At 73.9% G+C, this 113,855-nt stretch carries 94 protein-coding genes and 4 pseudogenes (1 of these 98 cut by a window edge); 51 read left to right on the top strand and 47 right to left on the bottom strand.

Annotated elements, in window-relative coordinates:
* Positions 1 to 333 carry the 5' portion of an MBL fold metallo-hydrolase gene (locus ACFYWQ_RS20120; protein ID WP_389518166.1) on the bottom strand. The gene continues 297 nt to the left of window position 1, outside the view, so 333 of the gene's 630 nt are visible here — the first part of the coding sequence; the start codon lies at positions 331 to 333; its stop codon lies beyond the left edge, outside the window.
* A complete protein-coding gene (locus ACFYWQ_RS20115) occupies positions 333 to 1,418 on the bottom strand; it encodes an S-(hydroxymethyl)mycothiol dehydrogenase (protein ID WP_389518165.1) in 1,086 nt (361 codons plus the stop codon). The genes ACFYWQ_RS20120 and ACFYWQ_RS20115 overlap by 1 nt, the downstream gene beginning before the upstream one ends.
* A 175-nt stretch (positions 1,419 to 1,593) precedes the next feature.
* Between ACFYWQ_RS20115 and ACFYWQ_RS20110 the strand changes: the two genes are divergently transcribed.
* Positions 1,594 to 3,369: an ABC transporter ATP-binding protein gene (locus ACFYWQ_RS20110; RefSeq protein WP_389518164.1), complete on the top strand. Its 1,776-nt coding sequence runs from the start codon at positions 1,594 to 1,596 to the stop codon at positions 3,367 to 3,369.
* A 380-nt stretch (positions 3,370 to 3,749) separates the two neighbouring features.
* Here ACFYWQ_RS20110 and ACFYWQ_RS20105 read toward each other — a convergent pair whose 3' ends face one another.
* Positions 3,750 to 4,049: a hypothetical protein gene (locus ACFYWQ_RS20105; protein WP_389518163.1), complete on the bottom strand. Its 300-nt coding sequence runs from the start codon at positions 4,047 to 4,049 to the stop codon at positions 3,750 to 3,752.
* 169 nt (positions 4,050 to 4,218) lie between these two features.
* On the opposite strand from ACFYWQ_RS20105, the gene ACFYWQ_RS20100 reads away from it, so the two are divergent.
* Positions 4,219 to 4,584, top strand: coding sequence for a nuclear transport factor 2 family protein (locus ACFYWQ_RS20100; protein WP_389518162.1), 366 nt, complete (start codon positions 4,219 to 4,221; stop codon positions 4,582 to 4,584).
* A 105-nt stretch (positions 4,585 to 4,689) separates the two neighbouring features.
* On the opposite strand, the gene ACFYWQ_RS20095 is transcribed toward ACFYWQ_RS20100, so the two are convergent.
* The 4 genes from ACFYWQ_RS20095 to ACFYWQ_RS20080 all read right to left on the bottom strand — a co-directional run bounded on the left by ACFYWQ_RS20095 (position 4,690) and on the right by ACFYWQ_RS20080 (position 10,169).
* Entirely contained in the window at positions 4,690 to 6,564 is a 1,875-nt protein-coding gene (locus ACFYWQ_RS20095) for an endoglycosylceramidase (RefSeq protein WP_389518161.1), read from the bottom strand.
* Between the two features lie 174 nt (positions 6,565 to 6,738).
* On the bottom strand, positions 6,739 to 7,239 hold the full coding sequence (locus ACFYWQ_RS20090; protein WP_389518160.1) for a metallophosphoesterase family protein: 501 nt from the start codon (positions 7,237 to 7,239) through the stop codon (positions 6,739 to 6,741).
* Between the two features lie 63 nt (positions 7,240 to 7,302).
* Complete coding sequence (locus ACFYWQ_RS20085) at positions 7,303 to 7,674, bottom strand: DUF6479 family protein (RefSeq protein ID WP_389518159.1); 372 nt, start codon at positions 7,672 to 7,674, stop codon at positions 7,303 to 7,305.
* A 50-nt stretch (positions 7,675 to 7,724) separates the two neighbouring features.
* Complete coding sequence (locus ACFYWQ_RS20080; protein WP_389518158.1) at positions 7,725 to 10,169, bottom strand: SpoIIE family protein phosphatase; 2,445 nt, start codon at positions 10,167 to 10,169, stop codon at positions 7,725 to 7,727.
* Between the two features lie 572 nt (positions 10,170 to 10,741).
* On the opposite strand from ACFYWQ_RS20080, the gene lanKC reads away from it, so the two are divergent.
* From lanKC to ACFYWQ_RS20060, 4 genes are all read left to right on the top strand, one after another.
* A complete protein-coding gene (lanKC, locus tag ACFYWQ_RS20075) occupies positions 10,742 to 13,507 on the top strand; it encodes a class III lanthionine synthetase LanKC (protein WP_389518157.1) in 2,766 nt (921 codons plus the stop codon).
* A gap of 56 nt (positions 13,508 to 13,563) precedes the next feature.
* Complete coding sequence (locus ACFYWQ_RS20070) at positions 13,564 to 13,680, top strand: SapB/AmfS family lanthipeptide (RefSeq protein WP_389518156.1); 117 nt, start codon at positions 13,564 to 13,566, stop codon at positions 13,678 to 13,680.
* A gap of 86 nt (positions 13,681 to 13,766) precedes the next feature.
* Entirely contained in the window at positions 13,767 to 15,527 is a 1,761-nt protein-coding gene (locus tag ACFYWQ_RS20065; RefSeq protein WP_389518155.1) for an ATP-binding cassette domain-containing protein, read from the top strand.
* Between the two features lie 506 nt (positions 15,528 to 16,033).
* On the top strand, positions 16,034 to 17,962 hold the full coding sequence (locus ACFYWQ_RS20060) for an ATP-binding cassette domain-containing protein (protein ID WP_389518335.1): 1,929 nt from the start codon (positions 16,034 to 16,036) through the stop codon (positions 17,960 to 17,962).
* On the opposite strand, the pseudogene ACFYWQ_RS20055 reads toward ACFYWQ_RS20060, so the two are convergent.
* Positions 17,885 to 18,466 (bottom strand): annotated as a pseudogene (locus tag ACFYWQ_RS20055) (LuxR C-terminal-related transcriptional regulator); the annotation flags it as partial. The gene ACFYWQ_RS20060 and the pseudogene ACFYWQ_RS20055 overlap by 78 nt on opposite strands.
* A 220-nt stretch (positions 18,467 to 18,686) precedes the next feature.
* Between ACFYWQ_RS20055 and ACFYWQ_RS20050 the strand changes: the two are divergent.
* Positions 18,687 to 20,892, top strand: a pseudogene (locus ACFYWQ_RS20050) (PP2C family protein-serine/threonine phosphatase).
* Positions 20,893 to 21,484: 592 nt separating this feature from the next.
* Here ACFYWQ_RS20050 and ACFYWQ_RS20045 read toward each other — a convergent pair.
* The gene (locus tag ACFYWQ_RS20045) at positions 21,485 to 22,870 is read right to left on the bottom strand and encodes a S1 family peptidase (RefSeq protein WP_389518154.1); all 1,386 of its coding nucleotides are present in this window, start codon (positions 22,868 to 22,870) and stop codon (positions 21,485 to 21,487) included.
* Positions 22,871 to 23,953: 1,083 nt separating this feature from the next.
* Here ACFYWQ_RS20045 and ACFYWQ_RS20040 point away from each other — a divergent pair.
* From ACFYWQ_RS20040 to ACFYWQ_RS20000, 9 genes are all read left to right on the top strand, one after another.
* Positions 23,954 to 24,169 (top strand): type A2 lantipeptide, encoded by a 216-nt coding sequence (locus ACFYWQ_RS20040; RefSeq protein ID WP_385063904.1) that lies wholly within the window; start codon positions 23,954 to 23,956, stop codon positions 24,167 to 24,169.
* Positions 24,170 to 24,244: 75 nt separating this feature from the next.
* Positions 24,245 to 25,051: an HlyD family efflux transporter periplasmic adaptor subunit gene (locus ACFYWQ_RS20035; RefSeq protein ID WP_389518153.1), complete on the top strand. Its 807-nt coding sequence runs from the start codon at positions 24,245 to 24,247 to the stop codon at positions 25,049 to 25,051.
* Entirely contained in the window at positions 25,048 to 27,276 is a 2,229-nt protein-coding gene (locus ACFYWQ_RS20030) for an NHLP family bacteriocin export ABC transporter peptidase/permease/ATPase subunit (RefSeq protein WP_389518152.1), read from the top strand. Before ACFYWQ_RS20035 ends, ACFYWQ_RS20030 begins: the two co-directional genes overlap by 4 nt.
* 1 nt (position 27,277) lies before the next feature.
* The gene (locus ACFYWQ_RS20025; protein WP_389518151.1) at positions 27,278 to 30,094 is read left to right on the top strand and encodes an NHLP bacteriocin export ABC transporter permease/ATPase subunit; all 2,817 of its coding nucleotides are present in this window, start codon (positions 27,278 to 27,280) and stop codon (positions 30,092 to 30,094) included.
* A gap of 160 nt (positions 30,095 to 30,254) precedes the next feature.
* Positions 30,255 to 31,256 (top strand): Ppx/GppA family phosphatase, encoded by a 1,002-nt coding sequence (locus ACFYWQ_RS20020; RefSeq protein WP_389518150.1) that lies wholly within the window; start codon positions 30,255 to 30,257, stop codon positions 31,254 to 31,256.
* 47 nt (positions 31,257 to 31,303) lie between these two features.
* Positions 31,304 to 31,486 (top strand): hypothetical protein, encoded by a 183-nt coding sequence (locus ACFYWQ_RS20015; RefSeq protein WP_389518149.1) that lies wholly within the window; start codon positions 31,304 to 31,306, stop codon positions 31,484 to 31,486.
* 350 nt (positions 31,487 to 31,836) lie between these two features.
* On the top strand, positions 31,837 to 32,844 hold the full coding sequence (locus ACFYWQ_RS20010; RefSeq protein WP_389518148.1) for an iron-containing redox enzyme family protein: 1,008 nt from the start codon (positions 31,837 to 31,839) through the stop codon (positions 32,842 to 32,844).
* Positions 32,845 to 32,889: 45 nt separating this feature from the next.
* Positions 32,890 to 33,519 carry a HemK2/MTQ2 family protein methyltransferase gene (locus ACFYWQ_RS20005; protein ID WP_389518147.1) on the top strand — a complete coding sequence of 210 codons (630 nt, stop codon included), beginning with the start codon at positions 32,890 to 32,892 and terminating at the stop codon, positions 33,517 to 33,519.
* A 472-nt stretch (positions 33,520 to 33,991) separates the two neighbouring features.
* Positions 33,992 to 34,156, top strand: a complete 165-nt coding sequence (locus ACFYWQ_RS20000; RefSeq protein WP_389518334.1) for a CDGSH iron-sulfur domain-containing protein — start codon at positions 33,992 to 33,994, stop codon at positions 34,154 to 34,156.
* A 397-nt stretch (positions 34,157 to 34,553) separates the two neighbouring features.
* Here the strand turns inward: ACFYWQ_RS20000 and ACFYWQ_RS19995 are convergent, their stop codons facing one another.
* Positions 34,554 to 34,985 (bottom strand): subtilase-type protease inhibitor, encoded by a 432-nt coding sequence (locus ACFYWQ_RS19995; RefSeq protein ID WP_389518146.1) that lies wholly within the window; start codon positions 34,983 to 34,985, stop codon positions 34,554 to 34,556.
* Positions 34,986 to 35,376: 391 nt separating this feature from the next.
* On the opposite strand from ACFYWQ_RS19995, the gene ACFYWQ_RS19990 reads away from it, so the two are divergent.
* Complete coding sequence (locus tag ACFYWQ_RS19990; RefSeq protein WP_389518145.1) at positions 35,377 to 36,072, top strand: alpha/beta fold hydrolase; 696 nt, start codon at positions 35,377 to 35,379, stop codon at positions 36,070 to 36,072.
* Positions 36,073 to 36,153: 81 nt separating this feature from the next.
* A complete protein-coding gene (locus tag ACFYWQ_RS19985; RefSeq protein WP_389518144.1) occupies positions 36,154 to 37,323 on the top strand; it encodes a lactate 2-monooxygenase in 1,170 nt (389 codons plus the stop codon).
* A gap of 173 nt (positions 37,324 to 37,496) precedes the next feature.
* On the opposite strand, the gene ACFYWQ_RS19980 is transcribed toward ACFYWQ_RS19985, so the two are convergent.
* The 4 genes from ACFYWQ_RS19980 to ACFYWQ_RS19965 form a co-directional block, all read right to left on the bottom strand.
* Complete coding sequence (locus ACFYWQ_RS19980) at positions 37,497 to 39,140, bottom strand: RICIN domain-containing protein (RefSeq protein ID WP_389518143.1); 1,644 nt, start codon at positions 39,138 to 39,140, stop codon at positions 37,497 to 37,499.
* A gap of 319 nt (positions 39,141 to 39,459) precedes the next feature.
* The gene (locus ACFYWQ_RS19975; RefSeq protein ID WP_055631619.1) at positions 39,460 to 39,837 is read right to left on the bottom strand and encodes a hypothetical protein; all 378 of its coding nucleotides are present in this window, start codon (positions 39,835 to 39,837) and stop codon (positions 39,460 to 39,462) included.
* Positions 39,838 to 39,840: 3 nt separating this feature from the next.
* A complete protein-coding gene (locus tag ACFYWQ_RS19970) occupies positions 39,841 to 40,086 on the bottom strand; it encodes a hypothetical protein (protein WP_389518142.1) in 246 nt (81 codons plus the stop codon).
* Positions 40,087 to 40,171: 85 nt separating this feature from the next.
* On the bottom strand, positions 40,172 to 42,412 hold the full coding sequence (locus tag ACFYWQ_RS19965; protein WP_389518141.1) for a glycoside hydrolase family 9 protein: 2,241 nt from the start codon (positions 42,410 to 42,412) through the stop codon (positions 40,172 to 40,174).
* Positions 42,413 to 42,835: 423 nt separating this feature from the next.
* Between ACFYWQ_RS19965 and ACFYWQ_RS19960 the strand changes: the two genes are divergently transcribed.
* Positions 42,836 to 45,217: a SpoIIE family protein phosphatase gene (locus ACFYWQ_RS19960; protein ID WP_389518140.1), complete on the top strand. Its 2,382-nt coding sequence runs from the start codon at positions 42,836 to 42,838 to the stop codon at positions 45,215 to 45,217.
* Positions 45,218 to 45,390: 173 nt separating this feature from the next.
* Here ACFYWQ_RS19960 and ACFYWQ_RS19955 read toward each other — a convergent pair whose 3' ends face one another.
* The 3 genes from ACFYWQ_RS19955 to ACFYWQ_RS19945 form a co-directional block, all read right to left on the bottom strand.
* A complete protein-coding gene (locus tag ACFYWQ_RS19955; protein WP_389518139.1) occupies positions 45,391 to 47,544 on the bottom strand; it encodes a ricin-type beta-trefoil lectin domain protein in 2,154 nt (717 codons plus the stop codon).
* Between the two features lie 500 nt (positions 47,545 to 48,044).
* A complete protein-coding gene (locus ACFYWQ_RS19950; RefSeq protein WP_389518138.1) occupies positions 48,045 to 49,013 on the bottom strand; it encodes an aldo/keto reductase in 969 nt (322 codons plus the stop codon).
* 147 nt (positions 49,014 to 49,160) lie between these two features.
* Positions 49,161 to 49,676: a flavoprotein gene (locus ACFYWQ_RS19945; RefSeq protein WP_389518137.1), complete on the bottom strand. Its 516-nt coding sequence runs from the start codon at positions 49,674 to 49,676 to the stop codon at positions 49,161 to 49,163.
* 281 nt (positions 49,677 to 49,957) lie between these two features.
* Here ACFYWQ_RS19945 and ACFYWQ_RS19940 point away from each other — a divergent pair, with 281 nt between their 5' ends.
* A complete protein-coding gene (locus ACFYWQ_RS19940) occupies positions 49,958 to 50,407 on the top strand; it encodes a nitroreductase family deazaflavin-dependent oxidoreductase (RefSeq protein WP_389518136.1) in 450 nt (149 codons plus the stop codon).
* 199 nt (positions 50,408 to 50,606) lie between these two features.
* Here the strand turns inward: ACFYWQ_RS19940 and ACFYWQ_RS19935 are convergent, their stop codons facing one another.
* Entirely contained in the window at positions 50,607 to 51,668 is a 1,062-nt protein-coding gene (locus tag ACFYWQ_RS19935; RefSeq protein WP_389518135.1) for a cation diffusion facilitator family transporter, read from the bottom strand.
* 97 nt (positions 51,669 to 51,765) lie between these two features.
* Here ACFYWQ_RS19935 and ACFYWQ_RS19930 point away from each other — a divergent pair, with 97 nt between their 5' ends.
* On the top strand, positions 51,766 to 52,785 hold the full coding sequence (locus ACFYWQ_RS19930) for a glutathione S-transferase family protein (RefSeq protein WP_389518134.1): 1,020 nt from the start codon (positions 51,766 to 51,768) through the stop codon (positions 52,783 to 52,785).
* Between the two features lie 87 nt (positions 52,786 to 52,872).
* The gene (locus ACFYWQ_RS19925) at positions 52,873 to 53,169 is read left to right on the top strand and encodes a DUF4235 domain-containing protein (protein ID WP_389518133.1); all 297 of its coding nucleotides are present in this window, start codon (positions 52,873 to 52,875) and stop codon (positions 53,167 to 53,169) included.
* 124 nt (positions 53,170 to 53,293) lie between these two features.
* On the opposite strand, the gene ACFYWQ_RS19920 is transcribed toward ACFYWQ_RS19925, so the two are convergent.
* From ACFYWQ_RS19920 to ACFYWQ_RS19905, 4 genes are all read right to left on the bottom strand, one after another.
* Complete coding sequence (locus ACFYWQ_RS19920; RefSeq protein ID WP_389518132.1) at positions 53,294 to 53,686, bottom strand: VOC family protein; 393 nt, start codon at positions 53,684 to 53,686, stop codon at positions 53,294 to 53,296.
* A 69-nt stretch (positions 53,687 to 53,755) separates the two neighbouring features.
* Complete coding sequence (locus ACFYWQ_RS19915; protein WP_389518131.1) at positions 53,756 to 54,220, bottom strand: pyridoxamine 5'-phosphate oxidase family protein; 465 nt, start codon at positions 54,218 to 54,220, stop codon at positions 53,756 to 53,758.
* Between the two features lie 247 nt (positions 54,221 to 54,467).
* A complete protein-coding gene (locus tag ACFYWQ_RS19910) occupies positions 54,468 to 55,361 on the bottom strand; it encodes a hypothetical protein (RefSeq protein WP_389518130.1) in 894 nt (297 codons plus the stop codon).
* Positions 55,362 to 55,502: 141 nt separating this feature from the next.
* Positions 55,503 to 56,462, bottom strand: coding sequence for a GlxA family transcriptional regulator (locus tag ACFYWQ_RS19905; protein ID WP_389518129.1), 960 nt, complete (start codon positions 56,460 to 56,462; stop codon positions 55,503 to 55,505).
* Between the two features lie 72 nt (positions 56,463 to 56,534).
* On the opposite strand from ACFYWQ_RS19905, the gene ACFYWQ_RS19900 reads away from it, so the two are divergent.
* The 4 genes from ACFYWQ_RS19900 (at position 56,535) to ACFYWQ_RS19885 (ending at position 59,674) form a co-directional block, all read left to right on the top strand.
* Positions 56,535 to 57,485 carry an NADP-dependent oxidoreductase gene (locus tag ACFYWQ_RS19900; protein WP_389518128.1) on the top strand — a complete coding sequence of 317 codons (951 nt, stop codon included), beginning with the start codon at positions 56,535 to 56,537 and terminating at the stop codon, positions 57,483 to 57,485.
* Between the two features lie 332 nt (positions 57,486 to 57,817).
* Positions 57,818 to 58,225: an anti-sigma factor antagonist gene (locus tag ACFYWQ_RS19895; RefSeq protein ID WP_389518127.1), complete on the top strand. Its 408-nt coding sequence runs from the start codon at positions 57,818 to 57,820 to the stop codon at positions 58,223 to 58,225.
* Positions 58,226 to 58,320: 95 nt separating this feature from the next.
* Complete coding sequence (locus tag ACFYWQ_RS19890; RefSeq protein WP_389518126.1) at positions 58,321 to 58,983, top strand: DUF4230 domain-containing protein; 663 nt, start codon at positions 58,321 to 58,323, stop codon at positions 58,981 to 58,983.
* Between the two features lie 88 nt (positions 58,984 to 59,071).
* Entirely contained in the window at positions 59,072 to 59,674 is a 603-nt protein-coding gene (locus ACFYWQ_RS19885) for a VanZ family protein (protein ID WP_389518125.1), read from the top strand.
* A 102-nt stretch (positions 59,675 to 59,776) separates the two neighbouring features.
* On the opposite strand, the gene ACFYWQ_RS19880 is transcribed toward ACFYWQ_RS19885, so the two are convergent.
* From ACFYWQ_RS19880 to ACFYWQ_RS19870, 3 genes are all read right to left on the bottom strand, one after another.
* A complete protein-coding gene (locus ACFYWQ_RS19880) occupies positions 59,777 to 60,016 on the bottom strand; it encodes a hypothetical protein (protein WP_389518124.1) in 240 nt (79 codons plus the stop codon).
* A gap of 100 nt (positions 60,017 to 60,116) precedes the next feature.
* Positions 60,117 to 61,157 carry a DNA topoisomerase IB gene (locus ACFYWQ_RS19875; protein ID WP_389518123.1) on the bottom strand — a complete coding sequence of 347 codons (1,041 nt, stop codon included), beginning with the start codon at positions 61,155 to 61,157 and terminating at the stop codon, positions 60,117 to 60,119.
* Positions 61,158 to 61,162: 5 nt separating this feature from the next.
* Positions 61,163 to 61,972 carry an SDR family oxidoreductase gene (locus tag ACFYWQ_RS19870; protein ID WP_389518333.1) on the bottom strand — a complete coding sequence of 270 codons (810 nt, stop codon included), beginning with the start codon at positions 61,970 to 61,972 and terminating at the stop codon, positions 61,163 to 61,165.
* A gap of 370 nt (positions 61,973 to 62,342) precedes the next feature.
* On the opposite strand from ACFYWQ_RS19870, the gene ACFYWQ_RS19865 reads away from it, so the two are divergent.
* From ACFYWQ_RS19865 to ACFYWQ_RS19845, 5 genes are all read left to right on the top strand, one after another.
* Entirely contained in the window at positions 62,343 to 63,380 is a 1,038-nt protein-coding gene (locus tag ACFYWQ_RS19865) for a PHP domain-containing protein (RefSeq protein ID WP_389518122.1), read from the top strand.
* A gap of 235 nt (positions 63,381 to 63,615) precedes the next feature.
* Positions 63,616 to 64,272: an HAD family hydrolase gene (locus ACFYWQ_RS19860; protein ID WP_389518121.1), complete on the top strand. Its 657-nt coding sequence runs from the start codon at positions 63,616 to 63,618 to the stop codon at positions 64,270 to 64,272.
* Positions 64,269 to 65,522 carry an aromatic acid exporter family protein gene (locus ACFYWQ_RS19855; RefSeq protein WP_389518120.1) on the top strand — a complete coding sequence of 418 codons (1,254 nt, stop codon included), beginning with the start codon at positions 64,269 to 64,271 and terminating at the stop codon, positions 65,520 to 65,522. The genes ACFYWQ_RS19860 and ACFYWQ_RS19855 overlap by 4 nt, the downstream gene beginning before the upstream one ends.
* Before the next feature lie 294 nt (positions 65,523 to 65,816).
* Positions 65,817 to 66,785 (top strand): SDR family NAD(P)-dependent oxidoreductase, encoded by a 969-nt coding sequence (locus tag ACFYWQ_RS19850; RefSeq protein ID WP_389518119.1) that lies wholly within the window; start codon positions 65,817 to 65,819, stop codon positions 66,783 to 66,785.
* Between the two features lie 170 nt (positions 66,786 to 66,955).
* Positions 66,956 to 67,984, top strand: coding sequence for an SDR family oxidoreductase (locus tag ACFYWQ_RS19845; protein ID WP_389518118.1), 1,029 nt, complete (start codon positions 66,956 to 66,958; stop codon positions 67,982 to 67,984).
* Between the two features lie 144 nt (positions 67,985 to 68,128).
* On the opposite strand, the gene ACFYWQ_RS19840 is transcribed toward ACFYWQ_RS19845, so the two are convergent.
* Both ACFYWQ_RS19840 and ACFYWQ_RS19835 read right to left on the bottom strand, forming a co-directional pair.
* On the bottom strand, positions 68,129 to 68,374 hold the full coding sequence (locus tag ACFYWQ_RS19840; protein ID WP_389518117.1) for a hypothetical protein: 246 nt from the start codon (positions 68,372 to 68,374) through the stop codon (positions 68,129 to 68,131).
* A gap of 65 nt (positions 68,375 to 68,439) precedes the next feature.
* The gene (locus ACFYWQ_RS19835; protein WP_389518116.1) at positions 68,440 to 69,729 is read right to left on the bottom strand and encodes an ROK family protein; all 1,290 of its coding nucleotides are present in this window, start codon (positions 69,727 to 69,729) and stop codon (positions 68,440 to 68,442) included.
* A 228-nt stretch (positions 69,730 to 69,957) separates the two neighbouring features.
* On the opposite strand from ACFYWQ_RS19835, the gene ACFYWQ_RS19830 reads away from it, so the two are divergent.
* The 3 genes from ACFYWQ_RS19830 to ACFYWQ_RS19820 all read left to right on the top strand — a co-directional run bounded on the left by ACFYWQ_RS19830 (position 69,958) and on the right by ACFYWQ_RS19820 (position 73,827).
* A complete protein-coding gene (locus ACFYWQ_RS19830) occupies positions 69,958 to 70,452 on the top strand; it encodes an FBP domain-containing protein (protein ID WP_389518115.1) in 495 nt (164 codons plus the stop codon).
* Between the two features lie 207 nt (positions 70,453 to 70,659).
* Positions 70,660 to 71,925, top strand: coding sequence for an aromatic acid exporter family protein (locus ACFYWQ_RS19825; RefSeq protein ID WP_389518114.1), 1,266 nt, complete (start codon positions 70,660 to 70,662; stop codon positions 71,923 to 71,925).
* A gap of 579 nt (positions 71,926 to 72,504) precedes the next feature.
* A complete protein-coding gene (locus ACFYWQ_RS19820; RefSeq protein WP_389518113.1) occupies positions 72,505 to 73,827 on the top strand; it encodes a lactonase family protein in 1,323 nt (440 codons plus the stop codon).
* On the opposite strand, the gene ACFYWQ_RS19815 is transcribed toward ACFYWQ_RS19820, so the two are convergent.
* Positions 73,795 to 74,520, bottom strand: coding sequence for a DUF2470 domain-containing protein (locus ACFYWQ_RS19815; RefSeq protein ID WP_389518112.1), 726 nt, complete (start codon positions 74,518 to 74,520; stop codon positions 73,795 to 73,797). The genes ACFYWQ_RS19820 and ACFYWQ_RS19815 overlap by 33 nt on opposite strands.
* A gap of 113 nt (positions 74,521 to 74,633) precedes the next feature.
* Entirely contained in the window at positions 74,634 to 75,254 is a 621-nt protein-coding gene (locus ACFYWQ_RS19810; RefSeq protein WP_389518111.1) for a TetR/AcrR family transcriptional regulator, read from the bottom strand.
* A 108-nt stretch (positions 75,255 to 75,362) separates the two neighbouring features.
* On the opposite strand from ACFYWQ_RS19810, the gene ACFYWQ_RS19805 reads away from it, so the two are divergent.
* Positions 75,363 to 76,913: a cytochrome P450 gene (locus ACFYWQ_RS19805; protein ID WP_389518110.1), complete on the top strand. Its 1,551-nt coding sequence runs from the start codon at positions 75,363 to 75,365 to the stop codon at positions 76,911 to 76,913.
* Here ACFYWQ_RS19805 and ACFYWQ_RS19800 read toward each other — a convergent pair.
* From ACFYWQ_RS19800 to ACFYWQ_RS19755, 10 genes are all read right to left on the bottom strand, one after another.
* Positions 76,875 to 77,705, bottom strand: a complete 831-nt coding sequence (locus ACFYWQ_RS19800) for a pentapeptide repeat-containing protein (RefSeq protein ID WP_389518109.1) — start codon at positions 77,703 to 77,705, stop codon at positions 76,875 to 76,877. The genes ACFYWQ_RS19805 and ACFYWQ_RS19800 overlap by 39 nt on opposite strands.
* Before the next feature lie 74 nt (positions 77,706 to 77,779).
* Positions 77,780 to 78,523: a PIG-L deacetylase family protein gene (locus tag ACFYWQ_RS19795; RefSeq protein ID WP_389518108.1), complete on the bottom strand. Its 744-nt coding sequence runs from the start codon at positions 78,521 to 78,523 to the stop codon at positions 77,780 to 77,782.
* A gap of 111 nt (positions 78,524 to 78,634) precedes the next feature.
* On the bottom strand, positions 78,635 to 79,936 hold the full coding sequence (locus ACFYWQ_RS19790; RefSeq protein ID WP_389518107.1) for an alpha/beta fold hydrolase: 1,302 nt from the start codon (positions 79,934 to 79,936) through the stop codon (positions 78,635 to 78,637).
* 102 nt (positions 79,937 to 80,038) lie between these two features.
* Positions 80,039 to 81,058, bottom strand: coding sequence for a LacI family DNA-binding transcriptional regulator (locus ACFYWQ_RS19785; RefSeq protein WP_385063819.1), 1,020 nt, complete (start codon positions 81,056 to 81,058; stop codon positions 80,039 to 80,041).
* Positions 81,059 to 81,140: 82 nt separating this feature from the next.
* Entirely contained in the window at positions 81,141 to 82,565 is a 1,425-nt protein-coding gene (locus ACFYWQ_RS19780; protein ID WP_389518106.1) for a BNR repeat-containing protein, read from the bottom strand.
* A gap of 127 nt (positions 82,566 to 82,692) precedes the next feature.
* Positions 82,693 to 83,013, bottom strand: coding sequence for an L-rhamnose mutarotase (locus ACFYWQ_RS19775; protein ID WP_389518105.1), 321 nt, complete (start codon positions 83,011 to 83,013; stop codon positions 82,693 to 82,695).
* Between the two features lie 32 nt (positions 83,014 to 83,045).
* Positions 83,046 to 84,128: a rhamnose ABC transporter substrate-binding protein gene (rhaS, locus tag ACFYWQ_RS19770; protein WP_389518104.1), complete on the bottom strand. Its 1,083-nt coding sequence runs from the start codon at positions 84,126 to 84,128 to the stop codon at positions 83,046 to 83,048.
* A 32-nt stretch (positions 84,129 to 84,160) separates the two neighbouring features.
* Positions 84,161 to 85,162: an ABC transporter permease gene (locus ACFYWQ_RS19765; RefSeq protein WP_389518103.1), complete on the bottom strand. Its 1,002-nt coding sequence runs from the start codon at positions 85,160 to 85,162 to the stop codon at positions 84,161 to 84,163.
* Positions 85,155 to 86,195: an ABC transporter permease gene (locus ACFYWQ_RS19760; RefSeq protein ID WP_389518102.1), complete on the bottom strand. Its 1,041-nt coding sequence runs from the start codon at positions 86,193 to 86,195 to the stop codon at positions 85,155 to 85,157. Before ACFYWQ_RS19760 ends, ACFYWQ_RS19765 begins: the two co-directional genes overlap by 8 nt.
* Positions 86,192 to 87,709 carry a sugar ABC transporter ATP-binding protein gene (locus tag ACFYWQ_RS19755; protein WP_389518101.1) on the bottom strand — a complete coding sequence of 506 codons (1,518 nt, stop codon included), beginning with the start codon at positions 87,707 to 87,709 and terminating at the stop codon, positions 86,192 to 86,194. Before ACFYWQ_RS19755 ends, ACFYWQ_RS19760 begins: the two co-directional genes overlap by 4 nt.
* Positions 87,710 to 87,993: 284 nt before the next feature.
* Here ACFYWQ_RS19755 and rhaI point away from each other — a divergent pair, with 284 nt between their 5' ends.
* The 6 genes from rhaI to ACFYWQ_RS19725 all read left to right on the top strand — a co-directional run bounded on the left by rhaI (position 87,994) and on the right by ACFYWQ_RS19725 (position 95,788).
* Entirely contained in the window at positions 87,994 to 89,154 is a 1,161-nt protein-coding gene (gene rhaI / locus ACFYWQ_RS19750) for an L-rhamnose isomerase (protein ID WP_389518100.1), read from the top strand.
* Between the two features lie 136 nt (positions 89,155 to 89,290).
* Complete coding sequence (locus tag ACFYWQ_RS19745) at positions 89,291 to 91,330, top strand: bifunctional aldolase/short-chain dehydrogenase (protein WP_389518099.1); 2,040 nt, start codon at positions 89,291 to 89,293, stop codon at positions 91,328 to 91,330.
* Positions 91,331 to 91,335: 5 nt separating this feature from the next.
* Positions 91,336 to 92,787: a rhamnulokinase family protein gene (locus ACFYWQ_RS19740; protein ID WP_389518098.1), complete on the top strand. Its 1,452-nt coding sequence runs from the start codon at positions 91,336 to 91,338 to the stop codon at positions 92,785 to 92,787.
* A gap of 132 nt (positions 92,788 to 92,919) precedes the next feature.
* The gene (locus ACFYWQ_RS19735) at positions 92,920 to 93,675 is read left to right on the top strand and encodes a (Fe-S)-binding protein (RefSeq protein WP_389518097.1); all 756 of its coding nucleotides are present in this window, start codon (positions 92,920 to 92,922) and stop codon (positions 93,673 to 93,675) included.
* Positions 93,672 to 95,150: a LutB/LldF family L-lactate oxidation iron-sulfur protein gene (locus ACFYWQ_RS19730; RefSeq protein WP_389518096.1), complete on the top strand. Its 1,479-nt coding sequence runs from the start codon at positions 93,672 to 93,674 to the stop codon at positions 95,148 to 95,150. The genes ACFYWQ_RS19735 and ACFYWQ_RS19730 overlap by 4 nt, the downstream gene beginning before the upstream one ends.
* The gene (locus ACFYWQ_RS19725; RefSeq protein ID WP_389518095.1) at positions 95,147 to 95,788 is read left to right on the top strand and encodes a lactate utilization protein C; all 642 of its coding nucleotides are present in this window, start codon (positions 95,147 to 95,149) and stop codon (positions 95,786 to 95,788) included. Before ACFYWQ_RS19730 ends, ACFYWQ_RS19725 begins: the two co-directional genes overlap by 4 nt.
* A 29-nt stretch (positions 95,789 to 95,817) precedes the next feature.
* Here the strand turns inward: ACFYWQ_RS19725 and ACFYWQ_RS19720 are convergent, their stop codons facing one another.
* The 4 genes from ACFYWQ_RS19720 to ACFYWQ_RS19705 form a co-directional block, all read right to left on the bottom strand.
* The gene (locus tag ACFYWQ_RS19720; RefSeq protein WP_389518094.1) at positions 95,818 to 97,356 is read right to left on the bottom strand and encodes an FAD-dependent oxidoreductase; all 1,539 of its coding nucleotides are present in this window, start codon (positions 97,354 to 97,356) and stop codon (positions 95,818 to 95,820) included.
* 99 nt (positions 97,357 to 97,455) lie between these two features.
* Complete coding sequence (locus tag ACFYWQ_RS19715; RefSeq protein WP_389518093.1) at positions 97,456 to 97,875, bottom strand: CBS domain-containing protein; 420 nt, start codon at positions 97,873 to 97,875, stop codon at positions 97,456 to 97,458.
* A gap of 206 nt (positions 97,876 to 98,081) precedes the next feature.
* Entirely contained in the window at positions 98,082 to 98,447 is a 366-nt protein-coding gene (locus ACFYWQ_RS19710) for a cupin domain-containing protein (RefSeq protein ID WP_389518092.1), read from the bottom strand.
* A 451-nt stretch (positions 98,448 to 98,898) separates the two neighbouring features.
* Positions 98,899 to 99,873: a pyridoxal-phosphate dependent enzyme gene (locus ACFYWQ_RS19705; protein WP_389518091.1), complete on the bottom strand. Its 975-nt coding sequence runs from the start codon at positions 99,871 to 99,873 to the stop codon at positions 98,899 to 98,901.
* A gap of 259 nt (positions 99,874 to 100,132) precedes the next feature.
* Between ACFYWQ_RS19705 and ACFYWQ_RS19700 the strand changes: the two genes are divergently transcribed.
* Positions 100,133 to 100,951 carry an SAM-dependent methyltransferase gene (locus tag ACFYWQ_RS19700; RefSeq protein ID WP_389518090.1) on the top strand — a complete coding sequence of 273 codons (819 nt, stop codon included), beginning with the start codon at positions 100,133 to 100,135 and terminating at the stop codon, positions 100,949 to 100,951.
* Between the two features lie 17 nt (positions 100,952 to 100,968).
* On the opposite strand, the gene ACFYWQ_RS19695 is transcribed toward ACFYWQ_RS19700, so the two are convergent.
* Both ACFYWQ_RS19695 and ACFYWQ_RS19690 read right to left on the bottom strand, forming a co-directional pair.
* Positions 100,969 to 101,889 carry a helix-turn-helix domain-containing protein gene (locus tag ACFYWQ_RS19695; protein WP_389518089.1) on the bottom strand — a complete coding sequence of 307 codons (921 nt, stop codon included), beginning with the start codon at positions 101,887 to 101,889 and terminating at the stop codon, positions 100,969 to 100,971.
* Positions 101,890 to 102,040: 151 nt separating this feature from the next.
* Entirely contained in the window at positions 102,041 to 102,271 is a 231-nt protein-coding gene (locus ACFYWQ_RS19690; RefSeq protein ID WP_389518088.1) for a DUF397 domain-containing protein, read from the bottom strand.
* A gap of 127 nt (positions 102,272 to 102,398) precedes the next feature.
* On the opposite strand from ACFYWQ_RS19690, the gene ACFYWQ_RS19685 reads away from it, so the two are divergent.
* The 3 genes from ACFYWQ_RS19685 to ACFYWQ_RS19675 all read left to right on the top strand — a co-directional run bounded on the left by ACFYWQ_RS19685 (position 102,399) and on the right by ACFYWQ_RS19675 (position 104,521).
* A complete protein-coding gene (locus ACFYWQ_RS19685) occupies positions 102,399 to 102,854 on the top strand; it encodes an ATP-binding protein (protein ID WP_389518087.1) in 456 nt (151 codons plus the stop codon).
* A gap of 2 nt (positions 102,855 to 102,856) precedes the next feature.
* A complete protein-coding gene (locus ACFYWQ_RS19680) occupies positions 102,857 to 103,345 on the top strand; it encodes a hypothetical protein (protein ID WP_389518086.1) in 489 nt (162 codons plus the stop codon).
* 210 nt (positions 103,346 to 103,555) lie between these two features.
* The gene (locus ACFYWQ_RS19675; RefSeq protein ID WP_389518085.1) at positions 103,556 to 104,521 is read left to right on the top strand and encodes a pirin family protein; all 966 of its coding nucleotides are present in this window, start codon (positions 103,556 to 103,558) and stop codon (positions 104,519 to 104,521) included.
* 450 nt (positions 104,522 to 104,971) lie between these two features.
* On the opposite strand, the gene ACFYWQ_RS19670 is transcribed toward ACFYWQ_RS19675, so the two are convergent.
* Together ACFYWQ_RS19670 and ACFYWQ_RS19665 are read right to left on the bottom strand one after the other, a co-directional pair.
* Positions 104,972 to 105,520 (bottom strand): hypothetical protein, encoded by a 549-nt coding sequence (locus ACFYWQ_RS19670; RefSeq protein WP_389518084.1) that lies wholly within the window; start codon positions 105,518 to 105,520, stop codon positions 104,972 to 104,974.
* Positions 105,517 to 106,791 carry a flavin monoamine oxidase family protein gene (locus tag ACFYWQ_RS19665; protein ID WP_389518083.1) on the bottom strand — a complete coding sequence of 425 codons (1,275 nt, stop codon included), beginning with the start codon at positions 106,789 to 106,791 and terminating at the stop codon, positions 105,517 to 105,519. The genes ACFYWQ_RS19670 and ACFYWQ_RS19665 overlap by 4 nt, the downstream gene beginning before the upstream one ends.
* Before the next feature lie 222 nt (positions 106,792 to 107,013).
* Here ACFYWQ_RS19665 and ACFYWQ_RS19660 point away from each other — a divergent pair, with 222 nt between their 5' ends.
* The 6 genes and pseudogenes from ACFYWQ_RS19660 to ACFYWQ_RS19635 all read left to right on the top strand — a co-directional run bounded on the left by ACFYWQ_RS19660 (position 107,014) and on the right by ACFYWQ_RS19635 (position 113,683).
* Complete coding sequence (locus ACFYWQ_RS19660) at positions 107,014 to 108,528, top strand: FAD-dependent oxidoreductase (protein ID WP_389518082.1); 1,515 nt, start codon at positions 107,014 to 107,016, stop codon at positions 108,526 to 108,528.
* Between the two features lie 296 nt (positions 108,529 to 108,824).
* On the top strand, positions 108,825 to 109,364 hold the full coding sequence (locus ACFYWQ_RS19655) for an AMP-binding protein (RefSeq protein WP_389518081.1): 540 nt from the start codon (positions 108,825 to 108,827) through the stop codon (positions 109,362 to 109,364).
* Positions 109,365 to 109,744: 380 nt separating this feature from the next.
* Positions 109,745 to 110,329 (top strand): annotated as a pseudogene (locus tag ACFYWQ_RS19650) (acyl-CoA dehydrogenase family protein); the annotation flags it as partial.
* Positions 110,248 to 111,081, top strand: a pseudogene (locus ACFYWQ_RS19645) (acetyl-CoA C-acyltransferase); the annotation flags it as partial. The pseudogenes ACFYWQ_RS19650 and ACFYWQ_RS19645, both read left to right, overlap by 82 nt.
* 589 nt (positions 111,082 to 111,670) lie before the next feature.
* Positions 111,671 to 112,150: a hypothetical protein gene (locus tag ACFYWQ_RS19640; RefSeq protein WP_389518080.1), complete on the top strand. Its 480-nt coding sequence runs from the start codon at positions 111,671 to 111,673 to the stop codon at positions 112,148 to 112,150.
* Between the two features lie 165 nt (positions 112,151 to 112,315).
* Positions 112,316 to 113,683, top strand: a complete 1,368-nt coding sequence (locus tag ACFYWQ_RS19635; protein WP_389518332.1) for an NAD(P)/FAD-dependent oxidoreductase — start codon at positions 112,316 to 112,318, stop codon at positions 113,681 to 113,683.
* Positions 113,684 to 113,855: the final 172 nt, after the last annotated feature.

The following is a 113,855-nucleotide window of genomic DNA, read 5'->3' as shown; positions in this document are numbered from 1 at the left end:
CTGGCCGTCGCGGAGGTGGCCGTCGGGATCGCGGTCGGGGTGGGTCTGCTTCCACAGCGGCAGGTCGTCGGGGTGCAGCCAGATGGTGGCGCCGGTCAGGTCGGCGAGGGCGGGCGCGGCCCCGATGTGGTCGTCGTGGGCGTGGGTGCACACGATCGCGGTGAGCCGTCGGTCGCCGACGGCGGCGGCGATGGCCTCGGCGTCGTGCGCGGCGTCGATGACGATCACCTCGTGGTCGTCGCCGACGATCCAGACGTTGTTGTCGACGTCCCAGGTGCCGCCGTCGAGGCTGAACGTGCCGGAGGTGACGAGGCGTTCGATGCGCGCGGTCATCACAGCACCACCACCGAGCGCAGGACGTCCCCCTGGTGCATCCGCTCGAACGCCTTCTCCACCTCGTCGAGCGCGATGGTCTCGGTCACGAACGCCCCCAGGTCCAGGCGGCCCTGGAGGTGCAGGTCGATCAGCATGGGGAAGTCGCGCGAGGGCAGGCAGTCGCCGTACCAGGACGACTTCAGCGCCCCGCCCCGGCCGAACACGTCCAGCAGGGGCAGCTCCAGCTTCATCTCCGGCGTCGGCACGCCGACCAGGACGACCGTCCCGGCCAGGTCGCGGGCGTAGAACGCCTGCCGGTACGTCTCCGGGCGGCCGACGGCCTCGATCACGACGTCCGCGCCGAACCCGCCGGTCAGCTCCTGGATCGCCGCCACCGGGTCGGTCCGGCGCGAGTTGACGGTGTGCGTGGCGCCCATCGCGCGCGCCGTCTCCAGCTTGCGGTCGTCGATGTCCACGGCGATGATCCTCGCCGCGCCCGCCAGCCGCGACCCGGCGACGGCCGCGTCGCCCACCCCGCCGCAGCCGATCACGGCGACGGTGTCGCCCCGGCCGACGTTGCCGGTGTTGATCGCCGCGCCGATGCCCGCCATCACCCCGCAGCCCAGCAGACCGGCCACCTCGGCCGACACCGCCGGGTCGACCTTGGTGCACTGCCCGGACGCCACCAGCGTCTTCTCCGCGAACGCCCCGATCCCCAGTGCCGGGGAGAGCTCGGTGCCGTCCGTGAGGGTCATCTTCTGCCGCGCGTTGTGCGTGTCGAAGCAGTACCACGGACGGCCGCGCAGACAGGCCCGGCACTGCCCGCACACCGCCCGCCAGTTCAGGATCACGAAGTCGCCCGGGGCGACGTCGGTGACGCCGTCGCCGACCGACTCCACCACTCCGGCGGCCTCGTGTCCCAGCAGGAAGGGGAACTCGTCGTTGATCCCGCCCTGCTTGTAGTGCAGGTCCGTGTGGCACACCCCGCAGGCCTGGATCTTCACCACGGCCTCGCCGGGTCCCGGGTCCGGCACCACGATCGTCTCCACCCGCACCGGCTCGTCCTTGCCCGGTGCGATCACGCCACGCACTTCCTGCGCCATGGTGCTGCCCTTTCCTCGGCGACCCTCTGTCCGTGTCCGACCCTACGCGCGATCCATCGGTGACGACACGCACAACAAGGCAGGTCACCGCATGGAGAAGCCGTCCGGAGGCTCCGCGCGGGGGCGGTCCGCGTAGCCTGAGCGGCGCCGGCCGGACCCACCCGTGAGGAGCCTCGTGAGCACCGCAGAGAACGCCGCCGTCCTTCCCCCGTGGCGTCTGCTGCTCGGCTACGTACGGCCGCACCGCCGGGCCCTGCTGGCGGGGGCGCTGCTGTCCCTGGTCACCGGGGCGACCGGGCTGCTGCTGCCGCTGGTGGCGCGGGGGTTGATCGACGACCTGTCCCGGGGCCGGGCGATCACGGGCGCGTTGCTCGCGCTGTCGGGGCTGGTGGTCGCCAACGCGGCGGTCGGCGCGCTGGGTTCCTACGTGCTGCGGCGCACGGCCGAGTCGGTGGTGCTCGGGGCGCGGCGCGCGCTGTCGTCGTACCTGCTGCGGCTGCGGATCACGGCGGTGGACCGCAGTGAGCCCGGTGATCTGATGGCGCGGGTCACCTCGGACACCACCCTGCTGCGCGAGGTCACCACCAGCTCGCTGGTCGGCCTCGGCACCGGCGGTCTGACGCTGGTGGCGACGGTGGTGCTGATGGGCGTGGTGGACCCGGTGCTGCTCGGGGTGACGCTGGCGGTGATCCTCGGCGCGGGCACCGTCCTCGGGGTGATCGTGCCGCGTGTCAACCGGGCGAGCCGGCAGGCGCAGGACGCGGTCGGCGTGATGGGCGCGTCGCTGGAGCGGGTGCTCGGGGCGCTGCGCACGGTGAAGGCGTCGGGCGCCGAGGAACGCGAGGAGCGGGCGCTGCACGCGGCGGCCGAGGAGTCGTGGCGGCAGAGCGTGCGGGCCGCCAAGTGGTCGGCGGCCGCGGGCAACACCGCCGGACTGGCCATGCAGACCGCCTTCATCACGGTGCTGGGGGTCGGCGGGGCGCGGGTCGCGACGGGCGCGATCGACGTCGGGACCCTGGTGGCGTTCCTGCTGTACGTCTTCTACCTGATGGCGCCGATCCAGCAGGTCGTCGGCGCGATCACCCAGTACCAGACGGGCTCCGCGGCCCTCGCCCGCATCCAGGAGGCGCTGCGGCTGCCCGCCGAACCGCCGGCCCCGCCCGCCGCGCTGCCCGCGCCGGCCGCCGCACCGGCCCGCGTCGCCTTCACCGACGTGCGCTTCCGGTACGCCGAGGACCTGCCGTACGTCCACCACGGGGTGACCTTCGAGGTGCCGTCCCGGGGCATGACCGCGTTCGTCGGCCCGTCCGGCGCCGGCAAGACGACGGTGTTCTCGCTCATCGAGCGGTTCTACGAGCCCGAGTCCGGCACGATCACCCTGGACGGCCGCCCCCTCACCGACTGGGAGCTGCCCCGCCTGCGGTCGGCCATCGGTTACGTCGAGCAGGACGCGCCCGTACTGTCGGGGACCCTGCGCGACAACCTGCTGCTGGGGAATCCGCAGGCCGGCGACGACACCGTGCGGCGGGTGCTGAAGACGACCCGGCTCGACGACCTGGTCGCCCGGCTGCCGAAGGGCCTGGACACGCCGGTCGGGCACCGCGGGACCAAGCTGTCCGGCGGGGAGCGCCAGCGGGTGGCCATCGCCCGCGCCCTGCTGCGCGGTCCGCGCCTGCTGCTGCTCGACGAGGCGACCTCCCAGCTCGACGCGGTCAACGAGGCGGCCCTGCGGGACACGGTCGCCGACGTGGCCCGCACGACCACCGTCCTGGTCGTCGCCCACCGGCTGTCGACGGTGACGTCCGCCGACCGGATCGTCGTCATGGAGGCGGGCCGGGTCCGCGCGGTGGGCTCGCACCGCGAGCTCGTGACGGCCGACCCGCTCTACGCGGAGCTGGCGGCGACGCAGTTCCTCGCGGACCACGACCTGCCGGACGCGTCCGGCGGCTGAACGCGCGGGGGCCGCCCGGCGATCCGGGCGGCCCCACGGGAGGAGACGACGTCCCGGGCGTCGGCGGATCGGACTCCGCCGGCCCGGGCATCGCGGGCCCGGGCATCGCAGGCCGGGCGTCGCGGGCCCGGGCGTCGCAGGCCCGGGCATCGCAGGCCCGGGCATCGCGGGCCCGGGCGTCGCAGGCCCGGGCATCGCAGGCCCGGGCATCGCAGGCCCGGGCATCGCAGGCCCGGGCATCGCGGGCCTGTACGTCGCAGGCCCGGGCATCGTAGGCCGGGCGTCGCAGGCCCGGGCATCGTAGGCCGGGCGTCGCAGGCCCGGGCATCGCAGGCCCGGGCGTCGCGGGCCTGTACGTCGCGGGCCCGTACGTCGGCGGCTCAGGCCGCGACGGCGGGCGCCAGCTGGGTGACCGGGGCGGCGAGGTCGGTGACCTGGTGCAGCTCGTTCAGTTTGTCGAGCTCCTGCACCTTGTTCAGCTCGCCGAGCTGCCGGGAGAGCGGCGGGAGTTCCGCCCGGTGCTCGGCGGGGACGTCGCTCGCGGCGAGCGAGTCCAGCAGGGTCATCGGGTTCAGCCGGCCGGTGTCCGGGGCTTCGGCCGCGTTCGCCAGCGGTGCGGCGAGGCCGGTGATCGCGGCGGCGAGAGCGGCGGCGGCGACGATGCGTCGAGTGGAGATCATGCCCTCAGCAACGCGGCGGGCGCCCGGCGGACACGGGTGCGCGGGCCCGCTCACCCGACAGGCGCACCCGGTGCGCCGCGCTTGCCGAGCCCGGTGAGGCGGAGGAGCCTCGAAGGTGAGGGCCCGGCGGCCCGTCTCCCCGGGGCCGCGGTCCCGCGAGGAGGTCACCATGGGCACTGCGGCAGGCTCCGCCTTCGACACCGAGACGCTGCGCCGGGGCATAGAGGGAGACACGGCGGCGACGCTGCTGTCGCTCTACGCCGACGACGCGCAGCTGCGGATCGTCGACCACCAGACCCAGCCGAGCCGTCCCAAGGTTCTGCGCGGACGGGACGAGATCGCCGAGATGCTCGACGACGTCTACAGCCGTGACATGACGCACCGGCTGGAGGACTGCGTCGTGCAGGGCGATCGCGCCGCCTTCAGCGAGTCGTGCCGGTACTCGGACGGGGTGCGCGTCCTGGCCGAGTCGATGGTCTCGCTGCGCGACGGCAAGATCGTCGAGCAGACGATGATCCAGGCCTGGGACGAGTAGGACGGACAGGGAGGAACATCTCGGGGCGATCAGGGTGATCAGGGCGATCAGGGCGGCCAGGGCGGTCCGGCGGAGGTGGTCCGAGGTCCGGTCCGGCCGGGCCCGCTACCCCAGCTTCTGCGCCGCCCACGCCGACAGTTCCGTGCGGGCGGCGGCCAGCAGGGACGCGGACGGCGCGGTCGCCCCGTTGGTCACCAGGGCGTAGTGCACGGTGCCCGAGTCGGGTGCGGTGAGCAGCAGGCGGCGGCTGCCCGTGCCGCCCGGTTCGGGGGCCGCGGCGATCCCGGTGGCGCCCGTGTACGCGGGCGGGGCGTGGACGGTGCCGAGGTCGGAGACGACGGTGGTGGACGCGGTCGGGAAGGACGCGGGCAGGTGCAGCTCGGTGGGGGCCGCGGTGCCGTTCGAACGCCACGCGAGCAGGCCGTACTGGCCGGAGCCGACGAGCTGGGCCACGTTCGGCAGCGAGGCGGGGACCGGGTTCCAGGTGAGGGTGGTGGAGCCGTCGCGGGAGCGGTCCTCGTAGGTGAAGGCGAGGGTGGTGCCGGCCGTGGCGCTCGGGTAGAGGCGGTCGAGCAGCCGGGCGTCCTGACGCAGCGTCACCTGGCCGCTGTCGTCCAGGCGTACGGCGGAGAGGTCCTCGTCGTTCCAGGCGTCGGCGGCGGTGAGCACCTTGTCGGGGTTGCCGTTCATCAGCTCGTGGTGACGGCCGTGGTAGATGTCCCACTGCCACTGCTGGCCGGACAGGACGGGCCCGGAGGCGGCCGGTGTCGTCCACCAGTCCGCGCCCTTCACCCGGGAGTCGAGGGACTGGTACATGGCCTTGAGGACGGTCGGCGCCTTGTCCGCGACCGTGCCCGTGAGGGGGTGGCCGAACTCGCTGACCACGGCCGTCGTCCCGGCCGCCGCCGCCCGGTCGCGGACGGTGCCGAAGTCGGTGACGTACTGGCCGTCGGCCGCCTTGCCCCACATCAGGATCGCGGAGATGGCCTTCTGGTCGTAGAAGTGGGTGTTGAGGACGTAGCGGGAGCCGAGGGTGCCCGCGTCGAGGAGGCCGCCCTCCTGCCGCTGGGAGTCGATGTTGGCGTTCCAGAAGAGGTTCGGTTCGACGAGGGCGGGCTTGTCCTGCCAGCCCGCCGCGTCCATCCGGGCCCGGAACCTCACGTAGAACGGCCACAGCAGGTCGCGCTCCCAGGTGCGGCTGGTCTGGCCCGAGTCGTAGGTGCCGGCGTACGGCTCGTTGTAGGGGTCGAAGCCGAGGACGCCCGCGAACTGTTCGGCGGTCAGGTGCTGCCGGACGTACGTCATGGTCTGCTCGGCCATGGCGAGGAAGGAGTCCTGGAGGCCGTGGGCGTTGTGCCAGAAGTCGTACTGGGCGGCCTTCACCGCGCCGTTCTGGGTGATGTTCTGGCCCCAGAACAAGCAGATGCCGCAGGATTCGTCGGGGTAGTCGCCGAGGTCCACCGCCCACTGGGGGGCGCCGTCGCCGGAGTACCAGCTGTCCGGGTCGAAGAGGTACCGGGAGTAGAGGTCCTGGTGGAAGTCGGGGTAGACGCGGATGCCCGCGTCGAGGAAGGCGCCCATCTGGGCCGTGGCGGCCGCCAGGTAGGCGGTGTCGACCTGGCCGCGGACGGGTTCGGCGTAGGCCCAGGAGAGCAGGAAGCGGACGGAGTTGCCGCCGCCGAGGGCGCGCAGGGCGGTCGCCGACTTCCGGGCGTCGGCGACCGAGGCGAAGGGCAGGCCGCCGTTCTCGGCGAGTTTGGCCTCGCCGGAGACGTCGTAGCCGCGCAGCACGACCTCACGGCCGGTGGCGTCGACGAAGCGTCCGCCCGACACGGTCAGGGGGGTGCCGTCGAACGCGAGGGCGTCGGGGACCGCGGTGGCGAGGGCGGTTCCGGCGGTGGCGGAAGGGGGTCCCGTCACCGTGAGCACTCCGCAGAGGACGAGGAGAACAGCCAGCAGACGCGCCCGCACATTCGACATGTCCACTACAGTCCGGCCTTTGCCGGGCACCGTCAATACCATGTGACCCATGAGTAAGTTCCCGGTGGGCCGGGCCGGGTCGGGTCGGCGGGAGGCAGCCGCGCCGGCGAGCAATAACCGGGCCGGCGGGCGGTGGCCGGGGTCGGCGGGCGGTGGCTGGGGGCCGGCGGGGTCTCAGCGTGGTGGCAGCCGGTGCAGGACGACGTCCGTCAGGCGGCCGTCGTCCACCGCCGCCGTCAGGTAGGTGCAGTGCGGCTGGCGGCGGCGGTCGGTCGGGGACCCCGGGTTGAGCAGCCGCAGTCCGCCGGGGGCGGTGGTGTCCCAGGGGATGTGGCTGTGCCCGAAGACGAGCACGTCCAGGCCGGGGAAGCGGGCGGCGCAACGGGCCTCGCGGCCCTGGGCGGGACCGGTCTCGTGGACGACGCCGAAGCGCAGCCCGCCCAGGTCGGCGTAGGCCACCTCCGGGAGCCGGGCCCGCAGGTCCGCGCCGTCGTTGTTGCCGTGGACGGCGAGGAGCCGGCGGCTGCGGCCCTCCAGGAGGTCGAGGGTGGCCGTGTCCACCCAGTCCCCGGCGTGGATCACCACGTCGGCGCGCGGGACCTCGTCGAGCAGCGGCGCGGGCAGGGCCTTGGCGCGCTTCGGGAGGTGGGTGTCGGACATCAGCAGCAGGCGCACGCCCTCAGCGTACGGCCGCGACGGCGGGCGGCCGGGAACCACGTCAGGGGGTCAGGGTCAGGGTCAGCGGGTACCGGGTCCGCCGCTGCCGAACGAGCCGCTGGAGCCGGCGTCCCAGCGCGGGCGGCTCTGGTCGTCGCTGTCGCGGCCGCCGGTGGGACGCAGCTCGTGCGGGGTGAGGCGCTCGCCGTCCGCCGAGCGCGGCATCTCGTTGGGTTCGCGGACCTGACGGGTCTCGCGGACCGGGCCGGAGGCCGGCAGATGCGGCTGTTCGTGGGGCCGGGGCGGTGCGGGTTCGCTCCTGCGGACCCGGAAGCCGAGCCGGAAGGCCCAGATCAGGCCGCCCACAAGAGCGACGCCGACCACGACGAAGGCGACGGTGGCCAGCACGGACGGGCCGGTGGCCGCCAGGTGGGCAGTGGCAATGGTGTCCATGGACCGCGGGTACCCTGCCCGCCCCCGTGGACACGTGCGCGCGTCCTGGCTCACTCCCCCGCCGGAAGCTCGCACCACACCTGCTTGCCGCCGCTGACCGGCACCGTTCCCCAGGTGTCGGACACGGCCTCCACGAGGAGGATGCCGCGTCCGCCGGTGGCCTCCCAGCCGGGGTCGGTCGGCTGGACGGGGGTGCGCGGCGAGGTGTCGGTGACGGCGACGCGCAGCCGGTGGTGGATCAGGGTGAGGTCGAGGCGGACCTGGCCGTCGGTGTGCACGAGCGCGTTGGTGACGAGCTCGGAGACGACGAGCAGGGCGGCGTCCATGGCGTCGTCGGAGACGCCCCAGGCGCGCAGGGTGCGCCGGGTGAAGCGGCGGGCGTGCCGGGCGGCCTCGGGCACCCGCCACACCGTCCAGCCCTCGCGCAGCGGCCGTACGGCCATGCCGTCGTAGCGCAGCAGGAGCAGGGCCACGTCGTCGCCGCGGTGGGCGTCGCCGAGGAGGGCGTCGGCGACCAGGCCCAGGTGTGCGGGGTCGGAGACGGACAGTCCGTGGGCCAGTCGCTCCATACCCCTGTCCATGTCGGACGCGGCGGACTCCACCAGCCCGTCGGTGGTCAGGGCGAGGACGGTACCGGGCAGCAGCCGCAGCGGGGTCATCGGGAAGTCTGCTTGCACGACCACGCCGAGCGGGGGGCCGCCGTCGGTCTCGGCGATGTCGGTGGAGCCGTCCGGGTGACGCAGCACGGGCGGCGGGTGCCCGGCGCGCACGCACCAGGCGGTGCCGGTCTCCAGGTCGAGATCGACGTAGCAGCAGGTGGCGAAGAGGTCGGTCTCCAGCTCCAGCAGGAGCCGGTTGGCGTGCGCGACCACCACGTCCGGGGGGTGGCCCTCGGCGGCGTAGGCGCGCAGGGCGGTTCGCATCTGGCCCATGAGGGTGGCGGCGGCGGTGCTGTGGCCCTGGACGTCGCCGATGACGAGGGCGACGTGGTGGTCGGGCAGCGGGATGACGTCGTACCAGTCGCCGCCGACCTCCAGGCCGGCGGTGGCGGGCAGGTAGCGGGCGACGGCGACCGCGCCGGGGAGCTTCGGCAGGCGGCGCGGGAGCAGCTGGCGCTGGAGCATGCCGACGAGTTCGTGCTCGGCGTCGAAGGCGCGGGCGCGCATCAGGGCCTGTCCGGCGAGGCCCGCGGAGGCGGTGAGCAGGGCGCGTTCGTCGGGGCCGAAGTCGTGCGGGGTGTCCCAGCCGATGAGGCAGGCGCCGGCCGTGCGGCCCGCGGCGGGCAGCGGCAGGACGGCGAGGCCGCCGGGGCCGACCTCGGCGAGGGCGGGTTCCAGCGCGGTGCCGGCGGGCCAGATCCGGGCGCGGCCCTCGCGGAGGGCGGCGGCGAGGGTCGGCATGGCGCGCACCGGCGCGTCGGGCCACTCGGTGCGCCACTCCCGGCGCCACAGCTCGGGCCAGGCCTCGGGTTCGGGCGGGTCGAGGACCGTGACGACGAGGCGGTCGTTCTCCAGTTCGGCGAGGGCGATCCGGTCCGCCCGCAGGGGGACGCGCAGGGAGGAGACGACCGCCCGGCCGACGTCGCGGACGGTGCTCGCGGTGGCGAGCGCGGCGGCCAGACGCTGCACGCGGGCCACGTCGGTGACGGCGGAGCGCAGGGTGGAGGCGTCGGCGACGGTGCCGACGAGACGGGCGGCGTGGCCGTCGCCGGCGGGCACGGACCGGCCGCGCAGCCGCAGCCACCTGGGCGGGCCGTCGGGTTGCAGCACGCGGAACTCCAGCTCGCGCTCCCCGACCGACAGATGGTCCGCCTCGACCACGGACATCAGGGAGGGCAGGTCCTCCGGGACGGTGAGGCCGAGCAGGGTCTCCACCCGGCCGTCGAAGGCGTCCCGGCCGAGGGCGAACAGCTCCAGGACCCCGTCGCCGACGTCGACGCGTCCGGTGTCGACGGCGAGGCTGAAGGCGTTGGCGGGCAGTTCGCCGCCCTCGGGCGGCGCGGCGGGCACCGGCGGGGTGACGGCCTCGGCGACGAGCGCCAGACAGTCCCGGTCGTCGCCGCCGAAGCCGCCGGGCCGCTCGCTCACGGCGAGCAGGCAGCCGCCGGCACCGTCGTGCACGGGCAGGACCGCCAGGTGGACGTCCCGGGTGGCGCCGCGGCGCGGCTCGACGCCGTCGGCGGGGTCGCCGGGGCCCAGCCACAGCGGCCGTCCGTCCCGGTGGACGCCGGCGACCGGGGAGTGCCCGTCGGCCGGGTAGCTCTCGCGCAGCCCGTACAGGGTCCTCGGGACGCCGGCCGACTCCACGAGGCACAGCAGTGTGCCGCCGTCGGCGGGGGTGTAGACGGCGGCGAGGGTCGCGCCCGCGAAGACGAGCGCCTGTTCGAGGACGCGCCGTACCCGTTCGGGCGAGGCGGGGTCCGCCGCGATCGTCTCCAGGGCGACCTCGGCACGCAGCGCCGCCGTTCCGCGCTCCGCAGCACCCTGACCGACCACGTCCGTATTACAGCGCTTGTGGGACGGTCTCGCAGCCCCTGCGACCTTCCGGCGGAGATCGGGGGGGCGGCGCGGGCCTCGGGAGAGGTCCCGGGAGGGGCGGGGCGCGGCCGCGGGAAAGGTCCCGGGAGGGGCGGGGCGCGGCCGCGGGAAAGGTCCCGGGGGGCGGGGGCGCGGCCGCCGGAAAATCCCGGGGGGCGGGGCGCGGGCAGCGGGAGAGGTCCCGGGGGGACCGGGCGCGGGCGACGCCCGAGAACCCGTGCGGGTCGCGCGGAAAGCGCCGGGACAGGCGACCCGAGGCGCCGAAGGCACCCCCACGAGCCGCCGAAAACGCCCCCACGGCGGCACGAGCCACCGAAAACACCCCCAACAGCCAGCACGAGCCACCGAAAGCACCCCCCACAGGCGGGACGAGCCACCGAAAAACACCCCCCACAAGCGGGACGCGGCTCGAAAGGAGCCGAACATGTCTTTACTCATGCGTTCCGCACGGCGATCTCGTGACAGGCGGGACTGTCCGCCACCCGCGCCCCGCTGGAAGTCTCGTGGCCGGGCCACGAAGGGGGGACACGATGGACGCGCGGTACGAGGTGTACGCGCTGGCGGACGCGCACTTCTACGAGACGCCCGACCGGCTCGCCGGTGCCCGGGAGGACGCGCCGCTGTACGCGGCGGCGCGCCGGGCGGTGCCCGAGGGCTGGGAGGCGGCACGGATCGGCGACTGGCTGGCGCTGACCCCGCTCGGCCCGGACGGGACACCGGCCCCGGCTCCGGCCCAGGGCTGGAAGATCCACGCGTCGGCCACCCGGGTGAACGCGGAGGAGATCGCGGCGGCCGTGTGGGACTACTGCGTGCCGCGCCGCGTCCCGTTCAAGTTCCTGCCGGGCCCGCACCTGCTGCACCTGCGCAACACCAAGTACGCGGCCCGTGACGGCAGCGGCAAGTTCGTCACCGTCTACCCGGCCGACGAGGAGCAGCTGCACACGGTGCTGGTCGAGCTCGGCGCGCTCCTGAAGGGCTTCGAGGGGCCGTACGTCCTCACCGACCTGCGCTGGGAGGACGGCCCGCTCTACGTCCGCTACGGCGCGTTCGCCCGGATGTTCGTCGTGGACGAGCGGGGCTCGCTGGTGCCGGCGGTGCGCGACGGCGGGGGACGGCTGGTGCCGGACCGGCGGGCGCCGTCCTTCCAGGTGCCCGCCTGGGTGACGCTGCCCGCGTTCCTGGAGCCGCACCTGGCGGCCCGCAACACCACGACCGTGGGCGAGCTGCCGTACCGCATCGAGAAGGCGCTGCACTTCTCCAACGGCGGCGGCGTCTACGCGGGCACCGACACCCGCGACGGGCGCAAGGTGGTGCTCAAGGAGGGGCGCCCGCACGCCGGGCTGGCCTCGGACGGCGCCGACGCGATCGCCCGGCTGGAACGGGAGAAGCAGGCGCTGGAGGCGGTCGCGGGCACCGGGGTGGTGCCCGAGGTGCGGGACTGGTTCGCGCTCGGCGACCACCGCTTCCTGGTCATGGACTTCGTCGAGGGGCGGCCGCTCAACTGGTTCTTCGCCGAACGGCACCCGCTCCTCACGCAGGACCCCGATCCCGCGGCCGTCGCCGCGTACACGGCGTGGGCGGTGCGCGTCCACCGGGCGGTGGAGCGGGCGGTGGAGAAGGTGCACGCACGCGGGATCGTCTTCAACGACCTGCACGTCTTCAACATCATGGTCGCCCCCGACGAGGAGTCGGTGTTCCTCATCGACTTCGAGGCGGCGGCCCCGGCCCACGAGAGGGGCCGCCAGGTGGTGGCGCACCCCGGCTTCTTCGCCCCGCCGGACCGCCGGGGCGCCGACGTCGACCGGTACGCGCTGGCCTGTCTGCGGCTGGCCCTGTTCCTGCCGGTCACCACGTTGTTCGTGGTCGACCGGGGCAAGGCGGCGCACCTCGCCGAGGTGATCGCGCGGCAGTTCCCCGACGTGCCGGAGGACTTCCTGGCCGAGGCGGTCGCGGAGATCACCCGGGCACCGGCCGGCGGCGGGCCGGTAGCGGTTGCGCCTACGGCCGGCGGACCGGTCACGGATACGCCCACGGCCGGCGGACCGGTCACGGGTACGCCCACGGCCGGCGGACCGGTCACGGGTACGCCCACGGCCGGCGGGCCGGTCACGGGTACGCCCACGGCCGGCGGGCCCGTGCCGGCGGCGCCGCACTCCCGGGTCGAGCCCGGTGACTGGCCGCGCAGCCGGGACTCCATGGTCGGGGCGATCCTCGCGTCGGCGACCCCGGACCGCGACGACCGGCTCTTCCCCGGGGACGTCGCCCAGTTCTCCGACGGCGGCGGGCTCGGCCTCGCCCACGGCGCCGCGGGCGTGCTGTACGCGCTCGCCACGACCGGCTCCGAACGCTACGAGGAGGGCGAGCGCTGGCTGCTTGAGCGCACCGCGCCCGCCCCGGCGGGCACACCGCTCGGCCTGTACGACGGGCTCGCGGGCGTCGCCCACGTCCTGGAACTCCTCGGCCATCGGCAGCGCGCCCTGGACCTGGTCGAGGGCGTCCTGCGCGAGCGCTGGCAGCGCCTCTCCCCCGACCTGCACGGCGGGCTGGCCGGCCTCGGCCTGGTCCTCGGACACCTCGCGGACACGACCGGCGAACGGGAGCTGCGCGAGCGGGCCGCCGACGCCGCCGGCATCCTCGTGGAACGCCTCGCCGAACCGGCCGCGCCCCGGCGCCGGGCCGGACTGCTGCGCGGCGCGAGCGGCCCCGCGCTGTTCCTGCTGCGGCAGTACGAGGCGACGGGGGACCGAGCGCTGCTGGACGCGGCCGCGGGCGCCCTGCGCCGGGACCTGGAACGCTGCGTGCGGCGCGACGGCGGTGCGCTGGAGGTCGACGAGGGGTGGCGGACCATGCCGTACCTCGGCGACGGCAGCGTGGGCGTGGGGGCGGTGCTCGACGAGTACCTCGCGCACGACCGGGACGCCGCGGACGGCTTCGCGCCGGACCGGGACGGCATCGTCACCGCCGCCACCTCGCGCTTCTACGCGCAGCCCGGTCTCTTCCAGGGCCGCGCCGGAATGATCCTGCACCTCGCCCGCACCACCGCGCCCGGCGCGACGCGGGACCGGCTGGACCGGCAGATCGACGGGCTGGGCTGGCTCGCCATGACCTACCGGGGCCGGCTCGCCTTCCCCGGACACCAGATGATGCGGCTGTCCATGGATCTCGCCACCGGCACCGCGGGCTGCCTGCTCGCGCTCTCGGCCGCCCTCGACGAGGGCACCGGCGCCCATCTGCCCTTCCTCCCGCCGCCGCACCGGCGGCCCACTGACGCGGCTGCGCCACGTACGGAGCCGTGACCCCACCCCGTCCCCACGGGACGATCATCCGATCGAACGGACGAAAGGACATCACCATGGCCCTGCTCGACCTGCAGACGATGGAATCCGACGAGCACACCGGCAGCACCGGCGCCAGCACCGTCAGCCTGCTGTCCTGCATCAGCGCGGCGAGCGTCCTGCTCTGTCTCTGACGGGCACCGCATGACCGACGCCCCGGGCGGCTCACCCGTGAGGGAGGGCCGCCCGGGGTCCGTCCGCCCGAGGAAGGACACCCCCGGTGGAGCCGACCACGCCGGCGAGGCCGACCACGCCGACCGCCCGTGAGCTGCTCGGTGCGGCGACCCGGCACAGCGGGCCGCACTGCGTGGCCCTCTGCCTGGCGAGCGTGACGGCGACGGGTGCCGGACTGCTGCTGCCGGCCGCCCTGGGCCGCGCCCTCGACCTGCTGCTCGCACACGGCCCGGCGACCCGCTGGGTCCTGGCCTGCGCGGGCCTCGTCCTGCTGCTGACCCTGCTCGACGGGTGCGAGACCGTGCTCGGCGGCACCGTCGACGCCCGCAGTACCGCCTTCCTGCGCGACCGGACGACCGGCCACGTCCTGGCCGTGGGTCCCCGCCTCACCCTCCGCTTCGGCCCCGGCGACCTCGTCGCCCGCCTCGTCGGCAACGCCGCCCAGGCCGGCACGGCGCCCACCGCCCGCGCGGCACTGCTGGCCGCGCTCGCCGGACCCGTCGGCGCGGTGGTGGCGCTGGCCCTGATCGACCCGTGGCTCGCGGCCGTGTTCCTCACCGGCGCCCCCGTCCTCGCCCTCCTGCTGCGCGGCCTCGCCCGCGACACCGCCTCCTGCGTGGCGGACTACCAGCGCGTCCAGGGCCGGATCGCGGCCGCGCTCGCCGAGGCGGTCGCCGGCGCGCGCACCATCCGCGCGGCCGGTACGGCGGACCGGGACACGGCACGTGTCCTGCGGCCGCTGCCCGAGCTGGGCCGGGCGGGCCGGCGCATGTGGCACGTGCAGGGGCGGGCCGCGGCGCAGGCCGTCGCCGTGGCCCCGCTGCTGCACCTCGGGGTGGTCGCGGTGGCGGGCCTCCTCCTCGCCCGGCACCGCGTCTCCGCGGGCGACGTCCTCGCCGCCTCCCGCTACGCCGTCCTCGCCGGCGGCGTCGGCGTGCTGGTCGGCCGGGTCTCCGGCCTGGTCCGCGCCCGTACGGCGGCCGATCGCCTCGCCGAGGTACGGGCGCACCCGGCGCCCGGGTACGGCGAGCGGAGCCTCCCGCCGGGCGGGCCGGGGCGGCTGGAGCTGCGCGGCGTGACCGCCCGGCGCGGCGGGCGCACCGTGCTCGACTCCGTGGACCTCGTCGTGCCCGGCGGGACGGCCCTGGCCGTCGTGGGCCGCTCGGGCTCGGGCAAGTCGCTGCTGGCGGCGCTGGCCGGCCGGCTCACCGACCCGGACGCCGGGGAGGTCCTGCTGGACGGCGTCCCCCTGCCGGCCCTCTCCCGGTCCGGCCTGCGCACGGCGATCGCGCACGCCTTCGACCGCCCCGCTCTCCTCGGCACGACCGTCGGGGACACCATCGGCCTCGGTCTACCCCGCCCCTGCCCCGCCCGGGTCCGGGAGGCGGCGCGCACGGCCCGCGCGGACGCCTTCGTCCGCCGCCTGCCCGACGGCTACGCCACCCCTCTCTCCCGGGCCCCGCACTCCGGCGGCGAGGCCCAACGCCTCGGTCTGGCCCGCGCCTTCGCCCAAGGAGGCCGTCTCCTGGTCCTCGACGACGCCCTCTCCAGCCTCGACACGGTCACCGAGCACCAGGTCACCGAGGCCGTGTTCGGCACCGCCGGCGGCACCCGGCTGGTGGTCGCCCACCGCGCGGCCACGGCCGCCCGCGCCGACGCGGTGGCCTGGCTGGACGGGGGCCGGGTGCGGGCGGTCGGGCCGCACACCGAACTGTGGCGGGACCCCGCGTACCGGGCGGTGTTCGCACCGGCCCCGGCGGAACCGGACGCCGTCGGGCCCCCCGACGGTACGGAGCCGATCCGGTGAGGGCACGGGGGACGGGCGACCGGGCACCCCGGGAGACCGGCGGCGCGGACACCCCGACACCACAGGAGCCCCACCGCACGACGACAGCACCGCAGGACATCCCCCACCCCGGCGCCCCGACACCGCAGCATGCGGACAGCGCGGGCGACCCGGCGCCACAGGGGCCCCGCCGCGCGGCAACAGCACCGCAGGAGATCCCCCACCCCGACACCCCGGCACCACAGGACACCCCGACACCGCAGCATGCGGACAGCGCGGGCGACCCGACGCCACAGGGGCCCCGCCGCGCGGCAACAGCACCGCAGGAGATCCCCCACCCCGACACCCCGGCACCACAGGACACCCCGACACCGCAGCACGCGGACAGCGCGGGCGACCCGGCGCCGTACGCGCCTCGTCCTGCGGCCGCGGCACCGGAGGAGGACCGCGCCGCGGACACGGCGGTGCGGGCTCACCGCGTGGCCGGCCCCGCAGCGCGCCGGACCGTTCGTCCCGGCCGTGGTGGCCTGGACGGCCCGCTCCGTCACCGGGCGGTGCGGTTCCTGCGGGCCCGCCCCCGGGTGCTGCTGCGGCTCGCGGGCTGGTCCGTGCTGGAGGCCGGGCAGACGTTCCTGCTCGGGTACGCCCTGGCGCGGGCGCTGGACGGGGGGTTCCTGAGCGGGCGGGCCGCCGTGGGGCTCGGGTGGCTGGCGGTGGCCGGCGCCGGGGTGCTGGTGGGCGCGTACGGGACCGGGCGGGTGTACCGGGCCGTCGCGGCACTGGTGGAGCCGCTGCGGGACCGGCTCGTCACGCGGGTGGTGGGGCGCGGGGTGCGGGAGGGGGACGGCGGGGCGCTGTCCGGGCTCACCCAGCAGGTGGAGATCGCCCGGGACACCTTCGCGGGCCTGGTGATGGTCGCCCGGTCGTTCCTCTTCACCTCGGCGGGCGCCCTGGCCGGCCTCTTCGCCCTCGCTCCCCCGCTGCTCCTGGTGGTCCTGCCCCCACTCGCCGCCGGAGTCGGCCTGTTCGCGGCGACGCTGCGGCCGCTCGCGCGACGCCAGGAGGAGTTCCTGGCCGCCGACGAGGCCCTCGCGGAGCGCCTGGGTGTCGTCTGTCCGGGGCTGCGGGACGTCTCGGCCGCCGGCGCGGAGGACCGGATCGCCGCGCACCTCGCCGAGGCGGCCGGCGCCGAGCTGCGGGCGGCCCGCTCGCTGGCCCGCTGGGGCGTCATCCGCGTCGTGTGCCTGGCGCTCGGCGGCCACGTGCCCGTCGTCCTGCTCCTCGCGGGCGCCCCTTGGCTCCTCGCCCACGGCACGACCCCCGGCGCCCTGGTCGGCGCCCTCGCCTACGTCACCCAGTCGCTCCTCCCGGCCCTCAGCGGCCTGATCCACGGCCTGGGCACGAGCGGCTCCCGGCTGACCGTGGTGCTCCGACGACTGGCGCCACCCGGTGAACCGGCCGGATCCCCCGGCGAGCCGGCCGGATCCCCTGCCGAGCCGACCGGATCCCCTTTCGAGCCGGCCGACCGCGCGCCCGCCCTCCCCTTCCCGCGGCCGGCCGCCCCCGCGGACGTCACACCCCCGCGGCCGGCCGCACCCGCCCTCTCCCTCACCTCCGTCACCTTCGCCTACGGCCCCGCCTCCGCGCCCGTCGTCGACGACGTGAGCCTCGAACTCCCGGCCGGCGGCCATCTGGCCGTCGTGGGGCCGAGCGGGAGCGGCAAGTCCACGCTGGCCGGGCTGGTCGCCGGGCTGCTGGATCCGGGGCGGGGCGAGGTGAGGGTGGGCGGACGGCCCGTGGCGGAGGCGGCCGGGTGGCGGGTTCTGGTACCGCAGGAGGCGTACGTGTTCGGCGGGACCCTCGCCGAGAACCTCGCGTACCTGCGGGCGGACCCGGTGCCCGGGGACGAGATGGTGGCCGCGGCCGAGGCGGTGGGGCTCGCCCCGCTGCTGGAAGGGGTCGGCGGGCCGCAGGGCGTCGTGGACCCGGCGGCGCTGTCCGCGGGCGAGCGCCAGTTGATCGCGCTGACCCGCGCCTATCTGTCGCACGCCCCGCTCGCCCTGCTGGACGAGGCGACCTGTCACCTGGACCCGGAGGCGGAGGAACGGGCGGAGCGGGCCTTCGCCGGGCGGCCCGGCGGCACGCTCGTGGTCGTGGCGCACCGGATCAGTTCGGCGCGGCGCGCGGAGCGGGTGCTCGTCATGGACGGGCCGCGCTCGGCGTACGGGACGCATGCGCAGGTGCTGCGGCGGTCCGCGCTCTACCGTGAGCTGGTCGGCCGGTGGGAGCCCTCCTCACAGCCAGCCCTGCCCCTGCGAGATGCGGATGGCGTCGACGCGGTTGCGGGCCCCGGTCTTGCGGGTGATGGCCGCCATGTAGTTGCGCACGGTCCCGTGGGACAGGTGCAGGCTGCCCGCGATCTCCGCGACGGAGGCGCCCTCGGCCGCGAGGGTTAGCACGCTCAGCTCCCGCCGGGTGAGCGGCATCTCGGCGGCCCTGAGGAAGCCGAAGCCGAGCGACTCACTGACGAATCGTTTCCCCCGGGCGACCTCGCGAATGGCGCGCAGCAGCTCCTCCGGCGCGCCCGCCTTGTCGACGTAGCCGAGCGCCCCCGCTTCCAGGGCCCGTTTCAGCAGTCCGGGCCGGTTCGCGGTGGCGAGGACCAGCAGGCGCGGCACCGTCTGGCCGGTGCCGCGGGGACACAGGTCGCCCAGGGGCGGTATGCCGTACGTGTCCGGGCAGTCCAGGTCGGCCGCGCACAGATCGGGCCGCACGGACCGGACGCGGCCGGCCGCGCTGCGCCACGGTGTGTCGTCCACCCGCAGGTCGGGCTGCCCGGACAGCCACTGCGCGAGGACCGATCGCACCAGACACCCGTCGTGCACGAGAAGTAACCGGATCACTGCCCGTCCCTTCGCTCGGCTGTTCCGCCGGTTCCGTGGTGGTGTGAGCGTGCCCATTGTTGGGTCCCGGGACCGTTTCCCGGCCGCGGAGAACCGGCCACGGGGAGGCGCGGGGGCGCACGTACGGCGCCCGTACGCCGCCGCGCGCATCGATCAGGGGGGCATGGCCGTCCATGGACGGGGTAAACGTCGGCGCCGGTCGTGGGGCCCCTCGCCGTGCGCGCCGGGCCGTCCGGGGGCAGATTTGGTTCCTGGTACCGCGCGTCCGGGCGAGGAGGTGGTCGCCGTGTCCGACGGACAGCGGTCCGGGCCTCCGCCCACGCCCGTCGGGGCCTCCGCCGGCCGGCCGGTGATGTCGTCGGCGCTGACGGCGATGCTGGACGCCGTCGGGGCCCACTCGGGCGCCGTCTACCTGTGCCGCGGTGACGAACCGGTGCTGGAGATGGCGGTGATGGCGGGGCTGGCCAGGTCGTTCGCGGCGCCCTGGGAACGCGTCGGGCTGAGCGCGCCGATCCCGGTCGCCGAGGCGGTCCGCGAGCGGCGGCTGGTCTGGGTGGGCGGCGAGGAGGAGATGGCCCGCCGCTATCCGCGGATCGCCGTCGTCCTGCCGTACCCCTTCGCGCTGGCCGCGCTGCCGGTGGCGACCGACGTGAAGGTGTACGGCGCGGTCTTCGTGACCTGGCCCGGCTCCCATCCCCCGGAGCTGTCCGACCGGGAGCGGCAGCAGCTGGAGGTGGCCTGCGACCGGCTCGCGCTGCGGCTGGAGCGGGCCGCGGCGGAGAACCGGCCGGTGCGCGCCGAGACCCGTCCGCTGGACACGGGGCCGGTCGGTGGCGTCGCCGACTCCCTGGGCTCGGTGGAGGCGGCGCGGATGGTGGCGCGGCTGCCGTACGGACTGGTCGCGCTGGATCTGCACGGGCGGGTGGCGTTCGCCAACGCCGCCGCGGCCGACCTGCTGGGCGTGCCGGTGAGCGACCTGATGGGCGTGCAGCTGTGGGCGTCCGTGCCGTGGCTCAACGATCCCACGTACGAGGAGCGGTACCGGGCGGCCCTGCTCAGCCAGGGCGTCACGTCGTTCGTGGCACTGCGGCCGCCCTCCGACTGGCTGTCGTTCCGGCTGTACCCGTCGACGACCGGGCTCAGCGTACGGGTCAGCCGGGCGCCCGGGGTGGCGCAGACCCGCCCGGCCGGACGCGGGCTGGGGGACGCGCCGGCCCGGCTGGTGTCGATGTCGCAGGCGCTGAGCCTGGCCGGGGCGCTCACCGAGACGGTGAGCGTGCGGGACGTGGTGCGCCTGGTGGCGGACGAGATCGCCCCGGCCGTGGGCAGCCGGGCGCTGGCGCTGCTCGGTGCGCGGGCGGGGCGACTCCAGGTGCTGGGGCACCACGGTTACCGCGACGCGCGGGTGGTGGAGCGGTTCGACGGGATGCCGCTGTCCGCCCCGGTGCCGAGCGCGCACGCCGTGTCGCACGGGGTGCCGGCGTTCTTCGACTCGCGGCAGCATCTGGAGCGCCTGTACCCGGCGCGGTACGCCACCCCCGACGGCTTCGCCGCCTGGGCCTATCTGCCGCTGATCGCCTCCGGCCGGCCGGTGGGGGTCTGTGTGCTGGCCTACCCCGAGCCGCGCACCTTCCCCCCGCACGAGCGCGCGGTGCTGACCAGCATGGCCGGGCTGACCCGCGCAGGCCCTGGACCGGGCGCTGCTCTACGACGCCAAGCACCGGCTGGCCCACGGGCTCCAGGCGGCGCTGCTGCCGCACTCGCTGCCGCGTCTGCCCGGCATCGAGGCGGCCGCCCGCTATCTGCCCGCCACGCGCGGCATGGAGATCGGCGGCGACTTCTACGACCTGGTCCCCTCGCGGCCGCTCCCCGCGGCCGTGATCGGGGACGTCCAGGGCCACAACGTGACGGCGGCGGGGCTGATGGGCCAGCTGCGGACCGCCGTACGCGCGTACACGACGGTGGGTCAGGAACCGGCGGAGATCATGAGCAGCACCAACCGGCTGCTGATCGACCTGGGCGCCGACCTGTTCGCCAGCTGCCTCTACCTGCGGCTGGACCCCGGGCGCGGGCGGGCGGTGATGGCCAGGGCCGGGCATCCGCCGCCGTTGCTGCGGCGGCCGGACGGACGGGTGCGCGTCCTCGACCTGGCGGGCGGTCCCCTGCTCGGCATCGACGGCGGGGCGACGTACACGGCCACGGAGGTCGACCTCTCCCCCGGCTGTGTGCTCGCCCTCTACACGGACGGGCTGATCGAGTCACCGGACGTGGACATCGAGGACGCGGTCGCCGGGCTGGGCCGACGGCTCGGCGAGGCCGGGGACCTGCCGCTGGAGGAACTGGCCGACGGACTCGTGGGGCACCGCGCGGCGGCGGAGGAGCGGATCGACGACGTGGCGCTGCTGTTGCTGCGGGCGAGCGGGGACGACCGACGGCGGGGGCCTGGCGCCCGGGAGAGGGACGGGGTGTCAGGCGGCGGGTGAGTGACGGGATGTCAGGCAGCTGGAGTGACGGGTTTTCAGGCGCCGGGGTGAGTGACGGGTTGTCAGGTGCTCGGAAACCCGCCGGTCCGGCCCTCCCGCCGGAGGGCCGGACCATGCCACCGATCGGCCGGGAACCGCTGGTGAGGCCGATCGGCGGTCCGTGCCGGGAGCCCGGCGCCGTGGGGTCACGCCGGGAGCCCGGTGCCGTGGGCCGCGCACCGGCAACTCGGTACCGCGGGTCCACACCGGCGGCCCGGTAACCCGGGTCCGCTCGACCGGCGATCCCGCCGGTCCCGTCCGGCTGGCTGACGGGCCCGTACGGCCCGGCCCCGCCGCGGCTGCCGGTCCCGGTGCGGCGGGCTCGGCTGCCGGGCCGTGCGGCCCGCAGCGAACCGTACGGCCCGCGGCGAACCGCGCGGCTGGTGCCGTGGCTGCCGGACGCGGCGGTTCCCGCCCGGCTGCCGGACTCGTACCGTCCCTGCGGCCGCCGGCCGCCGGCCTCCGCCTCATCCGCCCGGCCGGCCGGCCACCGGACTCGTACGGCCCGTGCGGCCGCCGGCCTGACTCGGCGGCTCCCGCTCCGCTGCCGGAGTCAGTGGGTCTCGGTCAACCCGGAGTCCCCGGCGCCGGCGTCCTCGTAGCCGGCCCCGTACCCGGTCTCCTGACCGGCCTCCTCGCCCGTCTCCTGACCGGCGTCCTCGCCGCCGGCCTCCTCACCCGCTCCTGCCTCCTCACCGGCGCCCGCACCGGCCTCGTCGCCCGCACCTGCCTCATCGCCGGCGCCAGCCTCCTCCTCGCCGGCGCCCGCACCGGCCTCGTCACCGGCACCGGCCTCCTCGCCCGCGCCCGCGTCGTCGCCGGCGGCCGCGTCGCCGAGGGTGGCGCCGACGGCCTCCAGGGCGGTGGTCACCGGCTGGAAGAAGGTCTCGCCGCCGACCGTGCAGTCGCCGCTGCCGCCCGAGGTGAGGCCTATCGCGAGGCCGTCCTGGGTGAAGAGGGAGCCGCCGCTGTCGCCGGGCTCGGCGCAGACGTCGGTCTGGATCAGCCCGGTGACGGTGCCCTCGGGGTAGTTGACGGTGGCGTCGAGCCCGAGCACCTGGCCGTTGGCGAGCCCGGTGGTGCTGCCCATGCGGAAGACCTCGGCACCGACCGTCGCCTCGGCGGCCTCGGTGATCTGAACGGTCTGCTCACCGATGTTGACCTCGCTCGGGGCGACCGTGGCCGGGTCGTCGTACTTCACGAGGGCGAAGTCGCCGTCGCCGGGGAAGACCGCCTGGTCGACGGTGGCGATGGGCTCGCCGTCCTGGGCGTCGGACCACTGCTCGGCCGCCACCCCGCAGTGACCCGCCGTCAGGAAGGCCGGGGTGCCGTCGCCCGCGGTGACGTTGAAGCCGAGGGAGCAGCGCGCTCCGCCGCCGAAGATGGCGTCGCCGCCGGAGGCGAACGTCTTGAAGGTGCCGGCCGACTTCTTGAGGGTGGCCGTGTCCGCGCCGAGGCTCTGGACGGTGGTCTCGAGCTGGTCCCACTTGCCGCCGGTGACCGTGGAGTCGGCGGTGACGAGGATCCGGTTCGTCCGGGGGTCGACCGCCCACGAGGTGCCCGCGATGGTCGCCTCGGCCTTCAGGGTCTGGGCCGCCGCCTCGAGTTCGGCGGTGCTGTTCTCCACCTCGCGGACCTCGGCGCCGGCCTTCTTGGCCTGGATGATCACGTTGTTGTCGTCGCCGGAGACGTTGACGACGAGCTGCTGCTGGTCGGAGTCGTAGTACGAGCCGGCGAAGGCGTCGCCGAGCAGGTCCGCCAACTGCGCGGCGAGGTCGGGGGCGTCGGACGCCTTCAGGGTGGTGGGCGCCGCGGCGGCGCCGGTGTCGCCGTCCTGGGAGGCGTTGGCGTAGGGGATCAGGAGCGCCGCCGCTCCGAGCGCCGCGACGCCGCCCACCGCGAACGCGGCCTTGCGCTTCGGAATTCGCTTGTGACTCAAACTACTCGACCTCCTGGGGGACGGGGTCTGGCTGCCGGGGGTCGGCAGCTCCGTACAGCGGCGCCTGGTTGCCGGTTGGTACGCAGGGGGCGCGGGGCGCGTTCAACTCCGCGCGCCGGCTTCCGCCCGGCGATCGTGAATCGGCCATGACCGGCTTCCGGGGTCCGAGTCCGGGGAGGAGTCGCCCATATGACGACTACGACCGTGGAAGCCGACAAGATCCTTTCCATCGGCTTCGCGCTCCCGGGGGCCTACGCCGGACGGACCGTCAACGTCCCGTGCGGCGACCGGGCGATGCCGCGTCCTCCCTGGTCATGGGCCATGCACTCAAGGGGGGAGGGCTGTCGAGGGCGGCTCCGGCGGCGGCCGCGGGTCCCGCCGCCGCGATCGCCGGGCCGGCCGCCGGGGGGGGGGCGGTCGTGACGATGACGGCAGTGCGGCGGTCCGCGTCGTCGCGGCGGGCGGCGTCGGCGCGGATGGCTTGATCGCAGCGGTCCTTGCGGCACCGGGCCGCCGGGCGGCGGAGGCGGAGAGCGCGCCTGCGGCCGGGCCGCCGAGTGGTTCACCCGGCGCGGACGGACACGGCGGACACCGGCGCCGGGCTGCTCACCGCCACTCCACCGGCACGATGAGTGACCGGCCGACCGCGTTCCATGGCGCTCCGTAGCGGAATCCTCGCTTCAGCAAATCTGCACATCGAATGCCCGAGTGGGTCACGCGGAGCGGGGGTTCTGCACAACTGCGCGGTGCCGCGCACGTCATTGGGGCGGGAGTGTCTGATTCGCCTCGCCGGCTCCCGCCGACCGTCCGGGCGAACCCCGCCCGTGGTGTGAAGAAGTCGCCGACAAGCCGTGCCGGAGCCTGCACGGTTTCCCTCGGCTGTGACGCAAGTTGCCTGGTGGGACGGGTGAGTGACTGGATGTGTCGGCGTCGTACCTGCTTTGATCCATCGCACCGCAGGGCCGCGAAGGGCCGCCGGAGACGGCGCCCGGCAACCCGGCACCCGCGGGCCGCGGCCGTCATCTGTCCCCAGAGGGGGCCGCTCCCCCCTTGTGAGATATCCATATGAAGGGAAGTTCCACCATGAACTCCACCCCCCAGGTTGAGACCGTCGAGATCTCGGACGCGGACCTCGACAACGTCTCCGGCGGCCTGTCCGTGAACGCCCTGGGCACCGTCACCGGCCTGGTGGACGGCATCGCCCCGGTCACCGGTCTGGTCGACACGGCCGTCGGCACCGTCGAGGGTGTCACCGGCCTGAACACCGCCCCGGTCACCAACCTGGTCGCCGGTCTCTGATCGCGCCCTGGTGATCCCCTTGAGTCCCGGAGCCGTCCCCCGGCTCCGGGACTCTCGGACGTTGAGGGAAGTCCCTTGCAGTTCCGCCAACAGGCCCTCGCCAAGCTCCAGTCGCCGGAGGAACTCGACCTGCCGGTGCGTTTCGCCCGCCCCCAGGGCTGGCTGGTGCTGTCCGTGACCGTGGCTGCCCTCGCGGCGGCGTCCGTGTGGGCCGTGACCGGCTCGGTGGCGTCCACGGTGAGCGCACCGGCCGTCCTCACCCACGGCGAGGGCAGCTACATCCTCCAGAGCCCCGCGGCCGGCCAGGTCACCGCGGTCCTCGCCGAGGAGGGCGAACGGCTGGCCGCCGGCTCCCCCGTGCTGAAGGTCCGCACCGCCGAGGGCGACACCGTGGTGCGCACGGTCGCCGCGGGCCGGATCACCGCGCTCGCCGCCAGCATCGGGCAGATCATCTCCACCGGCGCGAACGTCGCCGCCGTGGAGAAGGTCGCCCACGCCGACGACCCGCTGTACGCGACGGTGTACGTCCCGGCGCAGAACGCCGCCTCGATCCCCGAGGACGCGGCCGTCGACCTGACGGTGCAGACCGTGCCGTCGCAGCAGTACGGCGTGTTGCGCGGCCATGTGGAGTCGGTGGACCGCACCGCCCAGTCGGCGCAGCAGATCGCGGCGTTCCTGGGCGACAGCCAGCTCGGCGAGCAGTTCACCGAGGACGGCCGCCCGGTGGCGGTCCTGGTCCGCCTCGACACCTCCGCGTCGACCGAGAGCGGTTACCGCTGGTCCTCGGCGGACGGGCCGCCGTACGCCCTCACCTCCATGACCATGGCCACGGGTTCGATCCGGCTGGCCGATCAGCGTCCCGTCGATTGGCTGCTTCCGTGACCACCGCCCAGGACTCCCCGACCCGTGGCAGGCGCCGGGCCGCGCCGCCCCGGCGTACCGTCCCCAAGGGGCGGGCGAAGACCGTCCGCACGCCCACGGTGCTCCAGATGGAGGCCGTGGAGTGCGGGGCCGCCTCCCTCTCCATGGTGCTCGCCCACTACGGCCGGCACGTCCCGCTGGAGGAGCTGCGGATCGCCTGCGGCGTCTCCCGGGACGGCTCGCGCGCGAGCAACCTGCTGAAGGCGGCGCGCGGTTACGGTCTGACCGCCAAGGGCATGCAGATGGACCTGGCCGCCCTCGCCGGGGTGCGGGCACCCGCCATCCTCTTCTGGGAGTTCAACCACTACGTCGTCTACGACGGCATGGGCCGCCGCTTCGGCCGGCGGGGCGTCTTCGTCAACGACCCCGGCAAGGGCCGCCGGTTCGTGTCCGTGGAGGACTTCGACGGCAGCTTCACCGGCGTGGTACTGGTGCTGGAGCCGGGCGAGGGCTTCGAGCGGGGCGGACGCCGGCCGGGTGTGCTGGGCGCGATGCCGGCCCGGCTGCGCGGCACCGCGGGCACCCTGCCGGCCGCCGTCCTGGCGAGTCTGCTGCTCGTCCTGGTGGGCGCGGCCGTCCCGGCGCTGAGCCGCACCTACATCGACATGTTCCTGATCGGCGGTCAGACCTCGCTGCTGGACGTGCTGTTCGCGTCCATGGGCGCGTGCGTGCTGTTCACGGTCGCCCTGACCTGGCTCCAGCAGGCCAACCTCCACCACGGCCGCATCATCTCCTCGACGCTGTCCAGCGCCCGCTTCCTGCGCCACCTGCTGCGGCTGCCGGTGACCTTCTTCTCCCAGCGCAGCCCGGCCGACCTGGTGCAGCGTCTCCAGTCGAACGACGCCGTCGCCGAGACCCTGGCCCGCGACCTGGCGTCGGCGGGCGTGGACGCGGTGGTCGTCGTGCTGTACGCCGTGCTCCTCTACACCTACGACCCGGACCTGACCTTCGTCGGCATCGGCGTGGCGCTGCTCAACATCGTCGCCATGCGGATCGTCATCCGGCTGCGCGCTACCCGTACCGCCAAGCTGCGCGCGGACAACGCGCGGCTGACCAACACGGCGTACACCGGGCTCCAGCTGATCGAGACGATGAAGGCGACCGGCGGTGAGGACGGCTACTTCCGCAAGTGGGCCGGGCAGCACGCGACCACGCTGGAGGAGCAGCAGCGGCTCGGGGTGCCGAGCGCCTGGCTGGGCGTGGTCGCGCCGACGCTCGCCACGCTGAACAGCGCGCTGATCCTGTGGATCGGCGGGGTCCGGGCGATCGAGGGGCACATCTCGGTGGGCCTGCTGGTCGCCTTCCAGGCCCTGGTCACCCGGTTCACCGCTCCGCTGACCCGCCTCAACGGCGTGGCGGGCCGCATCCAGGACTTCGCGGCGGACGTGGCCCGGCTCAAGGACGTGGAGAACTTCCGCACCGATCCGCTGTACGAGCGCCGGACCGGCGCCGACTCCACGCGCCGGCTGCACGGCCACATCGAACTCCAGAACGTCACCTTCGGCTACAGCCCCCTCGACAAGCCCCTGCTGACCGGCTTCGACCTGAGCGTCGGGCCCGGGCGGCAGGTGGCGCTGGTCGGCGGCTCGGGCAGCGGCAAGTCGACGGTGTCCCGGCTGATCTCCGGGCTGTACACGCCGTGGGAGGGGGTGATCCGCATCGACGGACAGCGGCTGGAGGACATTCCCCGCGGGGCCCTCGCGTCCTCCGTCTCCTTCGTCGACCAGGAGGTGTTCCTCTTCGAGGGCAGCGTCCGCGACAACGTGGCGCTGTGGGACCCGTCCGTCCCGGACGACGCCGTCGTCGACGCGCTGCGGGACGCGGCCCTCTACGACGTCGTGATGCGCCGGCCGGGCGGCATCCACAGCAGGGTCGAGCAGGACGGCCGCAACTTCTCCGGCGGGCAGCGCCAGCGCCTGGAGATCGCGCGGGCGCTGGTGCGCCGGCCCAGCATCCTCGTGCTCGACGAGGTCACCAGCGCGCTCGACGCGGAGACCGAGCTGGTGGTCATGGACAACCTGCGCCGGCGCGGCTGCGCCTGCGTGGTGATCGCCCACCGGCTCAGCACGGTGCGCGACAGCGACGAGATCGTCGTCCTCCAGCACGGCACGGTCGTGGAGCGCGGACGGCACCAGGAACTCGTCGCACAGGGCGGCGCGTACGCGGCGCTGGTCAGGGAGCGGTGAGATGACGTCCGTCGACGAAGGCGACATGGTGCTCGCCGCGCTGGGGCAGCTGGGCACGCGGCTGGACCTGGCCGGCTCCGGCCGCCTGGACCTGGAGGGCCCGCAGGTGCTGTGGCTGGTCGCGGCCGGGGCGCTGGACCTGTTCGCGGTGGACGCCGGGCAGCAGGGCCACTGGCACCACCTCGGCCGGCTGGAGGCGGGCGCGCTGCTGCTCGGCCCGGTGACGGGAGCGCAGCACACGCTGGTGGCGCGCCCGGTCCGGGACTGCGTGGTGCACCGCATCGGGCTGCGCGAGCTGTACCAGCCGGCGCACACCCAGACCTGGTCGTACGACGAGTACGGCACCCCGCAGTACGTGCCGCCCGCCACCAGCCCGCTGGAGTACGCGCTCGCCCTGGGCGTCGGCCGCGGGCTGTCGGTCCTCTTCCAGGCGCCGACGGCCGGCGAGCAGGCGGCGCGGACGACCGACGACGACGTGTTCTGGATGCAGGTGCCGCCCGGCAGCGTCCAGTACGGCTCGCTGTACGGCGCGGAGGCCGCCGCCGACCTGTTGATGGACCCGGCGGTGTGGCAGTCCATGGTGGACCAGCAGTACCGCCTGCTGACCACGCTGGACCGCTGGATCGAGCAGCTGGAGCGCACTCACGAGACCCGGACGGCCGCCGGGATCAAGGCCGGTGAGGCGGTCCGCGCCCAGGCCGACCGGACCCTGCTGGCGTCGATCGGCCGCAAGGGGGGTCCGCGCGCGACGGCCGCGGACGTGGACGCCACCTTCGCCGCGTGCCGTCTGGTCGCCCGGGCCGCCGGGATCGCCCTGGTGGAGCCCACGCGGTCCGGCGCCGGCAACGACCGCCTGGACCCGGTCGAGCAGGTCGCCCTCGCCTCCCGGGTGCGCACCCGCGCCGTCCGCCTGGACGGCCGCTGGTGGCGGGACGACGTCGGCCCGCTGGTGGGTCACCGGGCCCTGTCGGGGGCACCGGTCGCGCTGCTGTGGCGGCGCGGCGGCTACGTCGCCGTCCATCCCGCGACCGGGCGGGAGACGCCCGTGGAGAAGGCCAACGCGGAGGAGTTCGAGCCGCGGGCGGTCATGTTCTACCGGCCGCTGCCCGAGCGGAGCCTCGGACCGCTCGGGCTGTTGCGGTTCAGCATGCGCGGCACCGGCGGCGACCTGGCGAAACTGCTGCTCAGCGGGATCGTCACGGTGGCGATCGGGGCGCTGGTGCCGATCGCCACCGGCAAGGTGCTCGGCGAGTACGTGCCGAAGGCCCAGGAGGGCCCGATCGTGCAGATCTGTCTGGCCGTCATGGTCAGCGGCGTGGTGACGGCGGCGTTCCTGCTGTTGCAGAACCTGACCATCCTGCGCCTCGAAGGGCGCATCGAGGCGACGTTGCAGCCGGCCGTGTGGGACCGGCTGCTCAGGCTGCCGACGAAGTTCTTCACCGAGCGCTCCACCGGTGAACTGGCCGGCGCGGCCATGGGCATCAGCGCGATCCGCCGCCTGATGGCGGGCCTCGGTCCGTCGGTGGCGCAGTCGGTGACCGTCGGGGCCGTGAACCTGGGGCTGCTGCTGTGGTACAGCGTGCCGATGGCGCTGGCGGCGATCGGGATGCTGGTGGTGGTCGCCACGGTGTTCCTGGGGCTGGGGCTGTGGCAGGTGCGCTGGCAGCGGCGGCTGGTGGCGCTCTCCAACAAGCTGAACAACCAGGCGTTCCAGACCCTGCGGGGCCTGCCGAAGCTGCGGGTGGCCGCCGCCGAGAACTACGCCTACGCGGCCTGGGCCGAACGGTTCGCCCGCAGCCGTGAGCTCCAGCAGCGGCTCGGCCGGATCAAGAACCTCAACAGTGTGCTGGGCTCGGTCTACCTGCCGCTGTGCTCGCTGCTGATGTTCATGCTGCTGGCCGGCCCGGCGCGCGGGGCGCTGTCGGCGGCGGAGTTCCTCACCTTCAACACCTCGGTGACGATGCTCCTCACCTCGGTCACCTCGCTGACCGGCGCGTTCGTGTCGGCGGTGGCGGCGCTGCCGCTGTTCGAGGAGATCCGTCCCGTGCTGGAGGCGACGCCCGAGGTGCGTGCGGCGAGCACCCGGCCGGGCCCGCTGTCCGGCGCGGTCGAGGCCCGGCGGCTGTCGTTCCGCTACTCCGACGACGGCCCGCTGGTCCTGGACGACGTGTCCTTCGAGGTGCGTCCGGGCGAGTTCGTGGCGATCGTCGGCCCGAGCGGCTGCGGCAAGTCCACCCTGCTGCGGCTCCTCATCGGCTTCGACCGCCCGGTCTCGGGGAGCGTGCTGTACGACGGGCAGGACCTGGCGGCCCTCGACCAGTCGGCCGTACGCCGTCAGTGCGGGGTCGTCCTCCAGCACGCGCAGCCGTTCACCGGTTCGATCCTGGACGTCATCTGCGGCACGGGGGCGTACACGCCGGAGGAGGCGATGGCGGCGGCCGAGATGGCGGGGCTCGCGGAGGACATCAAGCGGATGCCGATGGGCCTGCACACGATCGTCGCGGGCAGCGGATCGGTCTCGGGCGGCCAGCGCCAGCGGCTGATGATCGCCCAGGCACTGATCCGCCGGCCGCGCATCCTCTTCTTCGACGAGGCGACCAGCGCCCTGGACAACGACACCCAGCGCACGGTCATCGAGAGCACCCGCAAGCTGCACGCCACCCGGATCGTGATCGCCCACCGGCTGTCGACGGTCATGGACGCCGACCGGGTCGTCGTCATGGAGAACGGCAAGGTCGCCGAGCAGGGGCCGCCCGCCCAGCTGCTCGCGGACGCGGGCGGCCGGCTGCACGAGCTGGTGCGGCGGCAGCTGACCTGAGCCGGCGCCGGCGGCCGCCGCGGCGCGCGCCGGCCCCGCGCGTCCGCCGCCCCGGGACCGCTCACGGAACGGCTCCCGCGGGGCGTCGTGCGCCCCCGGCGCGGCGTGCGCCCCCCGCGCGCGCGGGAATGAGGGCGCGCCCCTGGGTACTCGCCCGTCCATGAGAATCAGCGTGCTGGACGTGGGATCCAACACTGTGCGGCTGGTCGTGGCCGACGCCGAGGACGGCGTGCCGTTGCCCGTGCACACGGCCAAGTGGCGGCTGCGGCTGTCCGAGCAGGTCAAGCCGGGCGAGCCCATTCCCGAGGGGGCCGTCGACCAGCTCGTGGGGGCGGTCGCCGCCGCGAGCCGCACCGCGACCCGGTGGGGGGCGACGAGCCCGCTGGCGTTCGCGACCGCCATGGTGCGCAACGCGCCGAACCGGCGGCAGGTGCTGCGCACCGTCCGCGCCGGCACCGGTGTGCCGCTGTGCACCCTGCCGGGCGAGGTGGAGGCCGAGCTGAGCTTCCTCGGCGCCCGCCGCTGGATGGGCTGGCGTTCGGGGCCGCTCGCGCTCATGGACATCGGGGGCGGCTCGTTCGAGGTGGCGTTCGGCCGCGGCCGGCTGCCGGACTTCGTGGCCTCGCTGCCGCTCGGGGCCGCCCGGCTGACCCACGAGTTCTTCGGGGACCAGGACCCTCCGGCCCCCCAGCAGGTGCGTGCGCTGCGCCGCAAGGTGCGCCACCAGCTGCGGGACGTGGCCGCCCGGATCCGCTGGGAGGGGCCCCGCACCGCGGTGGTCACCTCGCGCACGTTCCAGCAGCTGGGGCGGCTGTGCGGGGCCCCGCCGGGACGCCACGGCCCGTTCGTCGCCCGCACGCTGGACAGCCGCGACCTGGGCCGGGCGGTCGAACAGCTCGCCGCGCTGCCCGCGGCGGAGCGGGCCCGGCTGCCCGGCATCTCCGCGCCGCGCGCCGCGCAGAGCCTGGCGGGCGCGCTGGTCGGGCACACGGCGATGAAGCTGATCGGCCTGCGGACGGTCACCGTCTGCCCGTGGGCGATCCGCGAGGGCGTGATGCTGCGCCACATCGAGGACGGCGCGTCCTGGTGGGCGGAGGTCGCCCGGCTCGCCGAGGAGGCCGCTCCGCCGGATCCGGTGCCCCTGCTCGCCGCCGCCCACTGATCCGGCGTACCACCCGTCATCCCACACCCGTGAGGAAGGGAGCCATCATGTCCGACGACTCCGAGCGCCACCACGACGGTCCCACGACCGCACTCCAAGAGGTGATGCGGGAGATCGAGGAGGCCGAACTCCGCGCCGACGACCCACGGGCCGAACGCCGCCCGCGCGGCGAGGCCGGCGAGGCCATCACGCCCAACACGCGCGCGGAGGAGGAGTCCCAGGGGGAGTGACCCGGGGGTGACTGCGGGGAGCCGGCCCCGGGGCTGGGCAGAAGCCCCGGGGCCGGCTCCCCGGCTCCCCGGCTCCCCGGCTCCCGGCTCCCGGCTCCCCGGCTCCCGGCTCCCCGGGTCCCAACCGTAGGGGGCTGGCTTCCGACCATATGGCGGCAGGATTCTGACCGTGCGAGGTCAGACCGCGACCATATGAGGGCTGGGTTTGACCGCACAGGAGCCGCGGGCCGTGCGGCCGCGAGCCGTGGGCCGTGGGCGGCCCTCACCCGGGCGGCGGGCCGGCGGCCGGACGGCGCCCGACCGGCGGTACGGCCGGGGATGGCGCCGTCACCTCGGGGTACCCGGCGCGCATGGCACACGAAGGACCACGACTGCCGGCCGCCCGGGGCCCGCTCTCCGGAGCCGTCCGGGCCCACCTGCTGGGCACCGGTCCGCTGCCGCCCGCCGAGGCGGCCGCGGACGCGCACCCGTACGGCGACGACCTCCAGCTGGCCCTGTACCTCTGCTACGAACTGCACTACCGCGGGTTCGCCGGGGTGGGCGCCGACCTGGAGTGGGACCCGGTGCTGCTCGGCGTGCGGGCGGCGCTGGAGCGGCGCTTCCTGGCCGCCCTGCGCGCCGACACCCCGGTGCACGACAGCGTCGACGACGCGCTCGCGGAGCTCCTCGTCGAGCCCGTGGAGGGCGGCGGCGTCTCGCACTTCCTGCGGGACGAGGGTGAGTTGTGGCAGGTGCGCGAGTACGCGGCGCAGCGCTCCCTCTACCACCTCAAGGAGGCCGACCCGCACGCGTGGGTGCTGCCCCGGCTGTGGGGCCGGGCGAAGGCCGCCATGGCGGCGGTGGAGTTCGACGAGTACGGCGGCGGCCGCCCCGACCGCGTCCACGCCCGCCTCTTCGCGAACCTGATGACGGACCTGGGCCTGGACACCGCCTACGGCCGCTATCTCGACGCCGCGTGCGCCGAGACGCTGGCCACGGTCAACCTCATGTCCCTGCTCGGCCTGCACCGCTCCCTGCGGGGCGCTCTCGTGGGGCACTTCGCGGCGGTCGAGATCACCTCCTCCCCCGGCTCCCGGCGGCTCGCCGAGGCGATGCGCCGCACGGGCGCCGGTCCCGCCGCGGCGTACTTCTACGACGAGCACGTCGAGGCCGACGCGGTACACGAACAGGTCGTCCGGCACGAGGTGATCGCGGGCCTGCTGGACGAGGAGCCGCACCTGGCCCCCGACGTCGCCTTCGGCATTGACGTCACCGGCCTGCTGGAGGACCGCCTCGCCGCACGTCTCCTCGCGGCCTGGCGCGCGGGACGCTCCTCGCTCCGCACTCCCCTCAACGCAGAAATGGCCCATATTTCCTGATTGTCCGGGTACTTGGTCGTCGTGAATCCGTTGGTACTTCCGGGCGTGTACGCCCCTCAGGAGGACACCGACCTGCTGGCCGGGGCGCTGTCCGAAGAACCGCTCGTGCCGGGCGCGGACGTCCTCGACGTGGGGTCCGGATCCGGTGCGCTCGCCCTGGAGGCGGCCCGGCACGGGGGCCGTGTGACCGCCGTCGACGTGTCGTGGCGGGCGGTGTGCGCGACACGCTGCAACGCGTGGCGGGCCCGGCTGCCGGTGCGGGTGCGGCACGGCAGCCTCTTCGAGCCCGTCCGCGACCTGTCCTTCGACCTGATCCTGGCGAACCCGCCGTACGTGCCGGCGCCGTCCGGCGGCCGTGCGCCGCGGGGCCCGGCCCGGGCCTGGGACGCGGGCGGGGACGGCCGGCTGGTGGTGGACCGGATCTGCCGGGAGGCGCCCGCGCTGCTGCGGCCCGGCGGGGTGCTGCTGATGGTGCACTCCGCGCTGAGCGACCCCGACCGCACCCTCGCGCACCTGCGCACGACGGGCCTCAAGGCCGCGGTCACCCGGCGTCGCCGCATCCCCTTCGGCCCGGTCCTGCGCTCCCGCGCGGACTGGCTGCGTGAGCGGGGACTGCTGTCCGCCGGCGAGAACGACGAGGAACTGGTGGTGGTCCGTGCGGAACTCCCCTGCTGACCCGGACCCGACGACCGCGCCCGGCTCCCCCACCGAGCCACACCCGACGACCGGGCGCCCCCCACTCCCCGCCCCGCACCCAGAGGCCGAGCCGGTCCCCCGCACGGCCCCGCACCCACCGGCCGGTGGGCAGTGCCCGCCCGCGGCCCCGCACCAACCGACCGGCGGGCAACGCCCGCCCGCGGTCCCGCCCGGACCGGCCCGGCAGCGCCCGCCCACCGAGCACCACCCACCGGCCGGGCCGCCCCCGGCGGATGAGCCGCCCCTGCCCGACGAGCCGCCCCCGGCGAGCCACACGCCGACCCCGGCCGAGGAGCCGCCCCCTGCTGACGAGCCCGTCTCGCAGGACGAGCCACCGCCTGCCGGCAAGCCCGCCCCGACGGACCAGCCGCCCCCTGCCGAAGAGCCCGCCCCCGCGGACGAGCCACCGCCTGCCGGCGAGCAGCGCTCCCCCGTCGCCCCGCCCCGCCGGATCACCATGCGACGCCGGGGCCCCCTGCTCGTGGAGGGGCCGGTGGAGGTGGAGCTGGAGGACGGTTCCACGGTCGCCTCCGACCGGTTCCGGGTGGCGCTGTGCACCTGCCGGCGCAGCCGCCGGTACCCGTGGTGCGACACCAGCCATCGGGACCGGGCCTGACGCCACGCCCCGGCGACGCAAGCCCCGCCGCCGGGGCCGTACTCGCCTCACGTCCCGGCGACGCAAGCCCCGCTACCACGGCCGCACCCACCCCGCACCCGGCGACGCGGCCTCGCCACCACGGCCGTACCCGCCCCGCCCCCGGCGACGCAGTCCCGCCACCACGGCCGCGCGCACCCGCCCTCCCCCCCCCCGGCGACGCAAGCCTCGCCACACGGCCGTACCCGCCCCGCGCCCGCGGCGAGGCGCGGGCGCGGGGCGGTGTCAGGGGCCGGCGGGCGGCCCCACTCCGCCCGGCCGGCCCCTGGGGCGAGATCACGGTGGTCCCGTGTCAGTGGCCCGCGCTCCCCACGTCACGGGCCTGTCGCGGCGTCCACGGGGCCACGCGATCCCGGTCTCAGAACGCGAAGAGAGCACTCCCGGAGGAGTTCTTCACGCACTCGTTGGCGAACAGGCGCTCATAGGTGACGCGCTTGCCGTTCCAGACCCCGTCGACGGTGACGACCACGGGGTCGTAGCGCTTGGTGCACAGCGCGTCGCCCGGGACCGTCAGGGCCTCCAGGTCCCCGTCGGTGGCGCGCAGTTCGGCGCAGGCCGTGGCCGGCGCCGGATGGCTGCCGGAGGGTGTCGGCGCGCAGGTGAGGGTGACGGCACGGGCCGGGCTGACGGCGGCGGCCCGCTCTCCGTGCCCCAGTGTCAGTACCAGGGCCGACGGGGCGTAGAGCGAGGCCGGGGCGGCCGGGGCGGCGAGCGCGGACCCGGACAGGGGTCCGCAGACGGTGGCGGCCGTGAGGCCGAGGGTCGCCGCCCAGCGCGCGGTGTTCCGCATTGTGTGCATCCTTCCGCTCGATTCGGGGGTGGCCGCTCCGGCGCGATCGGAGCCGGACGCGGCGAGGGCGAGTCTGCCGACTCCGCGCCCGGAACTCACCTCGACCCCACGCGTTTCAGTAACCTTGCGTGTTGAATCAGTGGCGCGAAGTCACGGAGTCCGGACGTCCCGGCGCCGCGAGCAAGCGCTTCATGATCCGCCGCTCCGCCGGAGTGACCGATTCTCATAGGCTCGGCAATCGTCCGGAAACATTCCGCTTCCGCGCCGCGTCCCACTCCGCGGGCCGGTGCCATTCACCCGACGGCCGCCTCCCGCCGGCGGATGTGTCCCCCGTCCGGGGCACGGCGGCCGCCGAGCCGCCGTTGTCACACCCCCCGGCTACGGTGCGGGCATGACTCATTTCGTGTTGGTGGCGGGGGCCTGGCTCGGTGCGTGGGCGTGGGACGAGGTGGCGGCCGAACTGCGTGCCGCCGGTGATGACGCCCATCCGCTGACGCTGTCCGGGCTCGCCGACCGGCAGGGCGCCGCGGCGGGCCTGGAGACGCATGCCGGCGATGTCGTCGACGAGGTCGGCCGGCTGGGCCTGACGGGCGTGGTGCTGGTCGGGCACAGCTACGCCGGGATACCGGTCGGACTGGCGGCCGAGCGCATCGGCGAGCGGCTGCGGCGGGTGGTGTTCGTCGACGCGAACGTGCCCGTCGCCGGGGAGTCGTTCCTGTCGGGCTGGCCGAGCGACCCGGTACGGGCGTCGATCGCCGCCCACGCCAACTTCTGGCCCCCGCTCCCCGCCGAGGAGTTCGCGGGCCAGGGCCTGACGGACGAGCAGATCCGCCGGATCGTCGACGGCGCGACCCCGCACCCGGGCGCCACGCTCACCGAAACGGCGGCCCCGCGGCGCTCGCCCGCCGAGCTGCCGGCGACGTACGTCAAGTGCCTGCTGGACGGGGAGGAGCCCCTGCCCGCCGTCGCGGAGCTGCTCCGGAGCGACCGGTGGGAGCTGGTGGAGCTGGACACCGGCCACTGGCCGATGTTCTCGCGGCCGCGCGACCTGGCCCGCGTCCTGCGCGCTGCGGCCGCTCCCCGCTGACCGCGCCTACCGGCCGGTAGGGTCGCCGTGCGGGGTACGGACCGGCGGCGGCCGACGGGACGAGGAGAGGCGGCGGGACGGATGGCGAAGCACTGGGCGGACTTCCAGTACGAGATCTACCTGAACGGGATGACGGGTGCGGTTCCCCGGCTGCCCACCGACCTGACCCGGCTGGAGGAGCTGACCGAGCGGCGGCTCGGACCGGGGCCGGTCGGCTATGTGGCGGGCGGCGCGGGCGACGGCAGCACGGCGCGCGCCAACCGGGCGGCGCTGGAGCGCCGCCGGATCGTGCCGCGGATGCTGCGGGACGTCCATGAGCGCGACCTGTCGGTCGAGGTGCTCGGCCGGTCCCTGCCCGCCCCGCTGGCCCTGGCGCCGGTCGGGGTGCTGTCGATCGTGCATCCGGAGGCCGAGTCCGGGGCGGCCCGCGCGGCGGCCGCGCAGGGCGTGCCGTTCGTGCTGTCGTCGGCGTCCAGCACCCCCATGGAGGAGGTGGCGGAGGCGATGGGGGACGCCGAGCGCTGGTTCCAGCTGTACTGGTCCAAGGACCGTGAGGTGACCCGCAGCTTCCTCGGCCGGGCGCGGGCGAGCGGGTTCACGGTGCTCGTCGTCACCCTGGACACCCCGCTGCTGGCGTGGCGGCCGCGCGACCTCGACCAGGCGTACCTGCCCTTCCTGCACGGCGTGGGCACCGCCAACCACTTCACCGACCCGGCGTTCCGGGCGGGCCTGGCCAAGCCGGTCCACGAGGATCCGAACGCGGCCGTGCTGCCCTTCGTGAACCTCTTCGCGGACCCGGGCAGGACCTGGCCGGACCTGGCGTTCCTGCGGGAGCACTGGGACGGGCCGATCGTCCTGAAGGGCGTCCTGCACCCGGACGACGCCCGGCAGGCCGCGGACGCCGGGATGGACGGCGTGGTGGTGTCCAACCACGGCGGCCGCCAGGTCGCCGGATCGGTCGCGGCCGCCGACGCGCTGCCCCGCGTCGCGTCGGCGGTCGGCGACCGGCTGACCGTGCTGTTCGACAGCGGGATACGCACCGGTGACGACGTGTTCAAGGCCCTGGCCCTCGGCGCCCGCGCGGTCCTGCTCGGACGGCCCTACGTCTACGGCCTCGCCCTGGACGGACGCCCCGGCGTGGAGCACGTGATCCGCTGTCTGCTCGCCGAGTTCGACCTCACCCTGGCCCTCTCCGGGCACGCCACCCCGGCGAGCGTGGGCCCGCACGACCTCGTCGAGGACACGGCCTGACGGTCCCGCGCCCCGCACCGGTCGTCGGCCCGCGCCCCGCACCGGACGGCCCGTCGGCCCCGCGCGCCGGTACGGGCGGGCCACCACACCGGTGCCCTCGCGCCCGAACCACCCCGCCGGGAAGGCGGGGTGACCGTCCGTCGGGGTGACCGTCCGTCGGGGCGGACGGCCCGTCAGGCCGTGGGGTCGGGCAGGCCCGCGGGGTGCGCCGGCAGGACCTCCTGGCCGGCGATCTCCCGGGAACCGGTGCCGGCCGTGGCGGCGTCGGTCAGCCACCGCTGGCCGGTGGAGCGGTCCCGGGCCTTGACGACGACGTCGGCGCCCGGGTCCTGGCTCGCGGAGGCGAGCGCGAGCGTGCCGTCCCAGCGGGGCAGCAACTCGCCCTGCACGGTCAGGTCGTAGCGGACGTCGTCGGCGCGGGAGCCGGCCGGGGCGGCGCACTGGCCGAGGATGACGATCCCGGCGTCCGCGTGCGAGTCCACGCACAGTCCGGGGGAGGCGACGCTGCGCAGCTGGCCGTCGTCCGCGTACGACCACAGCTGGGCCGGCTCGGCGGAGCACTCCGCCAGCTCGACGGCGGCACCCGGCCGCACCTCGCCCCGGACGTCCAGGCACAGGTCGGCGGCGGCGTTGCGCAGCCGGGCCCGGGACGGCACGGCCGGCAGTCGGGCGGCGCCGGGGGCCGAGGGCGTCGCGGTGGGCCCGGCCTGCGACCCGGTGCGGGCGGCGGCGCCCTCGGCACCGGTGGAGGCGGCCGGCCCGGCGCCGTCGTCCGACCACACTCCGGCGGCGAGCAGGGTGGTGAGCAGGCCGGCCGAGGCGAGGCCGACGCCCGTCGCCAGCGACCGCGGCGAGCGCGGCAGGGGGCCGCCCGGGCGGCGGCGCGGGGACGGGACGAGGTCGAACAACGTGGTGCGGAGCGTGCCGCGGGGGCCCCTGCCGCGGCGCCGGCGCGCCCTCTTGAGCCGTGCGCCCTGCCGGAGCGCGCGGCCGGGGCGGGAGTCGACGTAGCGGCGGGCGCCCCAGCCGAGTACCGCCTCGGCCAGCAGCATCCCCAGGTCGCCCTCGAAGTGGCCGAGTTGTTCGGCGGCCGACCGGCAGTAGCGGCAGGCGTCCAGATGCCGGCGGACGTCCGGCAGGAGGTCGCCCCCACGGCGCATGGGCACGTCGAGGAGCCGGTTGTGGAAGCGGCAGTCCTTGCTGGGCGCGAGGTCCCGGTGGGCGCGTACGCAGCCCTCGCGCAGCTTGTCCCGGGCGTGTTCGTGCAGGGCCGTGACCACGTCGGCGTCCATGCCCAGCAGGCCGGCGACGACGTCGGCCGGTTCGGCCTCGACCTCTAGGTGCCACAGGACGCAGCGGGCGGTTTCGGGCAGGCTCTGGAAGGAGCGTTCCGTGAGCACCCGGTTCTCGGGGGTCATGGACTGGGCGGCGCGCATCCCCCGGGCGCCCGCGGGTTTGCGCAGCTCCGGCACGGCCCCGGCCAGCGCCGTGTCGGCGGCCCACAGCCGGATGGTGTCCCGCACGGTGACCAGCAGGCGGGGGCGGAGCGCGGCGCCCGGCTCGCCCAGCTTCAGCCGGTCGAAGACCTGGTGGAACGCGGCCGTGGCGACCATGGACGCGATGTGCGCGGGGGAGGCGAGGCAGATGACCGCGTACTCGTGCACCGGCTGCCAGTGCCGCGCGATCAGCAGCGCGGTGGACCGGCCGACCTCGTCGTCCGTGCCACCGCGCACCCCCGCGGCGAGCAGCTCGTCGGATTCCCCGGGCCCCGCGCCGGGCGGGGGGTGGGGAGGGCGAGGAGGAGGGGGGGTGAGCACTGAGCGGCTTCCTTCGGTGCGTACGTGTTCGGCGCGTCGGGGGGCGCGTTCGCCTCCGCCGGCGATCCGCGGGGCACACCGGCCCGGGCCTCGGCCCCCCGCACGAGTGGCTCACCTTCGCACAACCGAGTCGTGCACAACAAGCTGCCGAGGACAGAGGGCCGTTGTTGAAGGAATGTCGATAACGCGGGTCCGGTTCCTCGCGCGATGTCCCTTTCCGCGCAAGCGTGTTGACCTTCCGGCGGGGGGTTCCCGCGCCTGCGCGCGCAGCCTGTGCCGGCGGCCCGGGAGCCCGTGGCGGGGCTCCCGGCCGGTGCCGTCAGATCTGCCAGGACCGCAGCCGGTCGGCGGCGCCGTACACGTCGGTCTTGCCGTCGATCAGATCCCGGGCCAGGTCGACGAGGGCGCCGTAGGGCGGGTCGATGCCGACGCCGCTGACGAACATGTACGCCACCGCCGTGGCGCAGGCGAAGCGCGCGTTGGCCGAGGGCAGGGGTTTGAGCAGCGCGAGGGTGTGCAGCAGCGCGGCGGCCCGCCAGGCCGGGTCGGAGTCCACGCCGAGGCGGGGCGGGTCGACCCGGTGCCGGGCGACGGCGGCGACCAGCGCGGAGAAGTCGTTGACGGTCGGCTGGTCGGGCAGGACCTCTTCGTGGCGCTGGAGCAGCCAGGGCACGTCGATGTGGATGACGGGCGTCATCGGTCAGGCGACCCGCCCCTCGCGCCTGAGGGGTGACTCGTCGTCGGGGAAGGCGGCCGCGAACTCGTCCGCGTGGGACGCGAAGAACCGCCGGAACGCCTCCGCTCCCTCCTGGAGTGCCCGGTGGCGCGCGATGTCGGCCGCGGCGGCCTCCCGGACGAGCGCCTTCATCGACGTACCGCGTTCCTTGGCGATCTGCCGCAGGTCCTCCAGCTCGCGATCGCTGAACTCCACATTGAGGGCTGGCATGCCCTTCACGGTACCGCTCGGGTACTCACGCGTAAATAGCCGCAGGTCAGACCGTTGTCGAGGCGGTACCGCGAAGGGGCTGGGCCTATCCCTGGTCGGCGGCGAAGGACGCCATCCGCGCCAGTGCCGCGTTCCAGTTGACCGCGGTCTCGTTCGTCGACCAGGACTGGATGTCGTCGATGTAGCAGAACTGTCCGACGCAGCCCTTCAGCAGGGACTGGGCGAGGGGGCCCTGGATGCTGGAGTTGGGGCCGCCCGCGAGGGTGCCGGCCGGCGGTGCGGGGAGGGCCGGGTCGAGCTGCCGGGCGTACCAGCGGCTGTGCTGCCGGTGGGCGTGGACGTCGCCGTAGCCGGTGACGTAGGAGATGTTGAGCGCGTTGCGGCCGAGGACGTAGTCCATGCTCTCGAGGGCGCCGTCGCGGTACTTCGGGGCGCCGGTGATGTCGTGGGCGGTGGCGACGACGACGGCGTTGTTGAGGACCTGGTGGGCGGAGCCCCAGTCGTAGCGGTTGCCGTCGGGGGCGTAGGGCATCCCGTAGGGGTGGGCCCGCAGGGTGGCGAGGTAGGTGTCGGCGCCGGCGACCACGGAGCGGCGGACCGCGTCACGGCCGGGCAGCGCGCTGGGGACGGTCGCGAGGTCGAGGCGGCCCGCGGCGGCGGTCCTGGACCAGTCGAAGCCGTTGGGGACGAAGATGTCGGCGGTGTGGACGGGCGAGGCGAGGACGTGGTCGGCGAACCGCTTCTCGCCGGTGGTGAGGTAGAGCTCGGCGGCGGCCCAGTAGAACTCGTCGGTGACGTCGTCGTCGTTGTAGGCGCCGCCGCCGGTGGCGTCGGCGGGGTCGGCGTACACGGCGGGGTGGGCGAGGGCCGCCGTCCAGGCCTTGCGGGCGGCCGTGCGGGCGCGGGCGGCGAAGGCCTTGTCGTAGGGCTGGTACAGGCGGGCCGCCTGGGCGGCGGTCGCCGCCAGGTTGAGGGTGGCCGCGGTGGTCGGCGGGTGCAGTTCGCGCTTCTGCGGGTCGTCGGCGGGCAGCAGCGGCAGGCCGGTCCACTGTGCGTCGTGGACCTTGTGATGGGCCATGCCCGCCAGCGGCTGTCCGTCCGGGACCTGCATCTTCAGCAGGAACTCCAGCTCCCAGCGGGCCTCGTCGAGGACGTCCGGCACGCCGTTGCCGCTCTCGGGCAGGGCGAGCGTGCCGTCGCCGAGCTTCGCCGGCCGGCCGGTGCCGGCGTGCAGGGAGCGTTCGTAGGTGCTGAGGAGCTCCCAGGTCGCGATGCCGCCGTTGACGACGTACTTGCCGTGGTCGCCGGCGTCGTACCAGCCGCCGCTGACGTCGAGGGTGTAGTCGCACACCCCGGGCTGGCAGGGGACGGACGTGTCGCCCTGGTTGGGGGCGACGCCGAGGTGGCCGGCGGCCCGCGCGTAGCCGGGGCGCAGGTCGTCGCGGATCGCGGTGCCGCTGCGTTGGGTGTAGTAGTACTTGACCGCGTCCAGCCGCAGCCGCTCGTAGGCGGCCGTGCCGATGTCGAAGGGGTGGCTGGTCTCACCGTCCGCGACGAGCGTGAGGCCGGTGCCCCGGGTGCGGTACGCGCCGAAGTCGATGGAGTGCACGTTCTGGCCGGAGGAGGCGTCGACGCCGCGCGGCACGGTCCGGCCCCGCGCGACGGCGTCCCCCGCGGCGTCGCGCAGCTCCCAGGGCAGCGCGGCGGTGGCGTCGGTGACGAGGGTGGCGTTCTTCGGCCCGGCGGGCAGGTAACCGACCTGGTTGACGCGGACGCGCGGCCCGGTGTCCGGCTCGTACACCTCCGGCGGCACCCCGCCCAGCAGGGACACGTCGTCGAGGCAGAACCGCCAGGGGTCCGCGGCCCCGCCGACCTGGAAGGCGACCTGGCCCTCGGCGGAGTCGACCGGGGAGGTGAAGGTGTAGGAGTACGAGCCGGCCGACCCGGTGAGCACGGGGCTCGCCTCGTACCAGGTCGCGTACGGCGTGACCGACTGCCCCACGATCGCCCGGACCACGTGTCCCTCGGGGACGCCGGACGCCGTGAAGGCGAACCGGTAGGTCTCCCCCTTCACCAGGGTGATGCCGTCCTGGCCGACGGCGGAGTCCCAGCGGTTCACCGTGCCGCCGGGCACGTCCGCGCACAGCCGGCCGTCGGCGGGGGCGGCGGCGGCGTTGCTGCTCCACCAGCCGTCGAGGGTGGTGTCGAAGGTGCCGTTCCTGACCTGCTCGACCTCCTCGGCCGCGGCGGGCCCCGCGGGCAGCGCGGTGAGCGCCGAGCCCAGCAGGGCCGCCAGGGTCAGCAGGACGGTTCTGCGTCGTGTCACGTCCGGTCTCCTGGGCGACTAGGGGAAGCACCCCTCATGGGAGCGCTCCCAAAGGACGGTCGCGGGACATGCTGGTCGGAGTCATGACACTCCGTCAACGGTTCGGACGGACCGGCCTGTCGGGAGCCGCTGACGGTCCTTCGGGCGGCGCGGCCCGTCGGGAGCCGTTGACGGTCCTTCGGGCGGCCCGGCGCGCGGAGCGCTCACCGAGCGTGTTCGTCGGGCGCGCGCCGGACGGTCGGCGCCCCACCCCGCACTGCCGCCCCCACGCGCTTCCACGCGCCTCCCGACGCCCGGTTCGCTCCCGTTCGTCATCCGATGGGAGGGCCGGAACGGTTCCGCTCCGCGCCGGGGCCACAAGCACTAAGGTGGAACGCACGTGACGTGTCTGTTCACTGTGAGTGTCCGCGATGGAGTGGAACGATGAGCCCGGACTTCCCGTTCGACGACGCCTCGACGGCGCGGGCGGTCATCCACGAGGACGGCACGCTGACCCGGTGGAGCGAGGGAGCGCGCCGCCTGCTGGGCTACGAGCCCGCCGAGGTCGTCGGCCGGCCCGCCGCCGTCCTCCTGGCCGACGACGGCGCCCGGCCCCCCGGCCCCGGTGACCAGCGCTGGAGCGGCACCGTGGCGCTGCGGCACCGCGAGGGCCACACCGTGTCCGTCTGGCTGCTCGCCCGCCGCAGACCGTCGGACGACGGCGGCCCGGTCACCTGGCTCGCCGTGAGCCCGCTGCCCGCCGTGTACCCGGCGCCGGAGGACGACGAGCTGCTGCGGGCGGCCCTCACCCAGTCGCCCTGCGCCACGGTGGTCTTCGACGACCAGCTGCGCCTGCGCGCCGTCAACGACGCCATGGCCGAACTGATCGAGCTGCCGGCCGGCCGTGTCCGCGGTCTGCGCGCCGGCGACGTCGGCCCCGCACCGCAGGGCCAGGAGGTCGAGGCGTACATGCGCCGGGTCCTGGCCACCGGCGAGCGCCATGAGATGCAGACCTTCATGAAGGCCACGGGCGAGGAGCGGCCGCACGCCTGGCTCATGCGCATAGCGCCGCTCACCGACGCCTCGGGACGGGTGCGGGGCGTCTGTGTGACCCTCCACGACTTCACCGGGCACTACCTCGCCCGGGAGCGGCTCCAGCTGGTCAACGAGGCGAGCGTGCGCATCGGCAGCACCCTCGACGTCACCCGGACCGCCCAGGAACTGGCCGAGGTGTGCGTGCCGGCCCTGGCCGACTTCGTCAGCGTCGACCTGCTCGACCCGCAGGAGCCCGGCGAGGAGACGACCGGTCCGCTGACCGCGCCGGTCCACCTGCGGCGGGCGGCGCACCACTCCATCACCCCGGGCTCCCCGGAGGCCGTCGTCGAACCCGGCCGGCTCGACGTCTACCCCGCGGAGGCCCCGCAGATCGCCTCCCTGCTCGCGGGGCGCAGCGTCGTGACCCCGGTGCCGTCCGGCGACCTGGACGCCTGGCGTTACTGGGACGCGCGGCGGGTGGACCGGGTGACGGAGTACGGCATCCACTCCACGATGTCCGTGCCGATCCAGGCCCGGGGCACCACCCTCGGCGTCGTCGTCTTCACCCGCTACCGGCGCCAGGACCCCTTCTCCCCCGACGACGTGCTGCTGGCCGAGGAGGTCACGGCCCGCGCCGCCGTCTGCATCGACAACGCCCGCCGCTACTCCCGGGAACGCGAGACCGCCCTGGCCCTCCAGCGCAGTCTGCTCCCGCGCTCCCTGCCCCGCACCGCCGCCGTCGACGCCGCCTCCCGCTATCTGCCGGCCGCCCGGGCGGGGGTGGGCGGCGACTGGTTCGACGTGATCCCGCTGTCCGGGCTGCGGGTCGCGATGGTGGTGGGCGACGTCGTGGGGCACGGCATCCAGGCCTCGGCCACCATGGGCCGGCTGCGCACCGCCGTGCGCACCCTCGCCGACATCGACCTCGCGCCCGACGAGCTCCTCACCCACCTCGACGACCTGGTCGTCCGGCTGTCCGAGGAGGCGGGCGGCGACGGCAGCACCGGCGAGGTCGGCGCGACCTGCCTGTACGCGGTGTACGACCCGGTCTCACGGCGTTGCAGCATGGCCCGGGCCGGGCACCCGACGCCCCTGGTGCTGCCGCCGGACGGCGCCCCGCGTCAGGTGGAGCTGCCCGCGGGTCCCCCGCTGGGCCTGGGCGGGCTGCCGTTCGAGTCGGCCGAGCTGGAGCTCGCCGAGGGTTCGGTGCTGGCCTTCTACACCGACGGTCTGATCGAGTGCCGGGACCGGGACGTGGACGCCGGTCACCAGGTGCTGCACGACGCGCTGGCCGCGTACTCGGCCTCCCTCGACGAGACCTGCGACCGCGTCCTGCACTCCCTGCTGCCGCCGGGCGGTGCGTCGGACGACGTGGCGCTGCTGCTGGCCCGCACCCGGGGGCTGCCCGGTTCCCAGGTCGCGACCTGGGACATCCCCCCGGACCCCGCGCTCGTCGCGCCGGTCCGCAAGCAGGTCGTCGATCAGCTGGAGCGCTGGCACCTGGTCGAGGCGTCCTTCACGGCCGAGCTGGTGGTGAGCGAGCTGGTCACCAACGCCATCCGGTACGGCGCCCGGCCCATCCGGCTCCGGCTGATCCACGACGCCTCCACGCTGATCTGCGAGGTCTCCGACACCAACCACACCGCCCCGCACCTGCGCCGGGCGAAGACCTTCGACGAGGGGGGCCGGGGACTGCTGCTGGTCGCCCAGCTCACCCAGCGGTGGGGCAGCCGGCACACCTCCGAGGGGAAGACCATCTGGGCCGAACTCGGGCTGTTCGAGGAGGAGTAGGGGCGAAGGGGCGGGATGCGGGGAGGCGCGGGGGTGCCTGCCCGTTCTGGGTCCCGTTCTGGGGTCCTGTCCAGAAGTCCTCTCCTGCGGCCCCGTCCTGGTGGCCCGTCCTGGGGTCCCGTCCCGGGATCCGGCCGGTCGGCTCCGCGGTCAGGGCGGCGGACGAGCCGGGGTCAGCGGCGCCCGCCGCCGGAGCCCTCGCCGCCGTCGCTCCCTCGCCCGCCGTCGCCGTCGCCCGATCCGCCGGGGGAATCCGGCTCGCCGTCCCACGCGCAGGAGGACGAGGAGCCGGGCGCGCAGGAGGACGTGTCGGTGCCGGGTGCGGAGCTGGTGGCCGACGGGCTGGGAGTCGCCGTCGAGGTGGCGGAGGGCTGGGGGGCGGGTGTGGCGGTGGTCGGCTGCGCGGACCCGGAGGCGGGGGCGGGGGTGGACTCCGCGGTGGCGTCGGCGCCCCAGTTGACGAACTGGAGCTGGGGATCGGGCTGCGAGGTGTCGATCACCCAGCGCTGGGCCGCGCCCTCGTCACGGTTCTTCAGGACGACGGCGCCCGAGCCGTCGGTGGCGGCCGGGGCGAGCGCCAGGTCCTGGCTCCCCCGCGGGACCAGCGTGCCCTGGAGCGTGAAGTCGTAGCGGACGTACGTGCCGCCCTCCGTGCAGGGCGCGAGCCGCACCGAGTAGCCGAGCCGCGAGTCGGCGCAGAGACCGGGCTCCTCGGCGCTGCGCAGCAGCCCGTCCGTCTCGTACGACCACTGCTGCCCGGCGGCGGAGGAGCAGGTCGCGAGCTGGGCCTCGGCACCCTGGACGGCCTTTCCGCCGGCGATGCCGACGCAGAGCCCGGAGGCGACGTTGTGCAGACGGCCGCGCAGGGTGCCCTGGGTCTCCGAGCCCGCACCCGTCCAGGACGGGCCGGCGGTGTCCGTGGTCGGACCGGGGGTCCGTCGGGCCGCGTCACCGGTGGCGGGGTCCGCGCCGTCGCCGGAGCCGAGGACGGACCACAGCACGAGCGGGGCGACGATCAGCCCGCTGACGGTGAGGACGGCGGCGGCCACATTGCGGCGACGGACGCGGCGGGCGGCCTTCTGGGCAGCACGGCGGGACACGGGACGGGCACCGGTGGCGGAGCGCGCCCCCGAGTTGTCGGGATGCGGTTCCGCGGCATCGAGGTCCGGTTCCCGCGTGGCGGGGCTCGGTCCCGGCGTGGCGGAGCTCGGTCCCGGCGTGGCGGGGCCGGCGTGCGGTTCGGCGTCCTCCGGGCCGGGACGGGGTGCGGTGCGCGGTGCGGTGCCGGGGGCGCCGTGGCGCGCCGTGCCCGAGGCGTGGTGCGGGGCGGTCCGGGGGCGGACGCCCCGGCGGGTACGGGGTCCGGCGGCGGGGAGCGGGTCCGGGGCGGCGGAGCGGGTGCCGGCCGGTACGGAGGCGTCGGGGACGGACGTCTCGTCGGTGAACGCCTCGCCCGGTACCGCCCCGCCTCCGCCGGCCGGGGCGTCCGCCGAGGCGTCGGCGGAGGGGGCGGTGCCGGCCGCCCGGACCGCCATGTACGCCGCGGCGTTCCAGCCCAGCACGCCCTCGGCGAGGGCGACGCCGAAGTGGGCGTCGAACTGGTTCAGCTGGTCGGCGGTGTGCGCGCAGTGCCGGCACTGGTCGAGGTGGGCGCGCAGATCGGGGTCGACGTCGACGCCGATCCGGCGGCAGGTGGCGTCGAGGAGCCGGTGGTACCGGTGGCACTCCTCGTCGACGGCGAGCTCGCGGTGGAGCTGGAGGCACTCCTCGCGCAGCCGTTCGCGGGCCCGGCGCAGTTCGACCCGGGCGCCCTCGTCCTCCATGCCGAGCAGACCGGCGGGGACGGCGAGGGGCTCGGTCTCGACCTCGATGTGCCACAGCAGGCAGCGGGCCGTCTGGGGCAGCCGCTGGAACGCCCGGGACAGCAGGCGCCGGTTCACGGGCGGGAGCAGGCGGGCGGCCATCCGGTCGGTGTCGCCGTCCGCGGCGCGCAGGTCGGGGTGGAGCAGGTCGCGGCGGCCGTCGGCGTCCCACTCCGCGACGATGCGGCGCACGGTGACCAGCAGATGGGGGCGCCAGGCGGCGGTCGGGCCGTTCTGCCGCAGGGTCTCCCCGAAGAGCCGGGTGAACGCCGCCGTGGTGAGCATGCCGGCCGCGCGCTCCCCGTGGGCGCACAGCCGCGCGTAGGCGATGACCGCTTCCCAGTGCCGGTCGAGGAGTTCGCCGACGGGGTGCAGCGCGGGCGACGCTCCCGTCCAGTTCTTCAGCTCGGCGCCCAGCTGTTCGTCCGTCACCTCGGAACGGCGCGCCGAAGGGGAATTCGACATGCCTGCGTCTTTCACGGCTGCATTCCTTCCGGGGACTGCGGCTTGAAGTCCATACCTACCGGTATGCGGATCTCCCGGCGCACGGCCGGAGGGACCCTCTCGCACAGTGTTCGACGCCTCGAACGTCCGGGGGGATCAGCTCTTTTGAAGCGTGGGGGGTCTGAACGTGAGGCGTCTCGTGCGCACAGTGGGGGAATTGATGTCCGTGCGCCGACAAGGCCCACCCTGGCACAGGCGTACCAGGCGGAACAAGGGATGCCGCGCTTTCGCGCCGGGCGCTGCCCCCGTGAACTATTGACGAATCGTCAATCCATCTTCTCGACACCGATGGTTCAGGGGAAGCGTGAGGAGATCGCCGCCTTTCCGGGTGGGGTCCCGGAGAGGGGCGGTCCGTGCGGCGCGGGAGCCTCACCGCACGGACCGCACTCCCGGGCTCCCCGCGCTGCCCGGGGTCCGGGGTCCGGGGTCCGAAGTCCTGGGTCCGGGGGTCCGGGGGTGTCTCAGTGGCCGGAGATCGGGTGGGGGGCGTAGGGCTGCTGGAGTTCCTCCAGTTCCTTGTCGCTCAGTGTCAGTTCCACGGCCGCCGCGGCGTCCTCGATGTGCTGCGGCTTGGACGCGCCGATGATCGGCGCCGTCACCGTGTCCTGGTGCAGCAGCCAGGCCAGGGCCACCCGGGCGCGGGGCACGCCCCGGTCGTTCGCGATGCGGGTGACGGCCTCGACGATCGAGCGGTCGCCGTCCAGGTAGAGGCGGCTGCCGAAGTCGTCCTGGGCGCTGCGCTCGGTGACGGTGCCCCAGTCACGGGTGAGGCGGCCCCGGGCCAGCGGGCTCCAGGGCAGGACACCGACGCCCTGGTCGGCGCAGAGCGGGAGCATCTCGCGCTCCTCCTCGCGGTAGAGGAGGTTGTAGTGGTTCTGCATGGACACGAACCTCGTCCAGCCGTGCAGCTCGGCGGTGTACTGCATCTTGGAGAACTGCCAGGCGTACATCGAACTCGCCCCGATGTAGCGCACCTTGCCCGCCTTCACCAGGTCGTGCAGCGCCTCCATCGTCTCCTCGACCGGGGTGTACGGGTCGAAGCGGTGGATCTGGTAGAGGTCGACGTAGTCGGTGCCGAGGCGGGTGAGGCTGTGGTCGATCTCGGTGAGGATCGCCTTGCGGGACAGACCGCCGCCGTTGGGACCGGTACGCATCCGCCCGTGCACCTTCGTGGCGAGGACGATCTCGTCGCGGCGGGCGAAGTCGCGCAGCGCCCTGCCGACGATCTCCTCACTGGTGCCGTCGGAGTAGACGTTGGCGGTGTCGAAGAAGGTGATGCCGGCGTCCAGCGCCTGCCGGATGAGCGGACGGGACGCCTCCTCGTCGAGGGTCCACTCGTGCGTGCCCCGGTCGGGGACTCCGTAGGTCATGCACCCCAGACAGATCCGTGACACGTCCAGACCCGTCGAACCGAGCTTCACGTACTGCATCGTCGCTGCTCCTGACGTCGTGTGGGCTACCGACGGGAGCCTACGTCGTGGCCCAGCCGCACGGCTGCGGACGCCGGCCCCGGCACAGCGTGGGCACGGCCGGGCGCCCGGCGTCGGGCGTCGGGCGTCGGGCGTCGGGCGTCCGGCTCACTCGATCAGGTCCAGCACCCGTTCCCATCCGAACTCCTCCCCCGGCGCGCCCGAGGAGGGGTACCCGAACCGCACGCCCGTGCCCCGCAGCCGGATCAGGCTCTCCTGGTAGGCGGGATGGGCCGCCAGCGCGTCCCCCACGCAGGGCAGGACGCCGACGGGGACGCCCAGGCCGGACACCTCGCAGAGGGTGGCCAGGGCGAGGGTGTCGGCGATGCCGGCCGCCCACTTGTTGATGGTGTTGAAGGTGGCCGGGGCGACCACGACCGCGTCGGGCTGCGGGAAGGGGCGCGGGTCGCCCGGGCGCCGCCACGCGGAGCGGATCGGGCGGCCGGTCTGCGCCTCGACGGCGGCGGTGTCGAAGAAGCCGTTCATGGCGAGGGGGGTGGCGATGACACCGACGTGCCAGTGCCGTTCCTGCGCGGCGCTGATCAGCCTGCCGACGTCGGCGGCGATGCCCGCGGCGCAGACGACGACGTAGAGGAAGGGTGGCTGCTCGTCCTGTTCGGTCACGCGGGAACCCTACTCAACGGGGGTGGGCGGTCGGCCTCGATGGGGGCGGGTGGTCCCCCTCCCAGGGATGTGGGGGGCCGCGCTCGCGGGCGGCCGGTGACGGCGCTCGTGTCGAGCGGGGTGACGAGGGGTGGCGGCGGTGAGGATGGTGGTGCGGGCGCGGGCGACGGGCGTCGTGTGGATGAAAGCCGCGCGCGACCGTGTTGAAGCTGCGTGCGGCGGCGAGGACGGCGACGTCCCGGCGCCGGGACGGCCACATGACGACGAAGGGGACGGATGCCATGCCTCTCGAGGGCGAGTACGAACCCAGCCCGACCCAGTGGGTGCGCGAGCAGGTGGAGCTGTACGAGAGCTCCGGCGGCACGCGGGGCACGACGCTGCGGGACACGGGCCTGCCCGTGGTCCTGCTGACGACCCTGGGTGCGAAGAGCGGGAAGATCCGCAAGACGCCGCTGATGCGGGTCGAGGACGACGGCCGGTACGCCGTGGTCGCCTCCCAGGGCGGGGCGCCCACGCACCCCGTCTGGTACCACAACCTCAAGGCCGACCCCCGGGTGGAGCTCCAGGACGGTCCGGTGCGCCAGGACATGACGGCCCGTGAGGTCACCGGCGAGGAGAAGGCCGCGTGGTGGAAGCGGGCGGTCGCGGCGTTCCCGCCGTACGCGGACTACCAGGAGAAGACCGACCGGGAGATCCCCGTCTTCGTCCTGGAGCCGGTCGACCGCCACTGAACCGCGCGGGACGGGCACCGCGGTCTCCGGCCCGGGAGCCGCCCGGCCCGCGGTTCTCCGGGGCTCCGGGACTCCGGGACTCCAGGAGCCCCGGGGCCGCGGCCCGCGGAAGCTGTGGGGCCGCGGGCCTCGCCGCGAGAACGCGTAGAAAAATCTGCCCGCCCGGCGCATGGCCGCGCCGGGACCGGGCACCTGAACGTCAGGCCCCGCCGCGTTCCCCCGTCGCGGCGGGGCTTTCCCCTGCCTCCTGCGCCGGGCGGTCGGTCACGTCGAGGAAGATCCGGTCGGCCTCGGGAACGAGGCCGGCGATCGAACGCTTGATGCGGACGGCGACCTCCTCCACCCGCTCGCTGTCCATGCCGGGCACGAGGTCGACCCGGGCCGCCACCAGGACGGAGTCGATGCCCGTCTTCATCGTGAACAGCGCCTCCACGCTGTCGATCTCCGGCTGGGCCGCCAGCAGCGCCTGGATGCGCCGGTCGATCTCGGGGTCGGCGGCCTCGCCGATCAGCTGGTCGCGGGCCTCGCGGCCGAGGCGGTAGGCGACGTAGACGAGCAGCGCTCCGATCGCGAGCGAGGCGCAGGCCTCCCACACGATCTGTCCGGTGACCATGTGCAGGACCATGCCGGCCGCGGCGAGCGTGACGCCGAGCACGGCGGTGCCGTCCTCCGCGACGACCGTGCGCAGGGCGGGGTCGCGCAGACCGTCCGTACCCCCCTGGCGGTGCACCTGGTGCAGGGCCCGGGCGAGGGAGGCCCCCTCGGCGAGGAGGGCGACGCCGAGCACGGCCAGGCCGGCCACGTAACCGCCGAACGACTCCTCACCGCCCGTCCGCAGGGCCTCGACGCCCTGGAAGAAGGAGAAGCAGCCGCCCATGACGAAGATGCCGACGGCCGCGAGGAGCGACCAGAAGAAGCGTTCCTTGCCGTAGCCGAAGGGGTGGCGACGGTCGGCCGGGCGGCGGCTGCGGCGCAGCGCGGCGAGGAGGAACACCTCGTTGAGGCTGTCGGCCACGGAGTGCGCCGCCTCCGACAGCAGGGCGGGGGAATGCGCGAGCAGGCCCCCCACCGCCTTGGCCACGGCGATGACCAGGTTGGCCGCGAGCGCCACCAGCACGGTGACGCGTGTCCTGCGGTCCGCCGCGCTCCCGGGGCGCCCGCCCCCGTCCGTCGCCGCTCGTTCTCCGGTGCTTCGTCGCGTGGTGCGTTCCGAGGATGTCCCAGTCACCCTCCGGCGAATGCCCCGGCCGGTCGCCCTCACACCGTGCCGTCGGCGGAAAACGGGGAACGTGTTGTGTGCGGGGCACCCATGCACCACCAGCGGGGCACCCATGCACCACCAGAGGGAGGTACGGACCATGAGCGGCGGGAGCGACGGCAACCGCGCCTACGGCCACACGGCGTTCAAACGCTCCAGGAGCCATTTCGCCGACCGGATCACCGCGGACGGCCGGGACGGCTGGCCCGCGGAGGCAGGCCGCTACCGCCTGGTGGTCAGCCGTGCCTGCCCGTGGGCGAGCCGGGCGGTGATCTCCCGGCGGCTGCTCGGGCTGGAGGACGCCCTGTCGATGGCGATCGCCGATCCGGTCCAGGACGACCGCAGCTGGCGCTTCACCCTCGACCCCGGCGGCCGCGACCCGGTCCTCGGCATCCGGTACCTCGCCGAGGCGTACGACGCGCGGGAGACCGGCTACCCGGGCGGGGTGAGCGTGCCGGCCGTCGTGGACGTGCCCAGCGGCAGGCTGGTCACCAACGACTACCAGCGGATCACCCTCGACCTCGCCACCGAGTGGACCGGCCTGCACCGCCCCGGCGCGCCCGACCTCTACCCGAGCCGGAGGCGCGACGAGATCGACACGGTCATGGCCGACATCTACGAGGACCTCAACAACGGCGTGTACCGGGCGGGTTTCGCCCACGAGCAGGGCGCGTACGACGACGCCTGCGCGGGTGTCTTCCGGTGCCTGGAGAAGTTGTCGTCCCGGCTGGCCGACCGGCGCTACCTCGTCGGCGACACCCTCACCGAGGCGGACATCCGGCTGTTCACCACGCTGGTGCGCTTCGACGCCGTGTACCACGGCCACTTCAAGTGCAACCGCCGGAAGCTGACGGAGGACCGGGTCCTGTGGGCGTACGCCCGGGATCTGTTCCAGACGCCCGGCTTCGGGGACACGGTCGACTTCGACCACATCAAGCGGCACTACTACCAGGTGCACACCGGGATCAACCCGACCCGGATCGTCCCCCTCGGGCCCGACCTGTCGGGCTGGCTGACCCCGCACCACCGGGAGGAACTCGGCGGGCGCCCGTTCGGCGAGGGGACACCGCCGGGGCCGGTGCGGGCCGGCGAGGAGGTCCCCCGTCAGGGCCGGCCCTGACGTCCCCCCGTCCCACCGCGTCCCCTCCCCTCCCTTCCCTCCCTTCCTCCCCTCTCTCCCTTTTCCCCTACACACAAGGAGGCCCCCATGGGCAAGAAACAGAAGCTCCCCCTCGTCTACCAGCCCGTCGGATTCGTGTTCGGCTGGGCGAGCGGTGCGCTGGCCGGCATGGCCTTCCGCAAGATCTGGAAGGCGGTACGGCACGAGGACGACGCGCCCGACGCGCTGGACAAGGACCGCGGCTGGGGGGAGGTCCTGCTGGCCGCGGCGATCCAGGGCGCGATCTTCGCCGCGGTGCGCAGCGCGGCGGACCGCACGGGGGCGAAGGCGATCGAACGGTCCACGGGGGTGTGGCCGACCAAGGAGAAGGGGGGCCGGGACTAGAAGGGTCCCCGCCCGTACTCCGCCCCGCCCGTACTCCGGCCCGGGCGGGGCGGGGCGGAGTCCGGCTGGGGCAGCGCGGGCTCCGGCCCGGGTCGGCTCCGTCGGTGAGCCCGTGCGGGGTTCCTCACCCCTGCTTCGGGGCCGTGGACGGCGTCTGCCGCAGGGTGAAGGAGTGTCCGGCCGGGTCGGCGTAGCCGCGCTCCTCGTACGGTCCGTCGGCGCCCCTGGTCTCCAGGGGGCGACCGCCGAGGCCGACGATCAGCCGTTCCACCTCGTCCAGGTCGTCGACGAGGAAGTCCAGGTGGGCCTGGAGGGAGTTCTCGGGGCGGGGCCAGCTGGGCGGGGTCGCGTTGACGTCGCGCCGGAAGGCGAGCCGCGTTCCGCCGGCCCCCTCGATCTCCACCCGGTTGGCGGTGACGTCGGTCTCCCGGCCGTCCAGCAGTTCCTTGTAGAACTCGGCGAGCCTCTCGGGCTCGGCGCAGTCGAGCACCACGACGCCCGCGTTCACCAGTGCCATGTCTCCTCCGCAGTTCGGTCCGCCGGGGACGGACCGGCACCGCCCCCGGACCTTGCGGATACCCCGGTTTCAGTCGCCCACCAGCCACCGTCCGTCCCGCATCAGCTCGCGTCCCTCGAACTCGCCCGCCGCACGCCAGGCCTGGATCCGGCGGGGCAGGATGCGGAAGTACAGGTAGGGCGCGGGCAGCCGGCGCGGGTCGAAGCCGGTCTTACCGGCGAAGATCTCCGCGTCCTCCTCGGGCAGTTCGGCGGGCGGCACGGCCACCGCGGTGCCCTCGACCATGACGACGTCGTCCGTCGGACCGATCCCCAGACGGGTGACGCCGGTGCTGCTCAGGTTGCGGCCGGTGGGGCTGGTGGCCGGGGTGGCGACGAGGAAGGTGGCGCCGTCCCAGACGAAGGAGAGCGGGACCAGCCAGGGGGCGGCGCCGCCCTCGGCGGCCGTGGCGACCCAGGCGTCGACGTCGTGTTCCAGCCGGTGCAGGGTGTCCTGCCTGCGCTGCTGTGGGGAGCGTGCGGGTGCTGAGGTCATGTCTCCAGTGTGGGTGCGCGTGCGCCGAGGCGCAGGGGACGTCGGGACGTCGGGACGTCGTCCGGGGGTCGGCGCCGTCCCGGGCCGGGTGCCGCGCCGGGGCGGCGGGCGTACGGCCGCCCGGGGGTGAGCGGGCGGGGGGCGGCGGGCGTTGGGCCCTCGCGGGGGTGAGTGGTCGGGGGGTGAGCGGCCGGGGGGCCGCGGACGCGCGACCGGTCCCGCCGCGCGCCGTCGGGTGACGTGAGGGTCACATGCAGGCGATGGTGCTCTTCGCCAGTGGCCAGGCCTCCACGCCGTCGGGCGTGCGCACGTACACCGCCGACGGATCGTCCCGCAGCCACAACTCCCGGCCGCGGTGGCGGTATCCGGTGTCGTGGGCGTCCCCGGGCAGACGGGCGTCCCCGTCGTAGGGCGCGCTGAGCAGTCCGGCGTCGAGCACCCCCTCGGGGTCGCGGACGTACTGGCGGCTGTCCTCGCCCCGGCCCAGCACCAGGAAGTGCGCCGACTGCCAGTCGCAGTGGTCCGCTCCGGCGTGGCTGCTGAGGGTGCTGACCGGCACCCGCCCGCCGTCCGCGTCGGTCCAGACCTCGTACTCCCGGGAGTCGGTGAACGCCGCCGGGAGTTCGGCCGGGTCGCAGGAGGCGCTGGTCTCCGGTCCCCAGCCGGGCCGGCCCTTCCGGTCCTCGGCGACCACGACGGCGACCTTGGTCCGGCCGTCGACGTCGAAGGAGTACAGGACGCGACCGGTCTCCGTCCGTTCGGCACGGTAGCCGGAGCGGGGGACGTCCGGCTGCTCGATGGCGAAGTACAGCCGCAGGCCGTCCTCCGGGGTCGCGCCGGCGTCGCTCGCGCTCCAGGTCTCACCGTGGCTGCCCGAGTAGGCCTCGCCGTCGCACTCCAGCGCCCGCCCGGCGGCGCCCGACGTGGCGAGCACGGCCCGCTCGCTGTCCTCGTCCACGTCCTGCACGGGGACGTACAGCGGTCCGCCGTACGGCGTGGCCGGTGCGGTGCCCGCCACGACCACGTCCGCGTCCTCCTGCCCCGCGCCGCAGCCCACGGCGGCCGTCGCCACCGACGCCGTCACCGCCACGAGCGCTCCGAGCCCCCTCAGCCCCGTGAGCCGCCTCGATCCTGCGCGCATCCCCGCCCCCTCGTTCCGTCCCGACTGTTCCGTCACGACCGTTCCGTCACGACCGTCTCCCCCGCGCTTCTGCGACGCGGCAGCGGCCCGGAACGTTCGGTGGGCGGCACGGGACGCGGGGCCGAGAGGTCCGCCGCGGGTTCAGGAGGCCTCCTGGAAGGTCCTGCGGTACGCCTGGGGCGAGACGCCGATCGAGGCGTGCAGATGCTGGCGCAGCGAGGCGCCCGTGGCGAAGCCGACCCGGCCCGCGATCTGGTCCACCGTCAGGTCCGTGGACTCCAGCAGGCGCCGGGCGTGCGCCACGCGCTGCTGGACGATCCAGCGGCCGGGGCTGAGGCCGACCTCGTCGTGGAAGCGGCGGGCGAAGGTGCGCAGGCTCATCCGGGCGTGCGCGGCGAGGTCGGCCAGGGCGAGGGGTTCGTCGAGGCGTTCGAGTGCCCAGGCGCGGGTGGCGGCCGTGCTCGCGGCGCCGGCCTCGGGCACCGGCTGTTCGATGTACTGGGCCTGGCCGCCGTCCCGGAAGGGCGGGACGACGCAGCGGCGGGCCACCTTGTTGGCGAGGTCGCTGCCGTGGTCCTTGCGCAGCAGGTGCAGGCAGACGTCGACACCGGAGGCGGCGCCGGCCGAGGTCAGCACCCGGCCGTCGTCGACGAACAGCACGTCCGGGTCGAGGTCCACGTGCGGGAACATACGGCGGAAGTGCTCGGCGAGCTGCCAGTGCGTGGTGGCCCGGCGGCCGTCGAGCAGACCGGCGGAGGCCAGGACGAAGGCGCCGGTGCAGATGGAGACGATGCGCGCGTCGGGGCGGATCCGGGCGAGCGCGGCCGCGACGGCGGCGGGGAGCTCGGCGGTGACCCGGGCGGGCGAGACGGGGGCGATGACCACGGTGCCGGCCGTCTCCAGGATCTCGGGGCCGTGCTCGACACCGATCGTGAAGTCGGCGGCCGTGGAGACCGGCCGGCCGTCCACCGTGCAGGTCAGGACCTCGTAGCGGCCGTCGGCCGCGCCGAGGATGCGGCTCGGGATGCCCAGTTCGAAGGGGTAGACGCCGTCGAGGGCGAGGACGACGACGCGTTCTGGGCGCTGATGACCACCATGCATGGCACGATCTTATCGAAGAGTGGCAATCGTGCCACTTATCGCGGCTGTCCGCCGCTGGCAGGGTGTGGTGGCATGAGCACTGAGCGCACCATGCGCGTCATCACACAAGACGTCCTCGGCGGTCCCGAGGTCCTGCGCGAGGCCGTGGTCGAACGGCCCCGGCCGCGTCCCAACGAGGTGCTGGTCCGGGTCCGCGCCGCCGGCGTCAACCCGACCGACTGGAAGCACCGCGCGAACGGCGGTTTCCTCGGCAGGCCCCCGTTCGTCCTGGGGTGGGACGTCTCCGGCACGGTCGAGGAGGTGGGCGTCGGCGTCGCCGCCTTCCGGCCCGGGGACGACGTCTTCGGCATGCTGCCCTACCCGTACGGCCACGGCTCGCACGCCGAGTACGCCGTCGCGCCCGTCCGCGCCCTGTGGCACAAGCCGGCCGGGGTCGACCACGTCCAGGCGGCCGCGCTGCCGCTGGTCTCGCTGACCGCGCTCCAGGCGCTGGGCGAGGTCGCCGACGTCCGGGCGGGACAGCGGGTCCTCGTCCACGCGGCGGCCGGCGGCGTCGGGCACGTGGCCGTGCAGATCGCCAAGGCGCGCGGCGCGTACGTGATCGGCACGGCGAGCGCGGGCAAGCACGGCTTCCTGCGGGAGCTCGGCGCCGACGAGGTGATCGACTACCGGGAGACGGACTTCACCGAGGCCGTGAAGGACGTCGACGTGGTACTGGACACCCTCGGGGGGAGCACGTCCACGGACTCCCTGCGCGTCCTGCGTCCGGGCGGTGTCGTGGTGTCGATCCTGCCCGTCGGATCGCGGGAGTTCTTCGACCGGGCCGAGGAGCTCGGCGTCCGCGCGGTGCGCATGCTCGTCGACGCCGACCGGACCGGGATGCGCACGGTCGCCGAGATGGTCGAGGCGGGCACGCTGCGCGCCACGATCGCCGGGACGTTCCCGCTGGCCGAGGCGGCCGAGGCCCACCGGCTCGGGGACACCGGCCGGACCACCGGGAAGCTGGTCCTGACCGTCGACTGAGGGCCCCCGCCGGCACCCCGCCGACATTCTGCGGACGCCCGCGCCGGCACCCGCCCGGAACCCGCCGAGGCCCTGCGGACGCCCGCACCAGCACCCCACCGCACCCCACCGCAGCCCGCCCGCCCCGCCGCCGTGCGGGGCGGGCGGGCTGCCGCCGCCGGCCAGGGCGAGCACGCACCCCCTTCGCTCACGATGCGAAAAAACTCGATCGAGACACGACTTCAATTCGAAGACATATGTCAATCGAACATGCTGGAATTCACTCCATCGGGGGTAACTTGCTGGGGCGGGGAACTGGCTTGCGCCGCCCCGCCGTTGGAGGCTCCCGACCGGTGGAGCGGGTTGGAGGCGATGTCGTCGTGCAGCAGGGAGCCGCCGCGGACACCCCGTACCTGCGCGTCCACCAGGAGCGCGGGTACACGGTGCTGGAGTTCCACGGCGAGATCGACATCGTCGCGGCGGCGGAGATCGCCCCGCACCTCGACCACGTCACGGCGGGCCCCTCCCCGCGGATCGTGCTCGACCTCGGCGCCATCGACTTCTTCGACTGCTCCGGACTGCGCCTGCTCTACCGGGCCCGGGGCCGGGTCCTGGCGCACGGCGGCCACGTCCACCTCGTCTGCACCCACCCGCTGGCGCTGCGCGTCCTGCGCGCCACCGGACTGTCCCGCCTGCTGCCGCCCGCCCCGACGCTGGACGCGGCCCTGGCCCAGGCCGAGGCCGCCTCCGGCTCGTGGTGACCGCGCTCCGGCGGTGCCGTGTCACAGGTCGTCAACAAGGCGGTCTGTGACCGGGTTCGGCGGGAATCCGGTCAGCAGGAAGGAGGACCGTCGACATGACGACTTCCATCAAGCGCCTCCCCCGGCGCCTGCCCGGGTGGGCCAAGGTGCTCACCGCCGTCGTGCTGGTGCTCGTCGTGCTGTTCGCCGGGATCCGGCTGAGCCTGCTGCCGGGCCTGCGCGACGTCTTCGGCACCGAGACCCGTGACCGTTCGGGCCCGGCGCTGCTCGAGTCCATCCAGGACATGAGCCGCTACGACGCCGCCTCCGGCAACTTCCAGGTCGTCGTGGACCTGGAGAAGGACGCCAAATACCTCCCCGACGCCCTGCGCGGCACCCGCACCCTGTACGTGGGGGCGGGCACCGTCGACGCCTACGTCGACCTCGGTCAGGTCGGCGAGAAGGACGTGACGGTCGACGAGGACCGCACGTCGGCCACCCTCAGGCTGCCGCACGCGCGGCTCGGCACCCCGGCGCTGGATCCCGACCGCTCCTACGCGGTCTCCAAGCAGCGCGGCCTCCTCGACCGCATCGGCGACCTCTTCTCGGACAACCCCAACGGAGAGCAGGCGGTGCAGAAGCTCGCCGTCCGGCACATCGGCGACGCGGCGAAGGACAGCGAACTGACCGCGCGCGCCGAGTCCAACACCACGCGCATGCTCCAGGGTCTGCTGCGCTCCCTCGGCTTCGAGGAGGTGCGCGTGACCTACGGCACCTGACCGGGCGCGCCGCTCCCCCGGCCGCATCCTCCGATCGTTCGCGGGTAACCGCCCTACTACTCGGGGAAGTTGAGAACTGGAGGACAGCATGGCCCGTGCAGACCTGCGTCCGCGTACCGCCGCCCTGCGCGCACGCGTCTTCGGCCCGCGCACGGCCGGGCCGGAGGAACCCGCGTCCGCCGCGCCTCCGGCACCGCCGGAGAAGGACGCACGCCGGCCGCGGACCGGGCGCCGGCCGCTGCCGTTCCCGCTGCGGGCGCTGGCGATGCTGCTGGCCTTCGCGTTCATGGTGGGATTCGCCGTCGTACTGGCCCGGCTGACCCTGGAGCCGTCCCCCGCCTCCGAGGCGCTGGTCCACTCCAACCTACGGCCGGGCCGCTCGCTCCAGGCCTACCTCGGCCAGCCCGAACTGCGGGACGCCGTCAAGCAGATCGGCGGCAACGTCCTGCTGGGCGTACCGTTCGGGGTCCTGGTGCCGGTGGTCGCGCCGCGGGCCCGCGGGGTGCTGGGCGTCCTGCTGCTGACGGCGTCCGTGATGCTGCTGGTGGAGTTCGCCCAGGGGGCGCTGGTGACCGGGCGCGCCTTCGACATCGACGACGTCATCCTCAACACGGCGGGAGCGCTGATCGGCTACCTGATCGTCGGCCGCCGGATGAGCCGCGCGGTCCACGCGCGCGCACGACGGGCGTGACGGGCGTGAAGGCGTGACGACGCGAACGGTCGCGGGCGGGGCGTGGGCGCGACTGCGCCCGCGCGGCCCGGCGCGGAGGCGACCGGTACCCGGCGACAGGGCCTAGCGGCGGGGGCGCCAGGTGTACCGGTCGCCGCCCACCCAGCGCACCACGTCGGGGTCGTCGAGGTCGTGGACCGTGATACCGAAGGAGGCGGCTGCCTGGAGGACGTCGGTGACGTCCCGCGCCTCGCCGACGACTTCGCCGTCGATTTCCACGATACGGAAAGGCGACGTGCCCGGCTGCACCCCGAGCACCGTGATCCGCGGGTGGGAGATGTAAGGGCTCGCGATTTCGGTCATGTCATAGAGCGTAGAACGCAACCGCCGGTTACGAATCTCCCGGTTCGTCCCGTTCCGTCGGCGCCGCTCATCGTCCGCTCATCGTCCGCTCATCGTCCGTTCACCGTCCGCCCGCCGTCCCCTCGCCGTCGAGCAGTTCCAGCACCGCCGCCTCCACCGCGCCCTGGGTGGCGGGGCGCCCGAAGTTCCCGTGCTCCCCGAGCCGGGTGAGCACGGGGGCGATGGTGCGTCCCCGCTCGAACAGCTCGAACACGCGGGGGTCGATGTAGGAGCTCCGGCACACCGCGGGGGTGTTGCCCAGATAGCGGCTGACCTCGCGGGCCGCCCGGCCGGCCTGCCGGCGGCGGGCGGCGGCGGTGGCGCGGGCCTCCTCCGTGGTGACGGAGAGGGCGACCGCGGCCAGTACGGTGGCGTGCCAGGTGCGGAAGTCCTTGGCGGTGATGTCGGTGCCGGCCAGCCGCCGCAGGGCCTCGTTGAGGTCGCCGCCGTGCAGGTCGTGCCAGACACCGCCCTCCCGGTAGACCAGCAGCCGTTCCCCGCCGCGCCGCCGCCGCAGCTGGGCGCGCACCACGGCGTGGGCCTGGTCGTCCACCAGCGCGCGGACCGTCTCGGTGCCGCCCTTGGCCGGGAAGTGGAACGCGAGTTCACCGCGGCCGCAGGTGACGTGCTCGCGGAGCATGGTCGTCAGGCCGTACGTCTCGCTCACCTCGGTGTGCCGGTCGCTGCCGATGCGGAAGAAGCCGAGGTCCAGCAGGCGTACCGCGCACGCGGTGACACGGGCCCGGCCCAGGCCGCGCGCGGTGAGGTCGGTGGAGATCCGGGCGCGCAGGCCGGGCAGGGCGCGGGCGACCTCGCGGACGTGCTCGTGCTTGCACTGCTCCTGCTGGGCGCGGAAGAGCTCGTGGTAGAGGTACTGGCGGCGACCGGCGTCGTCGGTCCCGACGGCCTGGAGGTGGCCGTTGGGCCAGGGACAGATCCACACGTCGCGCCAGGCGGGCGGAATGGTCAGGGCCCGGATCCGGGCGAGCTGCCCGGGGTCGGTGAGCGGCTCGCCGTGCTGGTCCCGGTAGCGGAAGCCCCGGCCGGAGCGGACCCGGGAGAAGCCGGGCCGGTCCCAGGAGCTCGTCCGCAGCCTCCTCATCGGGCTCAAGGACGGCGCCAGCCGTCGTCGGTGAGGTGCGAGCCGGCCTGCGGGCCCATCCGCAGCATGCCGCCGTCGACGCTCCAGGAGGCGCCGGTGACGTACGAGGCGTCCGGCCCGGCCAGGAAGGCGATCACCGCGGCGACCTCACGGGCGTCGCCGGGCCGGCCCAGCGGGATGCCGGGGCGGTCGACGGTCCGTACGTCGGTGTCCTCCTGCCCGGTCATGGGCGTGGCGATCTCGCCGGGCGCCACGGCGTTGACGGTGATCCCGTACTCGGCGAGTTCCAGTGCCATGACCTGGGTGAGCAGGCCGAGACCGCCCTTGGCCGCGCAGTACGGCGCGGCGCCGACGCGCGGCTGGTGCTCGTGCACGGAGGTGACGTTGACGATCCGCCCCCCGTCGCCCTGCCGGATCATGTGCCGCGCCGCCTTCTGCCCGCACAGGAACGGGCCGAACAGGTCGACGTCCAGCACCCGGCGCACGTCGTCCGGCTCCAGGTCGAGGAACGGCGTCATGGTGCCCGTACCCGCGTTGTTGACCAGCACGTCGAGGCGGCCCAGCCGGTCGCAGAGCTCGTCGACGGTGTCGGCGGCGGCGGGCAGCCGGGTGAGGTCCAGGTGCGCGACGGCGGCCCGCCGGCCGTGCGCGCGGACCTCCTCGGCGGTCTCCTCGGCGCCCTTCTCGTCGGTGTGCCAGGTGATGCCGATGTCCATCCCGGCCTCGGCGAGGCGTACGGCGGTGGCGCGGCCGATGCCGGAGTCGGCACCCGTGACCAGGGCCACCTCGGGGCTGCGGGCGGCGGGGACGGACATCGAGGACATCGGGGACACGATGGGCCTCCTCGTGACGGGCGAGGGCGGTGGGACGTCGCAGTACCCCGGTGCACGGCGGACAAACCGTCCGACGAGATGCCGGGCGGACCCCGGGCGGACCGCGGGACGAACCCTGGGGCGAACCGTCGGGACTGCCCGCCGGGAGAGCCACCGGACGCAGGACCGGGTGGGGCGCCCGGCGCAGGACCGGGTGGGACGCCGGGCGCAGGACCGGGTGGGACGCCAGGCGCAGGACCGGGTGGGACGCCAGGCGCAGGACCGGGAGAGCCACCGGGCGCCGGGCGGATCGTCGCCCCGCCGTGCGGGTCGCGCCGCGCTGGGGAACTCTGGAGCGAGCGAGGAGGTGGCGATGGATCCCGTCGAAGCCCTGGAGCGGATCGCCTTCCTGCTGGAGCGGTCGCTGGCGCCGACGTACCGGGTGCGCGCCTTCCGTACCGCGGCCCGGGTGCTGGGGCGGCTGCCGGCGGCGGAGGTCGAGGAGCGGGCGGCCAAGGGCACGCTGGAGTCGCTCAAGGGCGTCGGCCCGAAGACGGCCCAGGTGGCGCGTGAAGCGCTCGCCGGGGGCGTCCCGGCCTACCTGGAGAAGCTGGAGGGCGAGGCAGGGCAGCCGCCCACGGACGGCGGCGGGCGGCTGCGGGCGCTGCTGCGCGGCGACTGCCATGTGCACTCCGACTGGTCCGACGGCGGCAGCCCGATCGAGGAGATGGGCCGCACGGCGGCCGCGCTCGGCCACGAGTGGGCGGCGCTCACCGACCACTCGCCGCGTCTGACGGTGGCCCGCGGACTCTCCCCGGACCGGCTGCGCCGCCAGCTGGAGGTGGTGGCGGAGCTGAACGCGGCCTGGGCGCCGTTCCGGCTGCTGACCGGCATCGAGTGCGACATCCTCGACGACGGCTCCCTCGACCAGGAGCCGGAGCTGCTGGAACGGCTCGACGTCGTGGTGGTGTCCGTCCACTCCAAGCTGCGCATGGACTCCCGGGCGATGACCCGCCGCATGGTGCGGGCCGTCCGCGATCCGCACGCCGACGTGCTCGGTCACTGCACCGGGCGGCTGGTGACCGGGCGCGGGCGGCCGGAGTCGCAGTTCGACGCCGACGAGGTGTTCGCGGCGTGCGCGGAGTCGGGCACCGCCGTGGAGATCAACAGCCGGCCCGAGCGGCTCGACCCGCCCCGGCGGCTGCTGCGCCGGGCCGTCGAGGCGGGCGTCCTCTTCTCCGTCGACACCGACGCGCACGCGCCCGGCCAGCTGGACTGGCAGATCCTCGGCTGCGAACGCGCCGAGGAGTGCGCCGTGCCCGCCGAGCGGGTGGTCACCACCTGGCCGGTGACGGACCTGCTGGCCTGGACGCGGGAGGGCCGGATTCCGGCGGGCGTGGCCGGCGCCTGACGTGGTACCCGGGCCCCGGCCCCCGTCAGGTGCGGGGAGCACCCGAGCGTACGGGCGTCCCGGCGGCCGGCTCACCCGGCCGGCGTCCCGACGGCCGGCCGACCCGGCACGGGGGACGGCAACGCCCGGACGTACGCCCCGGTGCCGGACGCCGACGCCCGGGCGGGTTTTCCCGACGGTCCGGGGCTCCTCGTACGTCCCCGGACCCGGGCGCCCGCGAGAGAAAGGACCACGGATGGAACGCGCCGCCGTCTTCGACGTCGACGGCACCCTCGTCGACACCAATCACCTGCACGTCGTGACCTGGTGGGAGGCGCTGCGCCAGGCCGGCCACCGGGTGCCGATGCACGCCGTGCACCGGGCGATCGGCCTCGGGTCCGCCGACCTGATCGCCCACCTGCTGGGCGAGGACCGCGACCGTGACGAGGACGCCGGGCTGAGCGCCGCCCACAAGGCCCTCTACGGCCAGTACTTCGACCGCCTGCCCGCCCTGCGCGACGCCGGACCGCTGCTGAAGCGGCTGCACGGCGACGGCTGGACGGTCGTGCTCGCCACCTCGGCGAGCGGGGCGGAGCTGTCGGCGCTGCGGCGCGCCCTCGACGCCGACGAGGCGATCACGGCCACGGCCAGTGCGGACGACGTAGAGCAGGGCAAGCCGGCGCCGGAGCCCGTCGAGCACGCCCTGGAGCTGGCCGGGGTGCCCGCCGAGCGGGCCGTCCTGGTCGGCGACACCGTCTGGGACATGCGGGCCGGCCGCCGGGCCGGCGTGCGCTGCGTGGGCGTCCTGTGCGGCGGCATCCCGCGCGCCGACCTGGAGGAGGCGGGCGCGCAGGCGGTCTACGCCGACCCGGCCGACCTGCTGGCGTCCCTGGGAGGCAGCCCCCTGGCATGAGCGACCCGGCCGAGACGAGCAGGACGGAAGGAACCGGGGCCCGCTGGGCCGGGACGCTGCGACGGGAGGCGGGTGCCGTCGGCCGTGCGGCGCGGGCGGCCCGGGACGGCCCCGGACGCGAGCGCGACCTGGTCGTGCAGTCGCTCAAGGCGACGCTGGCGGCGGTGCTGGCCTGGTTCGTGGCGAGCGACTGGCTGAGCGATCCGATGGCCCTGATGGCGCCCTGGGTGGCGCTGGTGCTGGTACGGACCACGGTGTACGGCTCGCTGCGGCAGGCCGCCCAGCAGTGGACGGCGATCTGCGCGGGCACGCTGCTCGCGTCGGCGGCGCAGGCGCTGACCGGGGACACCCTGGGCGCGCTCGCCCTGTGCGTGCCGCCGCTGACGCTGCTGGCGCACTGGCCCCGCTTCGGCGACCAGGGCGTCTACGCGGCGACCACGGCGGTGTTCACCCTGGCGTCGGGCGCGGTGTCGGTGCCGGCGGTGGGGCACCGGGTGGGGCAGGCGGCGCTCGGCGCGGTGATCGGCGTGGCCGTGAACGCGCTCGTGCTGCCGCCCGTGCACCTGCGGGACGTACGGGAGAACCTCGCGGCGCTGGCCCGGGAGGCGGGCGGGACGCTGCACGCGGTCGCCGCCGGGCTGGCGGACGGCGACTGGGACGCGGCGACGGCCGCCGACTGGTCGCGCGCCGCCGACCGGCTGGAGCGGCGGCACGAGGGGCTGCGGTCGGCACGGGGCTGGAGCCGGGAGAGCCTGCGGCTGACCACCGGGCCGCTGCGCGCGCTGCACCGGGTGCCGCTCGACGTGCCACCGGAGTCGGAGGACGCCCGCTGGGGCCGGGTGGCGGGCCATGTCGCGGCCCTCACCCGCACCCTCGCGGTCGCCGCCGACGACGACCGTACGCCCGCCCCGCCGGAGGCGGCGGCCCTGCGGGTCTACGCCCGGCTGCTGCACCTGATCGGCGACGCCTCCGAGGCCGAGGGCGAGCGGTTCCTGCGCGTGGGCATCGGCGGGCGTCCGGCCGACGGCGGCCGGGCGGGGACGGAACCGGAGACGGAGACGGAACCGGAGACGGAACGGGAGAAGGAGCGGGAGATGGAGGAGCTGCGGGACCGGCTGCTGGACAGTCTGCGCGACCACGCCGGGCAGGGCGCGGCGCACACGGCCGTCCTCGCGACGCTGCTGCTCCAGGCGGAGAACCTCTGGGTCGAGGTCCTGCCGGGCGCCCGCCGGGGAAGCCGGGCCGTGTGACGCGGATCACCACGGAGACGGGCGGAAGGGGGGAACAGCCGCCGGTGGTTCACCGTTGAACAGCGCGTGGGTGCGGACGGGACAGTGTCCCCGGGCCTCACCTTTTGCCCACAGGGACGATCGTTCGGCTGAAGCCCTGTGGAGCCTTTCGCCGAGAGGCGACCGCCGTCCGCACCCACCACCGAGCCGCCCCGACCGTGATCCCCCGTCCGGTCGGGGCTTTCTTCGCGGTCGCGCCGGTGCCGCGGCGTGGGGCTTGACTTCGAGAGCGCTCCAATTCGTAGCGTTCCGTCCATGAACACCGCACAGCACGCGATCGGTTCGGGGTTCGGCGCCCGGAGCACCGCCGACGACGTCCTCGCCGGCCTCGACCTGACCGGGCGGCTCGCCCTCGTCACCGGCGGCTACTCGGGCCTCGGTCTGGAGACCACCCGGGCGCTGGCGAAGGCCGGCGCCCGGGTCGTGGTCCCCGCCCGCCGCCCGGCCATCGCCGAGGAGAACCTGGCCGGCGTCGACGGCGTCGAGGTGGACGAACTGGACCTGGGCGACCTGGACAGCGTCCGCGCCTTCGCCGACCGCTTCCTCGCCTCGGGCCGCGGTCTCGACCTCGTCATCGACAACGCGGGCATCATGGCCTGCCCCGAGACCCGGGTCGGACCGGGCTGGGAGGCCCAGTTCGCCACGAACCACCTCGGTCACTTCGCCCTCGTCAACCGGCTCTGGCCGGCGATCGAGCCCGGCGGCGCCCGCGTGGTCTCCGTCTCCTCGCGCGGCCACCACTTCTCCGGCATGCGCTGGGACGACGTCCACTGGCGCCGGGGCTACGACAAGTGGCAGGCGTACGGCCAGGCGAAGACGGCGAACGTGCTGTTCGCCGTCCACCTCGACCGGCTGGCCCGGGACCGGGGCGTGCGCGCCTTCGCCCTCCACCCCGGCGGCATCCTCACCCCTCTCCAGCGGCACCTGCCGAAGGAGGAGATGGTGGCGAACGGCTGGATCGACGAGGCCGGCAACCCGCTGAACCCCGAGGGCTTCAAGTCGCCGCAGCAGGGGGCGGCCACCCAGGTGTGGGCGGCGACCTCGCCCCGGCTGGCCGGGATGGGCGGGGTCTACCTGGAGGACTGCGACATCGCCGAGCCCGCCCGCCCGGAGGACGGCGCGCGTTCCGGTGTCAAGGACTGGGCACGGGACCCGGAGCAGGCCGCCCGGCTGTGGACGCTGTCGGCGGAGCTGACGGGGGTGGACGCCTTCGCCCGGCCCTGAACACCGTCGCGGAACACGGTCGCGCGACGACCGTTCCGCGACCGCCGTTCCGCGAACACCGTCCCTCGTACGCGTACGCCCCTCGCCTCCCCGGTTCTCCCTCCCGCGTGCGCCCCGCGGCACCGGGGTACTCGGGGCGCTCGACGCGGACGCGGCGAGAGGAGCGGACGGTGAGCAACGGGTCGGGCAGGAAGGTCGTGGTCACGGGCGCGACCGGCAACGTCGGCACCGGCGTGGTGCGGCTGCTGGCGGAGGATCCCGAGGTCGGGTCGATCGTGGGGCTGGCCCGGCGGATCCCGGACTGGTCGCCGCCGAAGACGCGGTGGTCGGCGGTCGACCTGGCGTCGGAGGAGGCCGCACTGGACGGCCTGTTCGAGGGCGCGGACGCGGTGGTGCACCTGGCGTGGGCGTTCCAGCCGACGCACGATCCGGCGGTGACCTGGCGGACGAACGTGCTGGGGAGCATCCGGGTCTTCGAGGCGGTGGCCGCCGCACGGGTGCCCGCGCTCGTGCACGCCTCGTCCGTGGGCGCGTACTCACCGGGGCCGAAGGACCACCCGGTGGACGAGTCCTGGCCGACCCACGGGTGGCCGGACGCCGCGTACTGCCGGGAGAAGGCCTACCTGGAGCGGACCCTGGACACCTTCGAGCGGGACCATCCGGCCGTCCGGGTGGTGCGGATGCGTCCGGGCTTCCTGTTCCAGCGGGAGTCCGCCAGCGAGCAGCGCCGCATCTTCGGCGGCCGGTTCCTGCCCGGGCCGGCCGTCCGCCCCGGACTGCTGCCCTTCCTGCCGGACGTCCCGGGACTGCGGGTGCAGGTGCTGCACACCGACGACGCGGCCGAGGCGTACCGGCTCGCTGTGCGCACCGATGTGCGCGGGGCGTTCAACCTGGCCACCGATCCGCCGGTCGACGCCGGGCTCCTGGGGGAGATGTTCGACGCCCGCCCGGTGCGCCTGCCCCGGACGGCCGCCCGTTCGGCGATCGCCGCCGCCTGGAACCTCCACCTGCTCCCCGCCTCCCCCCACCTCTTCGACGCGGTCCTGCGCCTGCCCCTGATGGACTGCACCCGCGCCCGCGTCGACCTCGGCTGGCGCCCGGAGCGGTCGGCGCCGGAGGTCCTGGAGGAGTTCCTGCGCGGGATGCGGGCCGGAGCGGGCGCGCCGACCGAGCCGATGCGCGGACGGAAGGTGGGCTGACGGGCCTGGAACGGACCTGGACAGCAAGCGCTGATCCGGCGCCCGGCGTCCACGTACACGGGGAGGACGTGGACGCCGGGCGCCGGATCAGCGGCGGGAGACGGCGGGCGGGCCGGAGGCGGGGGACGTGACGGTGGGGCCGGCTCAGCCGGTCGGCTCGTCCGGGACCGGGTGTTCGGGGTGGACGGTGGCCGCCCGGGGGGCGCCCTGGCGGCCCGTGCCCGCTTCGTCCGTGTCGGGGACGTCGGCGGCGGATTCCTCGTCCGTCCCCTCGCCCTCGCCGGGAGCGACCTCCCAGGGGTCCTCGCCCTCGGAGGCCTGCTGGTCGGGCAGGTCGCGCGGGACCGGTGGGCCGTTCTCGCCGGGTCCTTCGAGACGGTGGTCGGTCACGGGAGCTCCCTTCGGGGTCGTACGGCAGGGCTCACGCGAGTACCTCCGGCCCCGGCGGCGAAACGTCAGTGCGGGACGCGTTCCGCCAGGGCCGTGCGCCAGGCGGGCGGCGGGCCGCCGGGAAGCGGCTCGGGCCGTCGGCCGCCCCGCGCGAAGAAGTCGGCGAGCGGCAGGATCGCGGCTCCCACGGTGACCGCGTCGGGGCCGAGCCGGCCCAGCTCGACGGTGACCTTCTCGGCCGGGTGGCGCAGCGCGTACGCGGTGGCGTGCCGGCGTACGGCGGGCAGGAAGCGGGTGCCGAGCCGGAGGCCGGCCCAGCCGCCGACGAGGATGCGCTCCGGCTGGAAGAGGTTGATCAGGTCGGAGAGCCCCGCGCCCAGGTACTCGGCGGTCTCCTCCAGGACCGCGAGGGCGACGGGGTCGGGGGCGGCGCCGTCGGCCGGGTAGGCGGCGGCGAGCAGCGCGGTCAGCGCGGTCTCCTCGTCGGCGCCCTCGGGCGGCCGGCCGCCCTCCTCGCGCCAGCGTGCCAGCAGCGCCTCGGCGCCCGCGTAGGCCTCCAGGCAGCCGAGCGCCCCGCAGCGGCAGCGGCGCCCCCGCACCCGGACGGTCAGGTGCCCCCACTCGACGGCCCGGCCGTGCTCGACGTCGGGGGTGACGAGGCAGGCGCCGACGCCGGAGCCGAAGAGGACGACGCAGGCGGTGCGGGCGCCGCGCCCGCCGCCGAACCACATCTCGGCCTGCCCCAGGGTCCGGGCCCCGTTGTCGATGAGGTACGGCACGGTGCCGGGCAGCGGGGAGCCCTCGCGCAGCAGTTCCTCCAGGGGGACGGCGTCCCAGCCGATCGTCTGGCCGTGCACGACGGCGCCCCGGTCGGGGGTGCGTTCGACGATGCCCGGGACGCCGATGCCGACGCCCAGGAGCCGCTCGGCCGCGATCCCGGCGGCGTCCAGCACCTCGGCGACGCCGTCGCGGACGTGGCCGACGACGCCGTCGACCTCGTACCGCCGCTGCTCCAGGGGGCGTTCGGCGCGGGCCAGTTCGGTGAGGGTCAGGTCGAACAGCTCGATCCGCACGCGGGTCTCGCCGATGTCGACGCCGATCATGTGGCCGCTGCCGGGGGCGACGCGCAGGAGCGTGCGGGGCCGGCCGCCGTCGGAGTCCACGCTGCCGGCCTCCTCCACCAGCCCGTCGGCGACCAGGTCGGCCACGACGTTGCTGACGGAGCCGGAGCTCAGGCCGGTGGCCGGACCGAGTTCGAACCGGCTCAGGGGCCCGTCGAAGTAGAGCCGTTGCAGGACGGCCGTACGGTTGGCCCGCCTGAGATCACGTACCGTACGCCCGTTGTGCCCTGCCATGTGGCTCCTTCACACCTTGCCCGACCTGCAACATACCGCCGGAGAGGGCTTGGCGCGACCTTCACCCACCCCTTAGTTCACGCTGTGAGCTAAGGGGTCGGACGTGACCGAACACCCTCCGCGGCACCCGAGAAAACCATTGGCCCCTCTGCGCAGATCCGATTACTGTAGGCATCTGCCTAGCATCCCTAGGTTTACGGACCGCGACCGCACCCCAGGGGGTTCCCGATGAGACCACTGACCGAGAAGGACATCCGCGACTCGTTCGTGAACTGCTCGAAAGGCGAGGCCAAACGGCTGGCCGTGCCGCGCGACCTCGACGAGCGCCCCTGGGACGACCTGGACTTCCTCGGCTGGCGAGATCCGGGCGCTCCCGACCGCAGTTATCTCGTCACCGAGCGGAACGGCGGGCTCGTGGGCGTGACCCTGCGCTTCCCGTCCTCGCAGCGCGGCTTCCTGCACCGCAGCATGTGCTCGTTGTGCCTGACCACGCACCCCGGCGGCGGAGTCTCGCTGATGACGGCGCGCAAGGCGGGCACGGCGGGCCGCGAGGGCAACTCGGTGGGGCTGTACATGTGCACCGACCTGGCCTGTTCGCTGTACGTCCGGGGCAGGAAGAAGCCGGACGCGGGAGGCCGCTTCGAGGAGAGCCTCACCCTGGCGGAGCAGATCGCCCGGGCCACCGGCAACCTGTCCGCCTTCCTCGACAAGCTCGACGCCTGACCCGCCCGACCGGCCTGACCCGTCTGACCTGCAAGGCCCGTCCGACGGTCCCCGCCCGGTGCGGCTGGTGCTCCCCGGAGTGGTGCGGCAACCTGACGAGGGTGGCCCGAAATCGCTCACGCGGTCGTGCCACTTCCCGCCGATGAGCCCTCACCGGGCGACGAATGAGACGTTCGAGGCACCTGAGGAACGGGAACTGGCCAAAGAATGGCAGATGTACGAGAACGTGCCGCGCCGCTGGTGCGGCTGGTCAAGCGGCACCGAGAACCCGTGGTCGTGCAGGCGTTGCGATCCGCCGCGGCGGCGACGATCGCCTACGTCATCGCGCTGCACCTGAGTCCCGAGGCCGCCCCGCTCACCGCGCCGCTGACCGCGCTGCTCGTCGTCCAGGTCACCCTGTACGCGACGCTCACCAACAGTGTGCGGCGGGTCAACGCGGTGGTCGCGGGGGTGCTCGTCGCCATCGCGTTCAGCCTGCTGGTGGGCCTGACGTGGTGGAGTCTCGCGCTGGTGATCGTGGCCGCGCTGGCCGTCGGCCACCTGGTGCGCGTGGACGAGTACGTGCAGGAGGTGGCGATCAGCGCCATGCTGGTGCTGGGCGTCACCACGGTCGGGAACACGGCCTGGGCGCGCGTGCTGGAGACGGTGATCGGGGCCGTGGTCGGGCTCGGCACCAACCTGCTGCTGCCGCCCCCGGTGTGGGTGGAGGAGGCCGGCGAGTCCATCGAGGGGCTGGCCCGCCGGGTGCGGCAGATGATGCTGCGGATCGGCGACCAGGCCTCCGGGCACACGCCGTTCGTGGAGGCGGCCGCCCGGCTGCACGAGGCGCGCCGCCTGGACCATGACATCGTCGAGGTGGACGCGGCCCTGCGGCAGGCCGAGGACAGTCTGCGGCTCAATCCCCGGGTGCGCGAGGGTGTCCTGCACCGGGTGGTGCTGCGCACCGGTCTCGACACGCTGGAGATCTGCACCGTGGTGCTGCGGGTGCTCGCCCGCACCCTCACCGACCTCGCCAAGGAACGCGAGCCGAAGGCGCTGTTCCCCGAGGAGACGGGCAACACCCTGGAGCGGCTGCTGTCGGAGATCGCCGACGCCGTGGTCAGCTTCGCGGTGCTGGTCACGACGCACGTCAGCCACGACGCGGACGCCGCCGAGGAGCGGCTCTCCGCAGAGCTGCGGCAGGCCGCCGCCACCCGGGACAAGCTGGCGCAGCTGCTGCTGGAGGGGCTCCAGCACGACGCCCGCCAGTGGCAGCTGCACGGCGCGGTGCTCACCGAGGTCAACCGCATGATCGACGAGCTCGACACCGAGCACCGCACCCGCCGTCTCCTGGAGGAGCTGGACAGCGCGACCCGCGAGCAGCACGGCCGCCTGCCGTGGCTGGCCCGGCTGCGGGAGCGGATCCACACGTACGTGCGCGTTCCCGACCGGCTGCGGTGGAAGCGGTCGAAAACCTCCCGCCGCCCCGGCTGACGACACGGCCTTCGCACGCGGGACGGCGAGGGGCCGCCCGACTGCGGGGCGGCGGGGAGCCACCCCCCCGGCTGCGGGGCGGGTGGGGAGCCACCTCGACTGCCGGGGGGGGTGGGTTGCCACCCCGGCTGCGGGGCGGCGGGGAGCCACCTCGACTGCGAGGCGGTGGGTCGCCACCCCGGCTGCGAGGCGGTGGGTCGCCACCCCGGCTGCGAGGCGGTGGGTCGCCACCCCGGCTGCGAGACGGCAGGGAGCCACCACGCCCGCGAGGCGGTGGGTCGCCACCCCGGCTGCGAGGCGGTGGGTCGCCACCACGCCCGCGAGGCGGTGGGTCGCCACCACGCCCGCGAGGCGGCAGGGAGCCACCACGCCCGCGGGGCGGTGGGTCGCCACCCCGCCCGCGAGGCAGGTGGGGAGCCACCCGACCGCGAGGCAGATGAGCGGCAGCGCCCGCCCGCAATGCGGTGAGAGGCGTCCCGGGCCGCGGGCCCGGGATTTTGCGCTCGGCGCTCCCGGCACGCCAGGGTGGTCGTCACCGGATGGGACGACCGTGGCCTACGACGACCTGAGGGGCGGAGCATGGGCAGTGGGACGGAAGCGGCGGGCGGCGGCCTGGGCAGGCGCCGCCTCTTCGGAGCGCTCGGAGCGCTCGGAGCGTTCGGCGCGGCCGCCGCGGGCCCGGCCGCCCTGGCCTCCCTGACCGCCCTGGCCTCCCTGACCGGCTGCGCCCGCGACGCCTCCGACGTCCCGCGGGGCGAGGGGGAGACTCCGGGCGCCGCACCGCCCGAGTCGTCGTCCCCCTCGCCCCGCGCCCCGGAGTCCGCAGCCGCCGAGTCAGGGGCCGCGGACCCCGGGGCCTCGCGTCGGTCTGTCGGCCCCCGCCCGCTGTACCTCGGCACCTACACGTCCGTCGAGGGCGGCGGCCGGGGCATCGGGGTCGCCGCGTACGACCCCGCGTCGGGCCGGATCACCGGCCGGGGCACGGTCACGGGCGTCCAGGACCCGTCGTACCTCGCGGTGCACCCGGACGGCCGGACGCTGTACGCGGTCCAGGAGCGCGAGGGCGGCGCCGTGACCGCCGTACGCCTGTCGGACCGTAAGGTGCTGGGCACCCGGTCGACGGGCGGGGCCCATCCCTGCCATCTGTCCGTGCATCCGGGCGGGCGCTGGCTGCTGAGCGCCGACTACGGCTCGGGCAGCGTCAGCGTGCACCCGATCGACGCCACGGGGGCGCTCGGCGCGCGCACCGACCGGGTCGTCCACAACCGCCCGGAACCCGGCCCCGGCCAGGACGGACCGCACGCGCACCAGATCCTCACCGCGCCGGACGGCGGTCACGTCCTCGCCGTCGACCTCGGCACCGACACGGTCCACACCTACCGTCTGGACGACGGGTCCGGCACGCTCCGCGAGGTCGCGCAGGCGCACACCCGGCCGGGCGCCGGTCCGCGCCACCTCGCCTTCCACCCCGGGGGCCGGTACGCCTACCTGGCCAACGAGACGGACGACACGGTCGCGGTCTGCGCCTACGAGCCGTCCACCGGCCGGCTGGCGATCGGCGGGCCGCAGTCCACCGGGGCGACCGCAGGCACCAACTACCCGGCGCAGTTCGCCGTGACGCCGGACGGGGCGTACGCCTACCTCGCCAACCGGGGCGACAACACGCTGGCGCGGTACGCCGTGGAGGCCGCCGGGGCGCGGCTGCGGCTGCTGGGCACGGTGCCGGTGGACGGGGACTTCCCCCGGCAGATCGCCCTCTCGCCGGACGGGAGCCTGCTGTTCGCCGCGAACCAGCGCTCCGGCACGGTCAGCGTCTTCCGGGTGGACACCGCCACCGGGGAGCTCCGGCGCGCGGGCGAGCCGTTCGCCTCACCCGTCGCCGTCTGTGCGCTGCCGCTGTAGGGCACGCGTGCACGCTGCCGAGCTCGCCTGGGAGAGCAGCACGTGCATGCGCTCGGTGAGCTGGCCGACGTCGTCGGCGGGCGCGTGGAAGGGCAGGCGTACGTCGCCGTGGGCGCGGGCCCGTTCGATGCGCAGCGTGAGGCCGTGCCGGTCGACGGCGAGCGGCTGGACGCGGACGGCACCGTGCAGGCTGTCGTGCCGGACGAGCCGGGTGAGCCGCTCCACGGCGTCGGGGTGGGCGTCCGCGAGGTGCGTGAGCAGGTGTGCCTCGGCGGTGGCCAGCGGGTCGGGCGCGGCGGCGGCGAACTCGTCGAGGTCGACGACGACCGCTCCGGAGGGTTGTTTGAGGACGACCCGGGTGGCGTGGAAGGCGAGGCCGCCGTCCTCCGGGGCGAACCAGCCCGCGAGCCAGAGCCGGGCGCGGATGCGGCTGCGGACCGGGACGGGCGCGACGTCCGCGAACTCCAGTACCGCGGACGGCTCGCCGCGCGGGGCGCAGATCGCCGCCGTGAGCAGGGCGCTGTCCTCGGGCACGTCCAGGTGGACCCGCCCGTCCTCGCCGACGGTGTGCGCTCCGACGAACTCCTCGCGGCCGCCGTCCGCGGTCACCGCGCACGACCACGAGGCGGCGAGCACCGACCGGGCTCGCTCGGCCGCGGCGGGCACGGCGGACCAGCTGTGGCTGTCACCCATCCCAGAACCTCCTTAGGTAAGCCTTGCCTAACCTATCGAAGATCCGCGGGAACGCCAACCGTGCGGGCCACACCCGTGCCCTTCGTCACGTCGTCGGCACACTCCGCCGGGCGTCATCCGGCCGGCGACACGACCCCCAGGAGCGCCCGCGCGCACAGCTCCCGCACCTGCTCCCGCGACAGCGCCGCGTCCGTCCCCCGGAGCCACTCCAGGCACACCGCCGTGATGAACGCCAGCCAGCCGCGCACCGCCAGCCGGACGTCGGCCCGCTCCCCGAGCAGCGGGCCGAACTCCGGGTCGGCGGCCAGGGCCGTGAGGATCTGGCGCTCCTGGGCCGCGAGGGCGCGCCGGTACACGCGGCGCACCGCCTGGTCGCCGGCCGCGTCGGCCCGGTGGAAGGCCCGGTAGCCGTGGGCGTGGACGTGGACGTACTCGAGGTAGGCGTCCAGCCCGGCGGTGAGCTGCTCGCGGACGGGGACGCCGGGGACCGCCGCCGTCATGCGCAGCATCCGCTCGCTCTCCCGCTCGACGACCGCGGCGAAGAAGTCCCGCTTGGTCGGGAAGTAGTGGTACAGCAGCCCCCGGGAGACCCCGGCGATCTCGGCGACCTGCTCGATCCACACCTCGTCGTAGGGGTTGTCCGAGAACAGCCGCGCCCCGACCGAGAGGAGCTGTTCCCTGCGCTCTGCGGTGCTGAGGCGGCGCCGTGCGCGCTCCCCCTGGTTCGCGGCCATGCCCGCACCTTACTTGACGTCGGTTCAACAACCGGACGAGACTGGGCCGCGCTATTGAACCGACGTACAACACGCTCAACCTGCCGCTGGATCAAGGGAGATCGCGTCATGGCGGAGACGACGGCCGGCACCGGGACCGGGACGACGGCCGGGCGGGAAGGGGCCGGGGGCGGACTGCCCAGGGGGTTCCGCGGCGCCGAGACCGGGTGGCCCGCACTGCACCGCATCCCGCACCCGCCGTACCGGCTCCCGCTCCTCGGTGACGTGCTGGGCGCGAGCCTGCGGACGCCCTTGCAGGACTCCCTGCGGCACGCCCGGCGGCTGGGGCCGGTCTTCCGGCGCCGCGCCCTCGGGCGGGAGGTCGTGTTCGTGTGGGGCGCGCGGCTCGCCGCCGACCTGGCGGACGAGACACGGTTCGCCAAGCACGTGGGACTGGGCGTGGCCAACCTGCGGCCGGTGGTCGGCGACGCCCTGTTCACGGCGTACAACCATGAACCCAACTGGCAGTTGGCGCACGACGTGCTCGCTCCCGGGTTCAGCCGGGAGGCGATGGGCGCGTACCACCCGATGATGCTGGACGTGGCGGAGCGGCTGACCGCGCACTGGGACGGCGCGGCGCTCGCGGGGCGGGCGGTGGACGTGCCCGGCGACATGACCAAGCTGACCCTGGAGACCATCGCGCGCACCGGCTTCGGGCACGATTTCGGCTCCTTCGAGCGCTCCCGGCCGCACCCCTTCGTGACCGCCATGGTGGGCACGCTCGGCTACGCGCAGCGGCTGAACACCGTTCCCTCGCCCGGGCTGTTGTGGCGCGCGGCGCGGCGCAACGAGGCCGACCGGGTCTGCCTCGACCGGACCGTCGACGACCTGGTGCGGGCCCGCCGCGCGGGCGGGCGCGGCGAGGGCGACCTGCTCGACCGGATGCTGGAGACCGCCCACCCCGACACCGGTGAACGGCTGTCGGCCGAGAACGTGCGGCGCCAGGTCATCACGTTCCTGGTCGCTGGCCACGAGACCACCTCGGGCGCGCTTTCCTTCGCCCTCCACTATCTCGCCCATCACCCGGACGTCGCCGCCCGCGCCCGCGCCGAGGTGGACCGGGTGTGGGGGGACGCGGCGGCGCCCGCGTACGACCAGGTCGCCCGGTTGCGGTACGTCCGCCGGGTGCTGGACGAGTCGCTGCGCCTGTGGCCGACGGCGCCCGCGTTCGCGCGGGAGGCCCGCGAGGACACCGTGCTGGCCGGGGAGCATCCGATGCGCCGCGGGGCGTGGGCACTGGTGCTGACGCCGATGCTGCACCGCGATCCCGAGGTGTGGGGCGACGACGCCGAGCGGTTCGACCCGGACCGCTTCGAGGCGGGGGCGGTCCGCGCCCGTCCCCCGCACACCTACAAGCCGTTCGGCACGGGGGCGCGGGCGTGCATCGGGCGCCAGTTCGCGCTGCACGAGGCGACGCTCGTGCTCGGCCTGCTGCTGCGCCGCTACGACCTGCGCCCCGACCCGGACTACCGGCTGCGGGTGACCGAGCGGCTCACCCTGATGCCGGACGGTCTGCGGCTGCACCTGGCGCGTCGCACGGCTCCCGCGGCTCCGGCCGGACCGGCCGGGGCCGAGGAGGGGTCAGGGCCCCGCTGTCCAGTGCGCGGGGCGGGTGAGTGACCGCGGCAGCCGGGTCCCCGCACTCCCCCGGGCCGCGGTGAGCTGCGGCTGGGTCAGGAAGATCGCGCCGGTGAGGTCGGCGTCCGTGAGGTCGGTGTCGCGCAGGTCGGCGCCGATGAGGTCCGCGCCGCGCAGATCGGCGCCGGTGAGGTCGGCGGCGGTCAGCCAGGCCCCCCGCAGGTTCGCCCCGCGCAGGTCGGCGCCCTTCAGGCGGGCGCCCATGAGGTCGGCGTTGCGGCGTTCCTTCTTCCGGCCGGGCAGGCCGGCGCGGGCCAGTTCGCTGGTCCTGAGCAGCAGGGCGTTGACGTTCTGGCGGTGGGCCGGCACGTCCAGGGCGACGAGTTCCCCGGCGGTGCGCCGGGTGAGCCGTTCGGTGTCGTCGAGCGCGCGGCGCAGCCGGGCGTGGAGGGGGCGGGCGGCGGGCAGGGCGAGTGCCTCGGTGAGGTAGTACAGCAGTTCGTGGAGGTGGCGGACCACCGGGAAGACCTCGGCCATGAGGCGGGCCTGCTCCCGGTCGGCGGTGCGCCGGTCCCGGCCGCCGAAGGTGACCTGCGAGACCTTCTGCCCCGCGCCGAAGCAGTCGTAGACCGTGCAGCCGGTGAAGCCCTCCTGGCGCAGCCGGGCGTGGATGCCGCAGCGGTGGTCCTGCCCGAGGTGGGGGCACGGCGTGCCCGCGTCCTTGTCGATGGCGAAGTCCGCCGAGCGGGCGAACGGCAGTGCCACGCAGCACAGTCCGAAGCAGTTCCCGCAGTCTCCGCGCAGCTCGCGGAGGTCCCCCGTTGGTTCTCGCATTCCGCACACCCTACTGAGCCGCGACCCGCCGGCGCCGCCCTGGGGGCGGGCCGCCGTCCGGGCGGTGACCGCGCTCAGCGGGTGAACAGCTCGAACGCCACGGCGGGCCTGCCGCCGAAGCGCTCCCCCACGGAGTGCGCGACCTCGGTCAGGAAGCGGCGCGCGTAGGTCTCCGGGTCCTGGTCGGTCAGGGCCTCGAGGTAGGTGCGGTGTGCGAGCAAGGAGGCCACGGCGCGCTCCAGGCCGGCCGTGGCGTCCACGGCGTGGGTGGGGGTGGCGGATCCGGCGACGGCGACCCAGCGGACGCCGGCCCACGGTGCGAGGCCCTCGTCGGCCAGCTCCGGGAAGATCCACCGGTTGCCGGCGTCGGCGACCGCGTCGAGGGTGGCGCGGCCGACGGCCACGTGGTCGGGGGTGTTCCAGGCGACGCCGTCCCAGGTGTCACGGTGGTTGAGGGTGATCACCAGTTCGGGGCGGTGTCTGCGGACGGCGGCGGCGATGTCCCGGCGCAGGGCGGGCCCGTAGGCGACCACGCCGTCCCGGTGGTCGAGGAACTCCACCGCGGAGACGCCGACGGCGGCCGCGCTCGCCCGCTGCTCCCGCTCCCGCAGCGGGCCGCACTCGGCGGGCGGCAGCGTGTCGATGCCGGCCTCGCCGCGGGTCGCCAGCACGTAGGCGACCTCCCGGCCGGCGTCGGTCCAGACGGCGACCGCCGCCGAGCAGCCGTACTCCAGGTCGTCCGGGTGCGCCACCACGGCGAGGGCGCGGCTCCAGTCCTCGGGCAGGGGCTGGAGCCGAGGGGGCGTCGGCTCGGTCATGTCCGCAGACTAGGGCGCTTCTGACGGATCTCCGTGCGCGACGCCGCGGAGATCCGTCGGACGCGCCCTGACGAGGGCCGGCGGACCGTACATCCGCACTCCCGGGCGGTGTCAGACCTCGTCGCGGGTGAGGGCCAGCAGCCGGTCGAGGACGCGGGGCCCGCCGGCCCGGACGCCGTCGTGCTCGAACTCGTCGGTGACCCAGGTGCGCAGGCCCCGGATCGCGCGGGCGGTGCGCAGGGAGTGGGCGGTGTCGACGTACAGGTCGTCGTGGTAGACCGCCGCCGCGACCGGGACCTCGTTGGCGGCGAGGCGGGCGGAGTCGTACAGCGGCGTCCAGTCGGTGCGGGCGGCGAGGAGGTGGGCGGTCTCGCGCAGCGGGCGCAGCGCCGGGTCGCAGTCGAAGAGCCAGGGGTGGATGGTCTCGGCGGTCAGCGGCAGCGGCCCGTCGCCGGCCAGCGCCTTCGCCGCGTCGAACTGGGGGAACTCCGCGCGCACCCGTTCGGCCGACCAGGCGGTGGGGCGGGCGTCCTGGCCGTAGATCGCCTCGTGCACGAGGGCGTAGAGGGGGTGGCCCGCGTAGGAGAGGAGGGCCTGGATCTCCTCCTGGAAGGCGTCCGACAGGGCGGGGCCGTGCGGGGTGGGGACGAAGGCGTCCTCCAGGAGGAAGTGCAGGCGGTGGCTGCCCTCGCTGCCGCCGAGGAGGATGCCGAGGCTCTGGAAGGCCTCGACGGTGAGGCGGTAGCCGCCGGGCAGGGTCACCTCGTGCGTCAGGAGGTGGTCGGCGATCCGGCGGGCCCGCTCGACGTCCTGGGGGTAGCGGGCGTAGTGCGCGGCGGTCTTGCGCTCCATGCGCGGGTAGGCGGCGCGGTAGACGTCGTCGGCGTGGGCGTCCAGGGAGGGCAGTCCGCCGGTGATGACCGCCGCGGCGAGGCCCTCGGGGGCGAGGGAGAGGTAGGTGACGGTGCAGAAGCCGCCGAAGCTCTGGCCGAGGACCGTCCAGGGGGCGCCGCCGGTGACCTCGCGGCGGACCAGCTCGCAGTCGCGGACGATGGAGTCGGCGCGGAAGCGGGTGAGGTAGCCGGCCTGTTCGGCGGGGCCGCCGCGCAGCGGGAGCGTCTGGCGGTTGGCGGGCGTGGAGTGTCCGGTGCCGCGCTGGTCGAGGAGGAGGACGCGGTACTCCTTCAGGGCGCGGCCGAGCCAGGCGGGCCTGCCGACGAACCGGTTGGCGCCGAAGCCGGGGCCGCCCTGGAGGTAGAGCAGCCACGGCAGGTCCTGGCCCGCCTTGTCGCTCGCGACGACCTCCCGGGCGTACAGCTCGATCGTCTCCCCGGACGGGTCGCCGTGGTCGAGGGGCACGGTGAAGCGGCGGTCGGTGAGGACGACGCCGGGCTGGCGGTAGGTGACGGACAACAGGGGCTCCCGGGACGATCGGTGTGCGGGTGTCGTCCCAGTTCAGCACATGCGGGGGCGGCGGCGGAGGCCGGGGATCACGAACCGCTGCTGAACGGTGGTTCAGCGCGCCGAGAGGCTGGAGCGGCGCACCACCAGTTCCGGCTGGAGCACCACCCGGCGGTGTTCGTGCCGGCCTCCGCCCGGCTCCGTCTCCTCCAGCAGCATCTCGGCGGCGAGCGCGCCCATGGTGACGGCGGGCTGGCGGACCGAGGTGAGCGGGACCGCCGCGGCGGCCGCGAACTCGATGTCGTCGTAGCCGACGATCGCGAGGTCGTCGGGGACGGTGACACCGGCCGCGTACATCGCCTGGAGGACGCCGAGGGCGAGCAGGTCGTTGGCGCAGAACACGGCGGTCGGGCGGTCCGCGAGGCCGAGCAGGCGGGCGCCCGCGTCCCGGCCGGCGCCGACGTCGAGCCGTTCGGTGGGCAGTTCGCGCAGGTGCTCCGGGCCGAGGCCCGCCTCGGCGAGCGCGGTGAGGGCGCCGGTGCGGCGGTCGCGGACCTGGTTGAAGCCGGGCGGTCCGCTGACGTAGGCGATCGAGCGGTGGCCGGCGTCGATCAGATGGCGTACGGCGAGGGCGCCGCCGGCCACGTCGTCGACGGAGACCGAGCACTCGGCGGCGCCCTCGGCGACCCGGTCGACGAGCACGAACGGTATGCCGTGCCGGCGGAGGGAGTCGATGTTGCGGCCCGTGGCGTCCGCCGGGGTGAGCAGGACGCCCCGCACCCGCTGTTCGGCGAAGAGGGACAGGTACTCGGCCTCCTCGCCGACGCTCTCGCCGCTGTTGCAGACCATCACGCCGAGCCCGGCCTGGCGGGCCGCCCGCTCGGCGCCGCGGGCGACGTCCACGAAGAAGGGGTTGCCCATGTCGAGGACGAGGAGCCCCATGATCCGGCTGCGGCCCGCGCGCAACTGGCGCGCGGACTCGCTGCGGACGTAGCCGAGCCGGTCGATCGCGGACAGGACCCGGGCCCGGGTCTCCGTGGCGACGGTGTCCGGGCGGTTGATGACGTTGGACACCGTACCGACGGAGACTCCGGCGGCACGGGCGACGTCCTTGATACCCACCGACTGGGCCATCAGGCAGGAACCTCCAGGGGAACGAGGAGCGGCGGGCGGGGGGCCTTCACATTACCCGTCGTCCCGCCGCGCTCCGGACCGGTCAGGCGGGCAGTCTGAAGTCGACGACGCGGAGCGCCGAGGGGGTCGTCCCGCTCGACTTCTCCTGGTACATCACGGACAGGACGCCGTCCTGCGCGACGCGGGTCTCGTCGACGACGACCTCGCCGAAGGCGTTGAGGTCGCCGCCGTCGAACAGCAGTGTCCAGTCGGTGTGACCGGAGGCCTTCGACGCGCCGGCGATCCGGCCGAACGGGAGGATCGCGTAGGCGTTGTCATAGGTGTCCAGGACCAGCTTGGTGCGCTGGCTGGAGTTGAGCGGGACCGGGATCTCGGTCTTCTGCCAGATGCCGGAGGCGTTCTTGCGGACGTGGAAGGCGCGGCCGTTGGCCGTGCGGTCGGCGACGTAGTCGGTCGTGCACTGGCCGAAGCGGCCGGGGACGTAGCTGATGACGGCGTGCGGGAGGCCGGCGGAGTCGGTGGACTGGCTCTCCTGGTTCATCAGGGAGTGGTCCGGGCCGAGCGGATCGACCACGAGGCCGCCGTCCGTGACGGACACCGTGTCCGGGCCGCCGGTGGTGCCGACGGCGGTGCCCGCGTCGTTGCGCCAGGTGCGGCCGCGGTCGTCGGAGTAGACGTAGCCGGTGTCGTGGTTGGTGAGGCCGCCGCTGCTGCACATCACGGCGCCGTTCTGCTCCCGCCAGGTGAAGAAGGCGTGCAGCCGGCCGTCGCGGTCGTAGTCGATGCCGTGCAGGTACATGTTGCGGGCGGTGCTGGAGCCGTGCGCGCTGGTGTAGGTGCCGGTGGAGCTGGTCCACTCACCGAGAGCCGTCCACGCCGTGCCATCGTACTCGGCGAGCGCGTTGCGGCCGTTGCCGGAGACGGCGACACGGTAGCTGAGCTGGAGTCTGCCCTCGGGGGTGGAGACGAACTGCGGGTAGGTGAACTGGGAGGTGAGCGCCAGTCCGTCGAGGGTGGACTGTGGTGCGCCGAAGCGGCTCGCGGTCCAGCTCAGGCCCGTGGGGTCGTCCATCAGACCGGCCACCGACTTGACGTAGGTGAAGCCGTCGCTGTGGGAGTCCATGTTGAGGTGGAGACGGCCGTCGGTCTCGGAGACGCCCATGGAGATGACGTTGTGGGAGTCGTCGTAGCGGAGCGTGTGGCCGACCTGCACGGTGGACCAGGTGGTCGCGCCGAGCGGGCGGCGGCCGACGACGGCGTTGCGGTCGGCCGTGTACCAGACGGCGTACTGGTGGCCCTTGTAGGTGAGCAGGCCGTTCTTCTGGAAGGAGTTGTTGTTGACCAGGCCGTCGTAGGAGACGAAGAAGAGGGCCTGGCTGTCGAGGGTGGTGGTGCCGGTCCGGGTGAGGGACGGACCGGGGGCGGCGGCGCGGGCGGTCCCGGAGGCGAGGGCCGGGGCGGCCACGGCACCGGTGAGGGCCGCGCCCAGCAACGTGCGTCGTTTCATCTCGGGCGACTCCGTCGTCGGTGGGGGGAGGTCGGGGACGGATGGGATCGGGGGATCGGAGGGATCGGAGGGATCGGGGGGATCGGGGGGATCGGGGGGATCGGGGGGATCGGGGGGATTCGGGAGGTCAGGCCAGGTGGAAGACCTCGGTGAGCGGTTTCATGGCCTCGTCGGGTCTGGCGCCGTCCAGCGATTCGAAGAACGGCGCCATCTCCGCCTGCCAGCGGGCGTTGACGTCGGTGGCTTCCATGCCTGCCTGGGCGGCCGCGAAGTCCTCGGTCTCCAGGTAACCGACCAGCAGACCGTCCTCGCGCAGGAAGAGCGAGTAGTTCCGCCAGCCGGTCGCCGAGAGCGCTTCGAGCATCTCGGGCCACACCGCGGCGTGCCGCTCGCGGTACTCGTCGAGACGGTCCGCACGGACCTTCAGCAGGAAGCACACGCGCTGCATCAACAACCCTCCGATGTAAGGACTTTACGAGACTAGAAGTTGAACTTGTCGATGTTGTCGGCGTTGAAGACGGTCGGCTTGCCGAGGCTGATCACGCCGTCCTTGCCGATGGTGTACTCGGTGCCGCCGGCCTTGAAGGTCTCGCCCTCCTTGCCGGTGATCTGGCCCGAGACCAGCGCCACGGCCGTCTGCGCGGCCAGCTCGCCGAGCTTCGCCGGGTCCCACAGCTCGAACGCCTCGACGGTGCCGTTCTTGACGTACTTGCGCATGTCGTTCGGGGTGCCGAGGCCGGTCAGCTTGACCTTGCCCTTGTACTTGGAGCCCGACAGGTACTGGGCGGCCGCCTTGATGCCGACGGTGGTCGGGGAGATGATCCCCTTCAGGTTCGGGTACTCCTGGAGCAGGCCCTGGGTCTGCTGGAAGGACTTCTGGGCGTCGTCGTCGCCGTAGGCGACCTTGACGAGCTTGATGTCCTTGTACTTGGCGTCCTTGAGTTCGTCCTTCATGAACTCGATCCAGGCGTTCTGGTTGGTCGCGGTCTGCGCGGCGGACAGGATCGCGATCTCGCCCTTGTAGCCGATCTGCTCGGCGAGCAGCTGCACCTCCGTGCGGCCCAGGTCCTCACCGCTGGCCTGCGAGACGAAGGCGTTGCGGCAGTCGGCGTTGGTGTCCGAGTCGTAGGTGACGACCTTGATGTCGTTGCTCATGGCCTGCTTGAGCGCGGTGCACAGGGCGCCCGGGTCCTGCGCGGACACGGCCATCGCGTCGACCTGCTGCTGGGTCAGCGTGTTGACGTAGGACACCTGGCCGGAGGTGTCGGTGCCGCTGCTGGTGCCGACCTCCTTGTAGGTGGAGCCCAGCTCCTTCAGGGCCGCCTCGCCGCCCTTGTCGGCGGTGGTGAAGTACGGGTTGTTCACCTGCTTGGGCAGGAAGCCGACGGTCAGGCCCTTCTTGGTGGCCGCGTTCGGGTCGGCCTTGCCGCCGGCGGCGGCCGCGCCCGAGCTCTCGTTCTTCACGTCCTCCTTGGTGGTGCCGCCGCAGGCGGTGGCGGCCAGGGCGAGGGAGGTGACGGCGGCGAGGGCCGCACAGGCACGGCGGAGTGACGACTTGCGCATGTCGGGTCCTTTACGAAGGTGAGAGCGGGGTGTCAGACCGTCGAGGTCGAGGCGGCGGCTCTGCGGCCCGCTCTCGCGACGGAGATCTGGCGTGCGACCCGGGGGCCGAGCACGGAGACGACGAGCAGGACGCCGGTGACGACGATCTGCGACTGGGCGGAGACGTCCTGGAGGCTCATGACGTTCTGGAGCGCGCCGAGCAGGAAGACTCCCGCGAGGGCGCCGCCGAGCGTGCCCTTGCCGCCGTCGAAGTCGATGCCGCCGAGCAGTACCGCGGCGATGACGGAGAGTTCGAGGCCGGTGGCGTTGTCGTAGCGGGCGCTGGCGTAGTGCAGGGCCCAGAAGATCCCGGTGAGGGACGCCATCAGGCCCGTCAGGACGAACAGCAGGAGCTTCTGGCGCTTGACGCGGATGCCGGCGAACCGGGCGGCCTCCTCGCTGGCGCCGATCGCGAACAGCGCCCGCCCGAACGGCGTGGCGTGCAGGGCCACGACGGCGATCGCGAGCAGCACCAGGAACGGCAGGAGGGCCTGCGGGACGAAGGTGTCGCCGATCCGTCCGGCCGCGAAGTCCAGGTACTGGGTGGGGAAGTCGGTCACCGAGTCCGAGCCGAGCACGATCTGCGCGATGCCCCGGTAGGCGGCCATGGTGCCGATGGTGACGGCGAGGGAGGGAAGGCCGAGCCGAGTGACGAGCAGTCCGTTGACCAGCCCGCAGACCACGCCGAGGACGAGGCAGACCGGGATGATCGTCTCGATGGTCAGGCCCTGGTTCCACAGGGCGCCCATCACCGCGCCGGACAGGCCGGCGGTGGAGGCGACCGAGAGGTCGATCTCGCCGGAGACCACCAGCAGCGTCATCGGCAGGGCGATCAGCGCGATGGGCAGGGTGTTGCCGATCAGGAACGACAGGTTGAGCGCGTTGCCGAAGCCGTCCACGAAGGAGAACGAGAACAGCAGCAGGACGATCAGGAGGGCGCCGACGACCGTGTCCCAGCGGATGGCGCGGTTCACCAGGGATCCGGACTCAGGCATGGCGGGCGTTCCTCTTCTTCAGAGCCGACGCCACCCGCAGCGCGACCACGCGGTCCACGGCGATGGCGAGGAGGAGCAGGATGCCGTTGATGGCGAGCACCCAGACGGAGCTGACGCCGAGGGCCGGCAGCACGCTGTTGATGGAGGTGAGCAGCAGCGCGCCGAGCGCGGCACCGTAGACGCTGCCGGAGCCGCCGGTGAAGACCACGCCGCCGACGACGACGGCGCTGACGACGGTGAGTTCGTAGCCGTTGCCGGTGCCGGAGTCGACGTTGCCGAAGCGGGCCAGGTACATGGCGCCCGCGAGGCCCGCGAGGGCGCCGCAGAAGGTGTAGGCGACGAGGATCCGCTTGCGGACGGGGATGCCGGCGAGGCGGGCGGCCTCCGGGTTGGAGCCGAGGGCGTAGAGCTCGCGGCCGCTGCCGAAGTGCTTGAGGTAGTAGGCGGTGCCGACCAGGACGAGCAGCGCGATCAGCGCCAGGTACGGCACGGCGGAGATGCCGCCGGCGCCGAAGTCGACGAAGGAGCCGGGCAGATCGGCCGCGGTGATCTGGCGCGAGCCGACCCAGATGGAGTCGATGCCGCGGATGATGTACAGCGTGCCCAGGGTCACCACCAGGGCGGGCACCTGGCCGAGGCTGACCAGGAGGCCGTTGAGCAGGCCGAAGCCGATGCCGAGCAGGACGGCGAGGACCACGGCGACGACGGGGTTGCCGCCGCCCTGGAGGTAGGTGCCGGCGGCGAAGGCGGTGATGCCGAGGGTGGAGCCGACGGACAGGTCGACGTTCCTCGTGATCACCACCAGCGACTGGCCGGTGGCCACCAGGACCAGGATGGTCGCGTTCAGCAGCAGGTCCTTGATGCCCTGTTCGGACAGGAACTCGCTGTTGCCGGCCTGGGTGACGGCGATCATCACCAGGAAGACCACGAGGATGGCCAGTTCGCGCATCTTGAAGACGCGGTCGACCAGCCGGGTGCCGCTGGACTTGGAGATCTCGGCGGCGGGGGCTCGGTCGGGAGTGGTCACCGTCATGCGGCGGCCCTCCCCGTGGCTGCGGCCATCACGGTTTCCTCGGTGGCGTCGGAGCGGGGGATCTCGGCGGTGAGCCGGCCCTCGTGCATCACGAGCACGCGGTCGGCCATGCCGAGGATCTCGGGCAGGTCGGAGGAGATCATCAGGACGGCCACCCCGTCGGCGGCCAGTTGCGACAGCAGCCGGTGCACCTCGGCCTTGGTGCCGACGTCGATGCCGCGGGTGGGCTCGTCGACGATGAGCACCTTGGGGCCGGTCGCCAGCCACTTGGCGAGGACGACCTTCTGCTGGTTGCCGCCGGACAGGGTCGAGACGGTGTCGGCGATCCGGGCGTACTTGACCTGGAGCTTGACCGCCCAGTCGAGGGAGCGGCTGCGCTCGGCGCCGCGGTCCACCAGGCCGGCCCTGACCGTGGTGCGCAGGCCGGTGAGGCCGATGTTGCGCTCGATGGACATGTCCATCACCAGGCCCTGGGCGCGCCGGTCCTCCGGGACCAGCGCGAGACCGGCGGACATCGCGGTGGAGGGCGCGCCGTTGACCAGCCCGCGCCCGTCGACCTCGACCTCTCCGGCGTCCCAGCGGTCGATGCCGAAGACGGCTCGGGCCACCTCGGTGCGGCCGGCGCCGACGAGACCGGCGAGGCCGACGATCTCGCCGCGCCGCACCTCGAAGGAGACGTCGGTGAAGACGCCCTCACGGGTCAGCCGGCGCACGCTCAGGGCGACCTCGCCGGGCTCGACGTCCTGCTTGGGGTAGAGCTCCTCCAGGTCGCGGCCGACCATGCGGCGGACCAGGTCGTCCTCGGTCATCCCGGCGAGCGGCTCGCTGGCGATCCAGGCGCCGTCGCGCAGGGTGGTCACCCGCTGGCAGATCTCGAAGATCTCCTCCAGGCGGTGGGAGATGAACAGCACGGCGGCACCCTGCTCGCGCAGGGTGCGGACGACGTTGAAGAGCCGGGCGACCTCGCTGCCGGTGAGGGCCGCGGTCGGCTCGTCCATGATCAGGACGCGGGCGTCGAAGGAGAGCGCCTTGGCGATCTCCACGATCTGCTGGTCGGCGATGGACAGGCCGCGCGCCGGGCGGTCGGGGTCGAGGTCGACGCCCAGGCGGGCCATCAGGGCGGCGGTCGCCGCGTGGGTCGCCTTGTGGTCGATGCGGCCGAGGGCGCGCCGTGGCTGGCGGCCCATGAAGATGTTCTCCGCGATCGAAAGGTCGGGGAAGAGCGTCGGCTCCTGGTAGATCACGGCGATGCCGGCGTCGCGGGCGTCGCCGGGGCCGTGGAAGACCACGGGGCTGCCGTCGAGCAGCACCTGACCGGTGTCCGGTCGGTGGACTCCGGCGAGCGTCTTGATGAGGGTCGACTTGCCCGCGCCGTTCTCCCCGGCGAGGGCGTGGACCTCACCGGGAAACAGCTCCAGGGAGACGCCCCGCAGGGCGCGGACGGCGCCGAAGGACTTGGCGACGTCCTTGAGCGCCAGCACCGGGGTGGGTCCCGTGTCGGACGGGTCTGTCATGGATGGCTCCTCGACGACGCCGCTGACAGGTCCGTCACAACGTCGTGAAAGGTTTCAACTGGATTGCCGGGACGTTAGGCATGCGAGGCATGTCACGTCAATGGGTCCGGTCCGAAAAGTTTTCGATAGCCGAAGGTCACGCGGCGGTCACGGAAAGCGGGCCTGGACGCAGGGCTTGACACGCCCTTCGCGGGCTCATAGCTTCCCCTCTTGAATCGTTTCATCCGGAACAGCCGGAGCCTTCTCCGGAAGTCCTTCCGGACCGATGTGGCAGGGAGCCCTACGTGACCGACCTCGCCGCGGTGAAAGCCGCGCTGAAGACCCAGGCCGTCGAGACGCCGTCGTGGGCGTACGGGAACTCCGGGACCCGCTTCAAGGTCTTCGCCCAGCAGGGCGTTCCGCGCACGCCGCAGGAGAAGCTGGACGACGCCGCCCAGGTCCACGCGTTCACCGGCGTCGCGCCGACCGTGTCCCTGCACATCCCGTGGGACAAGGTGGAGGACTACGCCGCGCTCGCCAAGCACGCCGAGGACCGCGGGGTCCGGCTGGGCGCGATCAACTCCAACACCTTCCAGGACGACGACTACAAGCTGGGCAGCATCTGCGCCCCGGACGCGGCGGTGCGGCGCAAGGCCGTCGACCACCTGCTGGAGTGCGTCGACATCATGGACGCGACCGGCTCCACCGACCTGAAGCTGTGGTTCGCGGACGGGACCAACTACCCCGGCCAGGACGACGTCCGGGGCCGGCAGGACCGGCTCGCCGAGGGCCTGGCCGAGGTGTACGAGCGGCTCGGCGACGGCCAGCGGATCCTGCTGGAGTACAAGTTCTTCGAGCCCGCGTTCTACACCACGGACGTCCCGGACTGGGGGACGGCGTACGCGCACTGCCTCAAGCTCGGCCCGCAGGCCCAGGTCGTGGTGGACACCGGCCACCACGCGCCGGGGACCAACATCGAGTTCATCGTCGCCACCCTGCTGCGGGAGGGCAAGCTCGGCGGGTTCGACTTCAACTCTCGGTTCTACGCCGACGACGACCTGATGGTCGGTGCGGCCGACCCGTTCCAGCTGTTCCGGATCATGTACGAGGTGGTGCGGGGCGGCGGGTTCACCTCCGACGTCGCGTTCATGCTCGACCAGTGCCACAACATCGAGAGCAAGATCCCCGCGATCATCCGCTCCGTGATGAACGTGCAGGAGGCCACGGCCAAGGCCCTGCTGGTCGACCGGTCGGCGCTGTCCGCCGCCCAGGCCTCGGGCGACGTGCTGGAGGCGAACGCCGTGCTGATGGACGCCTACAACACGGACGTGCGGCCGCTGCTGCGCGAGGTGCGCGAGGAGATGGGGCTGGCCCCCGAGCCCCTGAAGGCGTACAAGGCGTCCGGCTGGGCGGAGAAGATCGTCGCCGAGCGGGTGGGCGGCGAGCAGGCGGGGTGGGGTGCGTAGGCCCCTGCCCGAATCCGCTCGCCGCGGGCGGCGGGCCGCACCCGGCCGGCCGCGCGCCCACGCGGCGGAGCCGCACGCCGGCTCAGCCCCGCGCCCCCTTCTCCCCTCCCCCGCGTACCAGAACTGAGGTATCCGCATGACCACCCATCCCGAAGCCGCCGCGCTTCTCGCCCGTTCCCGCCGGCTCGGCGCCGACCCCCGCAACACCAACTACGCCGGCGGCAACACCTCCGCCAAGGGCACCGACACCGACCCCGTCACCGGCGGCGACGTCGACCTGATGTGGGTGAAGGGCTCCGGCGGCGACCTGGGCACGCTGACCGAGGCCGGGCTGGCCGTGCTCCGCCTCGACCGGCTGCGGGCGCTCGTCGACGTCTACCCCGGCGTCGACCGCGAGGACGAGATGGTCGCCGCGTTCGACTACTGCCTGCACGGCAAGGGCGGGGCGGCCCCGTCCATCGACACCGCCATGCACGGTCTCGTCGACGCCGCCCACGTCGACCACCTGCACCCCGACTCGGGCATCGCGCTCGCGTGTGCCGCCGACGGGGAGAAGCTGACCGCCGAGTGCTTCGGCGACACGGTCGCCTGGGTGCCGTGGCGGCGCCCCGGCTTCCAGCTGGGTCTGGACATCGCCGCCATCAAGGAGGCCAACCCGCAGGCCATCGGCGTGATCCTGGGCGGGCACGGCATCACGGCCTGGGGCGCGACCGCCGAGGAGTGCGAGCGCAACTCGCTGCACATCATCCGCACCGCCGAGGCGTTCCTGGCCGAGAAGGGCCGGCCGGAGCCCTTCGGTCCCGTCATCGAGGGCTACGAGCCGCTGCCCGAGGCCGAGCGGCGCAAGCGGGCGGCCGCGCTCGCCCCGTACGTCCGGGCCGTGGCGTCGCAGGACCGGCCGCAGGTGGGGCACTTCAACGACACCGAGGCCGTCCTCGACTTCGTGGCCCGCGCCGAGCACCCCCGGCTCGCCGCGCTGGGCACCTCCTGCCCCGACCACTTCCTGCGCACCAAGGTGCGGCCGCTGGTCCTGGACCTGCCGCCCACCGCTCCGCTGGACGAGGCGATCGCCCGTCTCAAGGAGCTGCACGCCGAGTACCGCGAGGAGTACGCGGCCTACTACGAGCGCAACGCCGAGCCCGACTCCCCCGCCATGCGCGGCGCCGACCCCGCGATCGTCCTGATCCCGGGCGTGGGCATGTTCTCCTTCGGCAAGGACAAGCAGACCGCGCGCGTGGCCGGCGAGTTCTACGTCAACGCGATCAACGTGATGCGGGGCGCCGAGGCGGTGTCCACGTACGCGCCGATCGAGGAGTCGGAGAAGTTCCGCATCGAGTACTGGGCGCTGGAGGAGGCCAAGCTCCAGCGGATGCCCAAGCCGAAGGCGCTGGCCACCCGGGTGGCGCTGGTGACGGGCGCCGGCAGCGGGATCGGCAAGGCCATCGCGCACCGGCTGGTCGCCGAGGGCGCCTGCGTGGTGATCGCCGACCTCAACACGGACAACGCCGCCGCCGTCGCCGAGGAGCTGGGCGGGCCGGACAAGGCCGTCGCGGTGGGCGTCGACGTGACCTCCGAGGAGCAGATCGCCGCGGCCTTCGACGCCGCCGTGCTCGCCTTCGGCGGGGTCGACCTGGTCGTCAACAACGCCGGCATCTCCATCTCCAAGCCGCTGCTGGAGACGTCGGCGAAGGACTGGGACCTCCAGCACGACATCATGGCCCGCGGCTCCTTCCTGGTCTCCCGCGAGGCGGCCCGGGTGATGATCGCGCAGCAGCTGGGCGGCGACATCGTCTACATCGCCTCGAAGAACGCCGTCTTCGCCGGCCCCAACAACATCGCCTACTCCGCCACCAAGGCCGACCAGGCCCACCAGGTGCGGCTGCTGGCCGCCGAGCTCGGTGAGCACGGCATCCGCGTCAACGGCGTCAACCCCGACGGCGTCGTCCGCGGCTCGGGCATCTTCGCCGCCGGCTGGGGCGCCCAGCGCGCCGCGACGTACGGCATCGAGGAGGAGAAGCTGGGCGAGTTCTACGCGCAGCGCACCATCCTCAAGCGGGAGGTCCTGCCGGACCACGTGGCCAACGCGGTGTTCGCGCTCACCGGCGGTGACCTCACCCACACCACCGGCCTGCACATCCCGGTCGACGCCGGCGTCGCGGCCGCCTTCCTCCGGTGACGGCCGTGCACACGTACGCGGCGGTCGACCTCGGCGCCTCCAGCGGGCGCGTGATGGTCGGCCGCGTCACCCCGGACTCGCTGGAGCTGACCGAGGCGCACCGCTTCCCCAACCGGCCCGTACGGGTCGCGGAGGGGCTGCGCTGGGACGTGCTCGGGCTGTACGCGGGTGTGCTGGACGGACTGCGGGCGGCCGGGGCCGCGTCCGGCGGCCGGCTCGACTCCGTCGGCATCGACAGCTGGGCCGTGGACTACGGCCTGCTGGACGCCGACGGAGCGCTGCTCGGCAACCCGGTGCACTACCGCGACGCCCGCACCGAGGGCGTCGCGGAGAAGGTGTGGGCCACCGTGCCCGCCACCGAGCTGTACGCGGCGACGGGCCTCCAGTACGCGCCGTTCAACACGCTGTACCAGCTGACGGCTGCCGCGTCCTCGGCCCAGTTCGCCCACGCCCGGCGCCTGCTGCTCGTCCCCGACCTGCTGGCGTACTGGCTGACCGGCGAGCAGGGCACGGAGCTGACCAACGCCTCCACCACCCAGCTCGTCGACCCGCGGACCCGGGACTGGTCGTACGACGTGGCGGCCAAGCTGGGCATCGACCTGAGCCTGTTCGCCCCGCTGCGGCAGCCGGGCGATCCGGCGGGTGTACTGCGGGCGGAGGTGCTGGAGGAGACGGGACTCACCGGTCCCGTGCCGGTGACGGCGGTCGGCTCGCACGACACCGCCTCCGCGGTGGCCGCCGTGCCGGCGACGGGCGAGCGGTTCGCCTACATCTGCACCGGCACCTGGTCGCTGGCCGGCCTGGAGCTGGAGGCGCCGGTGCTCACCGAGGAGAGCCGCGCCGCCAACTTCACCAACGAGCTGGGCCTGGACGGCACGGTCCGCTACCTGCGCAACATCATGGGCCTGTGGCTGCTCCAGGAGTGCGTACGGGCCTGGGGCGACCCGGACCTGGGCGGGCTGCTGCGGGACGCCGCCGCCGTACCGGCGCTGCGGTCGGTGGTGGACGCGGGCGACGCCGCGTTTCTCGCGCCGGGCCGGATGCCGGAGCGCATCGCCGAGGCGTGCCGCGCGTCGGGGCAGCCCGTGCCCGAGACGCGGGGCGAGATCACCCGCTGCATCCTCGACTCCCTCGCCCTGGCCCACCGCCGGGCGATCGAGGACGCCCAGCGGCTGGCCGGGCACCCCGTCGACGTCGTCCACGTCGTCGGCGGCGGCACCCGCAACGCGCTGCTGTGCCAGCTCACCGCGGACGCCTGCGGGCTGCCCGTGGTGGCCGGCCCGACGGAGGCCGCCGCCCTCGGCAACGTCCTCGTCCAGGCCCGGGCGCACGGGCTGGTCGGCGACCGGCACGCCATGCGGGAGCTGCTGGCCCGCACCCAGCCCCTGACGCGCTACGAGCCGCAGGGCGACCCCGGTCACTGGCGCGAGGCCGAGGCCCGGCTCACCGCCCGGTGACCGCCGGCCCCGGCTCACCGCGGTGGGCCGGGGCCGCCCCCGCATTCCTGTGCCGGAGCGCCACCCCCACTACGCTGACGCGGATGGGGGTGCCCCCGGCACTCATCCGATGATCAACCCCTAGGAGCCGCGATGCGTGTCGCACTGTTCCTGACCTGTGTCAACGACACGCTCTATCCGGACACCGGCCGTGCCGTGGTGAAGCTGCTGACCAGGCTGGGCGTCGAGGTCGACTTCCCGATGGCCCAGACCTGCTGCGGGCAGGCCCACTACAACACCGGTTACCGCCACGAGGCGGAGCCGCTGGCCCGGCACTTCTCCGAGGTCTTCGGGGAGTACGAGGCGATCGTGACGCCGTCCGGCTCGTGCGGGGCGATGGTCCGGGAGCTGTACCCCAGGATGGGCGAACGGGCCCGGGCGGAGGGGCGCGGCGACGGCCTCGCGACGACCCTGGCACCGGTGGTGCCAAAGACGTACGAGCTGACGGAGTTCCTGGTGGACGTGCTGGGGGTGACGGACGTGGGCGCCTACTACCCGCACAAGGTGACCTACCACCCGACCTGTCACGGGCTGCGCGGACTCGGGCTCGGGGAGCGGCCCCGGCGGCTGCTCCAGGCGGTCGAGGGGCTGGAGTTGGTGGAGCTGCCGGGGGCCGACGAGTGCTGCGGTTTCGGCGGCACCTTCGCGCTGAAGAACTCCGACGTCTCCGCGGCGATGGGCGCGGACAAGGTGCGCAACGCGCAGTCGACGGGCGCCGAGGTGCTGTGCGCGGCCGACAACTCCTGCCTGATGCACATCGGCGGGACCATGACCCGCCTCCGCGCGGGCCTGCGCCCGGTGCACATCGCGGAGATCCTGGCGAGCACCAAGGAGGAGCCGGCCGTATGAGTGGGACGTTCGTCGGCATGCCGGCCTTTCCCAAAGCCGCCCACGAGGCGGTCCGCGACGAGACCCTGCGCGGCAACCTGCGCCACGCCACCCACACGATCCGCGCCAAACGGGCGGCCGCCGTGACGGAGGTGTCGGACTGGGCCGAGCTGCGCGAGGCGGGCAAACGGATCAAGGACCACACGCTCCGTCACCTCGACCGCTACCTGGTGCAGTTGGAGGAGTCGGTCACCGCCGCGGGCGGCACCGTCCACTGGGCGGCGGACGCCGACGAGGCCAACCGGATCGTCGCCGACCTCGTCAAGGCGACGGGCGAGTCGGAGGTCGTCAAGGTCAAGTCCATGGCCACGCAGGAGATCGGCCTGAACGAGGCGCTGGAGGCCGAGGGCATCAGCGCCTACGAGACCGACCTCGCCGAGCTGATCGTGCAGCTGGGCAAGGACCGCCCCTCGCACATCCTCGTCCCGGCGATCCACCGCAACCGCGGTGAGATCCGGGACATCTTCCTGAGCGAGATGAGCGAGTGGGGCCGGCCCGCCCCCGAGGGCCTCACCGACACGCCCGCCGAGCTCGCCGAGGCGGCCCGGCTGCACCTGCGCGAGAAGTTCCTGCGCGCCAAGGTCGGCGTCTCCGGCGCGAACTTCATGGTCGCCGAGACCGGCACCCTCGTCGTGGTGGAGTCCGAGGGCAACGGCCGGATGTGCCTGACCCTGCCCGAGACGCTCATCTCGGTCGTCGGCATCGAGAAGATCGTGCCCACCTGGCAGGACCTGGAGGTCTTCCTCCAGACGCTCCCCCGCTCCTCCACCGCCGAGCGCATGAACCCGTACACGTCCATGTGGACCGGCACGACCGACGGGGACGGCCCGCGGACCTTCCACCTGGTCCTGCTGGACAACGGCCGCACCGACACCCTCGCCGACGAGGTGGGCCGCCAGGCCCTGCGCTGCATCCGCTGCTCGGCCTGCCTGAACGTGTGCCCGGTGTACGAGCGGGCCGGCGGCCACGCCTACGGCTCGGTCTACCCGGGCCCGATCGGCGCCATCCTCACCCCCCAGCTGCGGGGCACCGGCAGCGACATCGACGCCTCACTGCCGTACGCCTCGTCGCTGTGCGGGGCCTGCTACGAGGTGTGCCCGGTGGCCATCGACATCCCCGAGGTGCTCGTGCACCTGCGGGAGCGGGTCGTCCAGGGCGGGCCGGTGACGCGGGAGGGCAACAAGGTGGTGCTGAAGCCCGCCAAGGGGCACGCCGCCGAGCGGGCGGCGATGCGGGCGGCGCGCTGGGCGTTCGCCCGGCCCGGTGTCCTGCGGACCGGGCAGCGGCTGGCGTCCCGCACGCGCCGGCTGCACCCGCGCACGCTGCCGGGGCCCGGCAAGGCGTGGAGCGGCACGCGGGACCTGCCGGCGGTGCCCGCCGAGCCGTTCCGCGACTGGTGGCAGCGTACGGACGGCGGGAAGGGAGCGGCGAAGTGAGCAGCAGGGAACGGATCCTGGGCCGGGTGCGGCGCGCCCTGGCGGACGTACCGCGGGACGACACGCCGTACGAGCAGGCGATCACGCGTGACTACGTGCGCGAGCACGGACAGCGGAGTGTCGCGGAGACGGTGGACCTGCTGGCGGAGAACCTGGCGGACTACCGGGCGATCGTGCACCGCTGCACGGACGAGGAGCTGCCGCTTCTGCTCATGCGGCTGCTGGCGAAGCACGGTTCCCGGAGCGTGCTCGTGCCGCCGGAGCTGCCGCCGTACTGGATGAAGGCCGTCGACCCGGTACGCGTCCACGATCGCGCGGCCAGTACGCCGGAGGAACTGGACCGCGTCGACAGCGTGGTCACGGCGTGCGCGGTGGCCGTCGCGGAGACGGGGACGATCGTGCTGGACGGCTCCCCCGACCAGGGCCGGCGCCGCATCACCCTCGTCCCCGACCACCACATCTGCGTCGTCCGCGTCCCCGACCAGGTCGTCTCCTCCGTCCCCCAGGCCCTGGAACGGATCGACCCCACCAGCCCGTCGACCTGGATCTCCGGTCCGTCGGCGACCAGCGACATCGAGCTGGACCGGGTCGAGGGCGTGCACGGCCCGCGCACGCTGGAGGTCGTCCTGGTCGGCTGACCGGGGCTGCCCTGGCGGGGCGGGCGGTGTCACAGGTCGCGGTGTTCCAGCGGCTCCTGGGCGGGGCCCTGGATCACCCGGCCGTCCACGCCGAACCGGGAGCCGTGGCACGGGCACTCCCAGGCCCGCTCCGCGCGGTTGAACGCCACCAGGCAGCCCAGGTGGGTGCAGCGCGCGGAGAGGGCGTGGAGCTGTCCCGCCTCGTCGCGGTGGACCGCTCGGCGCTCCCCGCCGACCTTGACCACCGCGCCGTCGCCGGGGGCGATCTCGTCCACCGAGGGACCGGCCGCCGCCGGCAGGCGGTCCCCGACGAAGTGGCGGGCCACGTCGGCCTGGTGCTTGAGGAAGGCCGCGCCCTCGCGGACGACGGACGTGACGCGGCGCGGGTCGTACAGGTCGCTCCACGGGCAGGCGCGGCCGGTGATCTGCTCGCTGAGCAGGCGGCCCGCCATGATGCCGGTGCTCATCCCCCAGCCGCCGAAGCCGGTCGCCACGTACACGTGCCTGCTGCCGGGGTGGAAGGGGCCGACGAGCGGCACGGAGTCGGTGGAGTCGTTGTCCTGGGTGGCCCAGCGGTGGGTGAACTCCAGGCTGCCGAAGCGTTCGGTGGCCCAGCCGGCGAGCCGTGCGAAGCGCTCCTCGACGTCCGCGCCCGTGCCCGGGGTGAAGTGTTCGCCGGTCACGATGAGCAGCCGCCGGCCGTCCGGAAGGGGCGCAGTGCGCACCGAGCGCGTGTTCTGCTCCTGGGTGATGTACATGTCGCGCGGGGCCCTCGCGGCGTCGAGGGGGGCGGTCAGCACGAGTTCCCGGCGCGGGGAGAGCCGGGTGAAGAGCAGGGCGCGGTCGAAGGCCGGGTAGTGCGTGGCGACGACGACGGAGTGGGCGGTCACCGTCGTCGCGGACGCGGGGGACTCGACGGTCAGCTCGCAGGGCCGGCCCTCGTGGAGGGCGGTGACCCGGGTGTGCTCGTGGAGGGTGCCGCCGAGCCGGCGGATGTCCTCGGCGAGCGCCAGCAGGTATTTGCGCGGGTGGAACTGGGCCTGCCCGTCGACCCGGACCGCGCCCGCGACGGGGAACGGCAGGTCCGTCTCCGTCACGTACTCGGCGGGCAGTCCCGCCTCCCGCGCGGCCTCCGCCTCGGCCTCCAACTGCGCGGTGCGAGCCGGGTCCTCGGCGTAGGTGAGGGCGGCGGCGTCCTCCCACTCGCAGTCGACCCCCAGCTCCTCGACGGTCTCCGCCGCGTGCCGGACGGCGTCCGTCTGGGAGCGGGCGTACAGCCGGGCGGCCTCCGGGCCGCGGGTGCGCCGCAGGCGGTCGTAGACGAGGGTGTGCTGGGCGGTCAGCTTGGCCGTGGTGTGGCCGGTGACGCCGGCCGCGATCCGGTGTGCCTCCAGCACCGCGACCGACCGGCCGCGCCGGGCCAGCTCCCACGCCGTGCTGAGCCCGGCGACGCCCGCGCCGACGACGGCGGTGTCGACGCTGAGCGGCCCCTCCGGCGGGGGCGCCGGAGCACCGGGGGGCGCGGTGTGCAGCCAGTACGACCCGCGGATGTCCGCCTGCTCGTTCATGGGGGCCGGGTTCCCGGGGCCGGACCGGTCACACGGGGGCCGGCCCGGCCCGGTGCTCTCCCGGTGGAGCCCGGCGCTCTCCTGTTCGGACCTCGCGCCCTACTGGTTGGGCCTGGCACCGCTGATGTCGCCGAGGGCCGAGTCCGGGTCGCGTTCGATCGCCAGGTCGCCGAGGGAGACGATGCCGACCGGCCGGCCGTCCTCGACGACCGGGACCCGGCGCACCGCGTGCTCGCGCATCATCTCGACGGCGCGGTCCAGGTCCTCGTCGGGGCTCACGGTGACCAGGTCCTCGCTGCACGCGGTGACCACGGTCATCTGCTCCAGGTCCCCGCCCTCGGCGAGGGCCCGCACCACCAGGTCGCGGTCGCTGACCAGGCCGCGCAGCTCGTCGTGGTCCGTCACCAGAACGACGCCGATGTTCTCGTCCCGCATGATCCTGGCCACGGCCGACACCGACGCCTGCGGCTCCACCGTCACGGGCTCGGCGGTCATGATGTCCCGTACGTGCTGGGTCACGGCGTCCTCCTTCCGGTCGGGGCGGTGCCCGTCACCGCCGCTCGGCGACCGGGTACCCGACGCGCGCGAGCGCACCCGGCAGGGGCGGGACGCGGTCACGGCCTGCTGTCCCTCCCGGGCCCGTGCCCCCGGGGAGGTTCCCCGAGGCCCGGGACGGCCGCAGGACGGCCGACCGCGCCCGCCCGAACCCCTCAGCCCTCCTCGGATCAGCCCTCCTCGGACCTCGCGTACTCGTTGGCCATCTGGCCCGCGAAGTCGTACACGACCGTCTGCTCGTCGCCCACGACCCAGGCGTCATGGCCGGGCGCGCACACGAACACGTCGCCGGGGCCCAGTTCCCGCTCGGCGCCGTCGTCCATGCGCAGGTGCATACGGCCCTGGACGACGTAGCCGTTGTGGTGGACCTGGCAGGTGTCGGTGCCCGCGAGCGGTGCCACGGACTCCGACCAGCGCCACCCGGGCTCGAAGGTCGCCACGGCGAAGTCCAGCCCGGACAGGTGTACGGCTTCGAGGTGACCGCGCGGGAAATCGCGCCGCTCGTCCGGTTTGTCGAGCGTCTTCACTTCCAGCATGACGCGCCTCCCTTCCGGCCGCGTCCGACAGCGGCCGGCCCGGTCCCCCCGGCGGCCTGGACACCACCGATGGGGTCCGGGCGTACACCGTCCATCGTCCGCCCGCATCTTGGGGGGCGCCATCGGGGTGAGGGGCGACGGGCGGGGGGCGGTGGCGGGGGCGCCGGTGACGGGGGGGCTGTGGCTCGGGCGGCATCACCAGGGGTGGCGCGGGTGCCGTTGCCCGGGGGCGGTGGCGCGGGCGGCGTCGCCAGGGGCCCGTGGCTCGGGCGCCGGTGCCGGGGGCCCGTGGCTCGGGCGCCGGTGCCGGGGGCCCGTGGCGCGGGCGGCGTCGCTGGGGGCCCGTGGCGCGGGCGCGGCCTTCGCGGCTTCCGTGCGTCAGCAGGCGCCGCCGGTGCCGCGGGCGCCGCGGGCGCCGCGGGTCCGATGCCCTCGCCGCGGATTCCGTGCGTCAGGTGCCGCCGCAGAGCCGCGCGAACCGCTCCGCGTCGATGTTGCCGCCGGAGACGATCACGCCGACCCGATCCGGCAACGGGCCGGTCCGGCCGGAGAGCAGGGCGGCCAGCCCGGTCGCGCCGCTCGGCTCGACGACGATCTTCAGGCGCTCGAACGCGAACCGCATGGCCGCCCGGATCTCGTCGTCCGAGACCAGGGCGATCGCGTCGACGAGCCGCCGGTTCACGGAGAAGGTCAGCTCACCGGGCGTGTGCAGGGCCTGGCCGTCGGCGATCGTGTGCGGCACGGGGATGCTCACGCGCCGGCCCGCCGCCAGCGACCGCCTGGTGTCGTCTCCGGCCTCGGGCTCGACGCCGATCACCCGGATCCGCGGGTCCCCGTCCTTCGCGACCGTCGCGCTGCCGGCGATCAGCCCGCCACCGCCTACCGGGACGAGCAGGGCGCCCACCTGACCTGCCTCCTCCAGGAGTTCGAGCGCGGCGGTGCCCTGGCCCGCCATGACGTGCGGGTGCTCGTAGGGCGGGATCAGGGCCAGGCCCCGCTCGGCGGCCAGGGCCTCGGCGATCGCGACCCGGTCGCCGGTGTAGCGGTCGTACGTCACGATCTCGGCGCCGTACTTCTCCGTCGCCTCCCGTTTGGAGCGCGGCGCGTCCTCGGGCATGACGATCACCGCGGTGGTGCCGAGCTCCCGGGCGGCGAGGGCGACGGCCTGGGCGTGGTTGCCGGAGGAGTAGGCGGCGATGCCCCGGGCGAGCTGTTCGGGGGGCAGCCGAGAGGCCGCGTTGTAGGCGCCGCGGAACTTGAAGGCGCCGACGCGCTGGAAGTTCTCGCACTTGAGCAGCACCTCCGCGCCGACGCGTCCGTCGAGGGTGCGGGAGCGCAGCACGGGGGTGCGGTGGGCGACGCCCCGGAGACGGGCGGCGGCGTCGTGGACGTCGGCGGCGGTGATCGGCGCGGAGACGGTCGTCACGGGTGTACTCCCTCGAAGCTGTCCGGCTCGAAAGTGTCAGAGTCCAAGGTGTCAGAGTCCAAGGTGTCAGAGTCCAAGGTGTCCAGTACCAAGGTGTCCAGTTCCAAGATGTCGGGTTCCAAGATGGCCCCGGCGCCGCCCCCTCCACGATCGTCCCCAGGGGAGCACCGATCAAGGGGTGGCATCGCCAATTGCCGTTTCCCTAGGATGGGTTGCCGACCGCGTCGGCCCAAGGCGCGCCTCGGAACTGGGGGAAGAGATGCAGCCCGGCAAGCCGCTCACCACGAGGATCGACGCCACGGTTCCGACCGCCGCGCGCATGTACGACCACTATCTGGGCGGCAAGGACAACTACGCCGCCGACCGGGCGGCGTGCGAGGAGCTCGACAGGGTCGTCCCGAGCACCCGCGCCCTCGCCCTGAACAACCGGCGCTTCCTCCAGCGGGTCGTCGGGACGCTCTCCCGCGAGTTCGGCATCCGCCAGTTCCTCGACCACGGGTCCGGCCTGCCCACGCAGGACAACGTGCACCAGGTCGCCCAGCGCGTCGACCCGACCGCGCACGTGGTCTACGTGGACAACGACCCGATGGTCCTCGTGCACGGCCGGGCCCTGCTGGAGCAGGACGAGCGCACCACGGTCATCCACGCCGACATGCGTGAGACCGAGGCGATCTTCGACCACCCCGACACCCGGCGGCTCATCGACTTCTCGCAGCCGGTGGCCGTGCTGTTCAACTCGGTCTTCCACTGCATCCCGGACAGCGAGACCGACGGCCCCGCGGCCCTGGTCCGCCGTGTCGTCGAGCGTCTGGCACCCGGCAGCTACCTGGTGATGTGCCAGCTGGTCAGCGAGGACCCCGAGGTCCGGGCCTTCGTCACCGACTTCATGGACCAGGCCACACAGGGCCACTGGGGCCGGGTGCGTCAGGAGAAGGACGTCGCCGCGCTGTTCGAGGGCCTGGACGTCCTGGATCCGGGGCTGGTGGAGGTCTCCACCTGGCGGCCCGACACCGAGGTGGCGCCCCGGCAGCTCACCCAGGAGTGGATCGAGTTCGGCGGAGTGGGCCGCCTGCCCTGAACCGGGCGGGGAGCCGGTCACGGGGCCGGGTAGCGCCGCTCCATCGTCTCCTTCAGCAGCGCGAGGGACTCCCGCGGGTCGAGGGCCTCGTCGGCCAGCCGGTCCAGGCTGACCCGGTACTCCTCCGTCTCGTCCCGGTCCTCCAGGAAGGTCGCGCTGCGGATCTGCTCGAGATAGACCACGTCGGGCAGGTCGGATCCGCCGAACCGCAGGTAGGTCACCGGTATGGCCGGCGCGGACGCGTGCGTCACGTCCAGCGGCACGACCTGGACGGTGACGTTCGGCCGCCGGGCCATCGCCACGAGGTGGGTGAGCTGCTCGCGCATCACCTCCCGGCCGCCCAGGACGCGCAGCAGCACCGACTCGTCGAGGACGGCCCACACCTGCGGTGCGTCGGGCCGGTCGAGCAGCTCGCGGCGTCGCGTCCGCAGCTCCACCCGGCGCTCGACCTCCCGCGCCGACGCCGTCGGCAGCCCGCGCTGCACGACGGCACGCGTGTACTCCGGGATCTGCAACAGGCCCGGCACGTACTGGATCTCGAAGGTACGGATCGCGGTGGCCGCCTCCTGGAGTCCGACCAGGCGGTCGAACCACTCGGGCATCAGCCGCTTGTCGTACCGCTGCCACCAGCCCGGCTCGCCCGCGCGCCGCAGCAACCGAAGCAGCACGGACACCTCGTACGCGTCCGTCCCGTACAGCTCCAGCAGGGCACGGACGTCCGCCTCGGTGGGCGGGCGGCGGCCCTTGCCCGCCTCGATCCGCGAGAGCTTCGCCGGGCTGAACCCGAGGGCCCGCGCGGCCTGCTCCTGGGCGAAGCCGGCGTCCTCCCGGATGCCCGCCAACTGCACACCGACCAGCATTTTCAGCAAGGTCGGGGCAGGCTCGGCCCGGTTCAGATACGGTTCGAGGCGGGAGGCACGAGGCGACTCGGCTGACATCCTGACTCCCCGTTGACCGGCAGACGACAGACCGCATTATCGCATCCGAAGGCCTCCGGCCGCACGGGGCACAGGAGTTGAACCCGCACGCATGCCCCACGGCAAGGGGGCCGCCCCGCACGGGACAGCCGTCCCACGGCAGGCGTCCGCCCTACAACAGGTGGTCGAACTCCCCGCCCTTCGCCCCGGCGACGAACGCGGCCACCTCGGCCGGTGTGTAGACCAGGGCCGGTCCCTCGGGGTCACGGGAGTTGCGCACCGCGACACCTCCCCCCTCCAGCACGGCCAGCTCGACACAGTTGCCCTCGGCGTTGCTGTGACTGCTCTTGATCCAGCGGACGTCCAGCTCGTTCGCCCGCACTCCGTTCGGCACTGACGACACAGCACTCTCCTCGCTAGTACGCGCAATTTCCCGTGAAATTGCACGAGGACATCGTCAGCGTGGATAATAACGGTGTCGTCAACCGCCGTCCTGTCGAACCGTCCTGACGTCGCCTCAGGGAGATGCCGTGTCATCACCTGCGCAGTTCCGGAGCCCCGAGTCCGTCCGCGACCCGGCCAGAACCGCCACACTGCACCTCACGGGCAGCCGCCAGGGCTTCTGCGGGGCACGGGCCTTCACCCACCGCACCCTCGACGGCTGGCGCCTGGACCACTGCACCGACGACGCGCTCACCGTCGTCACCGAGCTGGCCGCCAACGCCGTCCTGCACGCCCTGCCGGACATGCCGGCCGACGACACGGACGTACGGCTCAGGCTCACGCTGCGCCGCTCCCACCTGGTGTGCGCCGTGACCGACCCGAGCGACGAGCCACCCGTCTACCCGCACACCGTCGACCCTCTGCTGGAGCACGGCCGCGGACTGCGCATCGTCGACGCCCTCGCGGAGCACTGGGGCTGGACCCGCCGCTTCCCCGGGGGCAAGACCGTGTGGGCCATGCTGCCGACCCGTACCCATACCTGACCATGACTCCTCCCCCACGCCATGTACCGCTCGACCGCCTGGCCCACGTGCCGTGGCCCGAGATCAAGGACTCGACCGGCTGCGCCGCGGCCATCCCGTTCCTGCTGACCGCCGTCGCCCGCGGCGACGCCGACGCCGCCGGCTCCGCGCTCGGCCAACTGCGCCGACGCATCTGCCAGTACGGATTCGTCGTCGGCCAGGCCACGGCGGCGACCGTGCCCTTCCTGTGGGAACTCGTCCGGCTGCCGCAGGTCACCTGCCGGGTGGAGATCCTCGACCTGCTCAAGAGCATCGCCGCCGCCCACCAGTGGGAGACCACGGCCGCCGCCTACCCGAAGCTCCTGCGCCGCCGCGACAACTACGTGGAATGGGAGCGCGAGGCCCGGCACGCCGTCCGCGCCGAGCGCGGCACACTGCGCCACCTGCTCGACGAACCGGACCACGAGATCGTCCGCGCCAGCAGGGAACTGGCCGCCACGCTGACCGACTGACACGGACCGGCCCACCGGACGCCGCACCACGCCGGACGCACTCCACCGTACGGCCCGTCCGTACGGCCCGTCCGTACGACCCCTCCGTGCGGCCCGGCGTACGGGCGGCCGAGCGCTCGGGGACGGACGGCTGAGCGGTGACGGGTGGCGACGCCCCGAGGAACACCGCTCGGCGGGCACCGCCCGTGTGCGCCAGCTAGGTTGTCCGCCATGAGCAACCTTGACCGCGCCCCCGTGCCCAGCGTGTGCGGCGGCCGCGGATTCGTCGTCGCCGAGCCCGTCCGCGAGCTGTTGAGCCCCCGGCACGTGAAGCTGGGAGAGGCGACCGAGGTGCGGCGACTGCTGCCGAACCTCGGCCGTCGCATGATCGGCGCATGGGCCTTCGTCGACCACTACGGCCCCGACGACATCGCCGACGAGCCCGGGATGCAGGTCCCGCCGCACCCCCACATGGGCCTGCAGACCGTCAGCTGGCTCCACGAGGGCGAGGTGCTGCACCGCGACTCCACCGGCAGCCTCCAGACCGTCCGCCCGCGCGAGTTGGGGTTGATGACGTCGGGGCGGGCGATCAGCCACTCCGAGGAGAGCCCGAAGGCGCACGCCCGCTTCCTGCACGGCGCCCAGCTGTGGGTCGCGCTGCCGGACCCGCACCGGCACACCGCGCCCCGCTTCGAGCACCACCCGGTGCTGCCGACGGTCACGGCTCCCGGCCTCACCGCCACCGTGATCCTCGGCGACCTCGACGGCGCAGCCTCGCCCGGCACGACGTACACCCCGATCGTCGGGGCCGACCTCGTCCTCCGCCGCGGCACCGGCGTACGGCTGCCGCTGGTCCCAGACTTCGAGTACGGCGTCCTGGCCATGTCCGGCGAGGTCCACGTGGACGGCGTGCCCCTGCTGCCCGGCTCGATGCTCTACCTCGGCTGCGGCCGCGCCGACCTCCCCCTGCGCGCCGAGTCGGACGCGGGGCTGATGCTGCTCGGCGGCGAGCCCTTCGCCGAGGAACTGATCATGTGGTGGAACTTCGTCGCCCGCTCCCAGGACGAGATCGTACAGGCTCGCGAGGACTGGATGAAGGGGGCACGTTTCGGTGAGGTGAAGGGCTACGACGGGGACCCGCTGCCCGCGCCGGAGCTGCCGGCCACGCCCCTCAAACCGCGGGGAAGGGTGCGCTGACCTGGGCAAACAGGGCCGCGTGTCTAGGGAGTTCGAGGTCGCCCCGTCGCCCTTCCCACGATGGGGACCTCCAGTGGCACAGGCCCCCGCATGCTGCCGCGTCAGCGTCCCCGAAGGGGGTCCGTGGTTCCCATGTGTGGGCATCTGTGGGCAGCTTTGGCCGGACGAATGCTGACCCAATGCTGACTTTACTGACGGGTCATCAAACAATCGTCACGTGAGGTGTTCACTCGCTGGGGCACCGGCGTAGGAGCGGACCTGTCGCGGGGAGCTGTCAGCTGATGCCTTGCCGGAGCCAGTCCCCTTGCGGGAACCGTCGTCGCAGGGTCGACGACTCGGGTGATTGTGGACACCCGACAGATCCAGGTGACGGTGAACAAGCATCCGCCCCTCTTCCGATCCACGCCTCCTCCGCCTGGTTCGGCGCGGACGATTCCAGGGTGGCATCAATCACCGGGGATGGCCCTCCCTCTGTTCCACGGTGACGGTGATCCGGAACCGCCGTGGGTCGATGGGCCGTCCGTCGGTCTCGCTGCCGAGCGCCGCCAGGGACGCGGTGGACTGGAGGGTCACGGGGTAGGCGTCGTGCCCTCCGCCCGGCTCGGTGCAGTGGACCAGCCGCCGATCCCGGCCAGCGAGGTCAGACAGCAGGTCGTCCCAAGGGCCGGGCGCCCACCGGCCCACCGTGGTCCGATCGTCAAGGCGGAACGGGCGAGCGTCGCCGACGGTTCGCAGGACCTGGGCACAGAGGGTCACCCCGCCGCGGCCCACACTGAAGACGCGGGAGGACGGGTCGTACTCGGTCCAATGGGTCAGGAAGACCGGGTCCCGAGGAACCGAGTACAGCCGCTCGTCCACGTCGACGAGGAAGAATTCCCTGTTGCCGACGATGCCGGTGCGCTCTGCCTGGAGCGCCGGCATTTCCCGCAGCATGAATCCCTTGGTCACCGCTATGTCCAAGCGGGCGACGGAACCGACGACCGCTGACTGGCCTCTCATCCCCTGGCTTCCGGTACCGCAAGACCGCGGACGAAGGCGGCGGCGCGCACCGCGGCGTCGGCACCGGAGGTGATCGCCCCGTCCATCCAGCCGAACCAGCGGCGGGAGAGGTCACCACCCGCGAAGAAGAAGGGACCGGCCATCTGAGCTAGTGCGTGCCAGCCGGAGGCCTGCCCGGGCCTGGCCGTGTGCCAGGTGCCCTGGGCCAGTTCGTCGCCGACCCAGTCGTGTGACAGCGTCTCCACCGTGTGCCCGATCTCGGGGTGCCGCGCGTGCAACGCGGCCCAGGCACGCTCAAGCGCCTGCTCGTGGCTCGGCTCGGCAACGCCGAAGGAGGCCACCGCCACATGGCTCGCTCCGGACACCGCGTATGCCTCCACGGCGTCGGGCCACCCACCGGAGTGCAGGCCTGCCGCGTGGCCCGAGACCGTCGCCCAGCCCTTGGCTGCCCGCCCGGCGTGCCGCTGGGCCACGACTCGTTCGGCGGCAGGCGGGAGCTCGACGTCCAGGCGGAGGCCGGGCAGGACGTTGACGGGCAAGGCGACGATCACCGCGCCGGCGGTCACGGCGAATCCGTCGCCCGCCACGGCGACGGTATCGCCGCGGCGTTCGATGGTCTCGATCCGGTGGCCGAGCCGAACGCGGGGCCCCAGCTCTCGCGCCATCGCCCGGGAGATTCCGTCAGCGCCTCCTGCGATCCTGGCGGACTCACCCTCGAACGCGGAGCGTGAGCCACCGAACCCGCTGACTTCGTGCAGCAGGCTGATGACGGAGTAGTCGTCCTCCTTCGCGCCCATGAGCGCGAACGATTCCGCTAGGAGCGTCTCCTTCGCGCGGCCCTCCAGGCCGAGGTCCGCGAGGTACTGCGCCATGGTCACATCCATGTGCTGCACCGAGCGGTACCAATCGGGGCGGTCGAAGTCGATCAGCGAGGCGTCTTCGTCGAGCCGCGCCAAGGCATGCTCGTACCCGGCTCGCTCCGCTGGATCGAGCGGGTCGACGTCGTTCCGCTCCTTGCTCTGGTCGAGAGCCAGCTCGATGCCGTACCTCGACGCCTCCCGCACCACGGCCTCGTGGTGGCCCGGCGCCACCCACTCCGCGCCGAGATCGACCACGGCACCGGCTGCCTCGAAGGTCGTCGTCCAGGTGCGACCACCCACCCGGTCCCGAGCCTCCAGCACCACGACGTCCAGTCCGGCCTCAGCGAGATCGCGAGCTGCGACAAGGCCCGCGAGTCCTGCACCTGCCACTACAACGTCCGCCTGGCTCATCGCACTCCTCCGCGCCCTTGGGCCGCACACCGACCGGTCCTGCGTCCGCAGGCCTATCTCGGCTCGCCCCGAGTATGTATGCTTCCCGTTATGTAACGCAACGAATATCTCGATATTCGGAGATTCGGGCCGTGAACACACAGGTTGGAGGAACACCTTGAACCCCCCCGTTCCGCCCCCACGGGCCACCGCCGCGGGACCGTACGAAGCCCGGTGGCAGCTGTGACTTTCGTGATCACCCGGAACTGCTGCAGTGACGCCTCCTGCGTCGCCGTGTGCCCGGTTCAGTGCATCCATCCGCGCCCCGGCGACGGCGGCTTCGCGAATGCAGAGCAGCTCCACATCGACCCCGCGAGCTGCATAGAGTGCGGCGCCTGCGCGGAGGAATGCCCCGTCAACGCGATCATCCACCACGCCGACCTTCCCGCTCAGCTGGATGGGTTTCGCGGCATCAACTCCGACTACTTCGCCGAGCATCCGATCCGGGACACCACCCCACCCCCACTCACCCGGCGACGACTGCCACGGGGCCGACCGCACCTGCGGGTCGCCGTCGTCGGTTCCGGTCCGGCAGGCCTGTACGCAGCCGGTGAGCTCAGCGAGATCCGCGGCGTCGAGGTCACCCTCATCGAAAGGATGTCCGTGCCCTACGGGCTCCTCCGATTCGGTGTGGCCCCGGACCACGGTGAGACCAGGCGTATGTCCGAACGGTTCGCTCCGATCCTGCGACGGCCCAACGTCCTCTGCCTGTTCGACACCGAAGTCGGACGGGACGTCAGCATCAGCGAACTCCGCCGGCACCATGACGCGGTCATCTGGGCCGGCGGAGCCTTTGCCGACCGGACCCTGGGCGTTCCCGGCGAAGACCTCTCGAACTCGGTGTCCGCCCGCGACTTCGTCGGCTGGTACAATGGTCACCCAGACTTCGCCGACCGGGAATTCGACCTGTCGGGCCGGCACGCTGTCGTCGTCGGCAACGGCGACGTCGCGCTCGACATCGCGCGCATCCTCACCCGACCCACCTCGGCCCACCAGGACACCCCGATCGCTCCCGGGGCCCTGCGCGCCCTCCGCGCAAGCAGTGTCGAGGAGGTCACTGTCGTCGCCCGGCGAGGTCCCGCCTCGGCCGCCTACAGCACCGCCGAGCTCACCGCCCTGGCCCATCTGGCCCAAGTCGACCTCCTGGCCCTGCCCGACGAAGCGATGGCGACCGAGCATGAGCTGACCACCGCCGGCCGTCCGCCCTCCGACCTCCTGCGTCGTCTCACCATGGTGAGGGAGGCGGCCGGGCGGGTTCCCGCCGGTCGCCGCCGGATCACCCTGCGATATCGTCTCGCGCCGGTCCGGCTTGCCGGCGAGAACGCTGTGACGGGCATCGTGCTGGCACGCCCCGACGGCGGGACCGAAACGATCAGCACCACACTCGTCATCCGAGCGATCGGCTTTCGCGGCAGGCCGCTGGCTGGGCTGCCTTTCGATGCCGCTTCCGGCGTCGTTCCCAGCCGCGCTGGACGGATCACCGACCCCGTGACTGGCGATCCGCTCCCTGGCCTGTACTGCACCGGCTGGATCCGACGCGGCCCGAGGGGACGTATCGGAGCCAACCGCTTCGACGCGGCCGAGACGGTCACGTCGCTGATGGAGGACATCGCCCGAGGGCGCCTGCCGTACCCCGCCGCGCCCTCGGGCCGCCTCACCGAACTCCTCCCCGGTTCTCGGAACGGACTCGACCAGTAGCCACCGACGACGCGGCGCGGGGCCCGGGGCCGGACTCCCCGGCAGTGATGCAGCTCTCCGACCGTTTCTGCTGGTAGGCGCTCTGCCCATGGCAGCCATGACGCCGCCGCACTCGCCGTTCGGGAGCGTCAGCAGGCAGGGCTGCGCGCTCAACTGGACCCACTCTTCAGCAAAGGGGTGGGGGCAGCAGTCCCGTCGCCGTGCCGGCAGGAATGGGGCATCACTCGTCTCTGATACAGCGACATCCACGCGCCCCAAACCACCCGCCCGATTCTCCTCCCGTGAAAGGTGCCAGCATGGCCGCCGCCCTGGACGCACATGTCGATCGCCTGACCGCCAGGACCGTCTCCGAAGCCCTCGATCACGCAGCCGAGCAATGGGCCGACCAACCTGCTCTTGTCCAAACGTATGGCGGCGGACCCACGCTTACCTGGCGGGAGCTTCGCAAGGAGGTCACCCGGGTCCGCTCCGGATTGGAGCGCCTTGGCGTCACGACCGGCGACGCGGTCGGCATCCTGCTGCACCACCAAGTCGAGCTGCCCATCACCTGGCTTGCCGTCGTTGAGGCGGGCGCCACAGCCATACCCATAGACCCTCATCACACGCCACGTGAAGTGGCATGCACACTGAAGGAGACCGAAGCCCGCTGGATCGTGGCCGCTGCCGACCTGGTCTGGGAGACCCTCAGGGAGGGAGCGATCGGCCCGATTCCGGTCGACCGAATCATTGCGCTCGGGCCCCCCGTGGCCGGGACCCGCCATTTCACCGAAGCAACCGCTTGCGACCCAGACCCTCGCGCCGATCGGGCGAACTATCTGTACACAGAGGACATTTGAACATCACTTGCGGTCGCAACCTACTCGGAGCGCCCTCCTGTAGCTCCCACGCGTGACCGCTCCTGAAGTGCGCCCCACAAGCCACCGGACCGGCGCGTGATCCACCTGGCACGGCGCCAAACACCTCCGCTTCCCGGACAAGCAGCATGTCGGGTGGGCGAGGACGCAGAAGTGCCCCTCTCGCAGGCCGTGTCAGAGCTGCCCGCGAAGGGGGCCTCGCCCTCGCGGGCGCGGGGTGTCGACACGCGCCTTTTCCTCAACGGGCGCCGCCCGCCTCTGAAGCGTCCGCAGAATACGGCGCACCCGGGGCTTGAGGGTCGACGCACGCCGACTGAGGCTCCCGCCAGAGGCCCCCTACTGCGCCACTGAAAGCCGACGGGTCCGCCGTGCGCGGCTTGGTGTCCGTGTCGCTCGGCCTCGTCGCCAAGTCCGTTCTCCACTGGGGCACCACGGAACAGAAGACGCGGTGGCTCCCCCGCCTGACCTTGGGCGACGCGCTCGGCTGCTTCGCACCGACCGAGCCCGGTACGGGGTCGGACGCCGGCAACCTGACCGCGCGGGCTGTTCGGGACGGTGATCACTACGTGATCGACGGCAGCAAGATGTTCATCACCAACGGCACCTGGGCCGAGGTCGCCCTGGTCTTCGCGCGCACGGGCGAACCGGGTCACCGGGGAGTGAGTGCCTTCCTCGTGCCCACCGACACCGTGGGGCTGACCCGCACGACGGTCCACGGCAAGCTCGGGCTGTGCGGCCAGCCGACTGCGGAACTGGTCTTCGACCGCGTCCGCGTCCCGGCGTCCACGATGCTGGGCCCCGAGGGCAAGGGGTTCACCGTGGCGATGTCCGCGCTCGCCAAGGGCCGTATGTCGGTGGCTGCCGGCTGTGTCGGCATCATCCAGGCGTCCCTCGACGCGGCGGTGACGTACGCCGGCCAACGCGAGCGGTTCGGCGCTCCGATCGCCACGTCGCCCTCGCCGGCGTCCGGCCCGACGACCTCGCCGCCACCGCGATCCGCGCCGCCCTGGACTCGGTGCCATCCCTCATCCCGGCCCGAATCGACGACGTCTACTGGGGCGCCGCGAACCAATCCGGCGAGGACAACCGCAACGTCGCCAGGATGGCCGTCCTGCTGGCCGGCCTCCCCGACTCCGTCCCCGGCGCCACCGTGAACCGCCTCTGCGCCTCCGGCCTGGAGGCCGTCACCGCGGCCGCCCGGACCATCGGTTCCGGCGAGGCCGACGTCGTACTCGCGGGCGGCTCCGAGTCGATGAGCCGCGCGCCCTTCGTCCTGCCGCGTGCGGACCAGGCGTTCCCCCACCACCAGGAGATCCACGACACCAAGCTCGGCTGGCGCATGACCAACCCGCGCATGAAGGAACTGCACCACGTTCTCTCCATGGGCGAGACCGCCGAGGAGGTCTCCGCCCGTCACGACATCAGCCGCGCGGATCAGGACGCGTTCGCCCTGCGCAGCCACCGGCTCGCAGCCGCGGTCCGGGAGCACGGCCTGTTCGACGCCGAGACCGTCCCCGTCATCTGCCCCGCCGGTACGGTCGTGGCTCACGACGAGTCGATCCGTGCCGATACCACAGCCGAGAAGCTCGCCGCCCTCAAGCCCGTCTTCCGTCCCGACGGCACCGTCACCGCCGGCAACGCCTCACCCATGAACGACGGCGCGGCTGCCCTGCTTCTCGGCCAGACCCTCTGCATCAACGGCGGCGCGCGCTGACCGCGGCCTTGTCACGCCAGGTGGCGAGGGCGGAGCCCTGAACCAACCAGGGCTCCGCCGTGCCACACTCTCCGATCCATGACCGTCCGCCACTGACATGTGCTGTGGCCATCACCCGGAACAGCGGGAACCTCAGCCACTGAACAAGTCGACGGCGAAGCAGCCAGCTCGGGTGAGGTCCAGGGGGCCGTGGGCGATCTGGTCCCTCAGCGTCAACCCCCTGGCGTCGCACAGACGGCATCACCTGGCCGTGGCTGTCAGACAGCGGCAATACGCACGCGGAAGGCCCTGGACCATGTCGCCAGCCTCTTCACCGCATCGACCGTGAGCGGGCCGGCACCGCACAGCGGTGAGGCACAGCATCTGAGACACCCAGACCGGTTCCGCAGCGCTCGGAGCCGCCTTCGTAACACCTGCATCCACACCTCGTCGCCTTCAACCCGCACCGCAGTGCTCGACAGGCACTGCAGCGTCGGCGGTGCGACATCTTGTGAGATATTCGCGACGTTATATAAGGTGCGTCATACGACATCCCTCGTGGGGATCGTCCCATCTCCGAGAGAAGGAAGGCCCAATGACCAACGCACCAGGCAGCGAAGGCACGAGTCCGGCGCCGGCAGTGGTCGGCCAAGTGATCACCGGCGAGGCGTTCGTGGTGACCCGTGAGGACGTGGACCGCTTCGAGAGCGGCACGTGGGTCGACCGTGCCTACCCCGAAGGCGCCGTCCCGGAGTTCCCCGAGACTCTCGTCGAGGGCTTCCACCTCCTTTCCCTGGCCGACGCCGTGCTCCAGTTCGCGCTCGGGGACGACCGCGGCTCCATGTGGGGACTGAACTACGGCCTGGACAAGGTCCGTTTCGTCTCCCAGGTGCACATCGGTGACCGGGTGCTGCCGACCTTCGAGACCCTCGCGGTCGAACCCAAGGACGGCGGGTTCAAGGTGCTGCGGCGATGCACCTTCACGGTCGAGGGCGCCGAGCGCCCGGCGATGGTCGCCGACTGGTGGGGCTACCAGCTGCCCCGTGGCGTCGTCGAGAAGTCCCGGCGCTTTTGAAGCCAAGTGGCTGAGGTGCGGGCCGCGCCGTTTCGGCAGCCCTGCGGTGCAGCGCTCCGCCGACCGGGACGGCCTCCGCACCCCCACGGCCACGCTCCATAGGAAACAGGGCACAGTGTGAAACCGCATCAGACTGCTTACGAACGCAACGCACCTGACCACCGCGTGGTCGAGCGAGCCCTCGGCGCCGCTCGAAGTGGTGTGTACTGGCTGGAAGAGGCGGGCGCGCAGCCGCGGTACCCGACGCTCTCCGCCTCCACCAAGTCGGAGCTGACCGTCGTCGGCGGCGGCTACCTGGGACTGTGGGCGGCGGTGCACGCCAAACGCCGCGATCCGGGTCTCCGGGTCGTCCTCCTGGAGGCCGAGACCGTCGGCTGGGCGGCCTCGGGACGCAACGGCGGCTTCTGCGAGGCCTCCCTCACCCATGGCAGGGAGAACGGCCAGACGCGCTGGCCCGACGAGTACGACACCCTGCACAAGCTCGGTGACCAGAACCTCGATGCCTTCGAGCAGGACGTGAGCGATCTGGGTCTGGGCTGCCACTGGGAGCGCACGGGCACACTCGCGGTCGCTGTCGAGGAGCACCAGGTCCCGTGGTTGCAGGGTGCCGAGCACGCACTGGACCGTGATGCGGTCCAGTCGGAGATCCACAGCCCGCTGTTCCTCAGCGGCGCGCTCGACCCGACCGGCTGTGCGCTGCTCCATCCCGCACGTCTGGCGCGGGAACTCGCCCGCGTCGCGGCCGAACTCGGCGTCGAGATCCACGAACACTCGGCGGTCGTGGACATCCGCACCGACAAGGCCTCGAACACGGTCGACGTGCGGACCGGGTCGGCAACGGTGAGCTCGGACAAGGTGATCCTCGCGACCAACGTGTTCCGTTCCCTGCTGCGCCGCAATCGCCTGATGACGGTGCCGGTCTACGACTACGTGCTGGTGACCGAGCCCCTGACTCAGGAACAACTGGCCTCCGTAGGCTGGAGCGGCCGCCAGGGACTCACGGACCTGGCCAACCAGTTTCACTACTCCCGGCTGACGCGGGACAACCGAATCCTGTACGGCGGGTACGACGCCGTGTACCACCCGGGCCGCAAGGTCAAGGATGCGTACGAGGACCGCCCCGAGACCTTCGAGCGGCTGGCCTCGCACTTCTTCGCCGTCTTCCCGCAGCTGGAGGATGTCCGGTTCAGCCACCGCTGGGCCGGCGCGATCGACACGTGCACCCAGTTCACGGCGTTCTACGGGCTGACACACCGGGGGCGTGTGGCGCACGCCGCAGGATTCACCGGGCTGGGTGTGGGGGCGACGCGCTTCGCCGCCAACGTGCTGCTCGACCTGCTCTCGGGTGAACCGACGCCCCTCACCGAGCTGAAGATGGTGCGCGAGCGGCCCCTTCCGTTCCCGCCGGAGCCGATCACGAGTATCGGTATCAGCCTCACACGGTGGGCGCTCGACCGAGCAGACCATCGGCAGGGACACCGAAACCTGTTTCTGCGCACGCTCGACGCGGCCGGGCTGGGTTTCGATTCCTGAGCACCGGCCCGGCCGGCAAGCAGGCCATGTTCGGTTCATGACTGTGGCGGGGGGGGCCCCCCCCCGGGGGGGGGGCGCCCGCCCCCCCGCCCCCACCCCCCCCCCCCCCCCCCCCCGCCCCCGGGGGGGGGGGGGGGGGGGGGCGGACGGGCGGGGGCACCCGGCGGGGGGC

Source organism: Streptomyces sp. NPDC003247, assembly GCF_042888135.1.
GTDB lineage: Bacteria > Actinomycetota > Actinomycetes > Streptomycetales > Streptomycetaceae > Streptomyces.
This window is presented reverse-complemented; position numbering and strand designations above follow the sequence as displayed.

Bases quoted from the DNA above. Each gene is read 5' to 3' on its own strand.
- ACFYWQ_RS19720 (WP_389518094.1), bottom strand. From the start codon at position 97,356: ATGAACGAGCAGGCGGACATCCGCGGGTCGTACTGGCTGCACACCGCG.
- ACFYWQ_RS19680 (WP_389518086.1), top strand. From the start codon at position 102,857: ATGACTCCTCCCCCACGCCATGTACCGCTCGACCGCCTGGCCCACGTG.
- ACFYWQ_RS19810 (WP_389518111.1), bottom strand. From the start codon at position 75,254: ATGGCCGCGAACCAGGGGGAGCGCGCACGGCGCCGCCTCAGCACCGCA.
- ACFYWQ_RS19900 (WP_389518128.1), top strand. From the start codon at position 56,535: ATGAGCACTGAGCGCACCATGCGCGTCATCACACAAGACGTCCTCGGC.
- ACFYWQ_RS19995 (WP_389518146.1), bottom strand. From the start codon at position 34,985: ATGCGGAACACCGCGCGCTGGGCGGCGACCCTCGGCCTCACGGCCGCC.
- ACFYWQ_RS19955 (WP_389518139.1), bottom strand. From the start codon at position 47,544: ATGTCGAATTCCCCTTCGGCGCGCCGTTCCGAGGTGACGGACGAACAG.
- ACFYWQ_RS19800 (WP_389518109.1), bottom strand. From the start codon at position 77,705: ATGCGAGAACCAACGGGGGACCTCCGCGAGCTGCGCGGAGACTGCGGG.
- ACFYWQ_RS19665 (WP_389518083.1), bottom strand. From the start codon at position 106,791: ATGAGCCAGGCGGACGTTGTAGTGGCAGGTGCAGGACTCGCGGGCCTT.
- ACFYWQ_RS20070 (WP_389518156.1), top strand. From the start codon at position 13,564: ATGGCCCTGCTCGACCTGCAGACGATGGAATCCGACGAGCACACCGGC.
- ACFYWQ_RS19760 (WP_389518102.1), bottom strand. From the start codon at position 86,195: ATGACGGTGACCACTCCCGACCGAGCCCCCGCCGCCGAGATCTCCAAG.
- ACFYWQ_RS20040 (WP_385063904.1), top strand. From the start codon at position 23,954: ATGAACTCCACCCCCCAGGTTGAGACCGTCGAGATCTCGGACGCGGAC.
- ACFYWQ_RS19985 (WP_389518144.1), top strand. From the start codon at position 36,154: ATGGCGAAGCACTGGGCGGACTTCCAGTACGAGATCTACCTGAACGGG.
- ACFYWQ_RS19870 (WP_389518333.1), bottom strand. From the start codon at position 61,972: ATGTCCGTCCCCGCCGCCCGCAGCCCCGAGGTGGCCCTGGTCACGGGT.
- ACFYWQ_RS19835 (WP_389518116.1), bottom strand. From the start codon at position 69,729: ATGGCAGGGCACAACGGGCGTACGGTACGTGATCTCAGGCGGGCCAAC.
- ACFYWQ_RS19795 (WP_389518108.1), bottom strand. From the start codon at position 78,523: ATGACCGAGCCGACGCCCCCTCGGCTCCAGCCCCTGCCCGAGGACTGG.
- ACFYWQ_RS19975 (WP_055631619.1), bottom strand. From the start codon at position 39,837: ATGACGCCCGTCATCCACATCGACGTGCCCTGGCTGCTCCAGCGCCAC.
- ACFYWQ_RS20115 (WP_389518165.1), bottom strand. From the start codon at position 1,418: ATGGCGCAGGAAGTGCGTGGCGTGATCGCACCGGGCAAGGACGAGCCG.
- ACFYWQ_RS19915 (WP_389518131.1), bottom strand. From the start codon at position 54,220: ATGACCTCAGCACCCGCACGCTCCCCACAGCAGCGCAGGCAGGACACC.
- ACFYWQ_RS19805 (WP_389518110.1), top strand. From the start codon at position 75,363: ATGGCGGAGACGACGGCCGGCACCGGGACCGGGACGACGGCCGGGCGG.
- ACFYWQ_RS19755 (WP_389518101.1), bottom strand. From the start codon at position 87,709: ATGACAGACCCGTCCGACACGGGACCCACCCCGGTGCTGGCGCTCAAG.
- rhaS (WP_389518104.1), bottom strand. From the start codon at position 84,128: ATGCGCAAGTCGTCACTCCGCCGTGCCTGTGCGGCCCTCGCCGCCGTC.
- ACFYWQ_RS19670 (WP_389518084.1), bottom strand. From the start codon at position 105,520: ATGAGAGGCCAGTCAGCGGTCGTCGGTTCCGTCGCCCGCTTGGACATA.
- ACFYWQ_RS19695 (WP_389518089.1), bottom strand. From the start codon at position 101,889: ATGTCAGCCGAGTCGCCTCGTGCCTCCCGCCTCGAACCGTATCTGAAC.
- ACFYWQ_RS19815 (WP_389518112.1), bottom strand. From the start codon at position 74,520: ATGGGTGACAGCCACAGCTGGTCCGCCGTGCCCGCCGCGGCCGAGCGA.
- ACFYWQ_RS19865 (WP_389518122.1), top strand. From the start codon at position 62,343: ATGGATCCCGTCGAAGCCCTGGAGCGGATCGCCTTCCTGCTGGAGCGG.
- ACFYWQ_RS20025 (WP_389518151.1), top strand. From the start codon at position 27,278: ATGACGTCCGTCGACGAAGGCGACATGGTGCTCGCCGCGCTGGGGCAG.
- ACFYWQ_RS19825 (WP_389518114.1), top strand. From the start codon at position 70,660: ATGGCAGATGTACGAGAACGTGCCGCGCCGCTGGTGCGGCTGGTCAAG.
- ACFYWQ_RS19875 (WP_389518123.1), bottom strand. From the start codon at position 61,157: ATGAGGAGGCTGCGGACGAGCTCCTGGGACCGGCCCGGCTTCTCCCGG.
- ACFYWQ_RS19860 (WP_389518121.1), top strand. From the start codon at position 63,616: ATGGAACGCGCCGCCGTCTTCGACGTCGACGGCACCCTCGTCGACACC.
- ACFYWQ_RS19950 (WP_389518138.1), bottom strand. From the start codon at position 49,013: ATGCAGTACGTGAAGCTCGGTTCGACGGGTCTGGACGTGTCACGGATC.
- ACFYWQ_RS20015 (WP_389518149.1), top strand. From the start codon at position 31,304: ATGTCCGACGACTCCGAGCGCCACCACGACGGTCCCACGACCGCACTC.
- ACFYWQ_RS19785 (WP_385063819.1), bottom strand. From the start codon at position 81,058: ATGGCCCAGTCGGTGGGTATCAAGGACGTCGCCCGTGCCGCCGGAGTC.
- ACFYWQ_RS19765 (WP_389518103.1), bottom strand. From the start codon at position 85,162: ATGCCTGAGTCCGGATCCCTGGTGAACCGCGCCATCCGCTGGGACACG.
- ACFYWQ_RS19780 (WP_389518106.1), bottom strand. From the start codon at position 82,565: ATGAAACGACGCACGTTGCTGGGCGCGGCCCTCACCGGTGCCGTGGCC.
- ACFYWQ_RS19820 (WP_389518113.1), top strand. From the start codon at position 72,505: ATGGGCAGTGGGACGGAAGCGGCGGGCGGCGGCCTGGGCAGGCGCCGC.
- ACFYWQ_RS19745 (WP_389518099.1), top strand. From the start codon at position 89,291: ATGACCACCCATCCCGAAGCCGCCGCGCTTCTCGCCCGTTCCCGCCGG.
- ACFYWQ_RS19910 (WP_389518130.1), bottom strand. From the start codon at position 55,361: ATGCGCGCAGGATCGAGGCGGCTCACGGGGCTGAGGGGGCTCGGAGCG.
- ACFYWQ_RS20095 (WP_389518161.1), bottom strand. From the start codon at position 6,564: ATGTCGAATGTGCGGGCGCGTCTGCTGGCTGTTCTCCTCGTCCTCTGC.
- ACFYWQ_RS19905 (WP_389518129.1), bottom strand. From the start codon at position 56,462: ATGCATGGTGGTCATCAGCGCCCAGAACGCGTCGTCGTCCTCGCCCTC.
- ACFYWQ_RS19880 (WP_389518124.1), bottom strand. From the start codon at position 60,016: ATGACCGAAATCGCGAGCCCTTACATCTCCCACCCGCGGATCACGGTG.
- ACFYWQ_RS19700 (WP_389518090.1), top strand. From the start codon at position 100,133: ATGCAGCCCGGCAAGCCGCTCACCACGAGGATCGACGCCACGGTTCCG.
- ACFYWQ_RS20085 (WP_389518159.1), bottom strand. From the start codon at position 7,674: ATGGACACCATTGCCACTGCCCACCTGGCGGCCACCGGCCCGTCCGTG.
- ACFYWQ_RS20100 (WP_389518162.1), top strand. From the start codon at position 4,219: ATGGGCACTGCGGCAGGCTCCGCCTTCGACACCGAGACGCTGCGCCGG.
- ACFYWQ_RS20020 (WP_389518150.1), top strand. From the start codon at position 30,255: ATGAGAATCAGCGTGCTGGACGTGGGATCCAACACTGTGCGGCTGGTC.
- ACFYWQ_RS19855 (WP_389518120.1), top strand. From the start codon at position 64,269: ATGAGCGACCCGGCCGAGACGAGCAGGACGGAAGGAACCGGGGCCCGC.
- ACFYWQ_RS19710 (WP_389518092.1), bottom strand. From the start codon at position 98,447: ATGCTGGAAGTGAAGACGCTCGACAAACCGGACGAGCGGCGCGATTTC.
- ACFYWQ_RS19655 (WP_389518081.1), top strand. From the start codon at position 108,825: ATGGCCGCCGCCCTGGACGCACATGTCGATCGCCTGACCGCCAGGACC.
- ACFYWQ_RS19920 (WP_389518132.1), bottom strand. From the start codon at position 53,686: ATGGCACTGGTGAACGCGGGCGTCGTGGTGCTCGACTGCGCCGAGCCC.
- ACFYWQ_RS19890 (WP_389518126.1), top strand. From the start codon at position 58,321: ATGACGACTTCCATCAAGCGCCTCCCCCGGCGCCTGCCCGGGTGGGCC.
- ACFYWQ_RS19640 (WP_389518080.1), top strand. From the start codon at position 111,671: ATGACCAACGCACCAGGCAGCGAAGGCACGAGTCCGGCGCCGGCAGTG.
- ACFYWQ_RS20105 (WP_389518163.1), bottom strand. From the start codon at position 4,049: ATGATCTCCACTCGACGCATCGTCGCCGCCGCCGCTCTCGCCGCCGCG.
- ACFYWQ_RS19775 (WP_389518105.1), bottom strand. From the start codon at position 83,013: ATGCAGCGCGTGTGCTTCCTGCTGAAGGTCCGTGCGGACCGTCTCGAC.
- ACFYWQ_RS19990 (WP_389518145.1), top strand. From the start codon at position 35,377: ATGACTCATTTCGTGTTGGTGGCGGGGGCCTGGCTCGGTGCGTGGGCG.
- ACFYWQ_RS19850 (WP_389518119.1), top strand. From the start codon at position 65,817: ATGAACACCGCACAGCACGCGATCGGTTCGGGGTTCGGCGCCCGGAGC.
- ACFYWQ_RS19675 (WP_389518085.1), top strand. From the start codon at position 103,556: ATGAGCAACCTTGACCGCGCCCCCGTGCCCAGCGTGTGCGGCGGCCGC.
- ACFYWQ_RS19960 (WP_389518140.1), top strand. From the start codon at position 42,836: ATGAGCCCGGACTTCCCGTTCGACGACGCCTCGACGGCGCGGGCGGTC.
- ACFYWQ_RS19735 (WP_389518097.1), top strand. From the start codon at position 92,920: ATGCGTGTCGCACTGTTCCTGACCTGTGTCAACGACACGCTCTATCCG.
- ACFYWQ_RS19970 (WP_389518142.1), bottom strand. From the start codon at position 40,086: ATGCCAGCCCTCAATGTGGAGTTCAGCGATCGCGAGCTGGAGGACCTG.
- ACFYWQ_RS19940 (WP_389518136.1), top strand. From the start codon at position 49,958: ATGCCTCTCGAGGGCGAGTACGAACCCAGCCCGACCCAGTGGGTGCGC.
- ACFYWQ_RS19930 (WP_389518134.1), top strand. From the start codon at position 51,766: ATGAGCGGCGGGAGCGACGGCAACCGCGCCTACGGCCACACGGCGTTC.
- ACFYWQ_RS19925 (WP_389518133.1), top strand. From the start codon at position 52,873: ATGGGCAAGAAACAGAAGCTCCCCCTCGTCTACCAGCCCGTCGGATTC.
- ACFYWQ_RS20010 (WP_389518148.1), top strand. From the start codon at position 31,837: ATGGCACACGAAGGACCACGACTGCCGGCCGCCCGGGGCCCGCTCTCC.
- ACFYWQ_RS19730 (WP_389518096.1), top strand. From the start codon at position 93,672: ATGAGTGGGACGTTCGTCGGCATGCCGGCCTTTCCCAAAGCCGCCCAC.
- lanKC (WP_389518157.1), top strand. From the start codon at position 10,742: ATGGACGCGCGGTACGAGGTGTACGCGCTGGCGGACGCGCACTTCTAC.
- ACFYWQ_RS19885 (WP_389518125.1), top strand. From the start codon at position 59,072: ATGGCCCGTGCAGACCTGCGTCCGCGTACCGCCGCCCTGCGCGCACGC.
- ACFYWQ_RS19830 (WP_389518115.1), top strand. From the start codon at position 69,958: ATGAGACCACTGACCGAGAAGGACATCCGCGACTCGTTCGTGAACTGC.